This is a genomic window from Sphingomonas sp. PL-96, assembly GCF_020707215.1.
Taxonomy (GTDB): Bacteria; Pseudomonadota; Alphaproteobacteria; order Sphingomonadales; family Sphingomonadaceae; genus Sphingomonas.
In genome coordinates this window covers 171,255-267,987 of record NZ_JAJFET010000005.1, presented here as the reverse complement: position 1 = coordinate 267,987, position 96,733 = coordinate 171,255, and the positions used below count along the sequence as shown (strand labels likewise).

At 68.2% G+C, this 96,733-nt stretch carries 90 protein-coding genes (1 of these 90 running past the window's edge); 39 read left to right on the top strand and 51 right to left on the bottom strand.

Going from position 1 to position 96,733, the window contains the following annotated elements; genetic code table 11:
* Positions 1-408 precede the first annotated feature (408 nt).
* Positions 409-1,512 carry a lactonase family protein gene (locus LK533_RS11715; RefSeq protein WP_229363121.1) on the top strand — a complete coding sequence of 368 codons (1,104 nt, stop codon included), beginning with the start codon at positions 409-411 and terminating at the stop codon, positions 1,510-1,512.
* Positions 1,513-1,686: 174 nt separating this feature from the next.
* Positions 1,687-2,523, top strand: coding sequence for an alpha/beta fold hydrolase (locus LK533_RS11710; protein WP_229363119.1), 837 nt, complete (start codon positions 1,687-1,689; stop codon positions 2,521-2,523).
* 131 nt (positions 2,524-2,654) lie between these two features.
* On the opposite strand, the gene LK533_RS11705 is transcribed toward LK533_RS11710, so the two are convergent.
* Complete coding sequence (locus LK533_RS11705) at positions 2,655-4,805, bottom strand: putative bifunctional diguanylate cyclase/phosphodiesterase (protein WP_229363118.1); 2,151 nt, start codon at positions 4,803-4,805, stop codon at positions 2,655-2,657.
* A 225-nt stretch (positions 4,806-5,030) separates the two neighbouring features.
* Between LK533_RS11705 and LK533_RS11700 the strand changes: the two genes are divergently transcribed.
* Both LK533_RS11700 and LK533_RS11695 read left to right on the top strand, forming a co-directional pair.
* Positions 5,031-7,364: a TonB-dependent receptor gene (locus LK533_RS11700; protein ID WP_229363116.1), complete on the top strand. Its 2,334-nt coding sequence runs from the start codon at positions 5,031-5,033 to the stop codon at positions 7,362-7,364.
* 141 nt (positions 7,365-7,505) lie between these two features.
* On the top strand, positions 7,506-7,745 hold the full coding sequence (locus tag LK533_RS11695) for a hypothetical protein (RefSeq protein ID WP_229363115.1): 240 nt from the start codon (positions 7,506-7,508) through the stop codon (positions 7,743-7,745).
* A 16-nt stretch (positions 7,746-7,761) separates the two neighbouring features.
* On the opposite strand, the gene LK533_RS11690 is transcribed toward LK533_RS11695, so the two are convergent.
* The 5 genes from LK533_RS11690 to LK533_RS11670 form a co-directional block, all read right to left on the bottom strand.
* Positions 7,762-8,994 carry an SDR family oxidoreductase gene (locus tag LK533_RS11690; RefSeq protein ID WP_229363114.1) on the bottom strand — a complete coding sequence of 411 codons (1,233 nt, stop codon included), beginning with the start codon at positions 8,992-8,994 and terminating at the stop codon, positions 7,762-7,764.
* 85 nt (positions 8,995-9,079) lie between these two features.
* On the bottom strand, positions 9,080-10,132 hold the full coding sequence (locus LK533_RS11685; protein WP_229363113.1) for an SDR family NAD(P)-dependent oxidoreductase: 1,053 nt from the start codon (positions 10,130-10,132) through the stop codon (positions 9,080-9,082).
* A 14-nt stretch (positions 10,133-10,146) separates the two neighbouring features.
* On the bottom strand, positions 10,147-10,617 hold the full coding sequence (locus LK533_RS11680) for a DUF2231 domain-containing protein (protein ID WP_229363112.1): 471 nt from the start codon (positions 10,615-10,617) through the stop codon (positions 10,147-10,149).
* Positions 10,614-11,696, bottom strand: a complete 1,083-nt coding sequence (locus tag LK533_RS11675; RefSeq protein ID WP_229363111.1) for an SDR family NAD(P)-dependent oxidoreductase — start codon at positions 11,694-11,696, stop codon at positions 10,614-10,616. Before LK533_RS11675 ends, LK533_RS11680 begins: the two co-directional genes overlap by 4 nt.
* Before the next feature lie 268 nt (positions 11,697-11,964).
* Positions 11,965-12,150, bottom strand: coding sequence for a DUF3606 domain-containing protein (locus tag LK533_RS11670; protein ID WP_229363110.1), 186 nt, complete (start codon positions 12,148-12,150; stop codon positions 11,965-11,967).
* 136 nt (positions 12,151-12,286) lie between these two features.
* On the opposite strand from LK533_RS11670, the gene LK533_RS11665 reads away from it, so the two are divergent.
* From LK533_RS11665 to dapD, 5 genes are all read left to right on the top strand, one after another.
* Complete coding sequence (locus tag LK533_RS11665; RefSeq protein WP_229363109.1) at positions 12,287-14,929, top strand: ATP-binding protein; 2,643 nt, start codon at positions 12,287-12,289, stop codon at positions 14,927-14,929.
* 58 nt (positions 14,930-14,987) lie between these two features.
* Positions 14,988-15,803, top strand: coding sequence for a transglutaminase family protein (locus LK533_RS11660; protein WP_324255295.1), 816 nt, complete (start codon positions 14,988-14,990; stop codon positions 15,801-15,803).
* Positions 15,800-16,156 (top strand): hypothetical protein, encoded by a 357-nt coding sequence (locus LK533_RS11655; RefSeq protein WP_229363108.1) that lies wholly within the window; start codon positions 15,800-15,802, stop codon positions 16,154-16,156. Before LK533_RS11660 ends, LK533_RS11655 begins: the two co-directional genes overlap by 4 nt.
* Before the next feature lie 117 nt (positions 16,157-16,273).
* The gene (locus tag LK533_RS11650; RefSeq protein ID WP_229363106.1) at positions 16,274-16,939 is read left to right on the top strand and encodes a pyrimidine 5'-nucleotidase; all 666 of its coding nucleotides are present in this window, start codon (positions 16,274-16,276) and stop codon (positions 16,937-16,939) included.
* The gene (gene dapD, locus LK533_RS11645) at positions 16,936-17,757 is read left to right on the top strand and encodes a 2,3,4,5-tetrahydropyridine-2,6-dicarboxylate N-succinyltransferase (RefSeq protein ID WP_229363104.1); all 822 of its coding nucleotides are present in this window, start codon (positions 16,936-16,938) and stop codon (positions 17,755-17,757) included. Before LK533_RS11650 ends, dapD begins: the two co-directional genes overlap by 4 nt.
* Before the next feature lie 230 nt (positions 17,758-17,987).
* Here dapD and LK533_RS11640 read toward each other — a convergent pair whose 3' ends face one another.
* Positions 17,988-18,422 (bottom strand): CoA-binding protein, encoded by a 435-nt coding sequence (locus LK533_RS11640; RefSeq protein WP_229363103.1) that lies wholly within the window; start codon positions 18,420-18,422, stop codon positions 17,988-17,990.
* A 4-nt stretch (positions 18,423-18,426) separates the two neighbouring features.
* Positions 18,427-19,392, bottom strand: coding sequence for an Mrp/NBP35 family ATP-binding protein (locus LK533_RS11635; protein WP_229363102.1), 966 nt, complete (start codon positions 19,390-19,392; stop codon positions 18,427-18,429).
* A gap of 70 nt (positions 19,393-19,462) precedes the next feature.
* Between LK533_RS11635 and hflK the strand changes: the two genes are divergently transcribed.
* The 3 genes from hflK to LK533_RS11620 all read left to right on the top strand — a co-directional run bounded on the left by hflK (position 19,463) and on the right by LK533_RS11620 (position 23,080).
* Positions 19,463-20,602: a protease modulator HflK gene (gene hflK, locus LK533_RS11630; protein ID WP_229363099.1), complete on the top strand. Its 1,140-nt coding sequence runs from the start codon at positions 19,463-19,465 to the stop codon at positions 20,600-20,602.
* Positions 20,599-21,456: a protease modulator HflC gene (hflC, locus tag LK533_RS11625; protein ID WP_229363098.1), complete on the top strand. Its 858-nt coding sequence runs from the start codon at positions 20,599-20,601 to the stop codon at positions 21,454-21,456. The genes hflK and hflC overlap by 4 nt, the downstream gene beginning before the upstream one ends.
* A gap of 100 nt (positions 21,457-21,556) precedes the next feature.
* Positions 21,557-23,080 (top strand): DegQ family serine endoprotease, encoded by a 1,524-nt coding sequence (locus LK533_RS11620; protein ID WP_229363096.1) that lies wholly within the window; start codon positions 21,557-21,559, stop codon positions 23,078-23,080.
* Between the two features lie 222 nt (positions 23,081-23,302).
* On the opposite strand, the gene LK533_RS11615 is transcribed toward LK533_RS11620, so the two are convergent.
* The 3 genes from LK533_RS11615 to queF form a co-directional block, all read right to left on the bottom strand.
* Positions 23,303-24,583, bottom strand: coding sequence for a glycoside hydrolase family 130 protein (locus LK533_RS11615; RefSeq protein ID WP_229363094.1), 1,281 nt, complete (start codon positions 24,581-24,583; stop codon positions 23,303-23,305).
* A 41-nt stretch (positions 24,584-24,624) separates the two neighbouring features.
* Positions 24,625-26,892 (bottom strand): glycosyltransferase family 4 protein, encoded by a 2,268-nt coding sequence (locus tag LK533_RS11610; RefSeq protein ID WP_229363092.1) that lies wholly within the window; start codon positions 26,890-26,892, stop codon positions 24,625-24,627.
* Positions 26,893-27,061: 169 nt separating this feature from the next.
* On the bottom strand, positions 27,062-27,508 hold the full coding sequence (queF, locus tag LK533_RS11605; protein WP_229363090.1) for a preQ(1) synthase: 447 nt from the start codon (positions 27,506-27,508) through the stop codon (positions 27,062-27,064).
* A gap of 101 nt (positions 27,509-27,609) precedes the next feature.
* Between queF and LK533_RS11600 the strand changes: the two genes are divergently transcribed.
* From LK533_RS11600 to LK533_RS11585, 4 genes are all read left to right on the top strand, one after another.
* Positions 27,610-28,434, top strand: coding sequence for a sulfurtransferase (locus tag LK533_RS11600; protein WP_229363088.1), 825 nt, complete (start codon positions 27,610-27,612; stop codon positions 28,432-28,434).
* Complete coding sequence (metC, locus tag LK533_RS11595) at positions 28,431-29,639, top strand: cystathionine beta-lyase (RefSeq protein WP_229363087.1); 1,209 nt, start codon at positions 28,431-28,433, stop codon at positions 29,637-29,639. The genes LK533_RS11600 and metC overlap by 4 nt, the downstream gene beginning before the upstream one ends.
* Positions 29,640-29,675: 36 nt before the next feature.
* A complete protein-coding gene (locus LK533_RS11590) occupies positions 29,676-30,944 on the top strand; it encodes a mechanosensitive ion channel family protein (protein ID WP_229363145.1) in 1,269 nt (422 codons plus the stop codon).
* Positions 30,945-31,005: 61 nt separating this feature from the next.
* Positions 31,006-32,139, top strand: a complete 1,134-nt coding sequence (locus LK533_RS11585; RefSeq protein WP_229363086.1) for a GNAT family N-acetyltransferase — start codon at positions 31,006-31,008, stop codon at positions 32,137-32,139.
* Between the two features lie 238 nt (positions 32,140-32,377).
* Here the strand turns inward: LK533_RS11585 and LK533_RS11580 are convergent, their stop codons facing one another.
* From LK533_RS11580 to LK533_RS11550, 7 genes are all read right to left on the bottom strand, one after another.
* A complete protein-coding gene (locus LK533_RS11580; RefSeq protein WP_229363085.1) occupies positions 32,378-33,991 on the bottom strand; it encodes a hypothetical protein in 1,614 nt (537 codons plus the stop codon).
* Between the two features lie 149 nt (positions 33,992-34,140).
* A complete protein-coding gene (locus LK533_RS11575) occupies positions 34,141-35,358 on the bottom strand; it encodes an argininosuccinate synthase (RefSeq protein ID WP_229363084.1) in 1,218 nt (405 codons plus the stop codon).
* A gap of 91 nt (positions 35,359-35,449) precedes the next feature.
* Positions 35,450-36,793 (bottom strand): MATE family efflux transporter, encoded by a 1,344-nt coding sequence (locus LK533_RS11570; RefSeq protein WP_229363083.1) that lies wholly within the window; start codon positions 36,791-36,793, stop codon positions 35,450-35,452.
* A gap of 355 nt (positions 36,794-37,148) precedes the next feature.
* Positions 37,149-38,387 (bottom strand): SAM-dependent methyltransferase, encoded by a 1,239-nt coding sequence (locus tag LK533_RS11565; RefSeq protein WP_229363082.1) that lies wholly within the window; start codon positions 38,385-38,387, stop codon positions 37,149-37,151.
* Between the two features lie 60 nt (positions 38,388-38,447).
* On the bottom strand, positions 38,448-39,821 hold the full coding sequence (locus LK533_RS11560) for a dihydrolipoamide acetyltransferase family protein (protein ID WP_229363081.1): 1,374 nt from the start codon (positions 39,819-39,821) through the stop codon (positions 38,448-38,450).
* On the bottom strand, positions 39,821-40,825 hold the full coding sequence (locus tag LK533_RS11555) for an alpha-ketoacid dehydrogenase subunit beta (RefSeq protein WP_229363144.1): 1,005 nt from the start codon (positions 40,823-40,825) through the stop codon (positions 39,821-39,823). The genes LK533_RS11560 and LK533_RS11555 overlap by 1 nt, the downstream gene beginning before the upstream one ends.
* A 53-nt stretch (positions 40,826-40,878) precedes the next feature.
* Positions 40,879-42,165: a 3-methyl-2-oxobutanoate dehydrogenase (2-methylpropanoyl-transferring) subunit alpha gene (locus LK533_RS11550; RefSeq protein WP_229363079.1), complete on the bottom strand. Its 1,287-nt coding sequence runs from the start codon at positions 42,163-42,165 to the stop codon at positions 40,879-40,881.
* Positions 42,166-42,364: 199 nt separating this feature from the next.
* Between LK533_RS11550 and LK533_RS11545 the strand changes: the two genes are divergently transcribed.
* Positions 42,365-42,922 carry a lysozyme inhibitor LprI family protein gene (locus tag LK533_RS11545; protein ID WP_229363077.1) on the top strand — a complete coding sequence of 186 codons (558 nt, stop codon included), beginning with the start codon at positions 42,365-42,367 and terminating at the stop codon, positions 42,920-42,922.
* Between the two features lie 5 nt (positions 42,923-42,927).
* Complete coding sequence (locus tag LK533_RS11540; protein WP_229363075.1) at positions 42,928-43,167, top strand: hypothetical protein; 240 nt, start codon at positions 42,928-42,930, stop codon at positions 43,165-43,167.
* A gap of 4 nt (positions 43,168-43,171) precedes the next feature.
* Here the strand turns inward: LK533_RS11540 and LK533_RS11535 are convergent, their stop codons facing one another.
* The 7 genes from LK533_RS11535 to rpmI all read right to left on the bottom strand — a co-directional run bounded on the left by LK533_RS11535 (position 43,172) and on the right by rpmI (position 49,969).
* Positions 43,172-44,203, bottom strand: coding sequence for a glycosyl hydrolase family 43 (locus LK533_RS11535; RefSeq protein ID WP_229363073.1), 1,032 nt, complete (start codon positions 44,201-44,203; stop codon positions 43,172-43,174).
* 67 nt (positions 44,204-44,270) lie between these two features.
* Positions 44,271-45,143: an aldose 1-epimerase family protein gene (locus LK533_RS11530; RefSeq protein WP_229363071.1), complete on the bottom strand. Its 873-nt coding sequence runs from the start codon at positions 45,141-45,143 to the stop codon at positions 44,271-44,273.
* Positions 45,136-47,514: a phenylalanine--tRNA ligase subunit beta gene (gene pheT, locus LK533_RS11525; RefSeq protein WP_229363069.1), complete on the bottom strand. Its 2,379-nt coding sequence runs from the start codon at positions 47,512-47,514 to the stop codon at positions 45,136-45,138. The genes LK533_RS11530 and pheT overlap by 8 nt, the downstream gene beginning before the upstream one ends.
* Positions 47,511-48,587, bottom strand: coding sequence for a phenylalanine--tRNA ligase subunit alpha (gene pheS, locus LK533_RS11520; RefSeq protein WP_229363067.1), 1,077 nt, complete (start codon positions 48,585-48,587; stop codon positions 47,511-47,513). The genes pheT and pheS overlap by 4 nt, the downstream gene beginning before the upstream one ends.
* A 73-nt stretch (positions 48,588-48,660) precedes the next feature.
* Positions 48,661-49,281 carry a LysE family translocator gene (locus tag LK533_RS11515; protein ID WP_229363065.1) on the bottom strand — a complete coding sequence of 207 codons (621 nt, stop codon included), beginning with the start codon at positions 49,279-49,281 and terminating at the stop codon, positions 48,661-48,663.
* A 105-nt stretch (positions 49,282-49,386) separates the two neighbouring features.
* Entirely contained in the window at positions 49,387-49,752 is a 366-nt protein-coding gene (rplT, locus tag LK533_RS11510; RefSeq protein WP_125961809.1) for a 50S ribosomal protein L20, read from the bottom strand.
* A 13-nt stretch (positions 49,753-49,765) separates the two neighbouring features.
* Positions 49,766-49,969 carry a 50S ribosomal protein L35 gene (gene rpmI, locus LK533_RS11505; protein WP_125961808.1) on the bottom strand — a complete coding sequence of 68 codons (204 nt, stop codon included), beginning with the start codon at positions 49,967-49,969 and terminating at the stop codon, positions 49,766-49,768.
* 233 nt (positions 49,970-50,202) lie between these two features.
* Here rpmI and LK533_RS11500 point away from each other — a divergent pair, with 233 nt between their 5' ends.
* The 3 genes from LK533_RS11500 (at position 50,203) to LK533_RS11490 (ending at position 53,801) form a co-directional block, all read left to right on the top strand.
* Positions 50,203-52,356, top strand: a complete 2,154-nt coding sequence (locus tag LK533_RS11500; protein ID WP_229363063.1) for an AsmA family protein — start codon at positions 50,203-50,205, stop codon at positions 52,354-52,356.
* Positions 52,357-52,643: 287 nt separating this feature from the next.
* Positions 52,644-53,042, top strand: coding sequence for a DUF1003 domain-containing protein (locus tag LK533_RS11495; RefSeq protein WP_229363061.1), 399 nt, complete (start codon positions 52,644-52,646; stop codon positions 53,040-53,042).
* Between the two features lie 498 nt (positions 53,043-53,540).
* On the top strand, positions 53,541-53,801 hold the full coding sequence (locus LK533_RS11490; protein WP_229363060.1) for a cytoplasmic protein: 261 nt from the start codon (positions 53,541-53,543) through the stop codon (positions 53,799-53,801).
* A gap of 136 nt (positions 53,802-53,937) precedes the next feature.
* On the opposite strand, the gene LK533_RS11485 is transcribed toward LK533_RS11490, so the two are convergent.
* The 3 genes from LK533_RS11485 to groES form a co-directional block, all read right to left on the bottom strand.
* Positions 53,938-55,812 (bottom strand): M3 family oligoendopeptidase, encoded by a 1,875-nt coding sequence (locus LK533_RS11485; protein ID WP_229363059.1) that lies wholly within the window; start codon positions 55,810-55,812, stop codon positions 53,938-53,940.
* A gap of 240 nt (positions 55,813-56,052) precedes the next feature.
* On the bottom strand, positions 56,053-57,690 hold the full coding sequence (gene groL / locus LK533_RS11480; protein ID WP_229363058.1) for a chaperonin GroEL: 1,638 nt from the start codon (positions 57,688-57,690) through the stop codon (positions 56,053-56,055).
* 107 nt (positions 57,691-57,797) lie between these two features.
* Positions 57,798-58,085, bottom strand: a complete 288-nt coding sequence (gene groES / locus LK533_RS11475; RefSeq protein WP_229363057.1) for a co-chaperone GroES — start codon at positions 58,083-58,085, stop codon at positions 57,798-57,800.
* A gap of 257 nt (positions 58,086-58,342) precedes the next feature.
* Between groES and sppA the strand changes: the two genes are divergently transcribed.
* Together sppA and LK533_RS11465 are read left to right on the top strand one after the other, a co-directional pair.
* The gene (sppA, locus tag LK533_RS11470; protein WP_229363056.1) at positions 58,343-60,235 is read left to right on the top strand and encodes a signal peptide peptidase SppA; all 1,893 of its coding nucleotides are present in this window, start codon (positions 58,343-58,345) and stop codon (positions 60,233-60,235) included.
* A complete protein-coding gene (locus LK533_RS11465) occupies positions 60,232-60,807 on the top strand; it encodes a GNAT family N-acetyltransferase (protein WP_229363055.1) in 576 nt (191 codons plus the stop codon). Before sppA ends, LK533_RS11465 begins: the two co-directional genes overlap by 4 nt.
* 3 nt (positions 60,808-60,810) lie before the next feature.
* Here the strand turns inward: LK533_RS11465 and LK533_RS11460 are convergent, their stop codons facing one another.
* On the bottom strand, positions 60,811-61,440 hold the full coding sequence (locus tag LK533_RS11460; RefSeq protein WP_229363054.1) for a trimeric intracellular cation channel family protein: 630 nt from the start codon (positions 61,438-61,440) through the stop codon (positions 60,811-60,813).
* 92 nt (positions 61,441-61,532) lie between these two features.
* On the opposite strand from LK533_RS11460, the gene LK533_RS11455 reads away from it, so the two are divergent.
* Both LK533_RS11455 and LK533_RS11450 read left to right on the top strand, forming a co-directional pair.
* Positions 61,533-62,162, top strand: a complete 630-nt coding sequence (locus LK533_RS11455) for a YoaK family protein (protein WP_229363052.1) — start codon at positions 61,533-61,535, stop codon at positions 62,160-62,162.
* Positions 62,163-62,328: 166 nt separating this feature from the next.
* A complete protein-coding gene (locus tag LK533_RS11450; protein ID WP_229363050.1) occupies positions 62,329-63,144 on the top strand; it encodes an ATP-binding protein in 816 nt (271 codons plus the stop codon).
* A 73-nt stretch (positions 63,145-63,217) separates the two neighbouring features.
* On the opposite strand, the gene hisF is transcribed toward LK533_RS11450, so the two are convergent.
* Genes hisF through hisB form a run of 5 tightly spaced genes read right to left on the bottom strand, consistent with a single transcriptional unit; the run spans position 63,218 to position 66,201 of the window.
* Positions 63,218-63,985, bottom strand: coding sequence for an imidazole glycerol phosphate synthase subunit HisF (hisF, locus tag LK533_RS11445; RefSeq protein WP_229363049.1), 768 nt, complete (start codon positions 63,983-63,985; stop codon positions 63,218-63,220).
* Positions 63,982-64,719: a 1-(5-phosphoribosyl)-5-[(5-phosphoribosylamino)methylideneamino]imidazole-4-carboxamide isomerase gene (gene hisA / locus LK533_RS11440; RefSeq protein ID WP_229363048.1), complete on the bottom strand. Its 738-nt coding sequence runs from the start codon at positions 64,717-64,719 to the stop codon at positions 63,982-63,984. Before hisA ends, hisF begins: the two co-directional genes overlap by 4 nt.
* Positions 64,707-65,309, bottom strand: a complete 603-nt coding sequence (hisH, locus tag LK533_RS11435) for an imidazole glycerol phosphate synthase subunit HisH (protein WP_229363047.1) — start codon at positions 65,307-65,309, stop codon at positions 64,707-64,709. The genes hisA and hisH overlap by 13 nt, the downstream gene beginning before the upstream one ends.
* The gene (locus tag LK533_RS11430; protein ID WP_229363045.1) at positions 65,306-65,617 is read right to left on the bottom strand and encodes a YciI family protein; all 312 of its coding nucleotides are present in this window, start codon (positions 65,615-65,617) and stop codon (positions 65,306-65,308) included. The genes hisH and LK533_RS11430 overlap by 4 nt, the downstream gene beginning before the upstream one ends.
* A complete protein-coding gene (gene hisB / locus LK533_RS11425) occupies positions 65,614-66,201 on the bottom strand; it encodes an imidazoleglycerol-phosphate dehydratase HisB (RefSeq protein ID WP_229363044.1) in 588 nt (195 codons plus the stop codon). The genes LK533_RS11430 and hisB overlap by 4 nt, the downstream gene beginning before the upstream one ends.
* 80 nt (positions 66,202-66,281) lie before the next feature.
* Here hisB and LK533_RS11420 point away from each other — a divergent pair, with 80 nt between their 5' ends.
* From LK533_RS11420 to LK533_RS11405, 4 genes are read left to right on the top strand one after another with little or no spacing between them, the layout of a single operon-like run.
* The gene (locus tag LK533_RS11420; RefSeq protein WP_229363043.1) at positions 66,282-66,767 is read left to right on the top strand and encodes an SspB family protein; all 486 of its coding nucleotides are present in this window, start codon (positions 66,282-66,284) and stop codon (positions 66,765-66,767) included.
* A 54-nt stretch (positions 66,768-66,821) separates the two neighbouring features.
* A complete protein-coding gene (fumC, locus tag LK533_RS11415; RefSeq protein WP_229363042.1) occupies positions 66,822-68,222 on the top strand; it encodes a class II fumarate hydratase in 1,401 nt (466 codons plus the stop codon).
* Positions 68,223-68,278: 56 nt separating this feature from the next.
* A complete protein-coding gene (locus LK533_RS11410) occupies positions 68,279-68,494 on the top strand; it encodes a hypothetical protein (RefSeq protein ID WP_229363041.1) in 216 nt (71 codons plus the stop codon).
* Entirely contained in the window at positions 68,491-68,688 is a 198-nt protein-coding gene (locus tag LK533_RS11405) for a hypothetical protein (protein ID WP_229363040.1), read from the top strand. Before LK533_RS11410 ends, LK533_RS11405 begins: the two co-directional genes overlap by 4 nt.
* Before the next feature lie 17 nt (positions 68,689-68,705).
* On the opposite strand, the gene LK533_RS11400 is transcribed toward LK533_RS11405, so the two are convergent.
* Complete coding sequence (locus tag LK533_RS11400) at positions 68,706-69,293, bottom strand: DUF2585 family protein (RefSeq protein ID WP_229363039.1); 588 nt, start codon at positions 69,291-69,293, stop codon at positions 68,706-68,708.
* Positions 69,294-69,331: 38 nt separating this feature from the next.
* Between LK533_RS11400 and gmk the strand changes: the two genes are divergently transcribed.
* Both gmk and LK533_RS11390 read left to right on the top strand, forming a co-directional pair.
* Positions 69,332-69,982 carry a guanylate kinase gene (gene gmk, locus LK533_RS11395; RefSeq protein ID WP_229363037.1) on the top strand — a complete coding sequence of 217 codons (651 nt, stop codon included), beginning with the start codon at positions 69,332-69,334 and terminating at the stop codon, positions 69,980-69,982.
* Between the two features lie 79 nt (positions 69,983-70,061).
* The gene (locus LK533_RS11390) at positions 70,062-71,372 is read left to right on the top strand and encodes an MFS transporter (protein WP_229363035.1); all 1,311 of its coding nucleotides are present in this window, start codon (positions 70,062-70,064) and stop codon (positions 71,370-71,372) included.
* A gap of 158 nt (positions 71,373-71,530) precedes the next feature.
* Here the strand turns inward: LK533_RS11390 and LK533_RS11385 are convergent, their stop codons facing one another.
* The 7 genes from LK533_RS11385 to LK533_RS11355 form a co-directional block, all read right to left on the bottom strand.
* Positions 71,531-72,223 carry an ATP12 family chaperone protein gene (locus LK533_RS11385; RefSeq protein ID WP_229363034.1) on the bottom strand — a complete coding sequence of 231 codons (693 nt, stop codon included), beginning with the start codon at positions 72,221-72,223 and terminating at the stop codon, positions 71,531-71,533.
* Positions 72,220-72,435, bottom strand: a complete 216-nt coding sequence (locus tag LK533_RS11380) for a hypothetical protein (protein ID WP_229363032.1) — start codon at positions 72,433-72,435, stop codon at positions 72,220-72,222. Before LK533_RS11380 ends, LK533_RS11385 begins: the two co-directional genes overlap by 4 nt.
* Positions 72,432-73,118, bottom strand: coding sequence for an HAD-IA family hydrolase (locus tag LK533_RS11375; RefSeq protein ID WP_229363030.1), 687 nt, complete (start codon positions 73,116-73,118; stop codon positions 72,432-72,434). Before LK533_RS11375 ends, LK533_RS11380 begins: the two co-directional genes overlap by 4 nt.
* A complete protein-coding gene (locus LK533_RS11370) occupies positions 73,115-74,206 on the bottom strand; it encodes an RluA family pseudouridine synthase (RefSeq protein WP_229363028.1) in 1,092 nt (363 codons plus the stop codon). The genes LK533_RS11375 and LK533_RS11370 overlap by 4 nt, the downstream gene beginning before the upstream one ends.
* Positions 74,203-74,580: a fluoride efflux transporter CrcB gene (gene crcB, locus LK533_RS11365; protein WP_229363026.1), complete on the bottom strand. Its 378-nt coding sequence runs from the start codon at positions 74,578-74,580 to the stop codon at positions 74,203-74,205. The genes LK533_RS11370 and crcB overlap by 4 nt, the downstream gene beginning before the upstream one ends.
* Before the next feature lie 244 nt (positions 74,581-74,824).
* Positions 74,825-75,964 (bottom strand): cellulase family glycosylhydrolase, encoded by a 1,140-nt coding sequence (locus LK533_RS11360; RefSeq protein WP_229363024.1) that lies wholly within the window; start codon positions 75,962-75,964, stop codon positions 74,825-74,827.
* A gap of 17 nt (positions 75,965-75,981) precedes the next feature.
* Entirely contained in the window at positions 75,982-77,142 is a 1,161-nt protein-coding gene (locus LK533_RS11355; RefSeq protein ID WP_229363022.1) for an aldose epimerase family protein, read from the bottom strand.
* A 251-nt stretch (positions 77,143-77,393) separates the two neighbouring features.
* Between LK533_RS11355 and LK533_RS11350 the strand changes: the two genes are divergently transcribed.
* The 5 genes from LK533_RS11350 to ahpF all read left to right on the top strand — a co-directional run bounded on the left by LK533_RS11350 (position 77,394) and on the right by ahpF (position 82,265).
* Positions 77,394-78,104: a FadR/GntR family transcriptional regulator gene (locus LK533_RS11350; RefSeq protein ID WP_324255293.1), complete on the top strand. Its 711-nt coding sequence runs from the start codon at positions 77,394-77,396 to the stop codon at positions 78,102-78,104.
* Between the two features lie 65 nt (positions 78,105-78,169).
* Positions 78,170-79,051, top strand: coding sequence for a DUF4336 domain-containing protein (locus LK533_RS11345; RefSeq protein WP_229363018.1), 882 nt, complete (start codon positions 78,170-78,172; stop codon positions 79,049-79,051).
* Between the two features lie 139 nt (positions 79,052-79,190).
* Positions 79,191-79,946: a Crp/Fnr family transcriptional regulator gene (locus LK533_RS11340; protein ID WP_229363017.1), complete on the top strand. Its 756-nt coding sequence runs from the start codon at positions 79,191-79,193 to the stop codon at positions 79,944-79,946.
* Positions 79,947-80,039: 93 nt separating this feature from the next.
* Complete coding sequence (ahpC, locus tag LK533_RS11335; RefSeq protein ID WP_229363015.1) at positions 80,040-80,603, top strand: alkyl hydroperoxide reductase subunit C; 564 nt, start codon at positions 80,040-80,042, stop codon at positions 80,601-80,603.
* A gap of 84 nt (positions 80,604-80,687) precedes the next feature.
* A complete protein-coding gene (gene ahpF, locus LK533_RS11330) occupies positions 80,688-82,265 on the top strand; it encodes an alkyl hydroperoxide reductase subunit F (RefSeq protein ID WP_229363013.1) in 1,578 nt (525 codons plus the stop codon).
* Between the two features lie 156 nt (positions 82,266-82,421).
* Here ahpF and LK533_RS11325 read toward each other — a convergent pair whose 3' ends face one another.
* The 7 genes from LK533_RS11325 to LK533_RS11295 all read right to left on the bottom strand — a co-directional run bounded on the left by LK533_RS11325 (position 82,422) and on the right by LK533_RS11295 (position 91,995).
* Entirely contained in the window at positions 82,422-83,489 is a 1,068-nt protein-coding gene (locus LK533_RS11325) for a c-type cytochrome (protein WP_229363011.1), read from the bottom strand.
* A complete protein-coding gene (locus LK533_RS11320; RefSeq protein ID WP_229363009.1) occupies positions 83,486-84,097 on the bottom strand; it encodes a cytochrome c oxidase assembly protein in 612 nt (203 codons plus the stop codon). The genes LK533_RS11325 and LK533_RS11320 overlap by 4 nt, the downstream gene beginning before the upstream one ends.
* On the bottom strand, positions 84,094-84,474 hold the full coding sequence (locus LK533_RS11315; RefSeq protein WP_229363007.1) for a hypothetical protein: 381 nt from the start codon (positions 84,472-84,474) through the stop codon (positions 84,094-84,096). The genes LK533_RS11320 and LK533_RS11315 overlap by 4 nt, the downstream gene beginning before the upstream one ends.
* On the bottom strand, positions 84,471-86,996 hold the full coding sequence (locus LK533_RS11310; protein WP_229363006.1) for a cbb3-type cytochrome c oxidase subunit I: 2,526 nt from the start codon (positions 86,994-86,996) through the stop codon (positions 84,471-84,473). The genes LK533_RS11315 and LK533_RS11310 overlap by 4 nt, the downstream gene beginning before the upstream one ends.
* Positions 86,993-87,979, bottom strand: coding sequence for a cytochrome c oxidase subunit II (gene coxB / locus LK533_RS11305; RefSeq protein WP_229363004.1), 987 nt, complete (start codon positions 87,977-87,979; stop codon positions 86,993-86,995). The genes LK533_RS11310 and coxB overlap by 4 nt, the downstream gene beginning before the upstream one ends.
* Positions 87,980-88,129: 150 nt before the next feature.
* Entirely contained in the window at positions 88,130-90,094 is a 1,965-nt protein-coding gene (locus LK533_RS11300; protein WP_229363002.1) for a CocE/NonD family hydrolase, read from the bottom strand.
* 125 nt (positions 90,095-90,219) lie between these two features.
* A complete protein-coding gene (locus tag LK533_RS11295; RefSeq protein ID WP_229363001.1) occupies positions 90,220-91,995 on the bottom strand; it encodes an ABC-F family ATP-binding cassette domain-containing protein in 1,776 nt (591 codons plus the stop codon).
* A 188-nt stretch (positions 91,996-92,183) separates the two neighbouring features.
* Here LK533_RS11295 and LK533_RS11290 point away from each other — a divergent pair, with 188 nt between their 5' ends.
* From LK533_RS11290 to LK533_RS11280, 3 genes are all read left to right on the top strand, one after another.
* Positions 92,184-92,423: a hypothetical protein gene (locus tag LK533_RS11290; protein WP_229363000.1), complete on the top strand. Its 240-nt coding sequence runs from the start codon at positions 92,184-92,186 to the stop codon at positions 92,421-92,423.
* A 21-nt stretch (positions 92,424-92,444) separates the two neighbouring features.
* Positions 92,445-93,125, top strand: a complete 681-nt coding sequence (locus LK533_RS11285; RefSeq protein WP_229362999.1) for a response regulator transcription factor — start codon at positions 92,445-92,447, stop codon at positions 93,123-93,125.
* 171 nt (positions 93,126-93,296) lie between these two features.
* Entirely contained in the window at positions 93,297-94,601 is a 1,305-nt protein-coding gene (locus LK533_RS11280; protein WP_420705846.1) for a sensor histidine kinase, read from the top strand.
* A gap of 22 nt (positions 94,602-94,623) precedes the next feature.
* Here the strand turns inward: LK533_RS11280 and LK533_RS11275 are convergent, their stop codons facing one another.
* Positions 94,624-95,628 (bottom strand): winged helix DNA-binding protein, encoded by a 1,005-nt coding sequence (locus tag LK533_RS11275; protein WP_229362997.1) that lies wholly within the window; start codon positions 95,626-95,628, stop codon positions 94,624-94,626.
* 73 nt (positions 95,629-95,701) lie between these two features.
* Positions 95,702-96,733: the 3' portion of an NAD(P)(+) transhydrogenase (Re/Si-specific) subunit beta gene (locus LK533_RS11270; protein WP_229362996.1), read on the bottom strand. The gene runs 486 nt beyond the window's last position; the window shows 1,032 of its 1,518 coding nt (coding positions 487-1,518); the start codon falls outside the window, past its right edge; its stop codon occupies positions 95,702-95,704.

Genomic DNA, 96,733 nt, shown 5'->3' with positions numbered 1-96,733 from the left:
AAGGTCACAGGTTCAAATCCTGTCCCCGCAACCACACACAAAACAGCCCCGTCTCACCAGAGACGGGGCTGTTTGCGTTTGAGCCGTCAGCAGCAGGGCGCAGACGGCGCTACGGCGGCTGTGCCCCCGCGCGCGCAGGGGTCGCAACGGGAGCTGCCCGGTCTCGTTTGCGGCGACGCTCGGGCAAGGATCCGCGTGAGTTTCTGCGACGAGTGCGCGCACTTTGGCACGCCGCTCAGGTGGCGGGAGGCGTTGGCGCGCTTGCGCCGCCAAGCTTGCGGATAGACCTCAGGTCGCGACCGACGGCCGGTGCCTGGATGCTGCTCAGGACGTACGGACAGCCTCTCGGGTGCCGAACACCAAAAGTCGCGTCGTTGACGTGAGCGCCGAATAAAGGTTCAAACGGGCATGGCTCTCTTTCCCCTCTCACGACGTGCGCTCATGGGCGCGGCGGTCAGCACCGGCATCCTGCCCTCCCGACTGCTGGCGCAGGCTGCCCGGCCGATCCTGGCAGGGACCTATGCGCAGGAGGGCGGGACCGGGTTGGTCCGCCTGGAGGCGTCGACGCGTGGCTGGACGGCAGCACGCGCGCCGGCGTCCATCCGCAACGCCTCCTTCGGCGTGCGCAGCGACGCCACAGGCCTGCGGTATCTGGTCGACGAGCAGGCCCAAGGGGCGCTCGGCATCTATTCCCGCGATCTGAAGCAGGTGGAAACCCGGCCGACGCTGGGTGCCGATCCCTGCCATGTGGCGCTCAGCGCGGACGGGCGCAGGCTGGCGGTGGCGAATTATTCGAGCGGCAGCATCGCGCTGTGGCAGCTCGACGCCAAGACCGGGCTGCCGCTGGGCGAGGCACAGCGCGTCGTTCACCAGGGCAGCGGGCCGGACCGGGCACGGCAGGCGGGCGCGCACGCGCATTGGGTCGGGTTTGCGGCCCGGGACTCGGTGCTGCACTCGGTCGATCTGGGCGCGGATGCGATCTTTGCCCATCGCCTTGCTCCGGGTTCGGGCGAGGTCGCGGAAACGACCATCGCCTATCGCGCACAAGCGGGCTCGGGACCGCGCCACCTCGCGCGGCACCCGCGACTGCCGATCGCCTTTCTGGTCGCGGAACTCGCCAACACGGTGACGATCCTCCGGACGCAGGCCGACGGGACGTTTCAGGCGCGCGGCATCGTGTCGACCTTGCCCAAGGGGTTCCAAGGCGCCTCGGCAGCGGCGCACATCGCCATCAACCGTGCGGGCAACCGGCTCTATGTCTCCAACCGCGGGCACAACAGCATTGCCGTGTTCGCGATCGCCGGGGACGGGGGGCTCGCACGCCTCCAGCACGTCGACTGCGGGGGGAACTGGCCGCGGATGTTCCTGCTGCTGGAGGGGCGGGGCGAGATGCTGGTGGCCAACCAGCGCTCCGGCGACGTCGCCTGCCTGCGCATCGGCAGCGACGGACGGCTGGGTGCCGCGGCCACGCCCAACGTCCGGGTGCCTGGGGTGGCGTATCTGACGCTCTGAGCCGGCGCGGGACTTGCCGAGCCACCGCAGGACCTTTCAACATTCTCGAACGCAGCAGCAGAATTTATCCGGATATTCCGGTTGATCCGCTGCGCCTAGCTTTTGCTCATCCGCTGCACGGCGGTCCCTTTGCAGGAAGGGCCGCTACCAACCCAGGGGATGAAAGGGAGCGCCATGAGCACGATCACCACCCAGGACGGCACTGAGATCTTCTTCAAGGACTGGGGTTCGAAGGATGCCCAGCCGATCATGTTCCATCACGGCTGGCCACTGTCGTCGGACGACTGGGACGCCCAGATGCTGTTCTTCCTGGAGCAGGGTTTTCGTGTGGTGGCGCATGACCGGCGCGGGCATGGCCGCTCCGCCCAGGTCGACTTCGGCCATGACATGGCGACCTATGCCGCCGATGCCTCCGCGGTCGCCGAGCATCTCGACCTGCGCAATGCCATCCACATCGGCCATTCGACCGGCGGCGGCGAAGTCGCAGCCTATGTCGCGCGCCATGGCATTCCGCAGGGGCGCGTCGCCAAGGCGGCTCTGGTGAGCGCGGTGCCGCCGATCATGGTGAAGACCGACCGCTATCCCGGCGGCTTGCCGATCGAGGTGTTCGACGGCTTCCGTGCCGCGCTTGCCGCCGACCGGGCGCAGTTCTTTCGCGACGTCGCCGCCGGCCCGTTCTACGGCTTCAACCGCGAGGGGGCCGAGGTGAAGCCGACGGTGATCGACAACTGGTGGCGCCAGGGCATGATGGGCAGCGCGCTTGCGCATCATCAGGGCATCAAGGCGTTCTCCGAGACGGACCAGACCGACGACCTGACGGCGATCACGGTGCCGACGCTGGTGCTGCACGGCGACGACGACCAGATCGTGCCGTACCGGAACGCGGGCCTGCTCTCCGCCGAACTGCTGCCCGACGCGACGCTCAAGATCTACCCGGGCTTCCCGCACGGGATGCTGACGGTCAACGCCGACGTGCTGAACGCGGATCTGCTCGCCTTCATCCGCAACTGATCCCGCGCGGGGAACGGCATTGCGGTGTCCGTTCCCCGCCAAGCGGTGCTGCGAGGGAGGCGGAGATGATGCTGTCGTTCGACGCGGATAGCGACGCCGACATCCTGCCGATCGACCTGCCCTGACGCCTGTCAGGCGGTGGGCTGCGGGGGGCGCACCGGGGCGAGGCCGAAGCTGGCGTCCATCGCGCCTGCGGGCAGGGGGTGGCTGAGCAGGAAGCCCTGAAGCGAATTGCAGCCGATCCTGGACAAAAAGACGCGCTGCTCGGGCGTTTCGACGCCCTCCGCCGTGACCTTCAGCCCGCTTGCCTTGGCGAGATCGATGATCGCCTGGATGATCGGGCTCCCGGTCGTGCCATTGGTGATGCCGCTCACGAACGAACGATCGATCTTGATGCGGTCGACGTCGAAGTTGCGCAGGTGGGTGAAGGATGAATAGCCGGTGCCGAAATCGTCGAGCGCGATGCGGACGCCGGATGCGCGCAACCGGACGAGATTGGGCTGGCAGCTCGCCGCATTCTCGATGAAGTTGGTCTCGGTGATCTCCAGCTCGAGCCGTTCCGGCGGGAGGCCGGTGCGCTTGAGCGTGGCCAGCACCTCCTCGGCAAAGCCGCGGTTGCGCAGCTGAACCGGCGAGACGTTCACGGCGATGGTGCCGATCGGCCAGCGCACCACAGCGCGGCAGGCGTGGTCGAGCACCCAGGCGCCCAGTTGCTCTACCATTCCGGTCTCTTCCGCAATCGGAATGAAGAGGGACGGCGAAAGCGTGCCGTGCTCAGGGTGGTGCCAGCGGACCAGCGCCTCCGCGCCCGTCATGGTGCCGCTCCGCGCGGAATAGAGCGGCTGGTAGAACACTTCGAACTGGTCGCAGCTATCGAGCGCGCCGCGCAGGTCCGTCTCGATCTGCTTGCGCAGCTTCAGGCTGGCGTCCATCTCGTCCGCGAAGAAGAGATAGCGGCCGCGCCCGGCGGCCTTTGCCTGGTAGAGCGCGATGTCGGCCTTGCGGGCGAGTTCGAAGCGCTCAGCGGCATCCTGCGGGCCCAGTGCGATGCCCATGCTGACACCAACATAGGCGTGGGTACCGGCGATATCGAAGGGGCGGCTGACTTCCTCGATGATCCGCATGCACAGGATTTCGGCCGCGGCGGGCGAGTCGATGCCGAGCTGCAGGATCGCGAATTCGTCACCACCGATGCGGGCGACCAGATCATCGGCGCGCACGCTGGCGCTGAGCCGGGCCGCCACTGCCTTGATGAGTTCGTCGCCGGCGGGATGGCCGAGCGTGTCGTTGACCTGCTTGAACCCGTCCAGGTCCAGGTACAGCAGCGCCAGCGAGGTCGGGGCGGCGCGCGCCTGGGCCAGATGAAAGGCGAGGCGATCGTCGAACAGGGCGCGGTTGGCGAGGCCGGTGAGCGGATCGTGGAACGCGAGATGCTGCGCCTGCGCCTCGCTTGCTTCCAGCCGCAGGGTGCTGCGCCGAATGTTGCCCAGGAGGACGGCGACGATCGCGAAGATGAGAAGAAGTGCCGCCACCATGATGGGGGCGACGCGCCGCACCATCAGCGACCCGGGGCGGAAGGGCAGCCAGGTGACATAGCCGAGCAGACGGTTGCTCGAGGATAGCAGCGGCACTCCCTGACGATCGCCGGGCGGCGGCGCGTGCGAGAAGCCGGCCTGTTCCAGCCGATATCGCTCTGCCAGATCGCGCACGAAGCCGGTGTCGAGATAGCGGACGGCGACATGGAGGTATTCGCTGCCCGGCACCTGGACGATGCGGCCGGTGTCGGACGTGATCGGCTTCACGCTCACAATGGCCGGGTGGCCGTTGACGGTGCCGAGGTCGATCGTGCCGGGCGACAGGGTGGGCGCGTCGAGGTTGCCCGGCGCGCGCCGGCGCAGCATCGCCTGCAGCGAGGCGACCAGCGGTGCAGCAATGGGCGCCACGCTCTTTCCATAGGCATCCGGCGCCACATGGGCCCCGTCGCGCATCGCGTAGAGGGCCCGGCCACCCGGATCGAGCACATAGGCCTCGTCATGGCCGAAATAGGTGCGCATCCACAGGCCGAGATTGTTGTCGAGCCAAGCGACGCTGCGATCGGGTGCTCGAACCTGGCGCACCGCATCGTCCCAGACCGTCACCCCCTCCTGATCGTGCGCGATCCGGGCGATGCTTTGCGCCAGCACCGTCTCCATCACCCGGTGTTCGCGCTGAAAGGCGAGGCTGTCGGACTGGCGTGCGGACAGAAACGCCAGCGCAGCGATGAGCAGTGCTGTCGCAGCCACTACGGCAAGCGCCGGCACAACGATCTGGGCGATGAAACGCCCGCGGCTCGTGTGCGCCGCTGGAGAAGGTGCCGGCATCATCCCAAGGCGGGTAACGGCAGACGATTAAGGAGCCGTTGTCCAAGCGGTGCCGCAAAAGCACAGTGAGGATCTTTTCGCACACCTGCTGCCAAAGTGGCGCAGGCGATTAATCAACGCATCAGCATTTTGCCCGATGCACGCGCGATGATTCGCCTTCCCAATCGCCGCCGGTCGTTCCTGCTCGCCGCCGCCCCGCTGCCGTTCCTGGTCACCGCGCCCGCATTCGCCGCCGCCGAGCCGGAGCGCGAAGATGCGCCCGCGCAGGTGCAGGAGGTGCAGGAGGTGGTGGTGACGGCGCAACGTCGCACCGAGCTGATCGAATCGACGCCGGTCGCAATTTTGGCGTTGAGCGAACGCGACATCGTCACGCGCAAGCTGGACGACATCAAGGATCTGGTCACCTTTACCCCCGGCTTCTCGGGAAGCTCGGACGACAGCTTCATCGACTCGCTGGCGATCCGCGGCATCGTGTCCAACGACTATGGCATCGGCGGCGACCCGTCGGTGGGCATCTTCAAGGATGGCGTCTACCAGGGGCGGACCGGCAGTGCCGTCACCTCGCTGTTCGACATCGAGCGGGCCGAGGCGCTGCGCGGGCCGCAGGGGTATCTGTTCGGGCGCAACGCGATCGCAGGCGCGATCAACGTCATCACCAACAAGCCGAGCCTCGATGCGATCAGGGGGCATGTGTACCTGGGCCTGGGCGAGCGCAACCGGGTGGAAGCCCAGGCCGCGGTGAACCTGCCGCTGGGCGAGCGCTGGGCGGTGCGGCTGGCGGGCTACCAGACCCGATCGGACGGCTGGGTCGACAATGTCTTCACGCCTGACCGCGACGACCGGCTGATGGGTGAGGACAAGCAGGCGGCGCGCCTGTCGCTGCTCTATGCCGACGGACCCTTGCGCGTCGTCGCCACCGGCGAGTACGAGCGCCGCCACATGGGCGGAACCCCCTATCGCGCGTCCAATGACGACCGCGAGGTGCTGGATGCGATCGACGTGGCCCTGGGGGGTGAACTGGTGGTCGGCGGCGGCCGGGGCGACGTGGATACCGACCTGGTCGATCCGCGCGACGACGGCACCGTCTATGGGGCCAACGTGCAGGCCGACCTGGAACTGGGCTTTGCGACGCTGACCTCGATCAGTGCCTATCGCCGGCATCGCTTCTTCTATTCCGAGGATTTCGACGGCACGCCGCTGCTGCTCGGCAACTATACGCAGCGCCAGCGGGGCAGCTATGCCAGCCAGGAGATCCGGCTGGTTTCGCCCGGCGGCGGGCGGCTGACCTGGTCGGCGGGCCTTTCGGGCTATCGCGAGACGGTGCGCGCGCGCTTCACCAACGAGGCGGACGAGACCTCCGTCTGCGTGGCCGGCTATGGCTATGCGGACTGCGAGGAACTGACCCAGGACCTTTATGGCACCGCCTATGTGCCGGCCGCGGGCGGCGTGCTGATCGACGTCAACGATGCGCGCAGCGTCAACACCGGACTGGCAGCCTATGGCGACGCCAATTACCGCGTGCTCGACAAGCTCCAGGTCGGCGTCGGGCTTCGCCACAGCTGGGACCGCAAGAAGTTCGGGGTGAACATCCCGGTGAGCGCGGGGACGCTCGGCAACATCTGGACCTTCTCCTATTACACGGACGGGTTCGTGGAGGCGGCCAAGTCGTGGAACGGCACCACGCCGCGGGTTTACCTGCGCTACGAGATCCAGCCGGACCTGAGCATCTATGCGAGCATCACGCGCGGCTACAAGGCGGGGGGCTTTGGCTCTTTCACCATTTCAGCACCGGGCGAGATCGAGGAGTTCGGGCTGGTCCCGGAGGGCACGACGCCGGACGATTTCGCGCCGGAGACGGTGTGGAGCAAGGAAGCGGGGATCAAGGGCCGGCTGTGGAACGGACGGCTGCGGTTCGACCTGACCGGCTTCCACTATGTGTATCGCAACCTGCAGGCGGTGTTCTTCGATACCGAAACCCGCACCCAGCAGGTCAACAACGTGGGTCGGGTGCACGGCTATGGCGTGGAAGCGCAGGCGACGCTGCGGCTGGGGCGCTGGTTCGACGTGAACGGCAACGTCACCTACACGCGCACCGAGAAGCGCGGCGATCGCGACTGCACGCTCAGCGATTGCGGCGGGCTCCCCAACCCCAGCTGGGCATCGAGCGGGGTCGCGACCTTCCACTATCCCATCGGCGCGAGCGAAGCCTATCTGTCGGGCGAGTGGGTGTACGAGGGGCGCGGGCGGCAGAGCTTCGACTGGCGCGGCATTGTCCGGCGGCGCGGCTATACCGAGGCGAACCTGCGGCTGGGCTATCGCTCGGACGCGGGCTGGGAGGCCAACGCCTATGTCCAGAACCTGTTTGACGCGCTCTATTACAATGGCGCGGAGAACAACGGCGACCTGACCCCGTCCACCGTCTGGGGCGTGTCGCAGCCGCGCAACATCGGCCTCAACCTTCGCTGGCGGTTCGACGGCTGATCGGTCCCAAGCGGCTGGCCTTTCGTGACGGGCGGTTCGGCGCGACGGAGGTCAGGCGGGGCGGCGAACCGGCTGCGGGTGCTTATCTGCGCGACGACACGGTGACGCGTGGCTATAGGCGCGCCGAGGAGAGCGACGATAATGCCCGAGGGCAACAAAGACGTGCAGCGGGTGGACGCGGTGCGGGCAGCCAAGCCAGGTTCGGCCGACGCAACGGTCCAGTTCCCCGAGTTCGCGATGAGGGAGCGGGAGGCAAAGGCGCCGTCCGCGCAGTCCGCCGCGCTGCGCGAGGCGCTGCGGCAGAGCTACCCGCTGCCGAGCGACACCTTCATCACCGAGGCGATGCCGGTGCTGCTCGCCCGGCTGTCACTGAAGGGTTGAGCGTCGCCGGCCGGGTTCAATAGGTCGACGGCGGATCGCTCGCCGGGAAGGACTCGTCCGACGCCTCGTCCTCGGGGGTCCAGGGGCGACCGGCCGTGTCACGCATCGCGGCCGGGCCGGCCGGGCGCACCGGGGGATAGCTACTGTCGGCAGCGACGACGCGATCGGCAAAGGCGGCATTGGCAAGCGCGCGTTCCGATGCGTCCGAGGGCGCCGGCAGCAGCGCGACCGGCTCGCCTGCGCGCCCGCGTGCCTTGCGCCGCCGCAGCAGCATGACGCCCGCAACGGCTCCCCCGACCGCCAGCGAGCGGGCGAGCGGGCGCAGCTCCAGCCAGGTGTAGAGGCTGGGCCGGGCGCGCGCGGTGAAGTCGCCCCGGGCGCGATCGTCGCCTTCGGAGGCGTAGAGATTGCCCGGCCGGCCCTCCGGAGCAGGGCGGTCGGTCCTGGACGCGGGGATGCCGAAGCGCGCCAGCAGCTTGTCCATGAGGCCGGGCGCCATCACCTGGTTCATCGCCATGCTGCGGCCGGCGCCGCCCGCGAACAGGTCACGCACCGGATGTTCGGCGGCGTAGAGGACGCAGTCGGCGACCACGGCCGGATCGTAGAGCGGCGGCGGTCCCTTTGGCACGACATCGAGCTTGCTGCGCGAATTGGTGAAGAAGGGGGTGTTGATGGTCGCGGGCTTGATGCTGGTGACGGACACCGGCACGCCGTCTGCCATCAATTCGCGGCGCAGCGCATCGAACGCGCCTTCGACCGCGTGCTTGGACGCGCTGTAGGCGCTGTGCAGCGGCAGCGAGACGATGCTCTCGACCGAGGAAATGACGATCAGCGCGCCGCCGTGTTCGCGCAGGTGCGGCAAGGCCGCCTGCGCGCCGTGAATATAGCCCAGGAAGTTCACCTCGAGGATGCGGCGGAACTCCTCCGGCGTGGTATCCTCGAATCCGGCATAGACCGAGACGCCGGCGACGTTCACCCAGCTGTCGATCCTGCCGAAGCGTGCCACCGTGTCGCGCGCGACCTGCCGGACCTGCGCCTCGTCGGTGACGTCGCAGGTGACGGCCACCGCCTTGCCGCCCGTGGTGGTGATTTCCTCCACCAGGGTGGCAAGGCTTGCGGCGTTGCGCGCGGCCACGACGACGATCGCGCCCCGATCGGCGGCACGACGGGCTGTTTCGCGGCCGATGCCGCTCGACGCCCCAAGAATTACCATGACCTGCTGCGAAAGCGGCTTGAGCTTGATGGCCATCGACGTGCCCTTTTCTGCGGTTCGGGGAAGCGCCGTGCGCGCTGGTTCAGGTTTCCGAACGGAAGGAACGGGGTGGGGGTTCCCCTCAGCTGCGGTCGGCAGAGCCGGGAAACAAGGGCAGGGTCGCCATCTGGCGCCCCACCTGCTCGGCGAACTGCCAGCCGAGTTGCAGCGCGAACATGCCCGGCATCACCGCCAGTGCCGGCGCCATCGCTGCCATCGCCAGGTCGCCGACCGCGATGCCCGGCGTGTCCGGACGCATCCAGCCGCCGCTGGCGCCGCCCTCATGGTCCCCGGCCTCGAAGATGCTGCCGGGGCCGGGCTCGGCGGGCGCATCCTGGAACAGGCTGACCGAGGCGAGCTTGGCCGCCATGACCTCCGTGACTTCGGGGGCGGCACGATGCTGTTCGGCAAAGACCCAGCCGGTCGCGCCTGCAAACACCTCGCGCCGCGGACTTTCGGCCAGGCCGACGATCACGGCCGAGACCTGCTCGACCGGGTGGACGGGATCGAGCGGCTTGATCTTGCGGCCGCTGTAGTTGCCCGCGCGCTGCCACAGGGGCGTATCGATCGAGGACGGGCAGACGGTGCAGACATGGATGCCCGGATGCGCCGCCATCTCCTGCCGCACCGAATGCGACAGGCCGCGGATCGCGAACTTGCTGGCGACATAGGCGGCGTGGAACGGGGTCGGCACGGCGCCCACCAGCGAGGCGTTGTTGATGAGGACGCCGGCCCCGCGTTCGACGAAGTGCGGCAGCACCGCCTTCATGCCGTGGATCGTGCCGAACAAATTGGTGTGGATGCAGCGCTCGATCGCCTCCTCGGGCATGTCGACAAAGCTGCCGAACACGTCGACGCCGGCGTTGTTGATCCAGATGTCGACGCCGCCGAACCGCTCGATCGCGCGGGCGGCCAGGGCGTGGACCTGGTCGCGCTCGGCAACGTCGACGCGCATCGTCTCCACCTCTGCCCCCGCCTCGCGGCAGAGGGTGGCGGTGTCCTCAAGCTCCGCTTCGCGGCGCGCGCACAGCATCAGCCGGGCGCCACGGGCGGCGAATTCGACGGCGGTCGCCTTGCCGATGCCGCTGGAGGCTCCGGTGAGGACGACGACGGCGTTCTGGATCGGGACGGGCATGGGATTCTCCGAGTTCAGCGGCGGTCGAGAGGCAGGGGCGCGCTCACGCCGACGCCGTGGCGATAGACCATCGTCCAGCCCATCCAGCCGGTGACGTGGATGGCGATAAAGACGACGATCGACAGGATGAAGCTGGTGACCGGCACCGGCTCGGCCGAGCCGTAGCGGACCAGGAAGTTCACGATCGACAACAGCAGGATGGCGGTGTTGCCGATCATGTGGATGTGAGCGGCGCGCAGGCTGCGGATGCGGCTGCTTCCGAAATAGTCGATGAAGCCGAACACGCCGGCAATTGCGGCAAAGAGGATGCCGAGCGCCAGCGTATAGAGCGCAACGGTGGCAAAGGCGGTGATGTCCGTCACATAATAGACGAGGTCGCAGACAAAGGTCGCGATCAGCAGCGTGATCGGGATCGACACCGTCATCGGGTGGATGGGCCGGCCGGCGATGCGGGCGGTGCTCTGCGGGGGTTCGGCTTCGATCATGACGGTCTCCCTGTTTCGGTTCCCGGCGAGGACGCCGCGTCGCGTCGTTCGGGCGCGGCGTCTTCCGCCTTCATGCGGGCGCGGATGCCGCCCTCGACACCGCGGCCCTCCGCCATCGGCTGGTGGATGGCTCCGGAGGTGGGCGCGACCGGCTGGCCCTTGGCGAGTTCGGCGCGGTGGACGTTGCCGGAGATGCGCTCGACCAGGTCGGGGAAGAGCTGGTGGCTGGTGGAGGCGGCCTGTGCCTTCCACCCGACCGGCAGCTCCTCGCGCGGGTGGAGCGAAACCCAGACCAGCGCCTGGACCACCTTCTCCGGGCCATCCATCATCGCCATGCGATCGGCATGGCCGCTGTAGTTTGCGGTGTGCTGGAAGAAGGGCGTGTCGACCGCCCAGGGCATGACGGTCGCCACCTTGACGGTGCGCCCGTGGCCCGTGTGGCGGATTTCCTCGTTGAGCGAACGGCCGAGGCTCAGCACCGCCGCCTTGGTCGCGCCATAGGTGGCATGGTAGGCGAGCGGCACCTGGCTCTCGATCGAGCCCATGTTGACCAGCGTGCCATGGCCCTGCGCCAGGAACCGGCGAAGTGCTGCGTGGCTGCCATAGACCACGCCCTTGAAATTGACGTCGACGAGCCGCGAATAGTCGGCGACGGGCACCTCCCAGAAGGCGCCGGTCGCGCCGACCCCGGCGATGTTCATCCACACGTCGATGCGGCCGAAGCGGCCGGTGGCGGCGCTGGCCAGCGCCTCGACCTGGGCGGGGTCGGAAACGTCGGTGGGGACGACCAGTGCCTGGCCACCGGCCGAGCGGACCTGGGCGGCAACCTCCTCCAGCAGTTCGGCGCGGCGCGCGGCGAGCACGACATTGGCGTGCAGCGCGCCCAGCCGCAGCGCGGCGCCGCGGCCAAAGCCGCTCGATGCGCCGACGATCACATAGGTGCGGCCGGCGACCTGCGAGAGTTCGGAGCGGCGGAGATGAGTCGAGGTGGCGCAGCCGCCGAGCGACAGCGCCGCGAGCAGCCCGGGTGCGAGCAGCCAGCGGACGGCCTGGCGCATCACGCAAGCGTCCTTGGACATGGCATGGCCGGGCGTTCGGGCCGGAACGGTTGTCGCGTCATGTCGCGGGTTCACCTATGTTAAGGTGTTGGCAGTTCGGGTAAAACCGCACTGCCCCCCAACGGTTTGAGTGCGCAGGAGTTCAGCCGCCGCGCCGCGAAATCGCACCCGGTCGAGTCTAGAAGCGGATGACGCCCATCAGCGCCAGGACCAGCAGGGTCGCGGCGCCCGAAAGGAGCAGCGACCCTGCGCATCCCAGCCGCCTGGAAAAGAACAGGAACAAGCCGGATCAGCCCTTCAGCTGTTCGGCCGCGGCATCCAGCGCTGCGCGATCGTTGCCGATGCGGGCGATGAGGTCGCGCGCCTGGTCGGCGTGGAGGCCGTGCTTGCGGGCGAAATATTCGACTTCATAGGGTTCGTCGCCGGCAACGGTGCGGCGATCGGCGCCGCCTACCTTGGTCTTGTCGTCTGCCATGGGTGCCTCCTTCATGGGAGGAAGCGGAATCCGCGACACAGGCCTCGGGTTCCGGCGGCGAGCTGCAGAGGAGGCGCACAAAAACAGGACTGCGACGCGCTTCCCATCGGCGGCCCGCCCCCGCTATGCGCACAACATGACCGCTGCGCATCCCGCCCCATCTGCCGACCTCGGGTTCCTTGCCGGCGGCGGGGAGATGGGCGTGCGCATCCGGGCGCACGACTGGGCGGCAACGCCGCTGGGGTCACCGGAGGGCTGGCCGCAGTCGCTGCGCTCCGCACTCAGCATCTGCCTGCATTCGAGCCTTCCGAGCGCGATCTACTGGGGGCCGGAGCTGCGGCTGCTCTACAATGATGCGTGGAGCCCGATCCCCGCCGAGCGCCACCCCTGGGCGCTCGGGCGGCCGGCGCGTGAGGTCTGGGCCGACATCTGGGACGTGCTGGAGCCGCAGATCGCGCAGGTCCAGGCGGGCCAGGGCTTCACGACGTTCGACCAGATGCTGCCGATGATGCGCGAGGGCTCGGCGCGCGAAACCTATTGGAACTACAGCTTCACGCCGATTCACGGCGAAAGCGGTGCGGTGGAAGGCGTGTTCAACCAGGGGCACGAGACCACTGCGCGCATCCTGTACGAGCGGAACCGCGAGGCGGAGCGCGCGCGCCAGCAGCGCTTGTTCCAGCAAGCGCCCGGCTTCATCACCATCCTCGACGGCCCGGAACACCGGTTCGAATTCGTCAACGACGCCTATCGGCGGCTGTTCGGCGACCGCGCCTTTGTCGGCAAGACGATCCGCGAGGCGTTTCCGGAGCTGGAGGGGCAGGGCTTCTACGAGTGGCTCGACCAGGTCTATGCGACCGGCGAGCGGTTCGTGGCCGAACGCACGCCGATCACGCTCGACTATCCCGGCGCGCCGCCGGGCGAGCGGTATCTCGATTTCATCTATGCGCCGGTGACCGACGAGCAGGGGCGGGTAACCGGCATCTTCTGCGAAGGCTTCGACATCACCACCGCGCACCTGGCGCAGCAGGCGCTGCGGGAGCAGAGCACGGCGCTGGAGACGCTCTACAGCATCGGCGCGGCGCTGACGGGCGAGCTCGACCTCACCCGGTTGATCCAGATGGTGACCGATGCCGGGGTCAAGCTCACAGGTGCGCAGTTCGGCGCCTATTTCCACAATGCGACCGAGGTCGAGACCGACGCGCGGCTGCGGTTGTTCACCCTGTCGGGTGCCCCGCGCGAGGAGTTCGAATCGCTGGGCCTGCCGCGCGCGACCGCGGTGTTCGGGCCGACGTTCCGCAGTGAATCGGTGGTCCGCTCGGACGACATCCTGGCGGACGCGCGCTATGGGCAGTCGGATCCGCATCGCGGGCTTCCCGAGGGGCATCTGCCGGTGCGCAGCTATCTGGCGGTGCCGGTGGTGTCGCGGTCGGGCACGACGTTGGGCGGGCTGTTCTTCGGCCATCCCGAGACCGGGCGCTTCACCGACCAGCATGAGCGGCTGATGCTGGCGCTGGCGGCGCAGGCGGCAGTCGCGATCGACAATGCCCGGCTGTTCGGCGAGGTGCAGACCGCCAACGAGACCCTGGAGCAGCGTGTCGTCGAGCGCACCGCCGAACTGGCCGAAGCGCATGAGGCGTTGCGCCAGGCGCAGAAGATGGAGGCGGTGGGCCAGCTGACCGGCGGCATCGCGCATGATTTCAACAACCTGCTCGCCGGGATCAGCGGCAGCCTGGAGATCATCGAGCGGCGGATGGCGCAGGGGCGCATCGAGGGGCTCGACCGCTTCATCACCGGCGCGCAGACCTCTGCCGGACGCGCGGCGGCGCTGACCCAGCGGTTGCTCGCCTTTTCGCGGCGCCAGACGCTCGATCCCAAGCCCACCGACGTCAACCGGTTGGTGTTCGGCATGGAGGACCTGATCCGCCGCACCGTCGGCCCCGCGATCAAGGTGGAGGTCGTGGGTGCCGGCGGGCTGTGGCCGGCCAAGGTGGATTCGGCGCAGCTGGAAAGCGCGCTCCTGAACCTGGCCATCAATGCGCGCGATGCGATGCCGGAGGGCGGGCACCTCACCATCGAGACCGCCAACAAATGGCTGGACGACCGCTCCGCGCGCGAGCGGGACCTGCCGCCGGGGCAATATCTGTCGATCTGCGTCACCGACACCGGCACCGGGATTCCCGCGGATGTGGTCGACCGGATCTTTGACCCGTTCTTTACCACCAAGCCGATCGGTCAGGGCACTGGCCTGGGCCTGTCGATGATCCACGGCTTTGTGCGCCAGTCGGGCGGGCAGGTGCGCGTCTATACCGAGCAGGGGCAGGGCACGACCATGTGCCTCTACCTGCCACGCTACACCGGCGATCTGGCCGAGGATCCGGAGGGGCTGGACGAAGCCATTGTCGAGGCGGGCGCGGGCGAGACCATTTTGGTCATCGACGACGAAGCGACGGTGCGCATGCTGATCGTCGACGTGCTGGAGGAGGCGGGCTATACGCCGGTCGAGGCCGACGACGGTCCATCCGGCCTCAGGATTCTGGAGTCGGACATGCGGCTGGACCTGCTGATCACCGACGTGGGGTTGCCGGGCGGGCTGAACGGCCGCCAGGTCGCCGACGCCGCGCGGCAGCTGCGCCCGGGCCTCAAGGTTCTGTTCGTCACCGGCTATGCCGAGAATGCGGCGGTCGGCAACGGCCTGCTGGAGCCCGGCATGGAAGTGATCACCAAGCCGTTCGTGATGGCCGAGCTTGCGAGCAAGATCACCGAGATGCTGGAACGCTGAACCCCGTGCGGGCCGGCGCCCGGCGCCTGAACTGCCAAACGACACCCCTTGCTGGAACATGCTCATGCGCCTCCGCGTCGAAGCAAATCTGACCTACCAGATCGATGATCCTGCCGATGTGCTGCTTGCGATCGAGGCAGCGCCGATGGAGGAGCAGCGGCTGATCGACGACGGGCTGACGGTGCGCGGCGGCGGCCCGCTGCGCACGGTGCCGGGCGACGACGGCATCGGCCGGCGCACCTGGGTGCCGGCGCACGGGCGGTTCGAGGCCGACTATCGCGGAACCTTTGTGGTGGAGCGCACGGTCGCGCCGATCGCCGGGCTCGGCGTGACCCCACGCAACGAACTGCCCGCGCATGTCATCCCTTATCTATGGCCGAGCCGCTTTTGCGAGGCGGACCGCTTCGTCGCCTTCGTGGTGCGCGAGTTCGGCCATCTGCCGGGCGGTGCCCGCGTCCAGGCGATGGCGGACTGGATCCGCGCCAACATCGCCTATCGGATCGGCGCCAGCCATGAAAAGACCAGCGCCGTCGACACGTTCGTCGCGCGTGAGGGCGTGTGCCGCGACTTTGCGCATGTGATGGCGGCGTTCACCCGTGCGGCCGGCATCCCGGCGCGGCTGGTGTCGGCCTATGCCTGGCAACTCGATCCGCCCGATTTCCATGCGGTGGTCGATGTGTGGCTGGACGGACGCTGGCGGCTGATCGACGCGAGCGGCCTTGCCCCGACCGAGGGGCTGGTGCGGATCGCGGTGGGGCGCGACGCGACCGACATCTCGTTCATGACGATCTTTGGCTATGCGCAGCTGGTGCACCAGCAGGTGCGCGTGACTCGGGTGGACGAGGCCGGCGAGCCGGTGCGGGGCGAGGCATGACGGCGGCGAAGCCCTGGGACGGCGAACAGGTCCGCACCTGGCTCGCGCGCCGGCTGGAGGCGTCGCGGCTGGACCAGGCGGCCGCCGACCGGCGCGGCTATGAGGCGCGCGACGACTATGACAAGGCGGCGGCCGAGGAATGGATGTGCCGCGCGCTGATGGGCGCGGCCGCCACCGACGACCAGGCCGCCTTTGCCAGCCGGGTGAAGGCGCTGATCGGCCAAGACGAGTATCCCGTGGCCGGCATCCACGACGACGCGCGCTTCGAACGCCATGTCCGCGGTCACCTGAGGAAGCTCGCCAAGATGACCAAGACCAACGAGGGGTTCGAGAAGACGCTGCGGTATCAGTGAAGGCCCCCGGTTGCGCCGATCTCCTTGGTCAGGGCCCCTGCTGATATTCAGCGCGAAGACTTGCTCCCCGATCGCGCCTTGCCCGGCTGGCGGTGCCTGCCTAAACGGGCGCCGCTTATGATCCCCGCGCTTGCCCATATCCGCACCTGGATCTTTGATCTGGACAACACGCTCTATCCGGCGAGCACGAGCCTGTTTCCGGCGATCGATGCGCGGATGACGGACTATATCGCCGATCTGCTGGGGCTCGACCCCGTCGCAGCGCGACGGCTGCAAAAGGATTACTATCACCGCCACGGCATGACGCTGGCCGGGCTGATGGCGGAGCATGGTACCGATCCGCACCACTTCCTGGACTATGTCCACGACGTGGAGATGGACGTGCTGGAGGACCTGGGGCTCGCCGCGCGGATCGGGGCGCTGCCGGGGCGTAAGCTGGTCTTCACCAACGGCGACGCGACCTATGCGGCGCGGGTGCTGGACCGCATCGGCCTGGCCGAGACGTTCGAGGCGGTGCACGACGTGCATGCGACTCAGTATCGGCCCAAGCCCGATCCGATCGCCTATCAGGGGCTGTGCGAGGCCTATGCGATCGACCCGACGACCGCGCTGTTCGTCGAGGATCTTGCCCGCAATCTCAAGCCGGCCAAGGCGATCGGCATGACCACCGTGTGGATCGACAACGGCTCCGAACAGGGGCCGGGCGCCGACCGCAGTTTCATCGATTATACCGTCGCCGATCTGGGCGGCTGGCTCGACACCATCCTGGAGAATCTCGCGTGACCGACCTCATGACCACCATCGACACCGCGTGGGACGATCGCGCGAACCTGGGCCTGTCCACCACCGGCGCCGTGCGCGAGGCGGTGACCGAGGCGCTGGCGCAGCTCGATGCCGGCACCGCACGCGTGGCCGAGCCGGACGGCCAGGGCGGCTGGCGCGTCAACCAGTGGCTCAAGAAGGCGGTGCTGCTGTCGTTCCGCCTCAACGACAATGCCGTGATGGAGGGCCCGGGCGGCGCCAACTGGTTCGACAAGGTGCCGTCGAAGTTCCAGGGCTGGGACGAGGCGCGCTTCCGCGACGCCGGGTTCCGCGCGGTGCCGGGCAGCGTCGTGCGCCAGGGTGCGTTCATCGGCAAGGGCGCGATCCTGATGCCGAGCTTCGTCAACATCGGCGCCTATGTCGGCGAGGGGACGATGGTCGACACCTGGGCGACCGTCGGCAGCTGCGCGCAGATCGGCAAGAACGTGCATCTCTCGGGCGGCGCCGGCATCGGCGGCGTGCTCGAGCCGCTGCAGGCGGACCCGGTGATCATCGGCGACGGCGCCTTTATTGGTGCGCGCGCGGAAGTGGCCGAGGGCGTTCGCGTGGGCGAAGGCGCGGTGCTGTCGATGGGCGTGTATCTGGGCAAGTCGACCAAGATCGTCGACCGCGCGACCGGCGAAGTGACGATGGGCGAAGTGCCGCCCTATGCGGTGGTGGTGCCGGGCTCGCTGGGCGGCGGCGAGGGCAAGCCGGCGCTGTACTGCGCGGTGATCATCAAGCGGGTGGACGAGAGCACGCGCGCGAAGACGGGCATCAACGAGCTGCTGCGGGATTGAGGCGCGCCTGACGTACACTTGTGCTCCCGCGCAGGCGGGAGCCCAGGGCATCGAGCGCTGGCGTTTGTGGCCCTGGGCTCCTGCTTTCGCAGGAGCACGGTGGGGGCGGGCGAGCGGCCATCTACCCTGTCGTACCCCGGCGGAGGCCGGGGCCCAGGTGCGGGCGGCGCGTTGGATGCGGGGAGGTTTCCCAACTGGGCCCCGGCCTTCGCCGGGGTACAGAAGGGGCGTTAGGCGTCTGCGACGCGCGGTACGCCGAGGCGCGGGATTTCGATGGCCGGGCAGGCGTTCATCACCACCTGAAGCCCGGCGGCTTCGGCGCGTTCGGCGGCGGCTTCGTTGATGACGCCGAGCTGCATCCACACCGCCTTGGCGCCGACTGCGATCGCCTCGTCCACCGCGTCACCGGCGGCGTTCGAGTTGCGGAAGATATCGACGATGTCGATGGGCTCGCCGATCTGGGCGAGCTCGCGGAAGACGAACTCGCCGTGGACGTGCTCGCCGGTGATCTGCGGGTTGACCGGGATCACGCGATAGCCGTGGTCCTGAAGATAGGCCATCACGCCATAGGACGGGCGGTTGGGGCGATCCGACGCGCCGACCAGCGCGATGGTGCGGGCGTTCTCGAGAAGCGTCCGGATGTCCTCGTCGCGGGTCAGCGGCATGCGATCATCCCTTCTTGCGGTCCAGCCATTCGCCGACCTGTTCGGCGATCTGATGGAACGCGGTCGCCTCCGGCCCGTTCCCGGCGGCTGGCGGCGTGCCGGCGTCGGAGGCCTGGCGGACCGCCATCGCGAGCGGGATGCGGCCGAGGAAGGGGATGCCGAGCTTGGCGGCCGCAGCCTCTGCGCCGCCCTGCCCGAACGGCTCCGACGCCTCGCCGCAATGCGGGCAGACATAGCCGGACATGTTCTCGACCAGGCCGATCACCGGCACCTCGGCCTTGGCGAACAGGTCGATCGCGCGGGTGGCGTCGATCAGCGCCAGGTCCTGCGGGGTCGAGACGATCACCGCGCCCGCCGGCTTGTGCTTCTGGATCATGGTGAGCTGGACGTCGCCGGTGCCGGGCGGCAGGTCGACCACCAGCGTGTCGTTGAGGCCCCAGTCGGCATCGGCCAGCTGGGTGAGCGCGCCGCCCGCCATCGGGCCGCGCCAGGCGATCGCCTGGCCGGCGGGGACGAGCTGGCCCATCGAGAGCAGCGGGACGCCATAGGGCGTTTCGACCGGCAGCAGCTGCTTTTCGCGCGCCTCGGGCCGAGTGCCCTCCACCGCCATCAGCTTGGGCTGCGAGGGGCCGTAGATGTCGGCGTCGATCAGGCCCACCCGGCGGCCGGCGCGGGCGAGGGCGATGGCGAGATTGGCGGCAACCGTCGACTTGCCGACGCCGCCCTTGCCGCTGGCGACTGCGATCAGGCGGCGGCCGACGCGCTCGCTGGTCTGGGCGACACGCACCTCGTCTATGTCGGGAAAGGCGAGGGCGGCGGCGCGGACATCGGCCTCCAGCGCGTCGCGGGCGGGGGCCGGAAGCCCGGTCACGTCCAGGACGATGCTGGCGCGGGTGCCCTCGACCCGCGCAGTGGCGCGGCCGGCGGCGACGGGGGCAAGGGCGGCTTGCAGGGCAGAACGGTCGGTCATCGCGTCGCAGATAGGCCCGCAGCAATGTCTTGCCACTGTAAATTGCGATGCGCGCTCTTATAAGGAAGGGATGCGAAGCTTTTCCGGCTGGTTCGCACGCGCCGGCGTGCTCAGGAACGACAATCCAAAGGGTCCCTGGGGCGGGCGCGGCGGGTCCGAAGGCGGATCCGGCGGCGGCGACGGCCCCACTGGTCCACGCAACCCGTGGAACCTGCCGCCCGAGGGCCGGCGGGCGCGACCGACGGCGGCAACCTCGCTGGAGGATTTCCTGCGCCGTGCTCGCGGGAATGGCGGCGGCGGTGGCGGCAGCAGCGATGGTGGCCGCGGCGGCCCTGGGCTTCCGACCAGCGTCGGCAGGCTGTGGCTGATCGGCCTGGTCGTGCTGCTGGGCCTGTGGCTCGTCACCTGCGTCCATGTGGTGGGCCCGCAGGAGCGCGGCGTCGCCACCAGCTTCGGCCGCTACACGGGAACGCTGGAGCCCGGCTTCAAGCTGACGCTGCCGGCGCCCTTCGCTTCCGTCCAGATGGTGGACGTGAAGGAAGTGCGGACCGAAAATTTCCCGGCGGGCAACCAGCCCAACCTGATGCTGACCGGCGACCAGAACATCGTCGATCTGGGCTATTCGGTGCGCTGGGACATCAAGAACCCGTCGAACTATGTCTTCGAGATCGCGGAGCCGCAGGAGACGGTGCGCGCGGTGGCCGAAAGCGCGATGCGCGCGGCGATCGCCAATGTCGAGCTCGACCAGGCGATTGGCGCCGGCCGAGTCGCGATCGAAGGCGACGTGCAGCAGCGCATGCAGGCACTGCTCGACGAATATGACGCGGGCATCCGGATCCTGGGCGTGGCGATCAAGCAGGCGGCGGCACCGGCCGCGGTCGACGACGCGTTCAAGGCGGTGACGGCAGCCCAGCAGGAGGCGCAGTCCAACCTGAACGACGCGCGCGCCTATGCGCAGCAGGTGATCGAGCGGGCGCAGGGCGATGCCGCCCAGTTCGACCGCATCTATGAGCAGTATCGCATGGCGCCCGAGGTGACTCGCCGCCGGCTGTATTACGAGACCATGGAGCAGGTGCTGCGCGGCGCCGACAAGACGATCGTCGAGCCCGGCGTGCAGACCTATCTGCCGCTGCCCGAGGTGCGTCGTCGCGCAACCCCGGCGCCCACGCCCGAACCGCCCGCGCCAGAGGCGATGGAGACCGCACAATGAGCCGCAGCCTGTTCCGCCATCCCGTGGCGATCGGGATCGCGCTGCTCGTGCTCGCCATCCTTGCCGCCAGCTCGATCGCCATTGTGCCCGAGACCAAGCAGGCAGTGATCCTGCGCGTCCAGCAGCCGATCGCCCTCGTCAACCGCTACAAGGCGGACGAGCCGTTCGGTCGCAGCGGCGCCGGGCTGGTGCTGCGCATCCCCTTCCTCGACCGGCTGGTATGGGTGGAGAAGCGGGTGCTTTCGGTCGAGCTCGACAACCAGCAGGTGCTGTCGAGCGACCAGCAGCGGCTGGAGGTCGACGCCTTTGCCCGCTTCCGCATCGTCAATCCGGTGCAGATGGTGGTGACGGCAGGTTCCGAGCAAAGCGTTGCCGACCAGTTGCAGCCGATCCTGGGCTCGACCCTGCGCGGCGAACTCGGCAAGCGGCCGTTCGCGGCGCTGCTGAGCCCGGAGCGCACGCAGGTGATGGAGAACATCCAGACCGCGTTGCAGCGTACCGCCGCGCAATATGGTGCGGAAATCGTCGACGTTCGCATCAAGCACGCCGACCTGCCCGAAGGCAGCCCGCTCACCAGCGCGCTCAGCCGGATGCGCTCGGCCCGGCAGCAGGAGGCGATCACCATCCAGGCACGCGGGCAGAAGCAGGCGCAGATCATCCGCGCCGATGCCGAGGCACAGGCCGCGCAGATCTATGCCCAGAGCTTTGGCAAGGACGCCGACTTCTATGCCTTCTGGCGCGCGATGGAGTCGTACCGGACCACCTTTGCCAAGGGTCAGGGGAACGGCGACACCTCGATCGTGTTGTCGCCGAACAATGGCTATCTGCGGGAGTTCCAGGGGCGCGAGCGCTGAGGGAACCCCTTGTTCGCGCGGTCATTCAAACCAAATTCAGCATGTGTGGGGCACACTGGGATCCATTGATCCCGCACGTCTTTAGAGAGGACCCAACCTAGTGCGTTACGCCTACGCCCTTACCTCTGCCTTGCTGCTCGGCGGCACCGCGGCGGCCTTCAGCTTCCAGCCGCCCGCCGGCGCGCAGACCGCGCAGAACGAGCCGGGTGCAGTAGCCGCATCCAGCGCGCCGCGCGCTGCCGCGCCGATGAGCTTTGCCGACATGGTCGCCCGGCTCCAGCCGGCGGTCGTCAACATCTCTACCACCCAGCGCGTGACCGTGCAGCAGAACAACCCGTTCGCTGGCACGCCGTTCGAGCAGTTCTTCGGCGGCCCGCGTGGCGGCGGCGGCGGTGGCGCGCGCACGCAGGAGGCGCAGTCGCTCGGCTCAGGCTTCCTGATCTCGGCCGACGGCTATGTGGTCACCAACAACCATGTCGTGTCGGCCGGAACCTCGGCGGCGGTGGTTGAATCGATCACCGTGACGCTGTCGGACCGTCGCGAGTTCAAGGCCAAGCTGGTCGGCCATGACGCTGCCTCCGACCTTGCCGTGCTCAAGATCGAGGGCGCGACCTTCCCGTTCGTGCGCTTCGGCGACTCGCGCCAGGCGCGCGTCGGCGACTGGGTGGTCGCGATCGGCAACCCGTTCGGCCTCAGCGGGTCGGTGACTGCGGGCATCGTGTCGGCGATCAATCGCGTAACCGGTCAGTCGGGCGCCTACGATCACTTCATCCAGACCGATGCAGCGATCAACCGCGGCAACTCGGGCGGGCCGATGTTCGATCTGCACGGCAACGTGATCGGCATCAACTCGCAGATCCTGTCCCCGACCGGCGGCAATATCGGCATCGGCCTGGCGATCCCGGCCGAACAGGCGAAGCCGATCGTCGACAAGCTGATGCGCGGCGAGGCGATCGAGCGCGGCTATCTGGGCGTCGGCATCCAGCCGGTAGACGAGAACATCGGTGCGGCGCTGGGCCTGCCCAAGGACCGCGGCGAGCTGATCTCGCGCGTCGAGCCGGGCGAGGCAGCTGCCAAGGGCGGCATCCGTCAGGGTGACGTGGTCGTCGCCGTCAACGGGCAGGAGGTCACGCCGGAAACGACGCTGAGCTATCTGGTGGGCAACACCAAGCCGGGCACGCGCATTCCGCTCGAGGTGATGCGTGACGGCAAGCGCCAGACCCTGACCGTCACCGTCGGCAAGCGTCCGCCCGAGGAGCAGCTGGCGCAGTTCAGCGCCGACGAGGAAGGCGGCATGCCGCAGGACGACGAGCAGGCGGATCCGAGTGCCGGTTCGCTCGGCATCGGTGTGACTCCGCTGACCCCCGCGATTGCGCGCAGCATCGGCGTCGACCCGGCGATCAAGGGCGTGGTCGTGACCGGCACCGACCCGTCGAGCGACGCGGCCGGCAAGGGCATCCGTCGCGGCGACGTGATCGTCTCCGTCAACCGCACCCCGGTTGCGACCGCGGCAGACGTGGCGCGCCTCGTCGCCCAGGCGAAGTCCGCCGGGCGCGACCAGGTGCTGCTGTTCGTGCAGCGTCGCGGTACGGGCATCTACATGCCGGTGCGCATCGGCGGCTGATCTCCGACCTGGTCGGACGCAATTGCGGCCCGTCGCTCGAAAGAGCGGCGGGCCGTTTGCGTTAGGGGCGTTGGGTTCTCAACTGCCGTATCCTGCGCAGGCAGGGATCCAGGGCCACGCAGAGCAACATCGGGTGTGCCTGCGGCCCTGGGCTCATGCCTTCGCAGGAGCACAGCAAGGGATGCGAACGTCTCGCGGCTGGGAGCCGGGTGGGTCCCGTCCTTACATCACCGAGAGCAGCGACTCGATCGTCACAAAGGCGAAGGCGACCGAGCTGTCGGCAACGCCATAGGGAATGAAGATCTTGTCGCCGTGGCGCAGCGCGCCGCAGGAATAGACGACGTTGGGGACATAGCCCTCGCGGTCCTCATTGGCGGCGGCGAGGATCGGCTCGCGGGTGCGGCCGAGGACCTTCGACGGGTCGTCCTTGTCGAGCAGCACCGCGCCGATCGCATATTTGCGCATCGCGCCGACGCCATGGGTGAGCAGCAGCCAGCCCTCGTCCAGTTCGATGGGCGGCCCGCAATTGCCGATCTGCACCAGCTCCCACGGGTATTCGGGCGTGAGCAGCAGTTCGCCTTCGTCCCAATGGGTGAGGGTGTCGGACTGGATCAGGAACAGATTCTCGCCGTCCTGACGGCCGATCATCATGTACTTGCCGTTCACCTTGCGCGGGAACAGGCCCATGCCCTTGTTGCGCGCGGCGCTGCCCGTCATCGGCACGAGGTCGAACGCGCGAAAGTCGCGGGTGCGCAGCAGCTCCGACTGGATCTGCGAGCCGTTATAGGCGGTGTAGGTGCCCAGCCACTCCTGCTCCCCATTGTCATGGGTGAAGTGGACGAGCCGCATGTCCTCCAGCCCCTTGGACTGGGCCTGGGTGATCGGAAAGATGACCGTGCCCGACAGCGTCGAATCGCGGTGGCGGTAGACGGTGACGGGGCCTTCGGGCAGCGTCTCCTCGTCGCCGATCGCGTCGGCGGCGGTGGCGAAGGGCGGCTCGGGCGCCAGATGCATCCCGTTGCGGTCGGTGATGATGCCTTCGCGGAACGCGACCGAGGAGATGTGCCCTTCACCCACCGCGCGCATCGACATCAGGATGCGCAGGCTGCCCGGCTGCATGCCGGACTGGTCGAAGTGCGGCACGGCACTGGGGTTCATCAGCGCAGCGGCGGCATAGCTGTATTCGTGGCAGAAATAGGCGCCGATCAGCTGGCGCTTTTCATCGTCGATCTGGCTGCCGTCGAGGCGAAGCTGTGCTGCGACCTCGTCATAGCGGGTCATGAAGACGCGGCGGGTCTGCCAGTGGCGCGCCTCGAAATCCTTGAGCACGACATCGAGCTGCTGGCGGGTTTCCTCCGGTGTCATCGCAAGCACGGCGTTGACCATCCGCTGGCTGCGGCTGGGGGCGGTGCCGTTCGACTGCCACGCGATGTGAAAGGGCCGCACCACGACGCGCGAGGGATCCGCGTGCAGGCGCAGCGGGTGGTTCACCAATTCCAGCATGCACAATCCCCGGGAATCATCATTCTGGCCGCTACCTGGGTTCAGGCGACGGCGCGGCCCTCTGCCACGACAGCCGGGCGATTTGAAAGCGCGGAAATTGCGCAGGACGCGAGTTGCAGCGCCAGGATCGATTCGGCGCCCTGGTTCTGGTTGACGCCGTGCGGCATCAGCCCGTCGAAACAGCCGCCATCCGCGCCAGAGGCGAGCGGAAGGTCGAGGTCGTTGGCACCAAGGTACCAGCGATAGGCTTTCATTGCTTCGTCCGCCCAGCGCGCGTCGCCGGTCACCTCATATGCGGCGATGCAGGCATCGATCGTCGCCTGTGCCTCCAGCGGTTGCTGGTCGAAGGGCAGCGGGTCGGCATAGGGCCGGTGGAAGCTCTCGGTGCCGACCGCGCGGAACCGGCCTTCCGGCGAGGTCTGGCGCGCGACGATCCAGTCGAGCGTCGCCAGCCCGACCTCGAGCAGGTCGGAGCGCTCCAGCGTCTGGCCGGCGCGGATCATCGCTTCCGGCAAGCGGGCGTTGTCATAGGCGAGCACGATTTCGAACCACTGCCATTCCGGGCGGCGTGCCTCGTGCAGCAACGCGACCAGCTCCTCGCCGAAGCGGGTGAGGATCTCGATCGAGCGGCCATGGCCGGGATAGACGTCGAGCATGGCGGCGGCGCCCAGCATCGCAAAGGCGCGCGCGCGCGGGCTGCCGAGTTCGAACGCGATTTCCGCGGTGGCGTCGAACAACGCAATCGCCCAGTCGCGGTGCTTGCGCGCCCGCGCCTCGCGCGCCGTAACCCCCAGCGCCCAGAGCGCGCGGCCGTTCGAATCCTCGGACCCCTGATCCTCGCACCAGCTGCGGTCGAAGTTCATGAAGTTGCGGAAGCGACGCGTGTCCGGGTTCCAGGCGTGCTGGAGAAAGGCCGCGTAGACGCTGGTCCACTTGTCGCGCGTCGTGTCGTTCAGATCGTCGATGCGGTGCATCAGGATCAGCGCGCGGGCATTGTCGTCGATGCAATAGCCGTGGCGGCGATCGGGCACCGAGAAGATCGAATGCTGGAGCATGCCGGTAGCATCGCTCATCCGCTCGACGGCGGCGAGGTTGGGCTTCAGCGGCGCAAGCTCGGGCGCGCGATGGATGCGGGCGGGCAGGGTGGCGATGGCGTCGGCAAGTTCGGTCATTGCGCGTTCGGCAAGCCGCGGCCACAGCATCGTGCGCCCGCGCGCATAGGCGCGCTCCGCCAGCGCGCGCCGTGCCGATGCGTCGCCCAGCAGGCGCGTGATCTCGCGGGCAAAGGCAGCGACATCGCCGAACGGCACCAGCACGCCATGATCGTCGGCGAGGATCTCGCTGGCGTGCACATAGGGCGTCGAGATCACGACCTTGCCCATACCGACCGCATAGGAAAGCGTGCCGGAGGTGATCTGCGCGGGGTTGTTATAGGGGGTGACGTAGAGGTCGGCGGCCTGGAGATGGTCGAGCAGTTCCTCATGCTCGACAAAGGCGTCGACGAAGCAGATGTTGTCGGCGACGCCACGATCGGCGGCGAGCGCCTTCAACCGGTCGCGATAGGCCTCGCCCTCATGCTCCACGAGGTGCGGGTGCGTGGCACCGAGCACGACGTAGAGCGCGTTCGGGTGGCGCTCGACGACGGCGGGCATCGCCGCGATCATGGTCTCGATGCCCTTGTTGGGAGCGAGCAGGCCAAAGGTCAGGATCACGTCGCGCCCGGCCCAGCCGAAGCGGTCCTTCATCGCGTCGGGTTCGACAAAGGCGCGGTCCGGCACGCCGTGCGGGATCATCACCAGCTTGTGGGGATCGACGTCGTGGACGCGGGCCAGGATCTCCCGCCCCTTGTCGGCCATGACGATCACGCGGGCGGCACGGCGCAGCAGCGCGTCCATCACCCGGCGCTGGTCGGCGTTGGGAGCATCCAGGATGGTGTGCAGCGTGACGATGACGGGCAGGCCGACGCGGTCGAGCAGCGCCAGCAGATAGTCGCCGGCAGCGCCGCCGTAGATGCCGTATTCGTGCTGGACCCACACCGCCTTGGCCCCGCTCTCGGCGATGCGGCGGGCCGCCTCGCTATAGGCGGTGCGATCGTTCTGCGGGATGCGGTGGGTGACTTCCGGCGGATAGGCGTGCAGGCCCGGCCGGTCGTCCATCGCGTAGACGTCGACCGTCAGCTCGGGAAAGCGCTGCCGCAGTGCCTGGTAGGTGTCGGTCGTGAACGTCGCCAACCCGCACTTTCGCGGGAGGAAATTGCCGAGCAGGGCGATGTGATCCATGCCACCTGGTACGGCGATAATCGGCGCCATTCACATTCCTCACGCAAGTTCGCCGGCGAGAGATCGCCGCTACCTAAGGAGAAATGCGTAACACCGGCGATTGGTTTCACCGTTGCTGCACCGCAACGTACTTAAATGCGCTAGAAACGCCGATCCCTACTACAATCGTGCTGCGTCGCGGCAGCGCCGAACAGCCGGATCAGCCCCGCCCGCGATAGCCCGGCACATCCTGCGAAGGGATCCACACGCCTGCCGGCGGCTCGCCCGACTGCCAGAAGACGTCGATCGGGATGCCGCCACGCGGATACCAATAGCCGCCGATGCGCAGCCACAGCGGCTTCATCTCGGCAAACAGCCGCTCGCCGATGCCGACCGTGCAATCCTCGTGAAAGGCGGCGTGGTTGCGGAAGGATCCAAGGAACAGCTTCAGCGACTTGGACTCGACGATGGTCGCGTCAGGCACATAGTCGAGCACCAGATGCGCAAAGTCCGGCTGGCCGGTGACCGGGCACAGCGACGTGAATTCGGGCACGGTGAAGCGCACGCAATAGCGCGAGCCCTCCCGCGGGTTGGGGACATAGTCGAGTTCGGCCTGTTCCGGCGACGCGGGCAGGCCGCTGGTCTGGCCCAGATGCTTTGGTGTCATGCGCGCGCATGTAGGGTGCGGGGCGGCGGAAGAAAATGGGTCGATCTCGACGCGCCCGATGGCGATGCGTAGAGCAGGGGCGGAACAGTGTAGGAGACGGCATGGACGCGCTGGTGACGACGAACGAGTTGGCAGGGCGGCTGGGAAGCCCCGGGCTGCACCTGCTGGATGCGACCTGGTTCGGGTCGCTGGGTGCCGCGGGACGCGACGCGGCGGCGGAGTTCGCGGCCGGCCACCTACCCGGCGCGGCGTTCCTGGACCTGGGCCATTTGTCCCAGGCAGCGGCCGAGGGCTCGACCGCAGGCGTGGCGGCACTGCTCGGCGCACTCGGCATCGACGACGGCGCGGAAATCCTCCTCTACGACGACTCGCCCTATCGCAGCGCGGCGCGCGCCTGGTGGCTGCTCAAGCGCTACGGCGTGGCAGCGAGCCTGCTCGACGGCGGCCTGGCCAAATGGCGTGCGGAAGGGCGTCCGCTCCAGACCGGCCATGGCGCGCCGCACGGCGTGACGCGCCACCTGGCGTTCGACGGCAGCCGCATGCGGACCAAGGCGGACGTACGGGCGAACCTGGACAGCGGTGCCGAGCAGCTGCTCGACGCGCGTTCGGCACCCCGCTTCACCGGCGCGGAACTGGACCCCCGCGGGCTGCCGACCGGGCATATCCCCGGATCGTTCAACCTGCCCTATGGCGAGCTGTTCGCGCCGGACGGTACGTGGAAGCGCGGGGAGGCGCTGCGTGTGGCGTTCGAGGCGTCGGGCGTCGACCTCGACCGGCCGATCGTCACCACCTGCGGCTCGGGCGTCACGGCGGCGACGCTGGCGTTCGGGCTTCACCTGCTCGGCCGCGACGCGGCGCTCTATGACGGCAGCTGGACCGACTGGGCGTCGGACCCGACCACCCCCAAGGCGACGGTGACGCTGTGAGCAGTGCGAGCGAAGGCGGAAACGGGGACAGGGGCGCGGGCACCCGCGTCGTCGGTGCGGGGCGGCGGCCGGAATGGACGCAGGGCATCGTCAACCCGCCGGTATGGCGGGCGTCGACGATCCTCTATGACTCGGTCGCCGAACTGCGCCAGCGCGGCGCCGCCGATACGCACCACAAGCTGTTCTATGGCCGCCGGGGCACGCCGACCCAATGGTCGCTGGCGGATGCGCTCACCCAGCTGGAGCCAGGCGCCGAAGCGACGTTGCTCTATCCGTCGGGCGTGGCGGCAATCTCGACCGCGCTCCTGGCAGTGCTGTCGCCCGGCGACGAACTGCTGCTGGTGGACAGCGCCTATGATCCGACGCGCCTGCTGGCCAACGGGCTGCTCAAGCGGTTCGGCGTCACGACCCGCTTCTATGATCCCACGATCGGTGCGGGCATCGCCGAGCTGATCGGTCCCAATACGCGCGCAATCTTCATGGAAAGCCCGGGCAGCCTGACCTTTGAGGTGCAGGACGTGCCGGCGATCGTCGCCGCCGCCAAGGCGCGCGGGGTCACCACCCTGCTCGACAACACCTGGGCGACTCCGCTGCTGTTCCCCGCCATCGCCAAGGGCGTCGACTATACGATCATGGCCTGCACCAAATATGTGGTCGGCCATTCGGACGCGATGCTGGGGTCGGTGACCGCGGCACCCGGCAAATATGCGGCGCTGCGCGACACCAGCTATCAGCTGGGCCAGCATGTCTCGCCCGACGACGCGTTCCTGGGCGCGCGGGGCCTGCGCACCATGGCGGTGCGGCTCGACCGGCATGGTGAAAGCGCACTCGCCATTGCGCGCTGGCTGGCCGGGCAGCCGGGGGTGGCAAAGGTGCTGCACCCGGCACTTGCCGGGACGCCGGGGCACGAGATCTTTGCACGCGACTTCCTGGGGGCGTCCGGCCTGTTCTCGTTCGTGCTCGACGGTGGGGACGATGCCGCGCGCGCGGCGCTGATCGACGGCCTGGAGCTGTTCGGCATCGGCTATAGCTGGGGCGGGTACGAAAGTCTGGCGGTACCGATCGACCCGCAGCGCATCCGCACCGCCACCCGCTGGGAAGCGGCCGGCCCGGCAGTGCGGTTGCAGATCGGGCTGGAGGATGCCCGCGACCTGATCGCGGACCTGGACGCGGGGCTCGCCCGCTTCCGCGCCGCGCGGGGATAAGCGGCGGTGATCCGGCTCGCCGACTATGGCATCACGATGCCCGGACCGCCCCGCCTGATCGAGGCGGGGATCGCGGCGGCGCTGGTGCTGGTCGCGCTGATGCTCGGCTGGCTGGCGGGGCGCAAGCTGGGGCCGGCGCTGGCGGACGGCTGGCGGCGGATCGTGGAGGGGCCGGTCGAGGGACTGGCCCCGCGCATGTGCCAGATCGTGCACCACGGGGTCGCCGCAGCGGTGCTCGCCGTGGTTGCGGGCAGCTATGGCTGGCATCCGCTGTCCGCGTTCGGAATCGGTCTGGCGCTTGGGCTGACAACGGCGCGGCTGGCGATCGACGTGCTGCGCGGGCTGCACCTGCCGCGCTGGGCGGCCTGGACCATCGGCACGGTCCTGTTCGTCGCGGTGCTGAGCAACGCGTTCGGCGGGTTCGACAATGTCACCGGCGCGCTGGAGCGGATCGGCTTCAACGTCGGGCGTCGGCGGCTGTCGCTCTTGTCGCTGGTTTCGGTCGCGGTGGTGGGCGTTGGCCTCTACGCGCTGGTGCGCCTCGCCAACCGGCTGGTCGCCCATTCGATCGGCCGCGCGAAAAGCCTGGATGCGACCCAGAAGCTGCTGGCGCAAAAGCTCGCCGCGATCGGGGCGGTGGTGGTTGCCTTCTTCTTCGGCATCGACCTGCTGGGCATCGATCTCACCACCTTTGCAGTGTTCTCGGGCGGCCTGGGCCTGGCGGTGGGCTTTGGCCTGCAGAAGACGGTTGGCAACCTGATCGCGGGAATCATTCTGCTGATGGACCGCTCCATCAAGCCCGGTGACGTGATCGTGGTGGGCGAGAGCTTCGGCTGGGTGAACAAGATCGGCGTGCGCGCGGTCTCCGTCATCACCCGCGATGGCAAGGAGCATCTGATCCCCAACGAAAATCTGATGACGCAGGAGGTGGAGAACTGGTCCTTCACCGACCGCAACGTGCGCGTCCGCATTCCCGTAAAGGTCGGGTATGAGAGCGACCTGAAGCTGGCCCAGGCGCTGATGCTGCGCGCCGCATCGGAAAGCCCGCGGGTGTTGAAGAGCCCCAAGCCCAATGTGTGGCTGGTGAGCTATGGCGACTATGCCGCCGAGCACGAAATCCTGGTCTGGATCAGCGATCCCGAGAGCGGTGTCGGCAATGTGCGCTCGGACGTGCTCAACCGGCTGTGGCTGTTGTTCAAGGAGCAGGGCATCGTCATTCCGGTGCCGAGGCGCGAGATGATCCTGCGCGATTCGGGCAACAGCGCGGGGATCCCACCGGCCCCACCACTCGCCGCCGACGGCTGAGCGCCGCCAAAACGGGGCGGGCAGTGCTTGCCGCCGGCGTCGAAGCGCCTAAATTGTGGGGGTGAGCACCGCCATCACCGCGCGCATCGCCGACGGCGTGCTGTCGATCCCCGCCGACGAGTGGGACGCCTGCGCCGGGCCGGACAATCCGTTCTTGAGCCACGGCTTCCTGGCCGCGCTGGAGCGATCCGGCTCGGTAGGAGGGCGATCCGGCTGGCAGCCGCTGCCTGTGGTGGTGGATGGTGCGGATGGTCGCCCGGTTGCGATCGCGCCCGCCTATGCGAAGGCACACAGCCAGGGCGAATATGTCTTTGACCACGCCTGGGCCGACGCCTGGGAACGGGCGGGCGGCGACTATTATCCCAAGTTGCAGGTGGCGGTGCCGTTCACGCCGGTGCCCGGACCCCGGCTGCTGCTGCGCGATGCGTCGGCCGCGCCTGCGTTGATCGCCGCGCTGGAAACGGTCACGCGGCGCAGCCAGCTGTCGTCGGCGCATGCGACCTTTGTCGACGCGGCAGAACTGCCGGCATGGGAGGCGGCGGGCTGGCTGACGCGGGCGGGTACCCAGTTCCACTGGGAGAACCAGGGCTATGCCGCGTTCGACGATTTCCTGGGGGCGCTCGCCAGCCGCAAACGCAAGGCGATCCGCAAGGAGCGCGCCGCCGCGGTCGAGGGGCTGACGATCCAGCACCTGGCCGGCGCCGAGATCACCGAGGCGCATTGGGACGCGTTCTGGGAATTCTACCAGGACACCGGCAGCCGGAAATGGGGGCGGCCCTATCTGACGCGGCCGTTCTTTTCGATGCTGTCGGAGGCGCTGGGCGACCGGGTGCTGCTGATGCTCGCCTATCGCGGCGACCGCTCGATCGCGGGCGCGCTGAACCTGGTGGGCGCGGATGCCCTCTATGGCCGCTATTGGGGCGCGACCGAGGAGGTGCCGTTCCTCCATTTCGAGCTGTGCTACTATCAGGCGATCGAGGCGGCGATCGCGCGCGGGCTGCGGCGGGTCGAGGCGGGCGCGCAGGGCGAGCACAAGCTGGCGCGCGGCTATGCGCCGGTCACCACCTGGTCGGCGCATTACCTGCCCGATGCCAATTTCCGGCGCGCGGTTTCCGACTATCTGGAGCGCGAGCGCGAAGCGGTGGCGCATGAACAGGAGTATCTGGGGGAACTCACGCCGTTCCGGCGAGGGTGAAGGCGGCCGCTTCGGACGCACCCCGATCCTATCCCCGCGCAGGCGGGGATCCAGGACCCAACAGAGTGACAAGCTGTGGCGCGCAGAGCCCTGGGCTCCTGCCTTCGCAGGAGCACGGGGGCGCATAGGGCGTTCGTGCCGCCTCTTCGTCAGCGGGACGGGTGTGGGCGGCGGCGCAATGTCGGGAGGTCTTCCCGACTGGGCCCCGGCCTTCGCCGGGGTACCCCTCGGGCCTGCCTCAGGACTCGCGGTTGGGGCGGGGCGCGCGGCGGCCGGTGGGACCGTAGAGGTCGGTTGGCAGTAGCGTCGCGGCGCGCTGGCGGTGGTCGATGCGGAACACTGCGCTGGAACCCTGGCGCCAGATCGGGATCAGCCCCTGTTCCAGCCTGCGGTCATAATGCGGCGGGCGGACCATCCAGACATAGTCGAACGCGTTGCGCGGGAAGCGGTGGAGCGCGCCGGCGACCGGGCGCCACCATTCGCGCGGGCACTGGACGTCGGTCACGATCTGCGACGGGTCGTGCGAAAAGCCGCGCGCCGGATAGCGGGTGGTGAGCAGCTGGGCGCCGACCATCGACCACTGGTCGTTGGAATAGGCGAGCCGGCGTTCCAGCGCGATGCCCGGCAGGTGCTGCAGCCGAGTCATCGTCCACTCGTTGTAGCAGGTCTCACCGATGAAGGTGACGAGGCGCGCGCCGACCGGCACATGATCAAGCGCGGCGAGCTCCTGGTCGTAATCGCGGTCGTACATCGCGAAGCTGGCAGTGGTGGCGACCATGCGGCCGGCAAAGATCGCGAGGCCCAGTGCCGCGACCGTGGCGGCGTTGCGGATCGACATGCCGTGCTTGGGCCTGAGCGCGATCAGCGCAATCGCGAACAGGTACGGCACCAGCCGCATGTCGGCGTACGCCGAGCCGAACACGATCCGCGGCAGCAGGATATAGACCGCGAGCAGGAACAGCGCCGACAGGCCCAGGTTGCGCGAATATTGGATGTTGGGGTCGCGCACGCCCTTCAGCAGCACCAGGTACAGGACCATCAGCGAGGCGAAGTCGTAGAGCTGCCAGCGGTCGCGCATCACCATGGTGACCCACTGCATCTTGAACCGCCAGTTGAACCAGTCGGCGGTCTGGCCGCTGACATGGCCCGAGCGCCACAAGAGCATCAGCAGGGCAGGGGGCGCGAGCACCAGGCAGTGCAGCCCGGCGTGAAACAGGGCAGCGAACCAGTTGCGGCGGCGGTCGTGCTCGCGGATCAGCTCGGCCGAGGCGGCGAGCACGCCCAGCGTCCCCCAGCCAAAGGTGTGGGTGAGCCAGATCAGCGCCGCCAGCGGCACAAAGATCACGCCGCGCAGCCGGAGCTTGCCCAGTCGCCCCAGCCGCAGCCACAGCGCAAAGGCGTTGAGCGCAAAAGCCATCGACAGCGCGAAGTTCACGAAGCCGAAGTGGAGCGGGAAGCTGTAGACCAGGGGCAGCGCGAACAGCGCGGTCGCCGGGATGCGGCCATGCACCTCGCGCGCGATCCACAACAGGCCGATCGCCGTCAGCACCGGGATCGCCATCACGATCAGCTTGACCGCAAGCTCCAGCCCCAGAATCGGCTGGAGGGGAACGATCAGCAGATCGACCCCCAGATTGCCCATCAGGCTCCAGTCGAAATTATACCAGTCGGACAGCCAGGGCGCGGTGCCCGTGCCGATCGTTTGCTGGACGCGGTAGCGGCCCATATGACCGGGCAGGTCGAGCAGCGGCGGAATGTCCGGCCAGACCAGCGGCAGCGCCGCCAGCAGCGCCATCGCGACCACGAACCACCGTGTCTGCCACCAGTGTAGCCTTGCCCCATCCCCCTGCATGTCCCTGCTTGTAGCCGGCATCTGGCGGTCGGCAAGCGAATGCGCGTCGGGGCGCCGGCCGGAGGCGGGCGGCGAGGAGGAATGGAGCTGGGACATGGATGCCGTCGGGTGAAGGGCGGGGCCGGGCACAGGCGCCGGCCCCGTGCCGATTAGCGGTCGCGGCGGCCGAGCAGGCGCAGGCGCAGCGCGTTCAGCTTGATGAAGCCGGCGGCGTCGCGCTGGTCATAGGCGCCCTGGTCGTCCTCGAACGTCACGACCTTTTCCGAATAGAGCGAGAAGGGCGACTTGCGGCCGATCACGTGTGCCGCGCCCTTGTAGAGCTTCAGCCGGACGGTGCCGGTGACCTTTTCCTGGCTGTGGTCGATTGCGGCCTGCAGCATCTCGCGCTCGGGTGCGAACCAGAAGCCGTTGTAGATCAGCTCCGCATAGCGCGGCATCAGCTCGTCCTTGAGGTGGGCGGCGCCGCGGTCGAGCGTGACCTGCTCGATCGCGCGGTGTGCCACGCCCAGGATGGTGCCGCCCGGGGTCTCGTACATGCCGCGGCTCTTCATGCCGACGAAGCGATTCTCGACCAGGTCGAGGCGGCCGATGCCATGGGTGCGGCCAAGGTCGTTCAACCTGGCGAGCAGGGTCGCCGGGCTCATGCCCTCGCCGTTGATCGCAACCGCATCGCCGCGCTCGAAATCGACGGTGATGATCTCGGGCTGGTCGGGCGCATCCTCAGGGCTGACGGTGCGCGAGAAGACGTACTCCGGCACTTCTTCCCACGGATCCTCAAGCACCTTGCCCTCGGACGAGGTGTGGAGGAGGTTGGCGTCGGTGGAGAAGGGGCTTTCGCCGCGCTTGTCCTTGGGGACCGGGATCTGGTTCTTCTCGGCGAAGTCGATCAGCGCGGTGCGGCTGGTGAGGTCCCATTCGCGCCAGGGTGCGATGACCTTGATGTCGGGCTGGAGCGCGTAATAGCCGAGCTCAAAGCGGACCTGGTCGTTGCCCTTGCCGGTCGCGCCATGGCTGACGGCGTCGGCGCCGACCATCTTGGCGATCTCGATCTGGCGCTTGGCGATCAGCGGACGCGCGATCGACGTGCCGAGCAGGTACAGCCCCTCATAGAGCGCATTGGCGCGCATCATCGGGAAGACATAGTCGCGCACGAACTCTTCGCGCAGGTCGTCGATGAAGATGTGCTCGGGCTTCACGCCCATCAGCTCGGCCTTCTTGCGGGCGGGCTCGAGCTCCTCGCCCTGGCCGAGGTCGGCGGTGAAGGTCACCACCTCGCACTGATATTCGGTCTGCAGCCATTTCAGGATCACGCTCGTGTCGAGGCCGCCCGAATAGGCGAGCACCACGCGATTGATCTTGTCGGCCATCAGCTCATTCTCCGAATTGCCCGGGCCGGTTGCCGCCGAGGTTGCGGTCGGCGGCCCAGCGCGGCGTAGGCGGGCAGGTTGCGCGCGCGCTCTATGCCTCGCGCGGCGCTTCCGCAAGCGGCACGCCGACCGATCGCACCAGCTTCGGAAGCCCAAGGCCGAGCCCTGCGGCGCGATAAAGGTAGCTGGCAAGCAGCGCGAGCCACAGGCCGGGGGCGCCGAAGGGGCGCAGAGCCAGGTCGGTGGCCAGGTAGAGGAGCGTGGCGGCAAGCGCGGCGTTGCGCAGACTCCGCCCGCGGGTGGCACCGATGAACACGCCGTCGAGCAACCAGGCGGGAGCGCCGACCAGCGGCACCAGCGCAGCGAAGGGGAGCAGCGCGACGGCGTGGGCGCGCACGTCCGGGTTGTCGGTGATGGCCGCGACCAGCGGCGCGCCCGCAAGGTAGATCAGGAGCGCGAAGGCGGCGCCGGCGGCCAGCGTGAATTCGCCGGTAAGACGCGTCGCGCGCAGCAGCTCGGTGCGGGCGCCGCGACCGATCGCCCCGCCGATCCGCGACTCAGCGGTAAAGGCGAAGCCGTCGAGCACAAAGGCGGAGACGGAGACGAACTGCATCAGCACCTGGTTGGCGGCGAGCGGCACCGCGCCCAGTCGTGCGCCAGCATTGGCGAACCACCCGAACAGGACCAGCAGCGCGACCGTGCGGACCATGATGTCGGCGTTCACCGCGAACAGCCGGCGGAGCTTCGCCCGGTCCAACAACCCGGTGCCGACGCCGCGAAGCGCCCCGGGCCCGAGGATGCGGCCCGCAATGGCGAGCCCAAGCAGCAGCGCGCTCCATTCGGCGCAGGCGGTGCCGAGACCCGCGCCCCGGGCGCTGAGGCCGAGCCCGGAGACGAGGACGATGCAGAGCGCGGCGTTCACCAGGTTCATCGCGACCTGGAGCAGCAGCGCCGCGCGCGTGCGGCCGAGGCCGAGCAGCCAGCCGGTGAGCGCGAAGACGCCGAGGCTGGCCGGCGCGCCGAAGAAGCGGCCGGTGACATAGCCCCGGGCGGCGGCATCGAGCGCCGCATCGCCCGCGAGCAGGTGGAAGGCGAGCGGCACCAGCAGCAGCTGGAGCGCGAACAGCGCCGCGCCGATCGCCACCCCGAGCATCAGCCCCCGCACTAGCAGCGCGCGCACTTCCGCGGTGTCGCCGGACCCTTGCGCCTGCGCGGTCATGCCGGTCATCCCCATGCGCAGGAAGCCGAAGCTCCAGAACAGGAAGTTGATGATCGTCGTGCCGAGCGCCATCCCGGCGAGCGCGGCGGCATCGCCCGTGCGGCCGATCACCACCGTGTCGACCATGCCGACCAGCGGCACCGTGGTCTGGCCCAGCATGATCGGCCAGGCTTGTTGGAAGATCGACGCGCGGGTGAGCGGGGCTGGCACGGTCATGGGAATGCCGTGCTACGGTGGGGTGGTTCGGTGCAAGCCGTGCATTGGCACCTTGCTATGCCAATGCCCCCCCGCTCGCCCTCGAGTAGCCGTCGAGCCTGTCGAGACGGCGTATCGAGAGGTCGGTCGTGGTGGCTCCCTCGATACGGGCTCTCGACAAGCTCTATCCCTACTCGAGACAAACGGGTTGAATGGAGCAGCAGGCTTTGGGGAATTCGCCCTCGCCGTTTGTCCTGAGTAGCCATTGAGCGAAGTCGAAATGGCGTATCGAAGGGCCGCCACCCGTGCTTCGATACGGGGCTTCGACACGCTCAGCCCCCACTCAGCACGAACGGGAGGCGAGAGTCGCCGTGTTCTAGGCGCCTGCCACCTCGTGCAGCCGCCGTTCCTCTTCCAGCATATAGTCGCGGGTCAGGGGCAGCACGTCGCGCGAGCGGGCGAACTGGAGCTGGTAGTTGACCATGCCGCCATAGTCGAAGCTCACCTGCGCTCCTGCGAGGTAGAAGGTCCACATGCGGAAGAAGCGCTCGTCATAGAGCGCGACGATCGCGTCTTTGGCCGCCACCGTGCGGTCGTACCAATGGGCGAGGGTGAAGCCATAATGGCGCCGCAGCACCTCGACGTCGGTCAGGAACATCTTGTTCCCCTCGTGCGCGCGCACGATCTCCGACAGCGCCGGGTTGTAGCCGCCGGGGAAGATGTACTTGGCGGTGAAATGATCGGTGACGCCCGGGCCACCGGCGCGGCCGATGGTGTGGAGCAGCATCACGCCATCCGGCTTCAGCAGCTGCCGGCATTTGGCGAAAAAGGTGCGATACTGCGGCGGCCCGACATGCTCGAACATGCCGACGGAGACGATGCGGTCGAACTGGCCCTCGACCGCGCGATAGTCGATCAGCTCGAAGCGGACCTTGTCGGCGACCCCGGCTTCCTCCGCCCGGCGGCGCGCGACCTTGAGCTGTTCCTCGGACAGGGTGACGCCCAGCACCTCGGCCCCGGTCTTGCGATGAAGGTAAAGCGCCATGCCACCCCAGCCGCAGCCGATGTCGAGCACGCGCATGCCCGGCCGGATCGCGAGCTTGGCGGCGATGTGCGCCTTTTTGTCGGTCTGCGCCTGTTCCAGGCTGTTGGCGGGGTCGGTGAAATAGGCGCAGCTGTACTGGCGGTCGACGTCGAGGAAGAGATCGTAGAGCCGGTCCGACAGATCATAATGGTGGGCGACGTTGCGCTTCGACTGGCGTGCCTGGTTGTAGCGGTCGAGCCGGTGGAAGACGGCGTTGGCGACCTTGCGCATGCCGCGCGCCTTGAGGGTGCTTTCGCCGACCTCCCACAGGTTGTTCTTCTTGAACAGCACCAGCAGGTCGCGGATGTCGCCCTGCTCCACGACGAGACGGCCGTCCATATAGGCCTCGGCCGCACCCAGGCTGGGATCGCGCACGATCGAGGCCAGCACCTTGCGGTCGGTGAAGCGGATCGTGACGTCGGGGAAGCCCGGGTCCGGCGTGCCGAAGCGGCCGGTGCTGCCGTTGGCGTGGTGTACGGTAAGCTGGCCCTTGGTCACGGCCCGTGCGAAAAAAATGTCGATCAGCGCCATGACCGACACGCTAACGGCTCCGACCCTGCAAAGCTACCGCCTGGTCGGAAATGCACCGTCTCAGTCGGCGAACAGCAGGACCGGCGTTTCCAGCAGCTTTTTCAACGCTTGCACGAAGCTCGCGGCGTCCCAGCCGTCGACCACGCGATGGTCGCACGAGATCGAGACGTTCATCAGCTTCGCGCGCCGGATCGCATCGCCGCTGCGGCCGTCGTCGACGAACACCGGGCGCTCGACGATGCGGTTGGGGCCGAGGATGGCGACTTCCGGTCGGTTGATGACCGGGGTGGTGGCGACGCCGCCCAGGGGGCCGAGCGACGTGACGGTGATGGTGCTGCCCGACAGTTCGTCGGTGCGCGCCTTGCCGGTCCGGGCGGCTTCGGCGAGCCGCGCGATCTCGGCCGCGAGCTGCCAGACGTTCCTGTCCTGTGCGTCGCGGATGACAGGAACCATCAGCCCGGCGTCGGTCTGGGTCGCCATGCCCAGGTGCACGTTGCCGTGGCGGGTCACCACGCCGGCCTCGTCGTCATAGCGGGCGTTGAGCATCGGGAAGTCGGGGAGCGTCCGGCACAGCGCGGCGATGAACAGCGGCAGCAGGGTGAGCTTGGGCCGGTCGCCGCGGTGGGTGTTCAGGTCGGCGCGCATCGCTTCCAGCGCGGTCACCTCCACTTCCTCGACATAGCTGAAGTGCGGGATGTGGCGCTTGGATGCGGCCATGTTGTCGGCGATGCGTCGGCGCATGCCGATGACCTTCATCGTCTCGTCGGCGCGCGCGCGGCTGGTTCGCGGGGCGTGATAGCCCTGCGCCTGGCCGTAGCGCAGGTGCGCGTCGAGGTCGGCGTGGCGGATGCGATCGCCGTCGGCACGGACCTGCGACAGGTCGATGCCGAGGTCGCGGGCGCGGGCGCGGACGGCGGGGGAGGCGAGGATGGGGTGCTTGGAAGCAGCAGCGGGTGCTTCTGCTTCTTCGTACCCCGGCGTAGGCCGGGGGCCAGCATCGGTGGTCGTCGTGGCGGGTGCTGCGCTTTCCTCGCGGGCGTCTCCCAACTGGGCCCCGGCCTTCGCCGGGGTACTGTCGGGGAGCGTGGACGCGGCGCCGTCCGCCTCGGGCGGGGTGAGGCAGGCGGGGGTGGCGTCGGTGGCGACTTCCACGCCGGGGTTCTCCGCCACGACCGTGTCGCTCTCGGTCTCGCCTTCCGTCTCGATCACCACCAGCGTCGAGCCGATCGGAATGTTGTCGCCAGGCTCGCCCGCAAGCTCGATGACGATGCCGGCGACCGGGCTTTCCATCTCGACCGTCGCCTTGTCGGTCATCATGTCGGCGAGGCGCGCGTCTTCCTCGACGCGGTCGCCCACGGCCACGTGCCAGGCGACGATCTCCGCCTCGGAAATGCCTTCGCCGATGTCGGGCAGGCGGAAGCTGAAGCGTGCCATCAGGTCCTCATCACTTTCTTGAGCGCTTCGCCGATGCGGACGGGGCCGGGGAAATAGGCCCATTCCAGGCTGTGCGGGTACGGCGTGTCGAAGCCGGTGACGCGTTCGATCGGCGCCTCGAGATGGTAGAAGCAGCGTTCCTGCACCAAGGCCGAGAGCTCGGCGCCGAAGCCCGACGTCCGCGTCGCCTCGTGCACGATCATGCAGCGGCCGGTCTTCTGCACCGAGGCCTCGATCGCCTCGATATCGAGGGGGACGAGCGTGCGCAGGTCCAGGATCTCGGCGTCGATGCCGGCTTCCTCGACCACGGCCTGGCAGACGTGGACCATGGTGCCATAGGCGAGGATGGTGAGCGCCTCGCCCGGGCGGACCACCGCCGCTTTGCCCAGCGGCACGCGGTAATAGCCGGTGGGAACGAGGGCGGCGGGATGCTGCGCCCAGCTTTTCGCCGGACGGTCCCAATGGCCGTCGAACGGGCCGTTGTAGATGCGCTTGGGCTCAAAGAAGAGGACGGGATCATTGTCCTCGATCGCGGCGATCAGCAACCCCTTGGCGTCATAGGGGGTGGAGGGGATCACCGTCTTGATGCCCGAGACATGGGTGAAGATGCCCTCGGGTGACTGCGAGTGCGTCTGGCCGCCGAAGATGCCGCCGCCGAACGGTGAGCGCACGGTGATCGGCGCGGTGAAGTCGCCGTTGGAGCGATAGCGCAGCCGCGCCGCCTCGGACACCAGCTGGTCGAGCGCGGGATAGATGTAGTCGGCGAACTGGATCTCCGGCACGGGACGCAGGCCATAGGCGCCCATGCCGATCGCCACGCCGACGATGCCGGTCTCGGTGATCGGCGTGTCGAACACGCGCGTCTTGCCGAACTTCTTCTGCAACCCGGCAGTGGCGCGGAAGACGCCGCCGAAATAGCCGACGTCCTCGCCCATCACGATCACGTCCGGATCGCGCGCCATGGCGACCTCGAGCGCGGAGTTGATCGCCTGGATCATGTTCATGGGCGCGGTTTCGCCCAGAGCCGCAGCAGTGTCGGGCATCGCCTTCTCCTCCCTCACTTGCGCGCCCAGGGGCGGCCGGAGGCGGCTTCCTCCGCCAGCATCTGCGCCTGTTGTTCGCGCAGGTGCCAGGGCATCTCTTCGAACACGCCGTCAAACAGGCTGTCGAGCGGCTGGTGCAGGCCATGGCCGAGCACGCCGTTCTTCTCCGCCTCCTTCTGCGCGGCGCGGACTTCCTCCGCCACTTCGCGGTCCATCGCGGCGTGGCGTTCGTCGTCCCACTCGCCGATCGCGACCAGATGCGCCTTCAGCCGCGCGATTGGGTCGCCGAGCGGCCAGGCAGTGGCCTCCTCGGCAGAACGATATTGCGACGGATCGTCGGAGGTGGAGTGGCCCTCGGCGCGATAGGTGAAATGCTCGATCAGCGTCGGCCCCTGGTTGGTGCGGGCACGCTCGGCCGCCCATTGGGTCGCGGCGTAGACGGCGAGCGCGTCGTTGCCGTCCACCCGAAGCCCCGCAATGCCATAGCCGATCGCGCGGGCGGCAAAGGTCGTCGCCTCCGCCCCGGCGAAGCCCGAGAAGCTGCTGATCGCCCACTGGTTGTTGACAACGTTGAAGATCACCGGCGCGCGATAGACCGCGGCAAAGGTGCAGGCGGAGTGGAAGTCGCCTTCGGCGGTCGATCCTTCGCCACACCATGCCGCGGCGATGCGGGTATCGCCCTTGGCCGCCGATGCCATCGCCCAGCCCACCGCCTGGGGGTACTGGGTGGTGAGGTTGCCGGAGATCGAGAAAAAGCCGGTCTCCTTCGACGAATACATGATCGGCAGCTGCTTGCCGTGAAGCTTGTCGCCGCGGTTCGAGTAGATCTGGTTCATCATCTCGACCAGCGGATAGTCGCGGGTGAGGAGGATCCCCTGCTGGCGATAGCTGGGGAAACACATGTCGTCATAGTCGAGCGCCAGCGTGGCGGCGACGGCCACTGCCTCCTCGCCGGTACATTTCATGTAGAAGCTGGTCTTGCCCTGGCGTTGGGCGCGGAACATGCGCTCGTCGAACGCGCGGGTGCGGGCCATGGCGCGCAGCATGCGGCGCAGCACTTCCGGCGCCAGCCGCGGGTTCCAGGCGCCGACTGCCTGGTTGTTCTCGTCCAGCACGCGCACCAGCGTGTAGGCGAGTTCATGGAACTCGGCCGGCTGCGCGCTGGTGTCGGGGCGCCGCGCGGCATCGGCGGGCGGGATGACCACATCGGCGAAATCGACGGGATCGCCGGGGCGGAAGCGGGGCTCCGGCACGTGCAGCGCCAGGGGCGGCAGATTGGGTCGCAGCGACTCTTCGCGCACTCGTCTCTCCTTGGCCTGCGGTCTGGGGCCGGAACCCCGCGCAGACTCGTTTCAAGCGAGTGTTATTAAATTGCGCGGGGTTGCGGAAGCCAGGATCGTCGCTGCGGTGCAGCGTCGGGGCGGATGGGTGGTTTCCGGCGGCAGGTGCAACCGCTTCGCTCGCCCTGAACGCTGGCCCGAGTTATGGAACGGCATGGCCATGCTCTCCACCCTTTTCGCGGCGCGCGGCTCCGGCCTGGCACTGATCCTGCTCGCCACTGCCTGCAACGGCGAGGCAACGCCTGACAATGCGGCGTCGGAGCCGGCTCCGGAAGCGGCGGCGACCATCGCGCCGGTGCCGACTGCCACCGCGCCCGCAGCTGCGCCCGAGCCGACCGCGACGGCATTGCCACAGGAGCGACCGGCGCTGGACATCACCGAGGCAGACGTAGAGGCGCAGCTCTCGCCCGCGTTGGAGGCGTGCCTGAACTCGGGCGATGCGGCCAAGGGCGTGTCCGTGGCGATGGGGGCGTGCGTGCGCGACGAGCTGGCGGTGCAGGACGCGCGGCTGAACGCGGCCTACAAATCGGCCATGGCCAAGCGTGGGCGGGCGGAGCAGGCGAAGCTTCGGGTCGAAGAGCGGGCCTGGATCCGGCGGCGCGACGCGGAGTGCGAGGAGCAGAGGACGGGCGGGACGATCGACATGGTCGACGTGCCCATGTGCCTGCTGCACGAAACGGTGCGGCGGCGGATCACGCTGCAGCCGATGGCGGGCTGATCACCATGCGCGCCTTGTCCAACCTGCTGTTCGTGCTCGCCGCTGGGATCGCGGGCCTGGCGATTCTGGCCGCTGCCGCGCTCCGCAGCACGGCGTGCGGCTATGCACCCAACTCCACCGGGTGCCGGGCGGCATGGCCCTGGGACATGAACGGCGACGACCGGCTGTGGCTGTTCGATCTTCCGTTGTTGCTGGTGCTGGGGCTGGTGGCGGGCGCGGTGATCCTGCGGCGTCGATCGCGCTGACGCCTCAACCTTCCGGGAAGGCGGCGCGGATCGCCTCATATTGCTTGCGGCTGATCGGCAGCATCGAGCCGTGGCGGGTGCCGGCGGGCATCTCGTAGCGGTTCCATTCGAAAACGCCGCTGTTGCCCGACACCTGGAACCACGGCCCTTGCAGTGTCGGCGCCATCGAGAGGCCGTAGCTGGTGCCGGCATATTGCTCGTAAAAGAGCAGCCAGTCCTTGTCGTCGGGCGAGCGGATCAGCGTCGGCGCCTCGCGGAAGTTCGGGCTGAGCGAGGCGCCGGGGAGCGGATAGGGGCCGAGCAGGCTGGCGGCGCAGCTGATGCGGATCGTCTTGCCGGTGGTCCATTCATAGGACGGGTAGCGTTCGTCCTTGAGAACCGCGCAGTATCCGCCGCGGGGATCGGGCTGGAGGATGGTGTCGATGGTCGCCATGTCCCAGCTGAACAGCCGGCGTGGCTTGGCGGCGAAGGTCTTGAGGTCTGGCGACCGGACGTAGAGCGTGCGCTGGCTGGCCCAATAGCGTTCCGGATCCTCACGGTTGCCGTCCTCGTTAGGCGTGTGCCAGGTCAGCAGGAACTGGCGCGAGGGCTTGTCGAACAGGAGCTTGGGCGCGCCGATGCGCTGCATGGCGTGCGGGTGGCCGGGGATGTCCTTCAGGTCGGGACGGTAGGTGCCGAACGGCTGCCAGCGGACGAGGTCGTCGGAGACCCAGAAGCGGATCAGGGGATCCTCGTCGCTGTTGTTGCCGACCAGATAGTAGCGCCCGTCGGAGCCCTGGGCGATCGAGGCATGGCCGTGGTAGTCGGCCGACACCGGGTTGCCGCCGTTGAGGCGCGTCCAGTGGAAGCCGTCGAGGCTGACCGAGTAATAGAGGACGCCGTAGCGTTCCTTGGTCATGTGGGCGAAGAGGTACGCCTTGGCCGGATCGACATAGGGCGTGACGGGGCCGCCGGGGGCCACCTGTGCGATTGCCGGGACTGCTGCGGCAAGGGCGGCGAATGCCGCGACGGCGAGGCGCTTCCAAAAGGGTCGCATGGCTCTCTCCCGATGATCTTTTGATCATGCAGATAGGAGAAGCGCGGGTTTGTCCAGCAGCGCCCGGTCAGGGCAGCAGCGTTACCGACAGGACGGCGCTGCGGGTGGCGCCGGGGGCGACGCGCATCATGCCGGGCTTGTCCCAGATCTCGCCCGTGAAGCCGACCGGGTCGGCGATGCCGTGCCACGGCTCGACGCAGACGAAAGCGGCGCCGGGCTTGGTCCAGATGCCGAGCATGGGGGTGTCGGGGAAGCCGATCTCCAGCGCAGGGCCTTCGCCGGCGTCGTAGCGGAGCGACTGGCTTTCAAGCTGCTGCCAGACGAGCGCGTCCTCGGTGAAGAGGTTGTCGGAGAGGGACAGCACGCGGTCCTGGAGCGGGCTCGGGCGCGGGGCGGAGGCGATCAGGCCGTCCTCGACCGAGGCGAGGCTTGCCGGCTCGGGCGTCGCAAAGGTGATGCGGTGGGCGTCGCGCGGGCGGCCATAGGGGAGCGGCCAGGCGAAGGCGTGGTGGAAACCGATGCTGGCCGGCAGGTCGCGGGTGTCGCGGTTGGTGACCGTGACGGTGGTGGTGAGCGTCGCGCCGTCGAGCGCGTGGGTGACGTCGAGCGCGAAGGCGCGCGGGTAGACTTCGCGGGTTTCGGCATCGTCTTCAAGCCGGAAGCGGACGCTGTCGGCTGTCTGCTCCACCAGCGTGAAGCTGCGGCGGCGGGCGAAGCCGTGCTGGGGCAGGGCATAGTCGCGGCCCTCGAGCCGGTAGCGGTCGCCCGCCAGCCGGCCCACGATCGGGAAGAGGATCGGTGCGTGGCCCGTCCAGAAGGCGGGATCGGCGTCGGTCATCAGCTCGCGGCCTTGCGCATCGCAAAGCGACACGAGCTCGGCGCCGAGCGGGTCGATCGCCGCCGTGAGGATGCCGTTGCCGATCTCCACCCGATCAGCCACGCAAGGCGGCTCCCAGCTTGGCGGCGGCAGCGACCACCTTGTCGGCGACCCCCTTGATCTCCGCGTCGGTGAAGCTCTTCTCGCCCGGCTGGAGCGTGATCTCGACGGCGAGCGACTTCATGCCATCCTCGACCCCGGCGCCGGTGAAGAGGTCGAACAGCCGTGCGTCGACGATCGCCGCCTTGTCCGCACCGCGCACGGCGCGCACCAGCGCGTCGCCGCTGACGGTGGCGGGCACCAGGAAGGCGAAGTCGCGCGTCACCGCCTGCAACGCCGGCGGCGCATAGGCCGGGCGCATGAAGCCGCTGCCGCGCTTGGGCGGCAGCGCGTCCAGGAACAGCTCGACTGCGACGACGGAGCCCGAGAGGTCGAATGCCTTGGCGATGCGCGGGTGGAGCGTGCCGAAGGCGGCGAGCACCGTCTTCGGCCCGAGCCGCAGCGTCGCGGACTGGCCGGGGTGATAGGCATCGCCCGCACCGTCCATGACCTGGAGGTTGGCGACCGGAGCACCGGCGGCTTCCAGCAGCGCGAGCGCCTCTGCCTTGGCATCGAACGCGTCGAAGGGCGCGGCCTTGCCCGCCTGCCAGCCGCGGCTGCGCTGCTCGCCGGCGAGCACGACGCCGAGCGTCAGGCGCTCGCCGTCGGCGAGATAGCGGCGGCCGATCTCGAACAGCCGCACGCCGGTGGCGCCGCGCTTGAGGTTGCGGTTCGCAGCCGACAGCAGCCCGGGGAGCAGCGAGGGGCGCATGACCTTCATGTCCTCGCTGATCGGGTTAGCGAGCGTCCAGGCACCGCCGCCGAAGCTTGCGGCCGCATCCTCGGCGATAAAGCTCCAGGTGATCGCTTCGTTGAGGCCGCGGGCAGCGGCCGAACGGCGCAGGCGGCGCTCGAGCTTCTGCTCAGGCGTGGCGGTCGGGCGCGCGACGCCGGCGGGGCGGGGCAGCGGCGTCGAGGGCACCTTGTCGATGCCCTCGATGCGGATCACTTCCTCGACCAGATCTGCGGGTCCGTCGATGTCGCGGCGCCAGCTCGGCACCACCACGTTCCATTCGAGGTCGACCACGAAGCCGAGACGTTCGAGGATCTCCTGCTGCCGCTCGGGCGCGACCGCGAGGCCGCCGAGCGTCTCCGCGAGGTTCGGGTTGTAGGCGACGAGGCGCGGGTCGACCGGCGGCTCGCCGGCGCGGGTGACTTCGCTCGGCGTGCCGCCGCACAGGGCGAGCACCAGGCGGGTGGCGATCGCCAGCCCCTCGTCGAGGAAGGCGGGATCGACGCCGCGCTCGAAGCGCTGGCGCGCGTCGGAAGTGAGCGCGAGCTTCTGGCCGGTGCGGGCGATCGTCTCCGGCGTGAAATAGGCGCACTCGATGAGCACGTCGGTGGTCGTTTCCGACACGCCCGAATGCTCGCCGCCCATGATGCCGCCGATGTCGTGCACGGCTGCGTCGTCGGCGATCACGGTCTCGCCGCCGTCGAGCGTGTAGGTCTTGCCGTTGAGCGCGAGCACCTGCTCGCCGGCTGCCGCATGCCGCGCGACCAGACCGCCCTGGAGCTTAGCGCGGTCATAGACGTGCAGCGGGCGGCCGAGGCCGAGCATGACGTAGTTGGTGATGTCGACCAGGGCCGAAATGGGCTTCTGGCCAACCGTGGTCAGCCGGCGCTGGAGCCAGTCGGGCGAGGGGCCGTTGGTGACGCCGGCGACGGTCTGGGCGAAGAAGGCGGGGCAGCCCTCCAGGTCCTGCGTCGACACGTCCGGGCCGGCGCCCTGGGGTACGATCGCGGGCAGGTCGCCGAGCACCGCGTCGAGCGGGCGCAGCGTGCCGAGGCCAGCGGCCGCCAAGTCGCGGGCGATGCCGCGCACGCCCATGCAGTCCTGGCGGTTGGGCGTGATCGCGACGTCGATAACGGGATCGTCGAGGCCGGCATAGTCGGCAAAGGTCGTGCCGACCGGCGCATCGGCGGGCAGCTCGATGATGCCGTCGTGGTCCTCGCCGAGCTCCAGCTCGCGGGTCGAGCACATCATGCCGTTGGACTCGACGCCGCGGATGGCGGCGACGCGCAGCTCCATGCCGTTGGCGGGGACGACCGCGCCGGGCATGCCGAACACGCCGACCAGGCCGGCGCGGGCGTTGGGCGCGCCGCAGACGACCTGGAGCGGGCCGTCGCCGGCATCGACCGATAGCACCTGGAGCTTGTCGGCCTGGGGATGGCGCTCGGCGGTGAGGACGCGGGCGACGCGGAAGCCGTTGAGGCGCGCGGCCGGGTTCTCGACGCCCTCGACCTCCAGCCCGATGGCGGTCAGGCCGTCGAGGATCGCGTCGAGCGAGGCGTCGGTGTCGAGGTGCTCGCGCAGCCAGGAAAGGGTGAACTTCATGCGCCCACTCCCCCCGACAGCGTGGGCACGTCAAGCGCCGAGAAGCCATAGTGCTTGAGCCAGCGCAGGTCGCCATCGAAGAACGGGCGCAGGTCGTCCATGCCGTATTTCAGCATCGCCAGCCGGTCGACGCCGGTGCCGAAGGCGAAGCCCTGGTATTCGTCGGGATCGAGGCCGCAGGCGGCGATCACCTTGGGGTGGACCATGCCGGAGCCCAGCACCTCCATCCAGCCTTCCGATCCGCCGACCACGCGCTTGCCCTTCTGCATGGTGTAGCCGATGTCGACCTCCGCCGAAGGCTCGGTGAAGGGGAAGTAGCTGGGGCGGAGGCGCAGCACGATGTCCTCGCGCTCGAAGAACGCCTTGAGGAAGGTCTCCAGCGTCCATTTGAGGTGGGCAAGGGTAATGCCCTTGTCGATCACCAGCCCTTCGATCTGGTGGAACATCGGCGTGTGGGTGGCGTCGCTGTCCGAGCGATAGACGCGGCCGGGCGCGATGATGCGGATCGGCGGCTTCTGCGACAGCATGGTGCGGATCTGCACGGGCGAGGTGTGGGTGCGCAGGACCATCGGCCGTTCGTGCTCGCCCGCGAGGTAAAAGGTATCGTGCATCGCGCGCGCCGGATGCGTCTCCGGAATGTTGAGCGCGGTGAAATTGTGCCAGTCGTCCTCGATCTCCGGGCCGGTCGCGACCGCGAAGCCCAGGTCGGCGAAGATCTCGGCGAGTTCGTCCATGACCTGGCTGACCGGGTGGACGCTGCCGGGGGCCGTGCGGTCGACCGGCAGGGTCATATCGAGGGTTTCGGACGCAAGGCGCGCGTCGAGCGCGGCCTGCTCCAGCCCGGCCTTGCGGGTGGCGATCGCCTCCGTCACCGACTCGCGCAAGCTATGGATGCGCGGACCTTCGACCTGGCGCTGCTCGGGCGTCATGCCGCCCAGCGTCTTGAGGAGGCTGGTGACGGCGCCCTGCTTGCCGAGCGCATGGACGCGCACCGCCTCCAGCGCGTCGAGCCCGGCGGCCGCGTCGATCGCCGCCAGCAGGTCGGCCCCCAGTTGTTCGAGATCGGTGGTCATCTAAATTCCGTTCGCAAGATTGGGAGGTCCGAACCTTAGTCGGCGGCTCAGGTCAAGCCGTTCCGGGCCTGCGTCACGCGCGGGCAGCGAGCAGAAGGCCGCCGAAGCCGATGAACAGCGACCCCGTCGCGCGGTTGAACAGCCGCTGGCGGCGCGGCGGTGCCAGCCAGCGGGCGAGCGAGCGGCCGCCCAGCGCATACGCCATGTACCAGCCGCTCTCGATCACCACGAACGTCGCGACCAGGATCGCCAGTTGGAGCCAGAAGGGGCGGGCAGGATCCAGGAACTGCGGGAACAGCGCGGCGGCGAAGACGATCAGCTTCGGGTTGGAGAGGCCGGTCGCGAGTCCAGCCGCATAGAGCGCGCCGGGGCGGCTGCGGGTGAAGCCCTCCGCCTTAGGAGCGTCCGAGACGGGTGCCCGCCACGCCTTGATCCCCAGCCAGATCAGATAGGCGGCACCGGCGAAGCGCAGCGCACCATAGAGCCGCGGCGATGCCTGGAGCAGCGCGCCCAGGCCCAGCGCGGAGGCGAGCAGGCACAGCAGGTTGGCGCTCATCAGCCCGGCCATGGAAAAGACCGCGCGGCGCGGGCCGTGGTGGATGCTCTGCACCATGACGTGCAGCATGTTGGGGCCGGGGGTGCCGGCGATCAGGAACACGGCGGTGACGTAGAGCCACCAGAGGTGCATCGCCATTCGTGCCTCCTCATTTGCCCTGACCACTGAGTGGCCGCGGGCAAAAACGAAAAGGGCGCCGGTGTTGCCACCGACGCCCCATGTTCGCGTAACGCTGCAGGTCGCTTAGGCGGCCTGGGGCAGTGCCGCCTTCGCCTGAGCGACGATCGCGGTAAATGCCTCACCCTCGTGCATCGCGATATCCGCCAGGACCTTGCGGTCCAGCTGGATGCCGGCGAGCTTCAGGCCGTGCATGAACTGCGAATAGGTCAGGCCCTCGGCCCGGACGCCGGCGTTGATGCGCTGGATCCAGAGGCCGCGGAAGGTCCGCTTCTTAACCTTGCGGTCGCGATAGGCGTACTGGCCGGCCTTTTCGACGGCCTGACGTGCGATGCGGATCGTGTTCTTGCGACGGCCATAATAGCCCTTCGCCTGATCCAAAATACGCTTGTGCTTGGTGCGGGTCGTGGTGCCGCGCTTGATACGTGCCATGTGTCAGACCTCCTTAGCGCAGACCGTAGGGCGCCCACGCCTTGACGTGTGCGACGTCGGCGTCGGCGAGCACCGAGGTGCCGCGGTTCTGGCGGATGTACTTGGCATTGTGGCTGATCAGGCGGTGGCGCTTGCCGGCCACACCGTGCTTCACCTTGCCGGTGGCGGTGAACTTGAAGCGCTTCTTCACGCCGCTCTTGGTCTTGAGCTTGGGCATTTTTTTCTCCTTGTTTGACACGACCCAACAGAATCGCCGCGGCAGCCCTTTTGGCCGGGCGATCCCCCGAGACAGGCTCGAAGAGTCGTGGAAAGACGGCGCGCTTAGCGTAATGGCGGCAGCGGTGCAACCACGGTGGCGGAGCGCAACCGCACTTCTTCCGTGCTCCTGCCCGCGCAGGAGCACGCGCACCTCATGGGAACTCGTTACGCCTACGGCGAGTTTTTGCCGGCATGGCTGATCGCGAACTGCCCCCCGTCGCGGACCAGGTGCCGCCGCCCGCCGCAACTCCGGCGGCACCGCCGCGGCGCGGGCGGCCGCGCTGGCTCACCATCCTGCTGCGGGTGGTGCTCGGCATCTTCATCGCGCTGTTCCTGGTGTGGGCGATCCTGTTCATCACCAAGGGCCGCTTCCTGAAGCACACGTTCGAAAAGATCGCGTCGAGCTCGGCCGAGCGGCAGGTGCGGGTGGCAGGCGATTTCCAGCTCTATTTCAACCCGATCAACCTCAAGTTCCTGGCCGAGGGGCTGACCGTTTCCAACCCCGAATGGGCGGGCGGGGGCAATTTCCTGCAGGCGCGCAAGTTCGACGCGCAGGTTGCGACGCTGACCTTCCTGTTCGGCAAGCGGCGGGTCAACTGGCTGGGGCTGGACGGCGCGCGTGTCGATCTGGCCTGGGACGCCGACCACCGCCGCAACACCTGGACCTTTGGCGACCCCAACGCCAAGGGCGAGCCGTTCGACATGCCGGTGATCCGCCAGGCGGCGGTGAGCAATTCGGGGCTGCGCTACAGCGACCCGTCGATGCGCGTGCTGGCCAACGTCCGCTTCCGCACGGTGGAGGCGCGCGACAGCAAGGTCGCGAACGCCGTGCGCTTCGACGGCGACGGGCGCGCGCGCGGCATTCCGTTCACCCTGACCGGCGCGCTGCTGTCTCCCAACGCAGCGCTTGCGGGCGGGCAGACCCAGCTGGCGCTGACCGTGCGGGCGGTGGATGCGGTGGGCACCGTAACCGGCACGCTGCCCGAGCCGACGGTGATCGAGGGTTCGGACCTGAAGGTCGACCTGCGCGGTCGCAACCTGGCGACCCTGTTCCAGGTGTTCGGCCTGACCGTGCCGGACACGCGGCGCTATCACCTGGCGTCGGCGCTCACCAAGCAGGGCGAGGAGTGGCGCTTCACCCGCTTGCGCGGCAATTTCGGGACCAGCGACCTCTCCGGCCGGTTCAGCGTGTTCCAGCGTGAGCCGCGCATGTACCTGACCGCCGACCTGGCGACGCGCACGCTCGACATGCTCGATGTAGCGCCGTTCATCGGTTACAACCCCGATCGCATCGATGCGCAGGGCAAGGCGGGCACGGTGACGCGGGTCGGCGGCACGCCGCGGCTGCTGCCGGACACGCCGCTCAACGTCGACGCGCTCAAGAACTTCGACGCCAAGGTCAACTGGACGGTCCGGCAGGTGCGTTCCAAGAACGTGCCCATCTCCAACATCAAGCTGGGGCTCACGCTCGACGACCGGCTGCTGAAGCTGTCGCCGCTCAACTTCACCATGGCGCGCGGCACGCTGCTGTCGGACATCACCATCAACGCGCGGCGGGCGCCGGTCTTCACCGACTATGACATCCGCCTGACGCCGACGCCGATGGGCAGGCTGCTCGCCGGCTTTGGCGTGGCGGAGGCGGGCACCAGCGGCACCATCTCGGCGCGCGTGAAGATGACCGGCAGCGGCAACAGCGTGCATGACTCGCTGGCGAGCTCCAACGGGCGCATCGCCTTCATCATGCCCAAGGGCAGCTTCTGGGCGCGCAACATCCAGCTGTCGGAGATCGACGTCGGCACGTTCATCCAGAAGATGTTCGAGGGCAAGCTGAAGGAGCCGGTGCAGATCAACTGTGGCCTGATCGGCTTCACCGTGCGCAACGGCGTGGCAGCGGCCGACCCGATCCTGATCGACACGCAGAAGAACGTGATGCTGGGCCGCGGCGGCTTCAGCTTCAAGACCGAGGCGATCGACCTGGCGTTCCGGGCGGATTCCAAGAAATTCTCGCTGTTCGCGGGCCAATCGCCGGTCGGCATCAACGGCTATTTCGCGCAGCCCGGTTTCGATGTGATCAGCCCGGAACTGGTCGGTCGCGCCGGCATCGGCCTGGGGCTGGCGGCAGTGGCGACTCCGATCGGCGGGCTGCTCGCCTTTGTCGACGTGGGCGATGCGAAGTCGGCAGCATGCGGACCGGTGCTGGCCGGCGCCACCGCCCAGGCGCAGCGCACCACCAAGGGCAAGCCGCGCGACGATGTGGGCGTGGGCACCCCCTCGAAGGACGAGGACGGCAAAGCCTCGGGCGACGAGAAGAAGAAGCAGCGCAAGAAGTTCCTGGGGATCTTCTGAGGGGTATCCAAGGCGCGGGCGGCGGGCGTGCCGCCCGTCGGCCCACGTCGATACTGAAGCCGCCGCGAAACCGGATTGGTCGAAAGGCCAGGGACGTGCGTTGAGGCCCACTCTGGGAAAGGGCGTGCCTGCCGATGACGACCACCGTTCCTCCACCCGGTCCGCGGAAGCTCAGTGAAGCGCTCACGCGCAACATCCAGGTTCTGGAGAGCCGGCGGGCCTAAGAGGCGGCGGATGCGTCGCTCCAAGACCGGATCGCGGCGGCGATCACCCGCTTCACCGGCAGCATGACGTTCGTCTATCTGCACCTGGTGGTGTATGGAGGCTGGGTCGTGGTGAACCTCGGGCTCATCCCCGGCGCGACGCCGTTTGATCCCAGCTTTGTCATCCTGGCGTCAGAAGCGTCGGTAGAGGCGATCTTCCTGTCCACCTTTGTGCTCATCAGCCAGAACCGAATGGCCGCTGCTGCCGATCGGCGCGCCGACCTGGACCTTCACATCGGTCTACTCGCGGAGCACGAGGTGACGAAGCTCGCCGTGCTGGTGGACGCGATCGCCAAGAAGCTCGGCGTCGAAGTGGGTGGTGAGGAGATCGACGAGATCAAACTCGATGTCGCCCCCGAAGCGGTGCTGGACGAGATCGCGAAACGGCAGAACGACACCGCGGCTTCAGCAAACGCGGTCTGACGCTCCACCTGCGGGGCCGAGTGGTCCGCCTGCGGCTTCGGCGGGCGAGTACGTATATGGAGCAGCGTCCGCTAACGCCCGCTTGCGGACGTACGGCTGGCGGCTATCCTGTCTCTATGATCAAGCGATCGCCGCCGCGCCACCTATGGTCAGTAATCGGAACCCTCGGTCTCGCCTGCGCGGGCCTTCGGTACTTCAACGTGTCAGCCGTCGCTTACGCGGCCTGCTATTTCGCTCTCGCAGTTCTGGGCTTGTTGGCTGGACTTTGGTTAGTTGCTCAGAAAAGCGGGTGGCCGACCGAAACGGGCGCCCTATCGGTGGCATGTTTCGCACCCCCTGTTCTGTTATTTGTAGAAGTCACCAGCAACTGGCGCGTGTTCTGCCTCGTTGCGATTTCGACCGTTGTTTTCGTTGAGTGGAGGCGGCGAGAGAGCCTTCTCCAGTACAGCAGCTAACCACCCACTTGCGGACATTCCCGAGTGCGTCGATGCTGACCTGATGGAATATGATCCGCAGGCGTTGGATGCGGCTCACCGCCATTCAAGCAACCACCGGGCGGAGCTGGGGCGAAGTGATGTTTGCGGCTGCTTCTACTGCCACGCGACCTTCACGGCCGCCAGTATTGATGCGTGGGTGGATGATGGCGGAACAGCTCTTTGTCCCCTGTGCGGCGTGGACTCGGTGATCGGCTCAGCGTCCGGGCACCCGGTGGGAGACAAATCCTTTCTGGGCTATATGCACGATCGCTGGTTCAACTGAACGGCCGCTTCCCACCCAATCTCGACCTTTGTCTCTCCGCCTGCGGTCTGCCGCAGAGGAAGGGGAGGGGCGCGTAGGAGCGGCTGAGATGCGGGAGGAGGTGGCAGGGAGGGCCGCGTGGCCCTCCCTGCTTGGCTCAGGCCAGCAGCGCTTCGGCCTGGTCGAGCGTTTCCTTGAAGCTCTGGACCAGCTGGCGGTACGGCTCCGGGCTCGTCATATCGAGGCCGGCGCGCTTCAGGATATCGATCGGATAGTCCGAGCCGCCCGCCTTCAGCACCGTCAGATAGCGGTCGCGCTCGGCGGTGCCGCCGGTGAGCACCGAGCGGGCGAAATACTCGGCCGCGGTGATCGAGGTGGCGTACTGATAGACGTAGAAGTTGGAATAGAAGTGGGGGATGTACGCCCACTCGATCGCATAGGCCGGGTCGATCGCGACCTTGGGGCCGTGGTAGCGCTTGAGCAGGTCGAGGTAGAGCGCGGTGAAGCGCGCGCCCGACACGCCCTCGCTCTTCTCGGCCAGCTCGTGCGCCTCCAGCTCGAACTCGGCGAACATTGCCTGACGGAAGAAGGTGCCGCGAATGCTCTCCATGCGCTGGCCGAGGTAGAAGAGCTTCTCCTCGCGGGTCTTGGCGCGCTTGAGCATCATGTCGACCAGCAGCGCCTCGTTCGCGGTCGAGGCGATCTCTGCGAGGAAGATCGGATAGTCGGCCATGTCATAAGGCTGCGCGCGGTTGGCGAGCAGCGAGTGGATCGCATGGCCCCATTCGTGCGCATAGGTCGACAGCCCCTCGTAATTCTCGCCGAGGTTGAGGAGCAGATAGGGGTGCACGTCGTAAGCGCCGGGGTTCATGTACGCGCCCGAACGCTTGCCGGTGCGCGGGAAGGGATCCATCCAGCGCGCCGCGGTGCCTTGCGCGATCAGCTTGGCGTATTCAGGCCCGAGCGGCTTGGTCGCCTCCAGCGTCAGCGTGCGCATCTCCGACAGGGTGAAGCGGCGGTCGAGCGACACCAGCGGCGGGTAGATGTCGTAGTACGCCATGTCGGGCAGCTTGAGCATGCGGCGGCGCAGCTCGAAATAGCGGTGGAGCTGCGGCAGGCCGGCGTTGGTCTCCTGCACCAGCGTGCGGTACACCCCCTCGGGGATGTTGCCGCCCGATACCGCGGCTGCCAGCGAGCTCGGGTATTTGCGGGCGCGGGCGTTGAAGATGTCGCCCTTGATCTTGGCGACGTACGCAGAACCGAGCGAGCTTTCGAAGGCGTCGTAGCTCTTCCAGAAGGCGTCGAACACCTGCTTGCGGTCGGCGCGGTTGGGGGCGTCGCGGTTGAGCGAATAGCCCTGGTCGTCGAGCCGCACCGACTTGCCGGTCGAAAGCTGCACGGTCGGGCGCGGCATGTCCGAGGAGCGCAGCTGCTCGGCCGTCTCGCCCGGACCCGACAGCGCGGCGCCGGCGCTGGCGAGCAGCGCCTCGCCCTCTGGACTCAGCGTGTGCTCGGCCTGGCGCAGGACGTTCTTGAGCGCCATGCCGAAGCGGGTGCGCAGCGTCGCGTTCTGGGCAGTGAACGCCTCGATCTTCGGGCGGCCGAGCGCGATCAGCTCGGGGCCGGTCCAGGCGGTCGCCTCGCCGAGTGCCACCCACAGGTCGGTGGCCTGGGCGCGGCGTTCCTGGTTGGCGGCGACGCGAACGTCTTCGTCGGCCTTCAGGCTGATATAGGTGTAGAGGCGCGACACAGTGCGGCCGACGTCGGACTGGGCCGACAAGGCCTGGGCCAGCACGTCGGCGCTTTCGCCGAGCCGCCCCTTCCACTGGGCGAGCGCCTTGGCATCGGCAAGCGCCTTGACGCGGGCGGCGTCCCAGGCGGCGTCATTGGGGTAGAGCTCGGTCAGGTCCCAGGCGGCGGCGGTGGCGCCGGGAGCGGGTGTGGCGCCCTGCTGCGCCCAGGCGGGGGCGGCGGCGGCAAGTCCTGCAAGCGCAGAGGTGGCGAGCGCTTCGCGGCGGCTGAGATCGGTCATGCGGATTCCCGTGGATGGCTGCGTCGGACGACGCTTGGCGCCGAACATCGTCAGTCCCGGGGCCGAAAGAAAGGGCCAAAAAGAAAGGGGCCGGAAGGTTTCCCCTCCGGCCCCATTTCCTTGGGTCGGCACCGGCAGAGCCGGTGCTGGACGTCGGACGGACTTCGGGCGGGCCGAAGTCCGCCGGCCGATCCGGTGCGGGACCCGGGCCAGCACAAGCTGGCCCGGGCCGCAGCCGGATCAGAAGTCCATGCCGCCCATGCCGCCGCCGGGCATTGCCGGCATTACGGGCTTGTCCTCGGGCAGCTCGGCCACGGTGGCTTCCGTGGTGATGAGCAGGCCCGAAACCGACGCCGCGTTCTGAAGCGCGGTGCGCACGACCTTGGTCGGGTCGATCACGCCGGCCGCAACCAGGTTCTCGTACGTGTCGGTCGACGCGTTGAAGCCGAACGAGGTGTCGTCCTGATCGAGCAGCTTGCCCGACACGACGGCGCCGTCATGGCCGGCGTTCTGCGCGATCTGGCGCACGAGTGCGGTCAGCGACTTGCGAACGATGTCGATGCCGCGGGTCTGGTCGTCGTTCGCGCCGGTGAGGCCGGCGAGCGCCTTGGTGGCGTACAGGAGTGCCGTGCCGCCGCCCGGGACGATGCCCTCTTCGACAGCCGCGCGGGTCGCGTGCAGCGCGTCGTCGACGCGGTCCTTGCGCTCCTTCACCTCGACCTCGGTCGCACCGCCGACCTTGATCACGGCCACGCCGCCGGCGAGCTTGGCGAGACGCTCCTGGAGCTTCTCACGGTCATAGTCGCTGGTGGTGACTTCGATCTGCTGGCGGATCGCGTCGGTGCGGCCCTTGATCGCTTCGGCTTCACCCGCACCATCGACGATGGTGGTGTTGTCCTTGTCGATGGTGACGCGCTTGGCGGTGCCGAGCATGCCCAGGGTCACGGACTCGAGCTTGATGCCCAAGTCCTCGGAGACGACCTCGCCCTTGGTCAGGACGGCGATGTCCTCGAGCATCGCCTTGCGGCGATCACCGAAGCCCGGCGCCTTGACCGCTGCGACCTTCAGGCCGCCGCGCAGCTTGTTCACCACGAGCGTGGCCAGAGCCTCGCCCTCGATGTCCTCGGCGATGATCAGGAGCGGACGACCGGACTGAACGACGGCTTCCAGGATCGGGAGCATCGCCTGCAGGTTCGAGAGCTTCTTCTCGTGGATCAGGATGTACGGGTCGTTGAGCTCGACCGTCATCTTTTCCGGGTTGGTGATGAAGTAGGGCGACAGATAGCCGCGGTCGAACTGCATGCCCTCGACGACGTCGAGCTCGAATTCGAGACCCTTCGCCTCTTCGACGGTGATCACGCCTTCCTTGCCGACCTTCTCCATCGCTTCCGCGATCTTTTCGCCGACTTCACGGTCGCCGTTTGCGGAGATGATGCCGACCTGGGCGACTTCCTGCGTGCCCGAGACGGGCTTGGAGCGCGCCTTCACGTCCTCGACGACCTTGGTCACGGCGAGATCGATGCCGCGCTTGAGGTCCATCGGGTTCATGCCGGCTGCGACCGAGCGCATGCCTTCGCGAACGATCGCCTGGGCGAGAACGGTCGCGGTGGTGGTGCCGTCACCGGCGACGTCGTTGGTCTTCGAGGCCACTTCGCGCACCATCTGGGCGCCCATGTTCTCGAACTTGTCCTTGAGCTCGATTTCCTTGGCGACCGAGACACCGTCCTTGGTGATGCGCGGTGCGCCGAAGGACTTGTCGATCACGACGTTGCGGCCCTTCGGGCCGAGCGTGACCTTGACCGCGTCGGCCAGGATGTCGACGCCCTTGAGGATGCGCTCACGCGCGTCGCGCGAAAACTTTACTTCCTTGGCTGCCATGTTGGCGGTTCCTCTTGCTGGTGCTCCGGCGAAACACCGGAGCGCAGGATCTGGATAGGTGGCTCTGGGCTCCTGCCTTGGCAGGAGCGCCGAACCGGGTCAGGAAATCAGCCGACGATCCCCAGGATGTCGGATTCCTTCATGATGAGCAGGTCTTCGCCATTCACCTTGACCTCGGTGCCCGACCACTTGCCGAACAGGATGCGGTCGCCGGCCTTGACGTCGAGCGGGGTGACCTTGCCGTCTTCCGACTTGGTGCCGGTGCCGGCGGCGACAACCTCGCCCTCCTGCGGCTTTTCCTTGGCCGTGTCCGGGATGATGATCCCGCCAGCGGTCTTTTCCTCGGCTTCGACGCGGCGAACGAGCACACGATCGTGCAGCGGACGAAAGTTCATGCGCGCTTTCCTTTCTGCAAAAACTGGTTTTTGGCACTCACCCCCGGCGAGTGCCAGCAGCGGACATATGCGGTTGGCCTGAGGCATCGTCAACGGGTTGGCGGACGGAAAAACGCGTCGGCCGACGAGGCGTGGCGGAAACGCGTGGGGGCGCGATGCGGCACCGGACGGGCACACGCGCCAAGCCCTTGGGAAGCGCGGTTTACTCGCCTCTGACGCTGCTTTAGCACCAACGACACTCAACAGAGGAAATGCGCGTGAGACTGGTTCGGGGTGCCTGGAAAGTGCTGGTCGCGGTGAAGGACGGCCTCGTCCTGCTGGCGATGCTGCTGTTCTTTGGAGTGCTGTTCGCAGCGCTTGCCGCCAAGCCGAACCCCGCGATCAACTCCGGTGCGCTGCTGGTGGCGCTGGACGGCACGGTGGTCGAGCAGCCGAGCGACGTCGATCCCTTTGCCGCGCTGAGCGGTGCGACGGTGGCGCGCGAGCATCGCCTGCGCGACGTGGTCCATGCGCTGGACAAGGCGCGGGACGACAAGCGCGTGACGGCAGTGGTGCTGGACCTCGACCGGTTCGTCGGCGGCTATCCGGCGGTGGTGGCCGAAGTCGCGGCGGCGGTGGGCCGGGTGCGCGCGAGCGGCAAGCCGGTGCTTGCCTACGCGACCGGCTATACCGACAGCAGCTATCTGGTGGCGTCCAACGCCAGCGAGATCTGGGTCAACCCGATGGGCGGTGCGATGTTCACCGGCCCGGGCGGGGCGCAGCTCTATTACAAGGGGCTGATCGACAAGCTGGGCGTCAACGCGCACGTCTATCGCGTGGGTCAGTTCAAGTCGGCGGTGGAGCCCTATACCCGCGCCGACCAGTCGGAGCCGGCGCGCGCGGCCAACCAGGCGCTGTATGGCGCCATCTTCGGCCAGTGGCGCGAGGCGGTGGCCAAGGCGCGGCCAAAGGCAAAGATCGCCGAGTTCGTCACGCAGCCGGACAGGCTGGTGGTCGCGGCCGGCGGCGACATCGCCAAGGCCAACCTTGCCGCGGGCCTGGTCGACCGGCTGGGCGACCGGGTGGCGTTCGGCAAGCGCGTCGCCGAGCTGAAAGGCGTCGGCGTCGGCGAGAGCAAGACGCCGGGCAGCTTCAAGGCGATCTCGCTCAAGAAGTGGATCGCGGCGAACCCGCTTCCCAAGACCGGCGACGCGATCGGCGTGCTGACCATTGCAGGCGAGATCGTCGATGGCGACTCCGGCACCGGCAAGGCCGGCGGCGACACCGTGTCGAAGCTGCTGCTCAAGGGTCTGGCCGAAAAGGAGCTGAAGGCGCTGGTGGTGCGCGTGGACTCGCCGGGCGGCTCGGCGCTCGCGTCCGAGCAGATGCGCCAGGCGATCCTGCAGGCCAAGCAAAAGGGCCTGCCGGTGGTCGTCTCGATGGGCGGGCTGGCCGCGAGCGGCGGCTATTGGGTATCGACGCCGGGCGACGTGGTGTTCGCGGAGCCCAACACCATCACCGGCTCGATCGGCATCTTCGGCCTGATCCCGACGTTCGAGAACACGCTCGCCAAGATCGGCGTCACCACCGACGGTGTTCAGACGACGCCGCTGACCGGGCAGCCCAACGTGACGGGCGGCACCAACGCCACCTTCGATGCGCTGGTGCAGGCGACGATCGAGAACGGCTATCGCCGCTTCATCGGGCTGGTGTCGCAGGCGCGGCGGATGACGCCCGAACGCGTCGACCAGATCGGCCAGGGCCGGGTTTGGGACGGCGGCACCGCGCGCCAGCTGGGGCTGGTCGACCGGTTCGGTACGCTGTCCGACGCCGTGGCCGAGGCGGCGCGGCGCGCCAAGCTCGACCCCGCAAAGGTCCATGCCGAATATCTGGAAAAGGAGCCAAGCGCGTTCCAGCAGCTGGTGTCGACGATGAACACGGGCGAGGAAGACGAGGACCGGGTGGGGGTAGCGTCGACCGACGTGGTCTCGCGCCTGGCGGGTGAGCGGCGTGCGCTGCTGGCGGAGGCGCTCGGCGATGCGCGGCGGCTGATGCAGGGCGGCGCGGCGATGCAGGCGCGCTGCCTGGAATGCGCCGCGCTGGGCCCCGTGGTGCCGGCGGCCGAGGACGTGCGGCTGATGGACCTGATGCTGGCGCGGGTCGGCCTGTGATCGCAATCCGCGCGGCCACGACCGACGATGCCGGGGCGATCGCGAGCATCTATGCCGATTATGTGACCGGCAGCACGATCAGCTTCGAGGAACAGCCGCCAAGCGCCGCCGACATGGCCGGGCGCATCGCGGCGCACGACGGCCTCTATCCCTGGCTGGTCGCGACCGGCACCGATCCGCTGGGCGAGACCGGGCCGGGCGCGATCCTGGGCTATGCCTATGCCGGGCCGTTCCGGTCGCGTGCCGCCTATCGCTTCTCGGTCGAGACGACGATCTACCTGGCGAGCGGGGCGCATGGCCAGGGCGCCGGGCGGCTGTTGTACGAGGCGCTGATCGTGACGTTGCGCGCGCAGGGCTTCGCCCAGGCGATGGGGGTGATCGCGCTGCCCAACGGCCCGTCGATCTCGCTGCACGAGGCGGTCGGGTTCCGCCGCGCGGGCGTGATCCGCTCGATCGGCTACAAGCAGGGCCAGTGGATCGACATCGGCCTGTGGCAGTGCGGACTCGCGCACACCGCAATGCCGCCGGCCGAGCCGCGGCCGTTTCGCGACGTCGGGGTCGTGCGGGCCTGAGGCTCAGCGCTTGCCGCGGTAGGCGGGGAGCGCGAGCTTCCAGTGGATGGCGGCGGCGCGCAGGAGGAAACCGGCGCCGGCTGCGCACAGGGCGCACAAGAACGTGGGCAGCCCCAGCGCGATCAGCAGCACATAAAGGCCTGCGGCGAGCGCAGCCGCGGTGACATAGAGCTCGGGACGCATCAGGATCGAGGGCTCGCCGACCAGCATGTCGCGCAGGATGCCGCCGGCACAGGCCGTCACCACGCCCATCACCGCGGCCGGAACCGGTGGCACGCCGAAGCTCAGCGACTTGGCCGCGCCATAGACCGCGTAGATCGCAAGGCCGACCGCGTCGAACCATTCGAACGCGCGATGCGTCCACCAGCGCTCCGGCGTTACCCAGGTCACCAGCGCCGCCCCCAGGCAGAGCGCGGCGGTCTGCGCATCGCGGATCCAGAACACGGGCGCGCCGATCAGGAGATCGCGGATGGTGCCGCCGCCGACGCCGGTGATCAGGGCGAAAAAGGCAGCGGTGACGAGCGTCTGCCCGCGCTGTGCCGCGGCCAGCGCGCCGGTGGCAGCGAACACGGCGATGCCGAACAGGTTCAGCAGCTGCAGCAGCGGGCCGGGGGCAAGAGCGTCGATGGGCACGGCATGGATCGCTAGCGGTTCACCGGCCGTCGCGAAACCCCGATGGGGGTTGGCGGATGCGGCCGAACGCGGGACAAGGGGCTATGCAACGCATGCCTGTTTCCCTGCTGATGGTCGCCGTGCTGCTCGCAGCGTTGGCCGGCTTCGTCGACGCCGTCGCTTTTTCCAGTTTCGCCGGCTTCTTTGCCTCGTTCATGAGCGGGAATTCGACCCGGCTCGGAGTCGCGCTCGTCGCCGGGCTGGAGGGGGAGATCTGGACCGCGGCCGGGCTGTTGCTGGGGTTCGTGTCGGGCGTGATGGGCGGGGCGATCGCGGCGCGGGCGGCAGGCGTGCGTGGGCGTGAGGCGGTGATGCTGCTGGTCACGGCGCTGCTGGCGCTTGCCGCATTGTGCGTGGGGCTAGGGCCGCGGCAGCTCGGGCTGGTGCTGCTGGCGGGTGCGATGGGCGCGGAGAACGCCGTGTTCCTGCGCGATGGCGAGGTGCGGCTGGGGCTGACCTATATGACGGGCACGCTGGTGCGCTTTGGCCAGCGGCTGGCCGACGCGCTGATGGGCGCGGGACCGCGCTTCGCCTGGTGGCGCGACCTGCTATTCTGGGGCGGGTTCGTCGGCGGCACGCTAGGCGGAGCGGCAGCGTTCGTGGTGCTGGGGGATCGGGCGATCGGGCTGGCCGCGGTGCTTGCCGGATTGCTGACGCTGCTGGTCGCGCGAACGGCGGATTGAGGGCAGGTCCGGATTTCCGACCACGGCGTAGCCCGGTCTTCGCCGGACCAAGCAGAACCACAGCGCGCGGCGCTTCTGGCCCGAGGCGCCGCCTGCGGGATCTTTCATGGCAGCGCCGGAGCACCCATGCTTGCGCGACCCTATCGCACCCGCCTAACCCCGCCGCATGACCACCTTCGACACTCTCGCGCGGATCGCGGCTGCGCTGGAGCGGCTGGCGCCGCCGCCGCCCCCCGCTGCCGACCCGCTCGCGCACCCGGCCTATCTGTGGGATGGAGCCGTGCTCCAGCCGGCGCGGGCGTTCGATCCGCTGCCGCTCGACCTCCTGTCGGGCATGGAGGCGCAGAAGCACGCGTTCCTCGCCAACCTGCGCCGGCTCGCCGACGGGATCGCCGCGCAGGATGTGCTGCTGTGGGGTGCACGGGGCACGGGCAAGTCGGCGCTGGTGAAAAGTGCGGTGGGCGCGGTGCAGGCGGACGGTGCGGCGCTCGCGCTGGTCGAGGTGGTGACGCCGCGGCTGGAGACGCTGCCGGCGCTGTTCGCGGCCATCGCCGGTGCCGGGCGCGCCTTTGCGATCTTCCTCGACGACTTAGGCTTCGAGCATCCGGGCGAGGCGCGCGCGCTGCGTTCGCTGCTGCAGGGCGGCGCGGAAGCGCGGCCGGCCAATGCGCGGCTGGTGGTGACCTCCAACCGTCGCCACCTGATGCCCCGCGACCTGGCCGAGCAGTCGAGCGCGATCAACCCGCGCGATTCGATCGACGACAGTCTGGCGCTTGCGGACCGCTTCGGGCTGAGCCTGGGGTTCCACGTCGTCGATCAGGACGCGTATCTGGCGATCGTCGCCGGCTATTGCGCCACCCACGACCTGCCGTTCGATCCGACCGAGGCAGTGGGCTGGGCGACGCGGCGCGGGAGCCGGTCGGGCCGAGTCGCGTGGCAGTATGTGACGGACCTGGCGGGGCGCCACGGGCGCGCGCTGTAGCCGCCGCGCTTCTGCGCAGGCGCCCAGGGGTACGAGCGGCTGTGCCTGGGGGTGCGGGTGTGCGCCGCTGCGTTCAGCGCGTTCCCCGCACCGCGACCCCGGCGGCCGCAAGCGCGGCGCGGGCGTCGGCGACGCTCGCCTCGCCGAAGTGGAAGATCGACGCGGCAAGCACGGCGCTGGCATGACCTTCGACCACGCCTGCCACCAGGTCGGTGAGCTTGCCGACGCCGCCCGACGCAACCACCGGCACGTCGGTCGCGTCTGCAATCGCGCGCGTGAGGGCGAGGTCGTAGCCGTCGCGCGTGCCATCCCGATCCATCGAGGTCACGAGCAGCTCGCCGGCGCCGAAGCCAGCCAAGCGGGCGGCGTGCTCCAGCGCGTCGATGCCAGTCGCGCGGCGGCCGCCGTGGGTGAAGACTTCCCAGCGGCCGGGCTCGACCTGGCGCGCGTCGATCGAGGCGGTGACGCACTGGCTGCCGAACCGGTCGGCGATCTCCGCCACCACTTCTGGACGCGCGACGGCAGCGGAATTGACCGCGACCTTGTCGGCGCCGGCGAGCAGCAGCGCGCGGGCGTCGGCCGCCGAGCGGACGCCGCCGCCCACCGTCAGCGGCATGAAGCAGACCTCGGCAGTGCGTCGGACCACATCGACGATGGTGTCCCGGCCTTCGTGGCTGGCGCCGATGTCGAGGAAGCAGAGCTCGTCGGCACCGGCGAGGTCATAGGCGCGTGCCTGCTCGACCGGGTCGCCGGCATCGCGCAGGTCGACGAAGTTGACGCCCTTGACCACGCGCCCGGCATGGACGTCGAGGCAGGGTATGATGCGGACGCGGACGGTCATGCCGCCACTCGCAGCGCCTCGGCGAGGTCCAGGCGGCCGTCGTAGAGCGCGCGGCCGGTGATGACGCCCTCGATACCCGGCTTGCCGCGCAGTTGGTGGATGTCCTCGATGTCGGCGACACCGCCGCTGGCGATGACGGGGATACCGACTTCGGCGGCGAGTGCGGCGGTGGCGGCGACGTTGCAGCCCTTGAGCAGGCCGTCGCGGCCGACGTCGGTGAAGAGCAGGGCGGCGACGCCCGCATCCTCGAACCGGCGGGCGAGGTCGGCGACGGTGACGGTGGAAACGTCGGCCCAGCCGCGAGTCGCGACCAGGCCGTCGCGGGCGTCCACCGCGACCACAATCCGGCCGGGCAGCGCGCGGGCGGCATCGCGGACGAGGTCCGGGTTCTCCAGCGCCGCGGTGCCGATCACGACCCGGGCGACGCCGAGTTCGAGCCAGCCGTCGATCGCAGCTCGGGTGCGGATGCCGCCGCCCAACTGCACGCGGCCGGGGAAGGCGCGCACGACGCTTGCCACCACGTCGCCATTGACCGAGTCGCCGGCAAAGGCGCCGTCGAGGTCGACGACGTGGAGATGGTCGGCGCCGGCATCGGCAAAGGCGCGGGCCTGGGCGGCGGGATCGTCGCCGTAGATGGTGGCGCGGTCCATGTCGCCTTCGGCAAGCCGGACGACCTGGCCGCCCTTGAGGTCGATCGCGGGGAAGACGATCAGCCGGTCGGTCACGGTTGCCATGCGAGGAATCTCTCCAGCAGCGCAATGCCGTAGCGCTGGCTCTTTTCGGGGTGGAATTGGACGCCGAGCAAATTGTCGCGGCCGATCGCCGCGGTCACCGGCTGCCCGTGAGTGGTGGTGGCGACGACGCCATCGCCTTCAAAGGCATAGCTGTGCAGGAAATAGGCTTCGCCCGGCAGCACGATCGGGTGCTCGTTCAGGGGAACCACGTCGTTCCAGCCCATGTGCGGCACGCGCGCTTGCGGGCTTGCCTCCAGCTTGCGGACGGTACCGGGGAGCCAGCCGAGGCCTGCGTGGGTGCCGAACTCCTCGCCCTCGGTCGCCATCAGCTGCATGCCGACGCACACGCCCAGGAACGGCACGCCGCCGCGCAGCGCGCGCTCTTCCATCGCCTCGATCATGCCCGGTACGGCGGCGAGCCCGTCGATGCAGGCGCGGAAGGCGCCGACGCCGGGCAGGACGATGCGGTCGGCGCGGCGCACCACCTCGGCATCGGCGGTGATCGCCATGTCGGCGACTCCGGCAGCCTTCAGCGCGTTGGCGACCGAGTGGAGGTTGCCGGCGCCATAGTCGATCAGCGCCAGCGTCATGCGAGCAGCGCGCCGATCTCGGCGCTGGCGATGGCGGCGGTGAAGCCGACGACTTCGAGCGTGGCCGCGCCCTCGATGATGTACGGATCGGTGCAGGCGATCGCCTCGACGGCCTCCGCCTCACCGCGGTACAGCATCACGCCGCCCGTCGCCGACGCGCGGCGGCCGGCGAGCAGCACCTCGCCCGCAGCTATGCGCGCGCTGATCCAATCCAGGTGGCGCGGGCGCAGCGCGTCGATCTCGTCGATCGGCTTCACATAGGTGAGGAGCGCGAGGACCAGCGGCTGGTTGGGGCGGGCGGCGGTCACAGGACGCCCTTGGTCGACGGCACGGCGTCGTCCTTGCGCGGGTCGATCTCGGTCGCGGTGCGAAGCGCGCGCGCCAGCCCCTTGAAGATGCTTTCGGCGATGTGGTGGTTGTTGGTGCCGTAGAGCGTCTCGACGTGGAGCGTGATGCCCGCCGCCTGTGCGAAGCTGTGGCAGAAATGCTCGAACATCTCGGTATCCATGGTGCCGAGCTGCGCCTGGGTGAAGCGCGACTTCCAGACCAGCCATGGGCGGCCGGAGATGTCGAGCGCGACGCGGGTCAGCGTCTCGTCCATCGGCGACAGCGCCTCGCCATAACGGCGAATGCCGCGCTTGTCGCCGAGTGCCTGGGCGAACGCCTGGCCGATCGCGATGCCGGTGTCTTCGACGGTGTGGTGCGCGTCGATGTGCAGGTCGCCCTTGGTCCGCACCGTCAGGTCGATCAGCGAGTGCCGCGAGAGCTGCTCCAGCATGTGGTCGAAGAAGCCGACCCCGGTCTGGACGTCATAGACGCCGGTGCCGTCCAGGTTGACGGCGACCTCGATCGAGGTTTCGCTGGTCGAGCGGGTGATGGTGCCAGTGCGCATGATCGTCCCCATAGCGCCGCTGGTCGCGCAAGCAACGCAACGAATCTTGACCGCACCCGAAACCCCGCTACCCAAGGCGCATGAACGCTCAAGTGCCCGACAGCCTGATCCCTTACGACGAGATCGTGCAGGATGCCCTGCGCGCCGTCGTCGGCCGCGTGCTGGGACAAGTCGCCTCCACCGGCGCCCTGCCGGGCGAGCACCATTTCTACATCACCTTCAAGACCCAGGCCGCGGGCGTCGACATCCCCAAGCGGCTGGTCGAGCGGTTCCCGGACGAGATGACGATCGTCATCCAGCACCGCTTCTGGGACCTGACGGTGGATGCGTCGCGATTCTCGGTCGGGCTGAGCTTCAACCAGATCCCGTCGACGCTGATCATCCCCTTCTCGGCGATCACCGGCTTCCACGACCCGGCGGTCAACTTCGAGCTGCGCTTCCAGGCAGCGGAAGGCCCGGACGGCGGACCCGAGCCGCACGACCCGGCCGAGAACGACGGGCCCCAGGCGAAGCCGGTCGAGGACGGATCGAACGTCGTCGCGGTGGACTTCAAGCGCAAGAAGTAAGGCGTTGCGGAGCGGCCGGTGCAACAAGCCGGCCCTCCGTTGCGTTGTCGGGCCATGAGCACCGACAGCACAACCCGCACGGAAACCGATTCGATCGGCGCGATCGAGGTTCCCGCCAGCGCCTATTGGGGCGCACAGACCCAGCGTTCGATCGAGAACTTCCCGTTCGGGGCGATGGAGCGCATGCCGATCGGCATCGTCCGCGCCCAGGCGATCGTGAAGCAGGCCGCGGCGCGGGTGAACCGCAAGCACGGCCTGGATGCCAAGATCGTCGACGCAATAGAGGCGGCGGCACAGGAGATCGTGGGCGGCAAGCTCGACGAGCAGTTCCCGCTGGTGATCTGGCAGACCGGCAGCGGCACCCAGACCAACATGAACGTGAACGAGGTGATTGCGGGCCGCGCCAACGAAGTGCTGGCCGGCACGCGCGGCGGCAAGTCGCCGGTCCACCCCAATGATCACGTCAACATGAGCCAGTCGTCGAACGACAGCTTCCCGACCGCGCTGCACGTCGCGACCGCAATCGCCACGCGCGACGCGCTGCTCCCGGCGCTGGAAAAACTGACCGCCTCGCTGACTGCCAAGGCGGAGGCGTGGGACCATATCGTCAAGATCGGCCGAACCCATACCCAGGACGCGACGCCGCTGACGCTTGGCCAGGAGTTCTCCGGTTATGCCGCGCAGCTGGTGAGCTGCCGGGCGCGGATCGAGGGTGCGCTCAACGGCAACATCCGCAAGCTCGCGATCGGGGGCACCGCGGTCGGCACCGGGCTCAATGCGCCCGAAGGCTGGGCGGAGGACATGACGGCGGCGATCAGCGACATCGCCGGCACGCAGTTCGAGAGTGCGCCGAACAAGTTCGAGCAGCTGGCGTCCAAGGACGGGCTGGTGTTCTTCTCCGGCGCGCTCAACACGCTGGCGGTGGCGCTCAACAAGATCGCCAACGACATCCGGCTGTTGGGCTCCGGCCCGCGTTCGGGGCTGGGCGAGCTGTCGCTGCCGGCCAATGAGCCGGGCAGCTCGATCATGCCGGGCAAGGTCAACCCGACCCAGGCCGAGTCGCTGACGATGGTGGCCGCGCAGGTGATCGGCAACCACCAGGCGGTGACCGTCGGCGGCATGCAGGGCCATTTCGAGCTCAACGTGTTCATGCCGCTGATCGGCGCCAACGTGCTGCGATCGATCCACCTGCTCGCCACCGGCATGACGAGCTTCGCCGAGCGCTGCGTCGACGGGACGGAGGCGAACGAGCAGCAGATCGCCGACCTGGTGGGCCGTTCGCTGATGCTGGTGACCGCGCTGGCGCCGGTGATCGGCTATGACAATTCGGCCAAGATCGCCAAATATGCGCATGAGAAGGGCCTCACGCTGAAGGAAGCGGGGCTGGAACTGGGCCTGGTCGACGAGGCGACCTTTGACCAATACGTCCGGCCGGAGACGATGGTCGGGCGGTAGCCCGGAACCCACGCGCGCCTCCCGCGCTTACCTCCCGACAGGAAAGCGAGGTTTGCATGGGTACGACAACGGTAGGCGCGCTGATCGGCGGCGCGATCGACAGCATGAGCGGCGACGATGGATCCGCGGACGGCGCCATCATCGGCGCGATCACGGCCAATGTGCTGAAGGTCGTGGTGCCGGTGGTGGTCACCTACGCAGTCGGCTGGGCGGTGCTGCGTGGCGCCGAACAGCTGCGCGAACAACTGTTTCAGCGGGAGAAGACGGCATGATCGGACGGATCGTAGGGATGCTGGTCGGACGCGAGCTCGATCGGCGCGACGGCAGCGGCGGCGTCAAGGGCGCTGCATTCGGCTATCTCGTCGGCGGCGCAATGCGGCGCATGGGGCCGCTCGGCCTGGTGCTCGGCGGTGGCTATGCCGCGAAGAAAGCGTACGACCGGCGCAAGGCGCGTCGGGGCTACTAAAAGGCTGCGGCGGGGGTTCAGGCCCCCGCCTGCCAGCTGCGGACCGCGTCACTGGGCGCGACCAGCATCCAGACGTTGAGCGTCAGATTGTCGCGGATCGCGACCAGCGCAACGATCTCCAGCGCGATTCCCAAAGCCAGCGTCGCCCACGGCGGCAGCCGCCGCGCGATCGCGAAGCCCAGCAGCATCCAGCCGATGTCTGCGAGCGAGTTGACGACGCTGTCGCCTTCATAGCCGAGCGCGATCGTGACGGCGCGGTAGCGGTCGATGATGATCGGCGAATTCTCCAGCACTTCCCAGGCCGCCTCCACCAGCGCCGCAAGTGCGAGCCGCATCTGCCACGGCTGGCGGCGCAAGGTCAGCCAGCCCAGGCCATAGAAGATCAGTCCATGGACGATATGGCTGAGGCTGTACCAGTCGGCGAGATGCTGGCTGTTCTCGGCCGACTGCACGGTGCCGTGCCACAGCTTCACCGTGCCGCACGTGCAGATCGGGGCGCGCCCCATCGCCAGCAGCACCAGCGCCGCGACCGCGACGATCGCGAGGGTCGCCCACCACCAGTGGGCAGAATGGGACGGATTGCGGGTCGGGAAGGTGGTCGCCATGCCTTGACGTATCGCTCCTGCTCGCGCCACTAGCGCGCATGGAAGTGCCGCCAGAGTCCGATCCGCACGGCTTCAAGCGCCGTGGCGTGCTGTTCGTCCTTTCCTCGCCGTCCGGCGCGGGCAAGTCCACCATCGCGCGCAAATTGCTTGCCGCCGAGCCGGGCCTGTCCATGTCGGTGTCGGCGACGACGCGCGCGCCGCGACCTGGCGAGGTCGAGGGCAAGGACTATCACTTCGTCGACCTGGAAGAATTCCGGCGCATGGCGACCGAGCATGAGTTCCTGGAATGGGCCCATGTGTTCGGCCAGCGCTATGGCACGCCGCGCGCGCCGGTGGAGGCGATGCTGGCGTCCGGCAAGGACGTGCTGTTCGACATCGACTGGCAGGGCGCGCAGCAGCTGTTCCAGATTGCGGGCGGCGACGTGGTGCGCGTCTTCATCCTGCCGCCGTCGATGGCGGAGCTGCGCCAGCGGCTGCTCAACCGCAACACCGATGCGATCGAGATCATCGACGCGCGCATGGCGCGGGCGGCCGCCGAGGTCAGCCATTGGGACGGCTATGACTATGTGCTGGTCAACGACGATGTGGAGGCGTGCTTCCGCTCTGTGCAGACCATCCTGGCGGCCGAGCGCTTGAAGCGCTCGCGCCAGACCGGCGTGATCGGATTCATCCGCAAGCTGATGGCCTGAACGGGAACGCCGGCTTCGCGGCCGGCGTTTCCAGCTGACCCCGGCGTACCCGCCTGCTCGTCCAGCGGATAGGAGATCCATGTCCATCGCACCCACGCCCGCGTCCGCCGGATCGTCCGCGGTCGGCTCCCGCCTCAAGTCCATCATCGGCGGATCGACCGGCAACATGGTCGAGTGGTTCGACTGGTACGTCTATTCCGCCTTCACCCTCTATTTCGCGCCGCACTTCTTCCCGAGCGAGGATCCGACCGCGCAGCTGCTGAGCGCAGCGGCGGTGTTTGCGGTGGGCTTCATCATGCGGCCGATCGGCGCCTGGATCATGGGCATCTATGCCGACCGCAAGGGGCGCAAGGCGGGGCTGACTTTGTCCGTCACGCTGATGTGCCTGGGCTCGCTGATCATCGCCTGTACGCCGGGCTATGAGTCGATCGGCATCGCGGCGCCCGCGCTGCTGGTGCTGGCGCGGCTGATGCAGGGGCTGTCGGTCGGCGGCGAATATGGCGCCAGCGCCACCTATCTGTCGGAGATGGCGGGGCAGGACCGGCGCGGATTCTACTCCAGCTTTCAATATGTCACGCTGATCTCTGGGCAGCTGCTCGCGATCCTGGTGCTGCTGGTCCTTCAGGCCGTGATGTCGAACGCGGCGCTGGAGCAATGGGGCTGGCGGATTCCGTTCGTGATCGGCGCGATGCTGGCACTGGTGGTGTTTCGCCTGCGCCGTGGTCTTGCCGAGACGGAGAGCTACAAGAAGGCCAAGGCCACGGGGGCACCGCAGTCGGGCTTCCTCCAGCTGGTCCGCAACCACCCGCGCGAAACCGCACTGGTGATGCTGCTGACCGCCGGCGGTACGCTCGCCTTCTATGCCTATTCAATCTACATGCAGAAGTTCCTGGTGAACACGTCCGGCTTCTCCAAGGAAGCGGCGAGCCAGATCAACGGCATCACCCTGTTCGTGTTCATGTGCCTCCAGCCGATTGCCGGCGGCCTGTCCGACCGGATCGGCCGCAAGCCGCTGATGGTCGCCTTCGGCGTGGCGGGCGTGTTGTTCACCTATCCGATTTTCAGCGCGCTGGAGCAGACCAAGGACGTGCTGACGGCCGGGCTGCTGGTGATGGCGGCGCTGATCATCGTCACCGGCTATACGTCGATCAACGCGGTGGTGAAGGCCGAGCTGTTCCCCTCGCACATCCGCGCGCTGGGCGTCGCGCTGCCCTATGCGCTGGCCAACACGCTGTTCGGCGGCACCGCGGAATATGTGGCGTTGAGCTTCAAGGATGCCGGCTGGGAGCGCGGCTTCTACTGGTACGTGACGGCGATGATCGGCATTTCGCTGATCGTGTACCTGCGTATGCGCGACACCCGCCACCAGAGCCTGATTCACGAGGATTGAGGGCGCGCGGCAATCCTGTGCTCCCGCGTCGGCGGGAGCTCAGGGTACCGGGAGCCAGCGGCCGTTGTTCTGCCTGGCCCTGGATCCCCGCCTGCGCGGGGATGCCGGGAGCGCGTGGTGGGCGGTACGTTCAGCAACGAACCGTCGGTGTGTCGGTCCTACCCTAAGGTGCCCAGGAACCGCACGGCGGCGTCATAGTCGCGGCGGCGGACAAGGCGGGCTTCGGTGGCGAGCGGGTCTTCGCCCCAGCGTTCGGCCTGCCAATCCTCGTCGACGTGAGCGGCGGCCCACACCGTCTCCGCGTCGAACGCGCGTTCCGCCAGCGCGAGTGCCAGCACCAGCGAGCCGGTGATGGTCACGATCGGCGACAGGCCCGCAAGCGCGAAAGGATCGCGGGCGGCGGTCGCATCGGCCAGCCGCGCGACGGTGGCGGGCGGCTGGGTGACGTGCATCACTCCGGCGGTGGTCTCGAACGTCACGTCATAGCGCTGGCGCGCCCAGGCGAGGACCGGATCCCAGGCGGCCTGTTGGCGCTCGACCAGGGGTTCGGGACCCTCGGCGCGGTAACAGAGCAGGTCGCTTTCGCCATAGGCGGCGAGGCCTGCGGCAAAGGCGGCGGGGTCTGGCGCCACCCGGTCGATCGCGGCATTGGCAAGGCCGGTGAGCGGCATTGCGCGCGGATCGAGCGTCTCGCCGACTGCCGACCATTCGTCCGCCACCGCCTGCGCCAACGCGGGCGTGGGAAGGGCAAGCGGTACCCGGCCGGGAGTGCGGACCGGGCGTCCGTCCAAGGCGATGCCAAGGCCCCCTTCAGCAGGCTCGACGGTGACGATCTTCCAGAAACGCTTCATGGTTTGGGCGGAGTCCTCCAGCGGTGAGCCAGCGCGCGCGGCACCACCGCCATGATGTAAAACGCCGACAGGACGATCGCGACACCCAGCAGCTTGGGCGGCCATTCGGTCGCGCGAGTCAGCAGCATCAGCCCGACCACCGCGCCGGCGGACGCGAGAATGCGGACCAGCACCATGACCAGCCAGCGGTTGCGGGCGGGATCGGCGCTCACGCGCGCAGCTCGGCCGGGGCGGGGCACAGCGCCTCTGCCAGGGCGGGCAGCGCAGAGGCATGGTCCAGGACGTGGCAGGCGCCGGCAGCAGTCAGTTCGGCGACGCTGTGATAGCCCCAGGCGACGCCGATCGGGTGGACGCCGGCAGCCGCCGCCATGGCGATGTCGAAGCTGGTGTCGCCGATCATCACCGTGTCGCGAGGATCGGCGCCTGCTTCCGCCATCGCCAGCTCCAGCATCGACGGATGCGGCTTGGAGGGGTGACGATCGGCGGTTTGCAGCGTCACGAAGTACCGGGAAAGGCCGTGGTGCTCCAGAAGCAGCGCCAGGCCGCGATCGGACTTGCCGGTCGCGACGCCCAGCAGCCAGCCGCTGTCGGCGAGCTGCTCCAGCGCCTCGCGCACGCCGTCGAACAGCGGTTCGTCGGCCAGGCCGCCGCCGGTCCGCATCGCGCGGAAGTGGCGCTTGTAATCCTCCGCCAGCGCGAGGTGGGATGCAGGGTCCTGGTCGGGGGCGAGCCGGGCGACCGCCTCCACCAGGCTCAGCCCGACGATCCGGCGGATCGCGGCGCGCGGTGGCGGAGCGAGCCCGGCGGAGTCGAACGCCGCTTCCATCGCGCGGCAGATGTTCGCCTGGCCATCGGCCAGGGTGCCGTCGCAGTCGAACACCGCGAGCCGAGTCATCCGCGACCCCGGCTCCGACGCTCGCCGCGGCGTTCCTTGCGGACAGTCTTGGCGTGCGCCTTGGCCTTTGCCTTTTCCACGGCGCGGCTGGGAGGCGGGGGCGTGTCTTCCGCCAGCGCATTGCCGAGCGCCATGTCGAAGCCGAGCAGCTCGATGCTCTCCGCGAAATGCTGCGGCAGCTCGGCGGTCACGTCGATCTGGCCACCATCGGGATGGTCGATGCGGATGCGCCGCGCGTGGAGGTGCATCTTGCGGCTGACGCCGCCCGTCAGGAACGCCGCGGCGCCGCCGTACTTGCCGTCGCCGACGATCGGATGGCCGATCGCGCTCATATGCACGCGCAGCTGGTGGGTGCGGCCGGTATAGGGCTGAAGCTCCACCCAGGCGGCGCGATTGCCGACGCGCTCGATCACGCGATAGCGCGAGCGAGCGGGCTGACCCTCCTCCTCGTCGACGTGCATCTTCTCGCCGCCGCTGCCCGGCTGCTTGGCAAGCGGCAGGTCGATCATGCCGTCGTCGATCGACGGCACGCCGATCACCAGCGCCCAATAGGTCTTGCGCGCCGAACGGCCGGAGAAATGTTTGGAGAAGAAGGCTGCGGCGCGCGACGTGCGCGCGAGCAGCAGCGCGCCCGACGTGTCCTTGTCGAGCCGGTGGACCAGCTTGGGCCGGCTTTCCGCATCGAACTGGAGCGCGTCGAGCAGGCCGTCGACATGGTCGTGCGTCTTGGTGCCACCCTGGGTGGCGAGGCCCGGCAGCTTGTTGAGCACGATCGCCTGGGCGTCGCGGTGAATGACCATCGACTGGGCGAGCTCCACCTGCTCGGGCGCGAGCGGCGGGCGCTCCTGCTTCGGGCGAGCGGGCTTCTCGGGCTCGGGCGGGGGGACGCGGATCTGCTGGCCCTCGGCCACACGGTCGCCCGGCGTCGCGCGGGCGCCGTCGACGCGCAGCTGCCCGGTGCGCGCCCAGCGCGACACGGTGTTGAAGCTGACATCGGGCAGGTGCCGCTTGAACCAGCGGTCAAGGCGGACGCCGTCGTCGTCGGCGCCGACGGTGAACTGGCGGACGGTGTTGGACGTGTCGCTCATGCAGCGATCCTTCCGAGGGTGAGGCCCGCGAACAGCGCCAGGATCGCGCCTGCGACGGAGGCTGCGACATAGGCGAGCGCGGAGCCGAATGCGCCGCGCTCGATCATCAGCATGGCGTCGAGGGAGAAAGCGGAAAAGGTGGTGAAGCCGCCGAGCACGCCGACGCCGAGCAGCAGCCGCGCATTCTCGCCGCCCAGGCTGCCGCGGGCAAGCACGGCGGTGAGCAGGCCCATCGCAAAGCCACCGATGAGGTTGACGCCCAACGTCCCCCAGGGCCATCCGGAGCCCAGCACGGTGAAGGCGGCACGCCCGAACAGGTGCCGCAGCCCGGCGCCAATCGCGCCGCCGAGCATGACGAGAAAAAGATTGCCCATGATCGCCTGCGCCTAGCGCATCCCCGCGCGGCTGAACAGGCGCCGGGTGCGAGAAGGGGGCAAACGCGGCACTGCCGGAGCCTCTACTGGCACGCGCAGCCATTCCCGTTTTTCTCGAGTAGGGATCGAGCTTGTCGAGAGCCCGTATCGAGAGAGCCACAACAGGCGACCTCTCGATACGCCGTCTCGACAGGCTCGACGGCTACTCGAGGCGAACGGGAAAGGTGGGAAGGGCGCCTTGCACTCAGCGGCGGCGCTTGCCGTTCGCCTCGGTGGTCAGGCGCTTGATCAGGTCGACCTCGGCCTTGCGATAGGGGGTGCCGTCGGCGCGCAGCACCTCGTGGAACCACACGGTGGGCTCCTCATAGGTATAGGGCTTCTTCCAGCTGTCCCACGGCATGCGGGTCTGGGTCTTGCCGTCGACAAAGCCCCAGTTGATCATCGCGATGTTGTATTTCTTGCCAAGCGGCAGCGACCCGTCGAAGGTCGAGCCGTTCCCGCGCGCCATATATTCGCTGCAGAAGACGGGGCGGCCATAGCTCAGCACCTGCTTGGCGCGGGTTTCCCACTGCTCGGGCCAGTTATAGTCGTGGAAGCTGTTCACGTCCGACTGGCTGAGCTGGATGCGCTCGACTGCGTCCAGCGTCTGCGCCTGGTCCCAGTGCTCGCCGATCCAGACGCCCGAGGTGAGCGGCTGGACAGGATCGACGCTGCGTGCCCAGTCGAACACGCGGCCGAGGAGCCCCGCGACCAGCGCGGTCTTGTTCGGGGTGGGCTTGTAGGACCCGCCGCCGCCGCCCTCGTTGTTGGGCTCGTTCCACACGTCCCAGGCGACCACGCGCTGGTCGTTGGCAAAGGTGCCGACGACGTCCTTCACATAGTTTTCGAGCTTGTCATACTGGCTGGCGTCGGCGAGGCGCGCGGCACCCGGCGCCTGCATCCAGCCGGAGTTGTGGACGCCCGGGATCGGCGGACGCTGCGGCCCGGCCACCGGGTTCGGATCCCAGCAGCTGTCGAACAGCACGAACATGATGCGGACATGGTGCCTGTCGGCGATCTGGAGGAACTGCTCCATGCGCTGCTTGAGGCCTGCCGCGTCATTCTCCCACAGCATGTTGTGGAGATAGACGCGCATGACGTTCATGCCCATGTCCTCGGCCCAGCCGAGTTCCTGGTCGATCTGCTGCGGGTTGAACGTGTCCGCCTGCCACATTTCGAACTGGTTGATGGCGCTGCGGTTGGTGAAGTTGGCACCCACCATCCACGGCTGCTTGCCGTACCAGCCCTTGGCCTGGGCAGGCGTCCACAGGTCGCGGGCGTCCGCCGGAAGCGCGGTGGCGATGGTGGCGAAGGCGGCGCCGGCGAGCAGCAGGAAACGAGTCATGGTCGGGGCTCCTGAAATCAGCGCTGCTGCGGCGGGGTGGTCTGCCCCGTGGCGAAGCGGAAGGTCATGGTGTTGCGATAGGTCTGGCCGGGCTCCAGCCGTGCGGACCCGAAGGCCGGCTGATTGACCGTGTCCGGGAACAGCTGCGGTTCCAGCACGATCGCGTCGCCCCCGCGATAGATCCGCTGCGCCTTGCCGGTCACCGTGCCGTTGATGAAGTTGCCGGAATAGAATTGCAGGCCCGGCTGGTTGGACCAGAGCTCGAACCCGCGGCCGGACAGCGGGTCATGGACGCGCGCCATCAGATGCTGGTCTGGCGTGACCTTGTCGCCGATCACCCAATTGTGGTCGTAGCCGCGGCCATAGACCATCTGCATGTCGCGTGCGTCGCGCACCCGCTCGCCGATCTCATGCGGCGTGCGGAAGTCGAACACGGTGCCGGCGACCGGGCGACGCTCGCCGGTGGGGATCAGCGTTTCGTTGACGGGCGTGAAGCTTTGCGCCGGGATTTCCAGGATATGGCCCATCGCACCATTGCGCGAGCCCTCGCCCGAGAGGTTCCAATAAGCGTGGTTCGAGAGATTCACGACCGTCGTGCGATCGGTGGTGGCGCGATAGTCGATGGTGAGCGCGTTGTTCTCGTCGAGCGAATAGGTCGCGTCCACCGTCAGCGTGCCGGGATAGCCCTGGTCGCCGTCGCGGCTGACATAGCGCAGGGTCACGGAAGCCGTGTCGCCGCCCTTTGCCGAAACGACCTGCCAAACGACCTTGTCAAAGCCCTGGGTGCCCCCGTGCAGCGCATTGGGGCCGTCGTTCACCGGCGTCTGATAGGTGCGCCCGTCGAGCACGAAGCGGCCGTTGGCAATGCGGTTGGCGACGCGACCGACGGTGGCGCCGAAATATTCGGGCTGCTTGAGATAGCCTGCCATGTCCGGATAGCCGAGTACGACATCCTCGATCCGGCCGTCGCGGTCCGGCATCTTGAGCGACTGGAGGCTCGCGCCCCAGGCGATCACCGTTGCCGAGACACCATGGCTATTGCTGAGCGTGATCGCGGGCACCGCCTTGCCATCGCTCGTGCGGCCAAAGGTCGCGCGCTTGACCTCGCCCGCTTGCGCGGCACCGGCCGTCAGGCCCATTGCAGCAACTGCCGCAAGCATCTTCCACGCGTGGCGCATCGCTTTCTCCCTCGATCCTGGCGGCCATCTTCTCTGGACAGCGCGCTTTCTGTCTAACGGGTCGCAAGAACATCGCAAGCCAATTGTCCGATAATTGGCTTGTACCCCATCGGGTCGCGGCGTACGCAAGGGTATGGCGTGGCAAGCGTCGATTTGGGAGGGGGCGCGGAGACGAGGTGGCGCGGCATTGGTGTCGGCATAGCCGGCCCTGGCCAACGTAGCCTCTTTTCGCATGAGGCAAGGGTTTGAACGTGCAGCAAGAGTTGGGCCGCAACCTGACCTATGGCCTTCAGGAAGTCCTGGGGCGGTCAATCGTTGTGGGCTTTTACAACGACCGCCCGTTCCCCAACGAGGCCGACATCGTCCGCGAGCATGGCGTCAGCCGCTCGGTCACGCGTGAAGCGGTGAAGATGCTGGCCGCCAAGGGCCTGCTGGGGGCGCGGCCGAAACAGGGCACGTTCGTGCTGCCGCAGGAATCCTGGAACCTGTTCGACCCGGACGTGCTGCGCTGGCTCCTCGAGCGCAAGCTGTCGATCGAGCTGCTGCGTCACTTCAACGAGCTGCGCGTGGCCGTCGAGCCGGCGGCGGCGGCATTGGCCGCCAAGCGCGCGGGGCCCGAGCAGCATGCGGCGATCTTGGCAGGGCTGGAGCGGATGCGCGCGGCCGAGCAGGGGCGCGACGAGACGCTGGATGCGGACATCGCGTTTCACGTGTCGATCCTGCGCGCGTCGGAAAACCCGTTCTACATCCAGTTCCGCGACGTGGTCGCGACCGCGCTGCGGACCTCGATCCGCTTCACCAATCGGATTGCAGGACGTTCGGCGAGCATCGCCGACCATGCCGCAGTCTATGACGCCATCCTGGCCGGCGACGCCGAGCGCGCACGGCTGGCGATGCGCAAGCTGATCGACGACGTGCTGGTGCTGATCGAACAGGTAAAAGGCGACACCGCCGCAGCATGAGGCCGCATGGCGGAACTTCCGTACCGAAGCGGCGCTGAACCCGCATCGGAGCTGGAGGAATGCCCATGACCGCGCGCCACACCGCTGCCAACGACGATCGCCTGCCCAGCGGCGGCACCGCACGCGCCTGGAAGATCGGCGCTGGCCTCGCGATCGGCGCTGCCGCGGCCGGGCTCGCCTACCGTCGGCTCTCGAACGATCATGGCCATCCGCCGCAAGTGGCATACCCGCCGCTCGACACGCCGAAGCCCGTCGCCGAGGACGTCTGGATCGTCGATGGCGCGCCGATCGCGCCGGGCGGCCTCACGCTGCCGGTCCGCATGACCGTGGTGCGGCTGGCGAACGGTGACCTGCTGCTGCACTCCCCGATCCGCTATACGCCCGCGCTGGCGCGCGAGCTGGAGGCGATCGGGCCGATCCGGCACCTGATCGCTCCCAACATTGCCCATTGGACCTTTGTGAAGTCGTGGCAGGCGATCTATCCGGAAGCGACGACCTGGGGTGTGCCCGGCCTTCGCGACCGTCGCCAGGTCCGTACTTCGGGCGTGCGGATCGACCGCGACTTGCAGGACGCACCGGAAGCGGCCTGGGCCGACGAGCTGGAACAGGGGCTGGTGCCTGGCGCGGCGGGGTTCTGCGAAGCCTATTTCTTCCACAAGCCGTCCCGCACCTTGCTGCTCGTCGACCTGATCGAGAATTTGCAGCCGGAAAAGCTTCCTCCGTTCACGCGCATGGCGATGGGGGCGGCGGCAGCGACCCGGGGCACTACGGCCCGCTATCTGCGCGTGCTGATCCGGTGGAACGGCAAAGATGCGGCCGCAAAGATCCGCACGGTGATCGCCCTGGCTCCGGAACAGGTGATCGTCGCTCACGGTGCGATCTTCGACGAGGGGGCAGCCGAACGTCTGCGGCACGCTTTTGCGTGGCTGCTCCGGCCGAGCCGCTGACCTCGGCGTGCAAACCCCTATGGCCACCTACGGGTGTTCCATAACATAGATGAGTTCCGGATTTGTGGCACCCCGGTAAGCCCTTCCTGTGACGAGGGGAGCGTTGGTGCACGACGGACATCAAAGCGCCGGAGATCTGTTGGTCCGGCGTCTCGGTAATTACTCGCGCCTGGCGTCGGACGAAGAGGCAGTGATCCGGCAGATGCTCATGCTGCCGGTCCGTTTTGCGCCGGCGCGGCGGGACTTGATCGCGCAAGGGGCACCGCCGCGCGCGGTGTTCCTGATCGTCTCTGGCTGGGCATGCCAGTTCAAGACGCTGGAGGATGGGCGCCGGCAGATCGTCGGCTTCATGCTGCCGGGCGATACCTGCGACATGAACAACCTGGTGCTGACCCGAATGGACCATTCGATCGGGGCCGTGACCGACGTGCGCTACATGGAGGTGCCCGGCGAGGCGCTGCAGCGGGTCGCGATGAACTACCCGCGCATCGGCAGGGCGTTCTGGTGGCAGATGCTGGTCAGCATCTCGACGCAGCGGGAGTGGACCACGAACCTTGGCCAGCGTAACGCGCTCGAGCGGCTCGGCAGCCTCTTGTGCGAACTCGCGCTACGGCTGCAGGCCGTGGGCCTGGCCGGGGGGGAGAGCTATGACCTGCCGCTCACCCAGACCGACCTCGCCGATGCGACCGGACTTACCTCCGTCCACGTCAATCGCACGCTGCAGCAGATGCGGACCTCCGGACTGATCAGCCTGTCGGGCCGGGTGCTGCGCATTCCCAACTTCGCGATGCTGGAGGAAGCGTCGCTGTTCACCGCCGATTACCTGCACACCGGGCAGCGGGATGGGCGGCGCGGAAAGGACCCGTTCGAGGCGAGCGCATCGTCGATATGGTGATCGCCACAATCGATCAATGCCAGTGGATTTCATCACTTCCCTCTGCGGGAGCCCGCCCCTATCTCCTTCGCATCCGCAGCATGGAGATTTGGAATGGGAATCATTGGTAGCTCGCTGAAGCCGTTTACGACGCAGGCCTACCGCCAGGGCAAGTTCCTGGAAGTCAGCGACCGCGACGTTGCGGGCAAGTGGGCAGTGTTCTTCTTCTACCCGGCCGACTTCACCTTCGTCTGCCCGACGGAGCTGGAAGACCTGGCCGACAACTACGACGCGTTCCAGAACCTGGGCGTCGAGATCTACAGCGTCTCGACCGACACGCATTTCAGCCACAAGGCGTGGCACGACACCTCGCCCGCGATCGGCAAGATCAACTTCACCATGCTGGGTGATGCTGCCGGCACGATCACCAACAACTTCGGCGTGATGCGCGAAGGTGCGGGCCTCGCCGACCGTGCGACCTTCGTGGTCGATCCGGAAGGCGTGATCCAGTTCGTCGAGATCACCTCGGAAGGCGTCGGCCGCAACGCCGTCGAGCTTCTGCGCAAGATCAAGGCCGCGCAGTATGTTGCAGCGCACCCGGGCGAAGTCTGTCCGGCGAAGTGGGAAGAGGGTGAAACCACGCTCGCCCCGTCGCTCGACCTGGTCGGCAAGATCTAAGCTACCCAGCCACTTGGGTAACCAGGCGGCCCGGGGTGAATCCGTTCGCCCCGGGCCGTTTTGTATCAAGTTTCGGAGTTTTCCATGCTCGACGCCAATCTGACGCAGCAGCTCAAGGCCTATCTGGTCAACATCCGCGAGCCGATCGAGCTCGTCGCTTCGCTCGGCACCGACGCCAAGTCGCGCGAGCTGGGCGAGCTGCTGAACGAAATCGCTGCACTTTCGGACAAGATCGAAGTCGTCCACGCCGACGACGCGCGCAAGCCCAGCTTCCAGATCCGCCGCACCGGCACCGACATCGGCGTACGCTTTGCCGGCATCCCGATGGGCCACGAGTTCACCTCGCTGGTGCTGGCCCTGCTCCAGGTCGGTGGCCACCCGTCCAAGGCCGCGCAGGACCTGATCGAGCAGATCAAGAACCTCGACGGCGATTTCGCCTTTGAAACCTATTTCTCGCTGTCGTGCCAGAACTGCCCGGACGTGGTGCAGGCGCTCAATCTGATGAGCGTGCTCAACCCGCGCATCAGCAACGTCTCGATCGACGGCTCGCTGTTCAAGGAAGAGGTCGAGGCGCGCAAGGTGATGGCGGTGCCGACCGTCTATCTGAACGGCGAAGTGTTCGGCCAGGGCCGCATGGAGCTGGAGCAGATCGTCGCCAAGATCGACAGCGGCGCCTCTGCGCGTGCGGCCGACAAGATCCGGTCCAAGGATGCGTTCGACGTGCTGGTGGTGGGCGGTGGCCCGGCCGGTGCCGCAGCCGCCATCTACACCGCGCGCAAGGGCATCCGCACCGGCGTGCTGGCCGAGCGTTTCGGCGGCCAGGTGCTCGACACCATGGCGATCGAGAACTTCATCTCGGTGCCGCATACCGAAGGGCCCAAGCTCGCCGCGCACCTGGAGCAGCATGTGAAGGAATATGACGTCGACGTCATGAACCTGCAGCGTGCCGACAAGCTGATCCCGGCCGCCCAGCCGGGTGGCCTGCACGAGGTGCGGCTGGAGAATGGTGCATCGCTGAAGGCGCGCACCGTGATCCTGTCGACGGGTGCCCGCTGGCGCCAGATGAACGTGCCGGGCGAGGACGCGTACAAGAACAAGGGCGTAGCCTATTGCCCGCACTGCGACGGTCCGCTGTTCAAGGGCAAGCGCGTGGCAGTGATCGGCGGCGGCAACTCGGGCGTCGAGGCGGCGATCGATCTGGCCGGTATCGTCGCGCACGTGACGCTGATCGAATATGACACCGATCTGCGCGCCGACGCGGTGCTGCAGCGCAAGCTCGCCAGCCTGCCGAACGTGAAGATCATCACCTCGGCGCTCACCACTGAGGTGAAGGGCGATGGCGAGAAGGTCGTGGGTCTGGTGTACAAGGACCGCAACCACGGCTCCGCGCACGAGATCGCGCTGGAGGGCATCTTCGTGCAGATCGGTCTGGTGCCGAACACGGAATGGCTGAAGGGTGCCGTCGCCCTCACCACCCGCGGCGAGATCGAGATCGACGATCGCGGCGAAACCTCGCAGCCCGGCATCTTTGCCGCCGGCGACGCGACGACGGTGCCGTTCAAGCAGATCGTGATCGCGATGGGCGAGGGGTCGAAGGCAGCGCTGTCGGCGTTCGACTACCTCATCCGGCTTGCGCCGGTGGACGTCGCGCAGGCGGCGTAACCGGGGAGCGGCGCGGCCCTGGGGTCGCGCTGCTTCTCCTCCTCCGTATCCCTGCGCAGGCAGGGATCCAGGGCAAGCCAGAACAACGGCCTGCGGCGTAGGACGCTCTGGGCTCCCGCCATTGCGGGAGCACGAAGGGCGTTGCGCACGCGCCCGTCAGTCGACGCTGCTCGCAACCCCATGCTCCAGATACGCGGCCAGCGGCTCGATCATCTCTTCGGGGATGCGCCGGGCGATGACCGGCATCGTCGCCTGCGACTGGCGGGCGTCGATCTCGCCCTCTTCGCCGCGCCAGGCGCGCAGGCGGTCGGCGATATAGGTGGCCTTCTGCCCCTCCAGCACCGGCGCGCGGCCGTTGGGTTCGTGGCAGGAGCGACAGGCGGGCAGTTGCTGCTTCGGCAGCCCCTGGGCGACGATGCGCGCAGGCTCGCCGTTGCCAGTGGCGGAGAGCTGCGCTGGCAGTCCGGGCATGGCGGCAAAGGCGCGCGCCAGCGCCTCCATTTCCGCAGGGGACAGGGTGACGGCGACATTGCGCATCACCGCGCTGTCGCGCTTGCCGGTGGCATAGGCGCGCAACGCTGCGAGCAGATAGGCAGGCTTCTGGCCGCCCAGCACCGGAATGTCGCCCGCACCGCGGCCGCGCCCGTCGGCGCCGTGGCAGCCGGTGCACGACCGCAGCGTCGCGTCCCGGACGCCGGCCACCGGCGCGGCGGGCGCCTGCTCGGTCAGCTGGCGATATTCGGCGGGCGTCATCCGCGGCAGGCGGCGGACGAAGGCGACCATGCGCCGGATCTCGTCCGGCCGGTCCTTGGCCGCCCAGGCCGGCATGCCGGTGAACTTCACGCCATGTTCGACGATCCAGAACAGCTGTCCGTCCGACCATTCGCGCGCGTTCACCGAAAGATTGGGTGCCGCGGGCGTGGCGGCCTGCATCACCGGCGAGGGCGGTACGCCGGGAGCCCCGTGGCACACGGCGCAGCTGTTCTTGAAGTGGCCAGCGGCGCTCACCAGCCCGCGGTCGTCGCGCGGCGCGGGTTCGCCTGCCATGATCGTGTGGGTGCGGACCGAGTTGCGCATGGTCCAGTGCAGGAACCAGTCGGTGATCGCCCAATGGCCGGAAGAAGCGGCGACGTTGAACAGCCCCGACCAGGCGAAGAGCATGCCGGCTGCGCCAAGCGCGAGCAGGGCGGTGATGGCACGCGCCCAGGTGATGCGGATGGTCATGCGCGTGCCTCCTCTCGCTGCCGCACCAGTCCGCCCAAGAGCGCGAGCGCGCCCAGGAAATAGCTGGCGCCGCCGATCAGCAGCATGACGACGCCGCCGAGTTGCTGGTCCTCCAGCGGATCAAGCCCGGCCATTGCGCCGTGCATCGCCATCATCGGATACAGCGGGCGCGGGGCAAGGCCGATCAGCGCGCCCAGCAGCGTCATGTGCATCGAGGTGAGCAGCAGCGCGCCAATGCCGCGCATCCGCCGCTCTCCCCCGGCGCCGAGCACCGCCGCCCACAGCAGCACGCCGGCGGCAAGGAAGCTCGCCTGCTCCAGCGCGAGCCACAGCGGATTGGTATCGGCAAGCGCGCGCAGCGCCGGCAGGTGCCAGCCCCACACCACGCCCAGCTCGACAACCGACATGGCGAGCGGATGCAGGAGCTGCGGCGCGATACGCGCCAGGTCGAAGCGCGTGCCGCCCAGGCCCCAGGCGAGCAGCGGGGCGGAGACGGCAACCGCGATCATGTGGCCGGCCATATGCCCGACCATGCCGAGCCCAAGGGCGGACAGCACCCAGGACAGCAGCAGCGTGGCGACGCCTGCGGCAAGGCTTGTGCGCCTCATCGGCAATCCTGGAGGAAGATCACGGGAACGGCGGTGAACACCACCCCGGCAAAGCTCAGGCCCGACAGCAGCAGGGTCGCCTTGGCCAGGAAGCGGATGCGGTCACTGTCGGTGCCCCCCTCGTGCGGCGGTGGGTCGCCCGGAGTCGCCGACTGGATGTGTGCGACGATGCCCGCAGCCGCGATCAGCGCCAGCGCGATCGCGGTGCAGACGATGAACAGGACCGGATATTTCGCGAAGCTGCCCGTCTTTGCGCAGGTCACCGCTGCCCAGATGTAGGAGAACAGGAAGTGCGCTGCCCAAAGCGCGGGCGGGACGATCAGCGTCCACAGCGTGACGCGCAGCGCGCGGACGCGATCGGCCAGGCCGCGTTTCATGCAACCTCCGGGAACAGGCCGATCGTCAAGTAGGTGACGACGGCGGTGAGCGCGAGGAAGTGCTGGTAGACCGTGATGTTGTGCAGATCGGCGTCATGCGCGGGGGTCATCCGCCCGGCGAGGCTGCGCGCGAAGGTGTAGAGCTGCATGATGACGCCGATGCCGTTGTGCGCGGCGGTCCAGATCGCCAGCGTCCACACGATCGCCGGATAGACATGCTGCGTCGGATCGAGTCCGGTGGTCCACGGTCCCGCGAGCCCTGCCACGAGCCCGGCCAGCGAGGCGATCGCGCCCACGACCAGCAACAGCCGCCCGGCAGCGACGCCGCCGCGGGCATGGACTTCGCGCGCCGCCACCGTCGCGGCCCAGCTGACAAGCGTCAGCGCCATCGCCACCATCGGCCAGGTGACGCCGGGACCGTCGAAGCCCGGTCCGCTCGGCGGGAACTCGGGATGCACGGTCCAGTAGAAATAATAGCCGAACACCAGCCCGGAGAACGCCGTCGCGTCCGCCATCATGGTGATGAACATCGCCCACCAGCCGGCCGAGGACGGGCCTGAGACATAGAGCGGCAGCTCCAGCCCGTGGCCGATCGGCTTGCACGGCTTTTCGGGGATCTCGGCGGTGCCGGTCCACAGCCAGGCGAGCACCATGGCGAGCGTCGCGAAGCCCGACAGCAGCGCCAGCCAATAGAGGTGGTAGGTGGTGAGGATGAAGACGCCGCCGAGGGCGGCGGCGGTCAGCATGGGCTTGACGCTGGGCGTGCCGAGGCGGACGACCTGCAGCGGTCGCGCGTCGAGCACGGTGGTGATGATCGTCTCGCGACGGCCTTCCTCGGCATCGGGGAGGAAGAAGCGGCCCTCGTCGACCTTTTGCACAAAGCCGGGCTGGTCCCAGATCGGGTAGCGGCTTTCGATCAGCGGCACCGAGCGGACGCCCCAATTCTCTGCATTTGGTAGCGTCAGCCACTCGAGCGTGCCGGCGCGCCACGGGTTGCGCTCCGCGAGCGTGCGGCGGGGCGACAGGCAGAGATCGACCACGACGATGCCGACGCCGGTGGCGAACAGATAGGCACCCAGCGTCGAGGCGAGATTGAGTCCGCCGATGCCGAGCTCCTCGGGATAGGTGAAGACGCGGCGCGGCATCCCGAGCAGGCCCGACAGATGCATCGGGAAGAAGGTGAGGTTGGCCCCGACGAACATGAACCAGAAGGCGATCCGCCCCAGCCGGTCCGACAGCTTCTTCCCCGTCACCAGCGGCCAGTAGTAGTAGAGGCCGGCGAAGAGCGGCAGCAGCGTGCCGCCGATCAGCACGTAATGGAGGTGCGCGACGACGAAATAGGTGTCGTGCGCCTGCCAGTCGAACGGCACGACCGCGACCATGACGCCGGTCAGGCCGCCGATCACGAAGATGGCGAGGCTGCCGGTCGCATAGAGCAGCGGCGTCGACCAGGTGACTCGCCCCGCCCACAGCGTCGCCAGGAAGCAGAAGATCTGCACGCCGGTCGGGATCACCACCGCTTCGGATGCGGCCGAGAAGAAGGCCAGGCTGATCTTGGGCAGGCCGGTCGCGAACATGTGGTGGACCCACAGGCCGAAGCTGAGGAAGGCAGTGCCCACCGCCGCCAGCACGATCCACGGATAGCCCAGCAGGTGCCGGCGCGCGAACGTCGGCACCAGCATCGCGAACAGCGCGATTGACGGCAGGAAGATGATGTACACCTCCGGATGACCGAAAATCCAGAACAGGTGCTGCCACAGCAGCGGATCGCCGCCGCGCGCCGCGTCAAAGAACGGCCAGTCGAGCAGTCGCTCCATCTCGAACAGCACGTCGCCCGCGATCAGCGGCGGGAAGGCGAACAGGATCATCACCGCGACGACCAGAATGTACCAGGCATAGAGCGGCATGAGGTTGAGGCGCATGCCCGGCGGTCGGCACTTGAGCACGCCGACGATCAGCTCGACGGCGGCGGCCACCGACGACACTTCGATGAAGGACAGGCCCAGCATCCAGATGTCGGCGCCCAGCCCGGACAAGTCGCTGCGGGTGGTGAGCGGCGGGTACATGAACCACCCGCCATCGGGCGCCACGTTGAAGAAGATCGAGCCGGAAACGAACACGCCGCCGATCAGGAAGCTCCAATAGCCGAATGCCGAAAGCCTGGGGAACGGCAGGTCGCGCGCGGCCAACAGGCTCGGCAGCAGGATGATCGACACCGCCTCGAACATCGGCACGGCGAACAGGAACATCATCATCGACCCGTGCAGCGTGAATAGCTGGTTGAAGGTCGAGGCGGAGACGAGATCGTTCTCGGGCACCGCCAGCTGGGTGCGCATGATCAGCGCCAGCACGCCCGCGAACAGCATGAAGGCAAAGGCGGTGGAGACATACCAGTTGCCGACGCGGTTGTTGTTGCAGTCGGTCCAGCGGAAGAACCAGCCCTTGGGCGCATCCCACACGGCGCGCAGCCGTTCCTCCTGCGCCCGGCGGACGGCAGGATCGTTCTGGGCGTCGGCGGTCATTTCAGGCCTTGCAGATAGGTGGCGAGACGACGGGCATCGTCCGGCGGCATGTGCGGGAAGGCGGGCATGCGCACGCCGGGCTTGGTTTCGGCCGGCATGCGGATGAAGCGGGCGATCGCCTCCGTCTCCATCGGCAGCGTGCCGGCGGCGACGGTCGGGCGGCCGCCGAAGTGAGTGAGGTCCGGGCCGATGGTGGCGGTCGCCGGCGTGCCGCGGATCGCATGGCAGCCGGCGCAGCCATAGCTGTCGAACAGGGCGTAGGCCGCCGCGTCACGGCGGGCGGCGGGTGCGGGCCGGCGCTGGGTGGCGATCCAGCGATCAAAGGCGGCGGGCTCCATCGCCACGACGTCGAACGCCATCAGCGCGTGCGACAGCCCGCAGAATTCGGTGCAGGCGCCGCGGTAGCGACCGGCCTTGTCGGCGCGGACCACCAGTTCGTTGGTGCGGCCGGGGATCATGTCCATCTTGCCGGCAAGGCCCGGGATCCAGAAGCTGTGGATCACGTCCTGTGCCTCCAGGCGGAACACGACCGTGCGCCCGACGGGGATGCGCACTTCATTGGCCGCGACCACCGGTGGCGTGCCGGTCGGCTGATACGCGACGCGCCACCAGAATTGCTCGCCCGTCACGGTGATGCGCAGGTCGGCTGGCGTGGCGGTGCGCGGGCGCATCATCGGCAGCGCATAAAGCAGCAGCGCCAGGAGGACGATGGTGGGCACCAGCGCGCCGAGCACCAGCACCAGGCGCATGCCCTTTTTGTGGGTGAGCTTTCCCTCCGGCGCGCGGACGGCAATGACCCACAGCAGCGCAAGCACGCCCAGGATCACAGCCGAGCCGATGACCAGCACCAGGGTAAGGCTGCGGATGTCGGCTGCGTCCGCTCCGAACGGCGCCAGCGCGGACTGATGGCGGTTACAGCCGCCGATCAGCAGCGTGGCCGCTGCGGCGAGCCCGAATTTCCCGCCCCGTCGTGCGCCCCGCATGTGCCCCCTGTGTCCCGCCCCGCGTGCGGCACGTCCTCCACACGATTGAATCTCGTCCGGTTCGGCAACGTCCGCGCCGCCGGGTTCGATCCGCAGACACAAAATGTAAGATCCGCGGCGGCACAGGGGCACGCCGCGGATGTGCGCGGATCAGCGCGCCGCCTGAACCTGTGGCTGGTCGACGGGCACGACCGGCAGCCATACGGCGGTGGGCGACGCGGCATTGTGCTCGATCGTCACGGTTGCCTTCTGATAGTCGGCGGGCTTGGCGAAGAAGATGTTGGGCACATATTTCTGCGGGTTGCGGTCGTAGAGCGGGAACAGCGTCGACTGGATCTGCACCATGATGCGGTGGCCCGGCTGGAACACATGGTTCACCGTCGGCAGGCGGAAGCGATAACGCTGCACCTTGTTGGCCGGGATCGGGGTCGGCTTCTCGAAGCTGTCGCGATAGCGGCCGCGGAAGATGTCGAGCGCGATCGGCAGCTGGTAGCCGCCCATCTTCGGGTCCGACGCAACCTCGTCGGGATAGACGTCGATCACCTTGACCACGAAGTCGCCGTCGGTGCCGCTCGTGCGGGCGAACAGGTCCGCGATCGGCGCGCCCGACACGCGGGTCGGGGCGGTCAGCACCTCGGTCTGGTAGGTCAGCACGTCGGGACGGCCGTCGACGGAACGCTGGTCGCTCACCAGCCACTCCTTCCACCGCGCGGAGTCGGCGAAGGACACCGGCCGGGCGAGGTACGGCACCGGCTTGGCGGGATCGGAGACGTAGCTGTCGGCACCGCCCGCGGGCTTGCCGAACGACAGGCTGTAGTTGCCCTGCAGATAGAGCGGCGTGAGCGGCTGCGCGCAGTCCTTTTCGCAGGCGAGCGGCCAGGTGGCGAGCCGGTCCCAATGGTTGGCCCCGGTGTTGTAGATCAGTACCGGCGGCGCCTGATAGGCGGGCGCATTGTCGCGCAGATAGCGGTTGAAGAAGGGCAGCAGCACGTCGCGGCGGAACTGAAGCGCAGTGTCGCCGTCCCAGTTGAGCGGCCCAAGCGACGAACCATCATAGTTCACCTGGCTGTGCCGCCACGGACCCATGACCAGGTGGTTGTTCCCCGCCTTGCCCTTTGCCTTCAGCGCTTCCCAGGTCATCACCGCGCCGTACATGTCCTCCTGGTCCCACAGGCCCTGGATCCAGAGCGTCGGCACGTTGGAGGGATTGGCCGCGACCATCTTGTCGAGCGCCTGGCCCTGCCACTCGCCATCATAGGCCGGGTGCTCCGACATGCGCCGCCAGAAGGGCAGCTGGTCGAAGCCCGACTGCTTGGCCCAGGCACCGGCGGAGCCGATGCGGCGGAAGGTTTCGTAATCGTCGAGGCCGGTCGAGGGGGGCTGCTGGCCCGCGCCCTTGAAGCCGCTCTGCGACCCGATCCAGCCGATGTTCGCCTGGCGGAACGCGCCATAGTGGAACCAGTCGTCACCCATCCAGCCGTCGATCATCGGGCTCTGGGGTGCTGCGACCTTGAGTGCCGGGTGCGGCCCGAGCAGCGCCATCACCACCGTGAACCCCTCGTAGGAGGAGCCGAGCATGCCGACGCGGCCGTTGGATTCGGGCAGGTTCGCCTTGTTCACCAGCCAGTCGATGGTGTCATAGGCGTCGGTGACATGGTCGACCTTGGTGCGGTTGAGCGGGCCGATCACCGGGCGGGTGACGACATAGTCGCCTTCGGAACCGAACTTGCCGCGAATGTCCTGGAAAACGCGGATATAGCCGTCGTTCACGAACACCTCGTCGCCCTGCGGCAGTGCGGACAGCATGTTGGGGCTGTCGCTGCGCGAGGCGCGGCCCGAGGCGTTGTAGGGCGTGCGCGTCAACAGGATCGGCGCGTTGGTCGCCCCCTTGGGCACGATGATGACGGTGTGCAGCTTCACCCCGTCGCGCATCGGCACCATGATCTCGCGCCGCTCATAATTGTACGCGGTGGTCGGCATGGTGAAATTGGGTGGAATGTCGCCCGTGCTCGCCTCTGCGCGCGTGTCGACGTCCTTGGGGGCGGGCGGCGCCACCTGTGCGGTGAGGGCGGCGAACAACATCGGGGCGGCAAGCAGGGCAGGGCGCAGGCGCATCAGCATTTCCTTGGGTGCGGCGCCCGAGGAACATGGGCGCCGCCGGCATTGTTGCGATGCAGCGCCGCTGAGTAAAGCGACTTCGCGCGTGCCGATCCGCATCCCGCCGCAGGGATACAGGAACCTTACCCCGCCAGCGCCTCGGCCTGTTCCGCGAGCTCCAGCCAGCGTTCTTCCGCGGCATCCTTGTCGGCACGCGCCTTGGCGACGCTTGCCATCAGCGTGTCGAACTTCTTGGGATCGCGCGCATACAGGTCCGGGTCGGCCAATGCCGCTTCGTCCCGCGCGATCGCCTGTTCCAGCTTCTCGATCTGCCCGGGCAGCAGGTCATAGTCGCGCTGGTCCTTGTAGCTGAGCTTGGTGGCCTTGGCGCGCACCGGCTCGGCAGCCGGTGCCACCTTGGGCTTGCGCTCCGCCTTGGGCTTGCGGCGCGCTTCCCAGTCGGCATAGCCGCCGATCACCACGTCGACCGTACCCGATCCATCGAGCCCCAGCGTCACCGTGACGGTGCGATCGAGGAAATCGCGATCGTGGCTGACGATCAGCACGGTGCCGGCATAGTCGCCGATCACCTCCTGCAGCAGGTCGAGCGTCTCCAGGTCGAGGTCGTTGGTCGGCTCGTCGAGCACCAGCAGGTTCGAGGGCCTGGCGAACTCGCGCGCCAGCAGCAGGCGCGAGCGCTCACCGCCCGACAGCGTGCCGATCTTGGCCTCGGCGATGCTGGGGTCGAACAGGAACTCCTTGAGATAGCCGTGGACGTGCTTGCGCACGCCTTGCACCTCGATCCAGTCGCCGCCGTCGGCAAGCACGTCGCGCACGCGCTTGTCCGGCGCCATCAGCTTGCGCTGCTGGTCGATGACGATGCCGTCGAGCGTCCTGGCGAGCTTGATCGTGCCCGCATCGGGTGCCAGTTCACCGGTCAACAGGCGCAGCAGCGTGGTCTTGCCGGCACCATTGCCGCCGACGATGCCGATGCGGTCGCCGCGCCGCACGCGCAGCGAGAAATCCTTGATGATCGTGCGCTCGCCGAACGCCTTGGAAACGTGCTCGGCATCGATCACCACCTTGGTCTTGGTGTCGTCGCTTTCGATCGCGAGCTTGGCGGTGCCCTGCGGCCCGGTCATGGAAGCCCGCTCGGCACGCATCTTGTGGAGCGCCTCCAGGCGGCCCTGGTTGCGCTTGCGCCGTGCCGTCACGCCGCGGTGCAGCCAGTGCTCCTCGATCTTGAGCTTGGCGTCGAGCTTTTCGGCGGCGCGCTGCTCCTCGGCCTGCACCGTCTCCATCCAGGCATCGAAGCCGCCGAAGCCGATCTCGTTGCGGCGGATGGTCCCGCGATCGAGCCACAGCGTGGAGCGGGTGAGCCGGGTCAGGAAGGTACGGTCGTGGCTGATCGCGACGAACGCGCCCGAAAAGCGACCGAGCCATTCCTCCAGCCATTCGATTGCCGAAAGGTCGAGGTGGTTGGTCGGCTCGTCGAGCAGCAGCACGTCGGGGTTCATCGCCAGCGCACGCGCGATCGCCGCACGCCGCCGCTCACCGCCGCTCGCGGTCGCGGCCTCGCGCGCGAGGTCTATGCCGAGCTGGTCGGCGATCGCTTCCACTTCGTGGGTAGCGGCGGCATCCTCGCCATGGCAGGCGAAGTCGTGAAGCGTGGCAAAGCCCGAAACATCGGGATCCTGCTCCAGCAGCACCACGCGCGTGCCCGGCACCACGGTGCGGCGTCCTTCGTCGGAGTCCAGCGTGCCCGCGATCAGCCGCAGCAGCGTCGACTTGCCCGCGCCGTTGCGTCCGATCAGCGCCAGCCGGTCGCGCTGGCCGATGTGGAGGTCCAGGCCGCGGAACAGCCAGCCGGATCCCTGGATCAGGCCGAGGCCTTCGTAGCTCAAGATGGGTGCTGCCATGGGCGCGAGGTAGGCGGCTGCCGCACGTGGGGCAAGTTGCCGCCGTGCAACACTTGCACGGCCGGTCATATTCATAGGCTATTCAAGGCACTCCCCCTATGCCAACCAGCATGAGGATGTTGGTTCGAGCTGGTCTTTGCGTGTGTGCGCTGCTGCCTGTGGCAGTGGATGCGGCCCCCGTGGCCGGCATGCAACGCCACCGCAGCGACCAGGAAGCGGCGATGGAAGGCCGCAAGCAGGGCAAGATCCTGCCGCTGCGCGACATCGAGCGCCGCGTCACCGGCAGGATGCGCGGCGCACAATATCTGGGCTTCGACTTTGACGCCGGCACCGCCATTTACACGCTCAAGTTCCTGCGCGATGGAGCCGTGATCTGGGTCGACGTCGACGGCCGCACGGGCGAGATCGTCGGCCGGACGGGACAATAGAGCCTTCGCGAAAGGGTGAAAATGCGCGTTCTGATCGTCGAGGACGAACCGAATCTGGGCCGGCAGCTGCGGGCCACGCTGGAAGGCGCCGGCTATGCCGTGGACCTCGCCACCGATGGCGAGGAAGGGCATTTCCTGGGCTCTACCGAAACCTATGACGCGATCATCCTCGACCTGGGCCTGCCTGAGGTCGACGGGCTGACCGTGCTCGACCGCTGGCGCAAGGAAGGCCGCACCGCGCCGGTGCTGGTGCTGACCGCGCGCGACAGCTGGTCCGACAAGGTCGCCGGGCTCGATGCGGGCGCCGACGACTATGTTGCCAAGCCGTTCCAGACCGAAGAGCTGATCGCCCGCCTGCGCGCGCTCATCCGTCGCGCCTCGGGCAATGCCTCGGCCGAGCTGAACGCGGGCGACATCCGCCTCGATACCCGATCGGGCAAGGTCACCAAGGCGGGCGAGCCGGTGAAGCTGACCGCGCAGGAGTATAAGCTGCTCAGCTACCTGATCCACCACAAGGGCAAGGTCGTCAGCCGCACCGAGCTGATCGAGCACATCTACGACCAGGACTTCGACCGCGATTCGAACACGATCGAGGTGTTCGTCACCCGCATCCGCAAGAAGCTGGGCACTGACGTGATCACCACGATCCGGGGTCTGGGCTACAGCCTCGACGAGCCGGGCGCGCCCGCGCCGACGGTTTGACGCGCAGCCGGATCGACGACCGGTGACGGTGGCGGCGCGATGAAACCCTGGGGCGGACTGCTCGACACCTGGGCCGCGCGGCACGACAAGGCGGCGACGCCGGTGCAGCCGGGGCCGAACGACCCACGGCCGCGCAGCTATGTGCGCGTGACGGGGTCGCTCAGCCGCCGCATGATCCTGATCGCGGCGGCGTGGATCCTGCTGCTGCTGTCGGGCGGCGGTTATGCGCTCGACCGGGTGCTCACCTCTGCCATCACCCGCAACTTCGACGACCAGCTCGACTATCTGCTGAGCTCGATGATCGTGTCCGCGCAGATCGGGCCCGAGGGCGAGGTCGTGTTCGATCGCGAGTTGAACGACCAGCGCTTCCTGGAGCCGGGCTCCGGCCTCTACTGGCAGGTGAACGGCAAGGGGTTTGAGCCGTTCCCGTCGCGCTCGCTGTGGGATCGCAAGCTGCCCGTTGGTGGACCGCGGCACAAGGATATCCGCACCTATAATAGTGATGCCTTCCCGGACGAGAAGCTGCGCATCGCGGAACGGGACCTGACGTTGCCGGGGTCCCCGGTACGCTGGCGGTTCCAGGTAGCGGAGTCGCGCATCGTTCTGGACGAGCAGATCCTGGTGCTGCGCCGCACGCTGGTGCGCAGCTTCCTGCTGCTCGGCCTCGGCCTGATCGTGATGGCCGCGTTGCAGACGTGGTATGGCCTGCTTCCCTTGCGCAAGCTGCGCTATGCGATCGCGCGGCTGCGCAGCGGCGAGGCGGCTCGGCTGGAAGGATCGATGCCGGCCGAAGTGGCGCCGATGGTCGAGGAACTCAACGCGCTGGTCGAGCATAACGATCGGCAGGCGGAGGAAGCGCGGCGCCACGCCGGCAACCTGGCCCATGCGCTGAAGACGCCGCTGACCGTCATCATGAACGCCGCCGCCGCCGGGCAGGACGATCTGGTCGACACCGTGATCCGCGAGGCGCGCACGATGCGCCGGCAGGTCGACCATCATCTCGCCCGTGCCCGCGCCGTCGGGCGGCGGGGAAGCGCCCATAGCCGCTCCGAAGTGTGGCCCTCGGTCGAGGCGGTGGAGCGCGCGGTCAGCCGGCTGTATCCGAATGTCCGCGTCGACGTGGACGGCGCTCGCGACCTCGTCGCGCGCATCGAACGGCAGGACCTGGACGAGATTCTGGGCAACCTGGTCGAGAATGCCGCCAAATATGGTGGGGGCAGCGTGTTCGTGACGGTGCGCGCCGACATGGGCTTTGCGGAAATCATGGTCGAGGACGATGGCGTCGGCATCCCCGAGGCGGACCGCCAGCGCATCTTCGATCGCGGTGTCCGGCTCGACAGCGGCAAGCCCGGCACCGGGCTCGGGCTCGCCATCGTGCGCGATGTGGCCGAAATCTATGAGGGCACGGTCACGCTGGAAGAGAGCGAGGACCTGGGCGGGCTGCTGGTGAGGCTGCGGCTACCGGCGTTCGGATAGCCGCCGTCCTTCGGCTGCGGCCTCAAAAGAGCGGCAGCCCCATACGCCGCACGGCGGCGACATAGCCCTGCATCCCTTCGAACCCGCGGTCGGTGAGTGCGACATAGGCGCGGCGCCGGTCGTGCGGGTCGTCCTGCCGCTCGAACAGCCCCGCCTCGATCATGGTGGTGATCCAGCGCAGCGCCGTCGTGGGCGGCACGGCGGCGGCAATGCACAGGCTGGAAACGGACACCGATGCCTGCTCCAGCCGCGCCACGGTCAGGTCCAGCAGCATGTCCCACGCGGGATCGGCGAACAGTTCGGCATCGAAAAACTGCTCGCGAAGCCGGCGGGCGCGAATCACCCCGCGAATTGCGGACGGGGTGGGCAGCGCTTCCGCACCCTGGTCGGTGGGGATGGGGCCCGGCTCCAGGTGGATGCCGTCGCGCGTCACCGGCGCAGGATCGAAGCGCGCCCGCCCCTCCGGCTTGCCCGCGCGGCCCGAGACGGTGAGGCGGTTCAGCGCATCGGCGATGCGGGCGACTTCCTCACTCAGCCGGCGCAGGCGGTCGCCTTCGTTTTCCGTGAAACCGCCAAATTGGGGCAGCCGCCGCTGCCGGGCGATCGTCAGCGCGGCCACGCGGTCGGCGGTGGTGGGATCGCACAGCAGCTGGGCACCGGGCGCGGTGACCTGCGAAACCACCTGGTCGAGTTGCTCCGTGTCGCAACAGACGACCAACCCGGCCTCTGCGGTCTGGCTGGCGGATTGCGCCCATAGGAGCAGCGCCTCCAGCGCAGCCGGCTCGGCTCCCGTCGCCTCGATCAGCAGGACATCGAAGCGGAGAAGCGGGTCCAGCGGCGCGTCCGTCTGTGCGAAGTCGCTGCGCCCGACGATGTCGGCGCCCGCGAGCAACGCTGCGTTTTCTGCTGCGGTCGCGCTGGCGGGATCGTTCGCCACGATGCGCAGCGCGGCGGCACTTGCGCTCAGCGGGGGACGGCCAAGCCCCCCGGCGAGACCATCGGAAGCGAGCGAAGACGATTCCAGCATGCCTGAAGCCCCACCGTTACCCGGATGTTAAGCATCCGTTATGACGGCTTGGTGGCATAGAAATTGTGCCAGTTCAATCGAGCGCCTTGACGATCTCTTCCGTCATCTTCTTGGCGTCGGCCAGAAGCATCATGGTATTGTCCATGTAGAACACCGGATTGTCGACGCCCGCATAGCCGACGCCGCCCATCGAGCGCTTCACGAACAGCACGGTCTTGGCCTTTTCTACATCAAGCACGGGCATGCCGTAGATGGGCGAGCTCTTGTCCGTCTTGGCAGAGGGGTTGGTAACGTCGTTGGCGCCGATTACGAAGGCGACGTCGCTTTGCGCGAACTCGGCGTTGATGTCCTCCAGCTCGAACACCTCGTCATACGGCACGTTTGCCTCGGCCAGCAGCACGTTCATGTGGCCGGGCATGCGGCCGGCGACCGGGTGGATGGCATATTTGACGCGCACGCCATGGGCTTTCAGCTTGTCGGCCATCTCGCGCACGGCATGCTGCGCCTGGGCGACCGCCATGCCATAGCCCGGGACGATGATGACCTGTTCGGCCTGGCTCATCAGGAAGGCGGCATCCTCGGCCGAGCCGCGCTTCCACGGGCGGTCGATCGCCTCGCCGCCGCTGGCGCCGCCGGTTTCCGCGCCAAAGCCGCCGGCGATGACGCTCAGGAAGCTGCGGTTCATCGCCCGGCACATGATGTAGCTCAGGATCGCGCCCGAAGAGCCCACCAGCGCGCCGGTGATGATCATCGCGCTGTTGCCAAGCGTAAAGCCCATCGCCGCCGCCGCCCAGCCCGAATAGCTGTTCAGCATCGAGACCACGACCGGCATGTCCGCGCCGCCGATCGGAATGATCAGCAGGAAGCCGACGACAAAGGCGAGCACCGTCACCGCCCAGAACATCCACGGCGTCTGGGTGTGGGCGAACTGCACGGTCAGCGCGAGGATCGCGCCCAGCACGGCCAGGTTGATGAAGTGGCGGCCGGGCAGCAGGATCGGCTTGCCCGACATGCTGCCGTTGAGCTTGAGGAAGGCGATGATGGAGCCCGAAAAGGTGATCGCGCCGATCGCGGCGCCCAGCGTCATCTCAAGCCGGCTGACCGG

Excerpts from the sequence above, each read along its gene's own strand:
- LK533_RS11515 (WP_229363065.1), bottom strand. The coding sequence starts at position 49,281 with ATGGCGATGCACCTCTGGTGGCTCTACGTCACCGCCGTGTTCCTGATC.
- LK533_RS11320 (WP_229363009.1), bottom strand. The coding sequence starts at position 84,097 with ATGAGGCGCACAAGCCTTGCCGCAGGCGTCGCCACGCTGCTGCTGTCC.
- LK533_RS11500 (WP_229363063.1), top strand. The coding sequence starts at position 50,203 with ATGGCTGATCGCGAACTGCCCCCCGTCGCGGACCAGGTGCCGCCGCCC.
- LK533_RS11610 (WP_229363092.1), bottom strand. The coding sequence starts at position 26,892 with ATGGCGCCGATTATCGCCGTACCAGGTGGCATGGATCACATCGCCCTG.
- LK533_RS11455 (WP_229363052.1), top strand. The coding sequence starts at position 61,533 with ATGCCTGTTTCCCTGCTGATGGTCGCCGTGCTGCTCGCAGCGTTGGCC.
- LK533_RS11275 (WP_229362997.1), bottom strand. The coding sequence starts at position 95,628 with ATGCTGGAATCGTCTTCGCTCGCTTCCGATGGTCTCGCCGGGGGGCTT.
- LK533_RS11280 (WP_420705846.1), top strand. The coding sequence starts at position 93,297 with ATGATCCTGATCGCGGCGGCGTGGATCCTGCTGCTGCTGTCGGGCGGC.
- LK533_RS11355 (WP_229363022.1), bottom strand. The coding sequence starts at position 77,142 with ATGCGCCACGCGTGGAAGATGCTTGCGGCAGTTGCTGCAATGGGCCTG.
- LK533_RS11540 (WP_229363075.1), top strand. The coding sequence starts at position 42,928 with ATGCGCGCCTTGTCCAACCTGCTGTTCGTGCTCGCCGCTGGGATCGCG.
- LK533_RS11385 (WP_229363034.1), bottom strand. The coding sequence starts at position 72,223 with ATGAAGCGTTTCTGGAAGATCGTCACCGTCGAGCCTGCTGAAGGGGGC.
- LK533_RS11570 (WP_229363083.1), bottom strand. The coding sequence starts at position 36,793 with ATGACCGTGCCAGCCCCGCTCACCCGCGCGTCGATCTTCCAACAAGCC.
- LK533_RS11635 (WP_229363102.1), bottom strand. The coding sequence starts at position 19,392 with ATGACCGACCGTTCTGCCCTGCAAGCCGCCCTTGCCCCCGTCGCCGCC.
- gmk (WP_229363037.1), top strand. The coding sequence starts at position 69,332 with ATGGAAGTGCCGCCAGAGTCCGATCCGCACGGCTTCAAGCGCCGTGGC.
- ahpF (WP_229363013.1), top strand. The coding sequence starts at position 80,688 with ATGCTCGACGCCAATCTGACGCAGCAGCTCAAGGCCTATCTGGTCAAC.
- LK533_RS11410 (WP_229363041.1), top strand. The coding sequence starts at position 68,279 with ATGGGTACGACAACGGTAGGCGCGCTGATCGGCGGCGCGATCGACAGC.
- LK533_RS11495 (WP_229363061.1), top strand. The coding sequence starts at position 52,644 with ATGACGTTCGTCTATCTGCACCTGGTGGTGTATGGAGGCTGGGTCGTG.
- LK533_RS11535 (WP_229363073.1), bottom strand. The coding sequence starts at position 44,203 with ATGCGACCCTTTTGGAAGCGCCTCGCCGTCGCGGCATTCGCCGCCCTT.
- LK533_RS11420 (WP_229363043.1), top strand. The coding sequence starts at position 66,282 with ATGAACGCTCAAGTGCCCGACAGCCTGATCCCTTACGACGAGATCGTG.
- groL (WP_229363058.1), bottom strand. The coding sequence starts at position 57,690 with ATGGCAGCCAAGGAAGTAAAGTTTTCGCGCGACGCGCGTGAGCGCATC.
- rpmI (WP_125961808.1), bottom strand. The coding sequence starts at position 49,969 with ATGCCCAAGCTCAAGACCAAGAGCGGCGTGAAGAAGCGCTTCAAGTTC.
- LK533_RS11565 (WP_229363082.1), bottom strand. The coding sequence starts at position 38,387 with ATGGCGCTGATCGACATTTTTTTCGCACGGGCCGTGACCAAGGGCCAG.
- pheT (WP_229363069.1), bottom strand. The coding sequence starts at position 47,514 with ATGAAGTTCACCCTTTCCTGGCTGCGCGAGCACCTCGACACCGACGCC.
- LK533_RS11375 (WP_229363030.1), bottom strand. The coding sequence starts at position 73,118 with ATGACTCGGCTCGCGGTGTTCGACTGCGACGGCACCCTGGCCGATGGC.
- LK533_RS11655 (WP_229363108.1), top strand. The coding sequence starts at position 15,800 with ATGACGGCGGCGAAGCCCTGGGACGGCGAACAGGTCCGCACCTGGCTC.
- LK533_RS11640 (WP_229363103.1), bottom strand. The coding sequence starts at position 18,422 with ATGCCGCTGACCCGCGACGAGGACATCCGGACGCTTCTCGAGAACGCC.
- LK533_RS11675 (WP_229363111.1), bottom strand. The coding sequence starts at position 11,696 with ATGTCCAAGGACGCTTGCGTGATGCGCCAGGCCGTCCGCTGGCTGCTC.
- hisH (WP_229363047.1), bottom strand. The coding sequence starts at position 65,309 with ATGACGCTGGCGCTGATCGACTATGGCGCCGGCAACCTCCACTCGGTC.
- LK533_RS11615 (WP_229363094.1), bottom strand. The coding sequence starts at position 24,583 with ATGCTGGAATTGGTGAACCACCCGCTGCGCCTGCACGCGGATCCCTCG.
- rplT (WP_125961809.1), bottom strand. The coding sequence starts at position 49,752 with ATGGCACGTATCAAGCGCGGCACCACGACCCGCACCAAGCACAAGCGT.
- groES (WP_229363057.1), bottom strand. The coding sequence starts at position 58,085 with ATGAACTTTCGTCCGCTGCACGATCGTGTGCTCGTTCGCCGCGTCGAA.
- LK533_RS11555 (WP_229363144.1), bottom strand. The coding sequence starts at position 40,825 with ATGAACATGATCCAGGCGATCAACTCCGCGCTCGAGGTCGCCATGGCG.
- LK533_RS11560 (WP_229363081.1), bottom strand. The coding sequence starts at position 39,821 with ATGGCACGCTTCAGCTTCCGCCTGCCCGACATCGGCGAAGGCATTTCC.
- LK533_RS11450 (WP_229363050.1), top strand. The coding sequence starts at position 62,329 with ATGACCACCTTCGACACTCTCGCGCGGATCGCGGCTGCGCTGGAGCGG.
- queF (WP_229363090.1), bottom strand. The coding sequence starts at position 27,508 with ATGACACCAAAGCATCTGGGCCAGACCAGCGGCCTGCCCGCGTCGCCG.
- LK533_RS11285 (WP_229362999.1), top strand. The coding sequence starts at position 92,445 with ATGCGCGTTCTGATCGTCGAGGACGAACCGAATCTGGGCCGGCAGCTG.
- LK533_RS11710 (WP_229363119.1), top strand. The coding sequence starts at position 1,687 with ATGAGCACGATCACCACCCAGGACGGCACTGAGATCTTCTTCAAGGAC.
- LK533_RS11295 (WP_229363001.1), bottom strand. The coding sequence starts at position 91,995 with ATGGCAGCACCCATCTTGAGCTACGAAGGCCTCGGCCTGATCCAGGGA.
- LK533_RS11700 (WP_229363116.1), top strand. The coding sequence starts at position 5,031 with ATGATTCGCCTTCCCAATCGCCGCCGGTCGTTCCTGCTCGCCGCCGCC.
- LK533_RS11660 (WP_324255295.1), top strand. The coding sequence starts at position 14,988 with ATGCTCATGCGCCTCCGCGTCGAAGCAAATCTGACCTACCAGATCGAT.
- LK533_RS11695 (WP_229363115.1), top strand. The coding sequence starts at position 7,506 with ATGCCCGAGGGCAACAAAGACGTGCAGCGGGTGGACGCGGTGCGGGCA.
- LK533_RS11545 (WP_229363077.1), top strand. The coding sequence starts at position 42,365 with ATGCTCTCCACCCTTTTCGCGGCGCGCGGCTCCGGCCTGGCACTGATC.
- LK533_RS11590 (WP_229363145.1), top strand. The coding sequence starts at position 29,676 with ATGCCCGGACCGCCCCGCCTGATCGAGGCGGGGATCGCGGCGGCGCTG.
- LK533_RS11360 (WP_229363024.1), bottom strand. The coding sequence starts at position 75,964 with ATGACTCGTTTCCTGCTGCTCGCCGGCGCCGCCTTCGCCACCATCGCC.
- LK533_RS11600 (WP_229363088.1), top strand. The coding sequence starts at position 27,610 with ATGGACGCGCTGGTGACGACGAACGAGTTGGCAGGGCGGCTGGGAAGC.
- LK533_RS11715 (WP_229363121.1), top strand. The coding sequence starts at position 409 with ATGGCTCTCTTTCCCCTCTCACGACGTGCGCTCATGGGCGCGGCGGTC.
- crcB (WP_229363026.1), bottom strand. The coding sequence starts at position 74,580 with ATGGGCAATCTTTTTCTCGTCATGCTCGGCGGCGCGATTGGCGCCGGG.
- LK533_RS11370 (WP_229363028.1), bottom strand. The coding sequence starts at position 74,206 with ATGAGCGACACGTCCAACACCGTCCGCCAGTTCACCGTCGGCGCCGAC.
- LK533_RS11400 (WP_229363039.1), bottom strand. The coding sequence starts at position 69,293 with ATGGCGACCACCTTCCCGACCCGCAATCCGTCCCATTCTGCCCACTGG.
- hisF (WP_229363049.1), bottom strand. The coding sequence starts at position 63,985 with ATGACCGTCCGCGTCCGCATCATACCCTGCCTCGACGTCCATGCCGGG.
- LK533_RS11485 (WP_229363059.1), bottom strand. The coding sequence starts at position 55,812 with ATGACCGATCTCAGCCGCCGCGAAGCGCTCGCCACCTCTGCGCTTGCA.
- LK533_RS11650 (WP_229363106.1), top strand. The coding sequence starts at position 16,274 with ATGATCCCCGCGCTTGCCCATATCCGCACCTGGATCTTTGATCTGGAC.
- pheS (WP_229363067.1), bottom strand. The coding sequence starts at position 48,587 with ATGACCACCGATCTCGAACAACTGGGGGCCGACCTGCTGGCGGCGATC.
- LK533_RS11665 (WP_229363109.1), top strand. The coding sequence starts at position 12,287 with ATGACCGCTGCGCATCCCGCCCCATCTGCCGACCTCGGGTTCCTTGCC.
- LK533_RS11315 (WP_229363007.1), bottom strand. The coding sequence starts at position 84,474 with ATGAAACGCGGCCTGGCCGATCGCGTCCGCGCGCTGCGCGTCACGCTG.
- LK533_RS11290 (WP_229363000.1), top strand. The coding sequence starts at position 92,184 with ATGCAACGCCACCGCAGCGACCAGGAAGCGGCGATGGAAGGCCGCAAG.
- ahpC (WP_229363015.1), top strand. The coding sequence starts at position 80,040 with ATGGGAATCATTGGTAGCTCGCTGAAGCCGTTTACGACGCAGGCCTAC.
- LK533_RS11575 (WP_229363084.1), bottom strand. The coding sequence starts at position 35,358 with ATGGCCGACAAGATCAATCGCGTGGTGCTCGCCTATTCGGGCGGCCTC.
- LK533_RS11670 (WP_229363110.1), bottom strand. The coding sequence starts at position 12,150 with ATGGCAGACGACAAGACCAAGGTAGGCGGCGCCGATCGCCGCACCGTT.
- LK533_RS11405 (WP_229363040.1), top strand. The coding sequence starts at position 68,491 with ATGATCGGACGGATCGTAGGGATGCTGGTCGGACGCGAGCTCGATCGG.
- LK533_RS11310 (WP_229363006.1), bottom strand. The coding sequence starts at position 86,996 with ATGACCGCCGACGCCCAGAACGATCCTGCCGTCCGCCGGGCGCAGGAG.
- LK533_RS11490 (WP_229363060.1), top strand. The coding sequence starts at position 53,541 with ATGGAATATGATCCGCAGGCGTTGGATGCGGCTCACCGCCATTCAAGC.
- LK533_RS11685 (WP_229363113.1), bottom strand. The coding sequence starts at position 10,132 with ATGCCCGTCCCGATCCAGAACGCCGTCGTCGTCCTCACCGGAGCCTCC.
- LK533_RS11690 (WP_229363114.1), bottom strand. The coding sequence starts at position 8,994 with ATGGCCATCAAGCTCAAGCCGCTTTCGCAGCAGGTCATGGTAATTCTT.
- LK533_RS11345 (WP_229363018.1), top strand. The coding sequence starts at position 78,170 with ATGACCGCGCGCCACACCGCTGCCAACGACGATCGCCTGCCCAGCGGC.
- LK533_RS11390 (WP_229363035.1), top strand. The coding sequence starts at position 70,062 with ATGTCCATCGCACCCACGCCCGCGTCCGCCGGATCGTCCGCGGTCGGC.
- LK533_RS11325 (WP_229363011.1), bottom strand. The coding sequence starts at position 83,489 with ATGACCATCCGCATCACCTGGGCGCGTGCCATCACCGCCCTGCTCGCG.
- LK533_RS11300 (WP_229363002.1), bottom strand. The coding sequence starts at position 90,094 with ATGCGCCTGCGCCCTGCCCTGCTTGCCGCCCCGATGTTGTTCGCCGCC.
- hisB (WP_229363044.1), bottom strand. The coding sequence starts at position 66,201 with ATGCGCACTGGCACCATCACCCGCTCGACCAGCGAAACCTCGATCGAG.
- LK533_RS11580 (WP_229363085.1), bottom strand. The coding sequence starts at position 33,991 with ATGCAGGGGGATGGGGCAAGGCTACACTGGTGGCAGACACGGTGGTTC.
- fumC (WP_229363042.1), top strand. The coding sequence starts at position 66,822 with ATGAGCACCGACAGCACAACCCGCACGGAAACCGATTCGATCGGCGCG.
- hisA (WP_229363048.1), bottom strand. The coding sequence starts at position 64,719 with ATGGCAACCGTGACCGACCGGCTGATCGTCTTCCCCGCGATCGACCTC.
- hflC (WP_229363098.1), top strand. The coding sequence starts at position 20,599 with ATGAGCCGCAGCCTGTTCCGCCATCCCGTGGCGATCGGGATCGCGCTG.
- hflK (WP_229363099.1), top strand. The coding sequence starts at position 19,463 with ATGCGAAGCTTTTCCGGCTGGTTCGCACGCGCCGGCGTGCTCAGGAAC.
- coxB (WP_229363004.1), bottom strand. The coding sequence starts at position 87,979 with ATGCGGGGCGCACGACGGGGCGGGAAATTCGGGCTCGCCGCAGCGGCC.
- LK533_RS11680 (WP_229363112.1), bottom strand. The coding sequence starts at position 10,617 with ATGATCGAAGCCGAACCCCCGCAGAGCACCGCCCGCATCGCCGGCCGG.